98 protein-coding genes, 3 pseudogenes and 1 riboswitch (2 of these 102 cut by a window edge) are annotated in these 115,343 nt (G+C 62.2%); of the genes and pseudogenes, 37 read left to right on the forward strand and 64 right to left on the reverse strand.

Translation table 11 applies throughout. The features are described from left to right. From cobM to HU750_RS07825, 18 genes are all read right to left on the reverse strand, one after another. Positions 1-670 carry the 5' portion of a precorrin-4 C(11)-methyltransferase gene (cobM, locus tag HU750_RS07740; RefSeq protein WP_186678227.1) on the reverse strand. Its footprint begins 83 nt before the window's first position, so the window shows 670 of its 753 coding nt (coding positions 1-670); the start codon lies at positions 668-670; the stop codon falls past the left edge of the window. Between the two features lie 33 nt (positions 671-703). Then, the gene (locus tag HU750_RS07745; protein ID WP_186678550.1) at positions 704-1,096 is read right to left on the reverse strand and encodes a cobalamin biosynthesis protein; all 393 of its coding nucleotides are present in this window, start codon (positions 1,094-1,096) and stop codon (positions 704-706) included. 17 nt (positions 1,097-1,113) lie between these two features. Next, entirely contained in the window at positions 1,114-1,806 is a 693-nt protein-coding gene (locus HU750_RS07750; protein ID WP_186678229.1) for a CbtA family protein, read from the reverse strand. A 9-nt stretch (positions 1,807-1,815) separates the two neighbouring features. Further along, complete coding sequence (locus HU750_RS07755) at positions 1,816-2,001, reverse strand: CbtB domain-containing protein (protein WP_027593390.1); 186 nt, start codon at positions 1,999-2,001, stop codon at positions 1,816-1,818. Positions 2,002-2,095: 94 nt separating this feature from the next. Further along, positions 2,096-2,317, reverse strand: a riboswitch (cobalamin riboswitch). 56 nt (positions 2,318-2,373) lie between these two features. Continuing rightward, entirely contained in the window at positions 2,374-4,785 is a 2,412-nt protein-coding gene (locus HU750_RS07760) for a TonB-dependent receptor plug domain-containing protein (protein WP_186678231.1), read from the reverse strand. A gap of 33 nt (positions 4,786-4,818) precedes the next feature. Beyond that, the gene (locus HU750_RS07765) at positions 4,819-5,313 is read right to left on the reverse strand and encodes a RidA family protein (protein WP_186678233.1); all 495 of its coding nucleotides are present in this window, start codon (positions 5,311-5,313) and stop codon (positions 4,819-4,821) included. A 21-nt stretch (positions 5,314-5,334) separates the two neighbouring features. Next, on the reverse strand, positions 5,335-6,897 hold the full coding sequence (locus HU750_RS07770) for a flavin monoamine oxidase family protein (protein ID WP_186678247.1): 1,563 nt from the start codon (positions 6,895-6,897) through the stop codon (positions 5,335-5,337). 167 nt (positions 6,898-7,064) lie between these two features. Further along, entirely contained in the window at positions 7,065-8,165 is a 1,101-nt protein-coding gene (locus tag HU750_RS07775) for an LLM class flavin-dependent oxidoreductase (RefSeq protein ID WP_027593386.1), read from the reverse strand. 27 nt (positions 8,166-8,192) lie between these two features. Beyond that, positions 8,193-9,527: an LLM class flavin-dependent oxidoreductase gene (locus HU750_RS07780; protein ID WP_085272925.1), complete on the reverse strand. Its 1,335-nt coding sequence runs from the start codon at positions 9,525-9,527 to the stop codon at positions 8,193-8,195. Positions 9,528-9,808: 281 nt separating this feature from the next. Then, entirely contained in the window at positions 9,809-11,425 is a 1,617-nt protein-coding gene (locus tag HU750_RS07785; protein WP_186678248.1) for a dipeptide ABC transporter ATP-binding protein, read from the reverse strand. Next, positions 11,422-12,312: an ABC transporter permease gene (locus HU750_RS07790; RefSeq protein ID WP_186678249.1), complete on the reverse strand. Its 891-nt coding sequence runs from the start codon at positions 12,310-12,312 to the stop codon at positions 11,422-11,424. Before HU750_RS07790 ends, HU750_RS07785 begins: the two co-directional genes overlap by 4 nt. Before the next feature lie 2 nt (positions 12,313-12,314). Further along, positions 12,315-13,265 carry an ABC transporter permease gene (locus tag HU750_RS07795; protein ID WP_186678251.1) on the reverse strand — a complete coding sequence of 317 codons (951 nt, stop codon included), beginning with the start codon at positions 13,263-13,265 and terminating at the stop codon, positions 12,315-12,317. Then, entirely contained in the window at positions 13,262-14,887 is a 1,626-nt protein-coding gene (locus tag HU750_RS07800) for an ABC transporter substrate-binding protein (RefSeq protein WP_186678253.1), read from the reverse strand. Before HU750_RS07800 ends, HU750_RS07795 begins: the two co-directional genes overlap by 4 nt. 145 nt (positions 14,888-15,032) lie before the next feature. Then, complete coding sequence (locus HU750_RS07805; protein ID WP_186678255.1) at positions 15,033-15,827, reverse strand: class II aldolase/adducin family protein; 795 nt, start codon at positions 15,825-15,827, stop codon at positions 15,033-15,035. Positions 15,828-15,848: 21 nt separating this feature from the next. Continuing rightward, entirely contained in the window at positions 15,849-16,793 is a 945-nt protein-coding gene (locus HU750_RS07810; protein WP_085272921.1) for a D-isomer specific 2-hydroxyacid dehydrogenase family protein, read from the reverse strand. Next, on the reverse strand, positions 16,790-17,926 hold the full coding sequence (locus tag HU750_RS07815) for an acyl-CoA dehydrogenase family protein (RefSeq protein ID WP_186678258.1): 1,137 nt from the start codon (positions 17,924-17,926) through the stop codon (positions 16,790-16,792). Before HU750_RS07815 ends, HU750_RS07810 begins: the two co-directional genes overlap by 4 nt. A 164-nt stretch (positions 17,927-18,090) precedes the next feature. Further along, on the reverse strand, positions 18,091-18,975 hold the full coding sequence (locus HU750_RS07820) for a LysR family transcriptional regulator (protein ID WP_186678261.1): 885 nt from the start codon (positions 18,973-18,975) through the stop codon (positions 18,091-18,093). A 97-nt stretch (positions 18,976-19,072) separates the two neighbouring features. Continuing rightward, positions 19,073-20,119 carry a substrate-binding domain-containing protein gene (locus HU750_RS07825; protein ID WP_186678265.1) on the reverse strand — a complete coding sequence of 349 codons (1,047 nt, stop codon included), beginning with the start codon at positions 20,117-20,119 and terminating at the stop codon, positions 19,073-19,075. Positions 20,120-20,379: 260 nt separating this feature from the next. On the opposite strand from HU750_RS07825, the gene HU750_RS07830 reads away from it, so the two are divergent. From HU750_RS07830 to HU750_RS07845, 4 genes are all read left to right on the forward strand, one after another. Continuing rightward, positions 20,380-22,587, forward strand: a complete 2,208-nt coding sequence (locus HU750_RS07830; RefSeq protein ID WP_186678268.1) for a TonB-dependent receptor — start codon at positions 20,380-20,382, stop codon at positions 22,585-22,587. 187 nt (positions 22,588-22,774) lie between these two features. After that, entirely contained in the window at positions 22,775-24,109 is a 1,335-nt protein-coding gene (locus HU750_RS07835) for an LLM class flavin-dependent oxidoreductase (protein ID WP_186678271.1), read from the forward strand. Next, entirely contained in the window at positions 24,106-25,149 is a 1,044-nt protein-coding gene (gene mgrA, locus HU750_RS07840; protein WP_099454255.1) for an L-glyceraldehyde 3-phosphate reductase, read from the forward strand. The genes HU750_RS07835 and mgrA overlap by 4 nt, the downstream gene beginning before the upstream one ends. 3 nt (positions 25,150-25,152) lie before the next feature. Further along, positions 25,153-26,082: an aliphatic sulfonate ABC transporter substrate-binding protein gene (locus tag HU750_RS07845; protein WP_186678274.1), complete on the forward strand. Its 930-nt coding sequence runs from the start codon at positions 25,153-25,155 to the stop codon at positions 26,080-26,082. A gap of 149 nt (positions 26,083-26,231) precedes the next feature. Here HU750_RS07845 and HU750_RS07850 read toward each other — a convergent pair whose 3' ends face one another. Further along, positions 26,232-26,711 carry a GNAT family N-acetyltransferase gene (locus tag HU750_RS07850; protein ID WP_186678277.1) on the reverse strand — a complete coding sequence of 160 codons (480 nt, stop codon included), beginning with the start codon at positions 26,709-26,711 and terminating at the stop codon, positions 26,232-26,234. A gap of 125 nt (positions 26,712-26,836) precedes the next feature. Between HU750_RS07850 and HU750_RS07855 the strand changes: the two genes are divergently transcribed. The 4 genes from HU750_RS07855 to HU750_RS07870 all read left to right on the forward strand — a co-directional run bounded on the left by HU750_RS07855 (position 26,837) and on the right by HU750_RS07870 (position 29,800). Beyond that, the gene (locus HU750_RS07855) at positions 26,837-27,466 is read left to right on the forward strand and encodes a LysE family translocator (RefSeq protein WP_172960357.1); all 630 of its coding nucleotides are present in this window, start codon (positions 26,837-26,839) and stop codon (positions 27,464-27,466) included. A gap of 21 nt (positions 27,467-27,487) precedes the next feature. Next, the gene (locus tag HU750_RS07860) at positions 27,488-28,360 is read left to right on the forward strand and encodes an alpha/beta fold hydrolase (RefSeq protein WP_186678280.1); all 873 of its coding nucleotides are present in this window, start codon (positions 27,488-27,490) and stop codon (positions 28,358-28,360) included. Between the two features lie 101 nt (positions 28,361-28,461). Beyond that, the gene (locus HU750_RS07865; RefSeq protein ID WP_099454251.1) at positions 28,462-29,337 is read left to right on the forward strand and encodes a pirin family protein; all 876 of its coding nucleotides are present in this window, start codon (positions 28,462-28,464) and stop codon (positions 29,335-29,337) included. A 202-nt stretch (positions 29,338-29,539) separates the two neighbouring features. Continuing rightward, positions 29,540-29,800 (forward strand): DUF1652 domain-containing protein, encoded by a 261-nt coding sequence (locus HU750_RS07870; protein WP_186678283.1) that lies wholly within the window; start codon positions 29,540-29,542, stop codon positions 29,798-29,800. A gap of 20 nt (positions 29,801-29,820) precedes the next feature. Here HU750_RS07870 and HU750_RS07875 read toward each other — a convergent pair whose 3' ends face one another. The 14 genes from HU750_RS07875 to pmrG all read right to left on the reverse strand — a co-directional run bounded on the left by HU750_RS07875 (position 29,821) and on the right by pmrG (position 47,698). Beyond that, positions 29,821-30,435, reverse strand: a complete 615-nt coding sequence (locus HU750_RS07875; RefSeq protein ID WP_027593366.1) for a Yip1 family protein — start codon at positions 30,433-30,435, stop codon at positions 29,821-29,823. Positions 30,436-30,520: 85 nt separating this feature from the next. After that, entirely contained in the window at positions 30,521-30,808 is a 288-nt protein-coding gene (locus HU750_RS07880) for a hypothetical protein (RefSeq protein WP_027593365.1), read from the reverse strand. Between the two features lie 78 nt (positions 30,809-30,886). After that, a complete protein-coding gene (gene alkB, locus HU750_RS07885) occupies positions 30,887-31,531 on the reverse strand; it encodes a DNA oxidative demethylase AlkB (RefSeq protein ID WP_186678287.1) in 645 nt (214 codons plus the stop codon). Positions 31,532-31,766: 235 nt separating this feature from the next. Then, entirely contained in the window at positions 31,767-33,212 is a 1,446-nt protein-coding gene (locus HU750_RS07890) for a curlin (protein WP_186678291.1), read from the reverse strand. A 16-nt stretch (positions 33,213-33,228) separates the two neighbouring features. Further along, on the reverse strand, positions 33,229-33,702 hold the full coding sequence (locus tag HU750_RS07895; protein WP_027593362.1) for a curlin: 474 nt from the start codon (positions 33,700-33,702) through the stop codon (positions 33,229-33,231). A gap of 16 nt (positions 33,703-33,718) precedes the next feature. Next, complete coding sequence (locus HU750_RS07900; protein WP_027593361.1) at positions 33,719-35,950, reverse strand: Ig-like domain-containing protein; 2,232 nt, start codon at positions 35,948-35,950, stop codon at positions 33,719-33,721. Positions 35,951-35,982: 32 nt separating this feature from the next. Continuing rightward, positions 35,983-37,311 (reverse strand): hypothetical protein, encoded by a 1,329-nt coding sequence (locus tag HU750_RS07905; protein ID WP_186678294.1) that lies wholly within the window; start codon positions 37,309-37,311, stop codon positions 35,983-35,985. Positions 37,312-37,535: 224 nt separating this feature from the next. After that, positions 37,536-38,672, reverse strand: coding sequence for a DUF6708 domain-containing protein (locus HU750_RS07910; RefSeq protein WP_186678297.1), 1,137 nt, complete (start codon positions 38,670-38,672; stop codon positions 37,536-37,538). Positions 38,673-38,784: 112 nt separating this feature from the next. Further along, positions 38,785-39,921, reverse strand: a complete 1,137-nt coding sequence (locus HU750_RS07915) for a DUF6708 domain-containing protein (RefSeq protein WP_186678299.1) — start codon at positions 39,919-39,921, stop codon at positions 38,785-38,787. Further along, entirely contained in the window at positions 39,921-42,587 is a 2,667-nt protein-coding gene (locus tag HU750_RS07920; protein WP_186678302.1) for a T6SS effector BTH_I2691 family protein, read from the reverse strand. The genes HU750_RS07915 and HU750_RS07920 overlap by 1 nt, the downstream gene beginning before the upstream one ends. 11 nt (positions 42,588-42,598) lie before the next feature. After that, a complete protein-coding gene (locus HU750_RS07925; protein ID WP_186678304.1) occupies positions 42,599-43,477 on the reverse strand; it encodes a DUF4123 domain-containing protein in 879 nt (292 codons plus the stop codon). Next, positions 43,477-45,657 carry a type VI secretion system Vgr family protein gene (locus HU750_RS07930; RefSeq protein WP_186678324.1) on the reverse strand — a complete coding sequence of 727 codons (2,181 nt, stop codon included), beginning with the start codon at positions 45,655-45,657 and terminating at the stop codon, positions 43,477-43,479. Before HU750_RS07930 ends, HU750_RS07925 begins: the two co-directional genes overlap by 1 nt. 470 nt (positions 45,658-46,127) lie before the next feature. Beyond that, entirely contained in the window at positions 46,128-47,006 is an 879-nt protein-coding gene (locus tag HU750_RS07935; protein ID WP_186678327.1) for a phosphatase PAP2 family protein, read from the reverse strand. 2 nt (positions 47,007-47,008) lie between these two features. Further along, a complete protein-coding gene (pmrG, locus tag HU750_RS07940) occupies positions 47,009-47,698 on the reverse strand; it encodes a lipopolysaccharide core heptose(II)-phosphate phosphatase PmrG (RefSeq protein WP_186678330.1) in 690 nt (229 codons plus the stop codon). Between the two features lie 303 nt (positions 47,699-48,001). On the opposite strand from pmrG, the gene HU750_RS07945 reads away from it, so the two are divergent. The 8 genes and pseudogenes from HU750_RS07945 to HU750_RS07980 all read left to right on the forward strand — a co-directional run bounded on the left by HU750_RS07945 (position 48,002) and on the right by HU750_RS07980 (position 57,211). Continuing rightward, positions 48,002-48,742 (forward strand): gluconate 2-dehydrogenase subunit 3 family protein, encoded by a 741-nt coding sequence (locus HU750_RS07945; protein ID WP_186678333.1) that lies wholly within the window; start codon positions 48,002-48,004, stop codon positions 48,740-48,742. Between the two features lie 3 nt (positions 48,743-48,745). Further along, positions 48,746-50,530: a GMC family oxidoreductase gene (locus tag HU750_RS07950; protein ID WP_186678336.1), complete on the forward strand. Its 1,785-nt coding sequence runs from the start codon at positions 48,746-48,748 to the stop codon at positions 50,528-50,530. Positions 50,531-50,542: 12 nt separating this feature from the next. Continuing rightward, positions 50,543-51,835 (forward strand): cytochrome c, encoded by a 1,293-nt coding sequence (locus HU750_RS07955; protein ID WP_186678338.1) that lies wholly within the window; start codon positions 50,543-50,545, stop codon positions 51,833-51,835. A 235-nt stretch (positions 51,836-52,070) separates the two neighbouring features. Then, positions 52,071-53,093 carry a LacI family DNA-binding transcriptional regulator gene (locus HU750_RS07960; RefSeq protein WP_186678340.1) on the forward strand — a complete coding sequence of 341 codons (1,023 nt, stop codon included), beginning with the start codon at positions 52,071-52,073 and terminating at the stop codon, positions 53,091-53,093. Between the two features lie 63 nt (positions 53,094-53,156). Continuing rightward, positions 53,157-53,936, forward strand: coding sequence for a sugar phosphate isomerase/epimerase family protein (locus HU750_RS07965; protein ID WP_186678342.1), 780 nt, complete (start codon positions 53,157-53,159; stop codon positions 53,934-53,936). Continuing rightward, complete coding sequence (locus tag HU750_RS07970; RefSeq protein WP_186678344.1) at positions 53,929-54,879, forward strand: sugar kinase; 951 nt, start codon at positions 53,929-53,931, stop codon at positions 54,877-54,879. Before HU750_RS07965 ends, HU750_RS07970 begins: the two co-directional genes overlap by 8 nt. 53 nt (positions 54,880-54,932) lie before the next feature. Continuing rightward, positions 54,933-56,199 (forward strand): annotated as a pseudogene (locus HU750_RS07975) (MFS transporter); the annotation flags it as partial. 37 nt (positions 56,200-56,236) lie between these two features. Continuing rightward, positions 56,237-57,211, forward strand: coding sequence for a 2-hydroxyacid dehydrogenase (locus HU750_RS07980; RefSeq protein ID WP_186678346.1), 975 nt, complete (start codon positions 56,237-56,239; stop codon positions 57,209-57,211). Between the two features lie 18 nt (positions 57,212-57,229). Here the strand turns inward: HU750_RS07980 and HU750_RS07985 are convergent, their stop codons facing one another. From HU750_RS07985 to HU750_RS08010, 6 genes and pseudogenes are all read right to left on the reverse strand, one after another. After that, positions 57,230-58,195, reverse strand: a complete 966-nt coding sequence (locus HU750_RS07985) for an endonuclease (protein WP_186678354.1) — start codon at positions 58,193-58,195, stop codon at positions 57,230-57,232. Positions 58,196-58,393: 198 nt separating this feature from the next. Then, positions 58,394-60,031: a BCCT family transporter gene (locus HU750_RS07990; protein ID WP_186678356.1), complete on the reverse strand. Its 1,638-nt coding sequence runs from the start codon at positions 60,029-60,031 to the stop codon at positions 58,394-58,396. Positions 60,032-60,103: 72 nt separating this feature from the next. Further along, entirely contained in the window at positions 60,104-61,240 is a 1,137-nt protein-coding gene (locus HU750_RS07995; protein ID WP_186678357.1) for an FAD-binding oxidoreductase, read from the reverse strand. 5 nt (positions 61,241-61,245) lie between these two features. Next, complete coding sequence (locus HU750_RS08000; RefSeq protein ID WP_412764960.1) at positions 61,246-62,439, reverse strand: aromatic ring-hydroxylating oxygenase subunit alpha; 1,194 nt, start codon at positions 62,437-62,439, stop codon at positions 61,246-61,248. Positions 62,440-62,759: 320 nt separating this feature from the next. Beyond that, positions 62,760-63,947 carry an MFS transporter gene (locus HU750_RS08005; RefSeq protein WP_514132418.1) on the reverse strand — a complete coding sequence of 396 codons (1,188 nt, stop codon included), beginning with the start codon at positions 63,945-63,947 and terminating at the stop codon, positions 62,760-62,762. Between the two features lie 183 nt (positions 63,948-64,130). Further along, positions 64,131-64,496 (reverse strand): annotated as a pseudogene (locus HU750_RS08010) (aminotransferase class I/II-fold pyridoxal phosphate-dependent enzyme); the annotation flags it as partial. 280 nt (positions 64,497-64,776) lie between these two features. Between HU750_RS08010 and HU750_RS08015 the strand changes: the two are divergent. Continuing rightward, positions 64,777-65,129 (forward strand): annotated as a pseudogene (locus HU750_RS08015) (alanine:cation symporter family protein); the annotation flags it as partial. 278 nt (positions 65,130-65,407) lie between these two features. On the opposite strand, the gene HU750_RS08020 reads toward HU750_RS08015, so the two are convergent. From HU750_RS08020 to HU750_RS08065, 10 genes are all read right to left on the reverse strand, one after another. Continuing rightward, entirely contained in the window at positions 65,408-66,403 is a 996-nt protein-coding gene (locus HU750_RS08020) for an aldo/keto reductase (RefSeq protein ID WP_186678359.1), read from the reverse strand. A 116-nt stretch (positions 66,404-66,519) separates the two neighbouring features. After that, positions 66,520-67,371, reverse strand: a complete 852-nt coding sequence (locus tag HU750_RS08025) for a LysR family transcriptional regulator (protein WP_186678364.1) — start codon at positions 67,369-67,371, stop codon at positions 66,520-66,522. Positions 67,372-67,408: 37 nt separating this feature from the next. Beyond that, positions 67,409-68,029: a TetR/AcrR family transcriptional regulator gene (locus HU750_RS08030; protein WP_186678367.1), complete on the reverse strand. Its 621-nt coding sequence runs from the start codon at positions 68,027-68,029 to the stop codon at positions 67,409-67,411. A 2-nt stretch (positions 68,030-68,031) separates the two neighbouring features. Then, entirely contained in the window at positions 68,032-68,856 is an 825-nt protein-coding gene (locus HU750_RS08035; RefSeq protein WP_186678370.1) for an HpcH/HpaI aldolase/citrate lyase family protein, read from the reverse strand. Next, positions 68,853-69,695 (reverse strand): HTD2 family dehydratase, encoded by an 843-nt coding sequence (locus HU750_RS08040; protein WP_186678373.1) that lies wholly within the window; start codon positions 69,693-69,695, stop codon positions 68,853-68,855. Before HU750_RS08040 ends, HU750_RS08035 begins: the two co-directional genes overlap by 4 nt. Positions 69,696-69,735: 40 nt before the next feature. Then, positions 69,736-70,938, reverse strand: a complete 1,203-nt coding sequence (locus HU750_RS08045; protein WP_027593334.1) for a CaiB/BaiF CoA transferase family protein — start codon at positions 70,936-70,938, stop codon at positions 69,736-69,738. Between the two features lie 63 nt (positions 70,939-71,001). Beyond that, on the reverse strand, positions 71,002-72,165 hold the full coding sequence (locus HU750_RS08050) for an acyl-CoA dehydrogenase family protein (protein WP_186678376.1): 1,164 nt from the start codon (positions 72,163-72,165) through the stop codon (positions 71,002-71,004). 69 nt (positions 72,166-72,234) lie between these two features. Further along, positions 72,235-72,831: a thiamine pyrophosphate-dependent enzyme gene (locus HU750_RS08055; protein WP_027593332.1), complete on the reverse strand. Its 597-nt coding sequence runs from the start codon at positions 72,829-72,831 to the stop codon at positions 72,235-72,237. Continuing rightward, entirely contained in the window at positions 72,819-73,349 is a 531-nt protein-coding gene (locus tag HU750_RS08060; protein WP_027593331.1) for a thiamine pyrophosphate-binding protein, read from the reverse strand. The genes HU750_RS08055 and HU750_RS08060 overlap by 13 nt, the downstream gene beginning before the upstream one ends. 201 nt (positions 73,350-73,550) lie before the next feature. After that, positions 73,551-74,918: an MFS family transporter gene (locus HU750_RS08065; RefSeq protein WP_027593330.1), complete on the reverse strand. Its 1,368-nt coding sequence runs from the start codon at positions 74,916-74,918 to the stop codon at positions 73,551-73,553. Between the two features lie 190 nt (positions 74,919-75,108). Here HU750_RS08065 and HU750_RS08070 point away from each other — a divergent pair, with 190 nt between their 5' ends. Further along, positions 75,109-76,032, forward strand: coding sequence for a LysR family transcriptional regulator (locus HU750_RS08070; RefSeq protein WP_027593329.1), 924 nt, complete (start codon positions 75,109-75,111; stop codon positions 76,030-76,032). Here HU750_RS08070 and HU750_RS08075 read toward each other — a convergent pair. Further along, entirely contained in the window at positions 76,029-77,228 is a 1,200-nt protein-coding gene (locus HU750_RS08075; protein ID WP_186678379.1) for an MFS transporter, read from the reverse strand. The two genes, HU750_RS08070 and HU750_RS08075, sit on opposite strands and share 4 nt — an antisense overlap. Before the next feature lie 92 nt (positions 77,229-77,320). After that, complete coding sequence (locus tag HU750_RS08080; RefSeq protein ID WP_186678382.1) at positions 77,321-78,256, reverse strand: LysR substrate-binding domain-containing protein; 936 nt, start codon at positions 78,254-78,256, stop codon at positions 77,321-77,323. Positions 78,257-78,362: 106 nt separating this feature from the next. Between HU750_RS08080 and HU750_RS08085 the strand changes: the two genes are divergently transcribed. Further along, positions 78,363-78,635 carry a PepSY domain-containing protein gene (locus tag HU750_RS08085; protein ID WP_027593326.1) on the forward strand — a complete coding sequence of 91 codons (273 nt, stop codon included), beginning with the start codon at positions 78,363-78,365 and terminating at the stop codon, positions 78,633-78,635. 7 nt (positions 78,636-78,642) lie between these two features. Here HU750_RS08085 and HU750_RS08090 read toward each other — a convergent pair whose 3' ends face one another. Further along, a complete protein-coding gene (locus tag HU750_RS08090) occupies positions 78,643-79,566 on the reverse strand; it encodes a LysR family transcriptional regulator (protein ID WP_085272891.1) in 924 nt (307 codons plus the stop codon). 102 nt (positions 79,567-79,668) lie between these two features. Between HU750_RS08090 and HU750_RS08095 the strand changes: the two genes are divergently transcribed. Next, entirely contained in the window at positions 79,669-80,421 is a 753-nt protein-coding gene (locus tag HU750_RS08095) for an SDR family NAD(P)-dependent oxidoreductase (protein ID WP_186678385.1), read from the forward strand. 51 nt (positions 80,422-80,472) lie between these two features. Here HU750_RS08095 and HU750_RS08100 read toward each other — a convergent pair whose 3' ends face one another. Then, on the reverse strand, positions 80,473-83,019 hold the full coding sequence (locus tag HU750_RS08100; protein ID WP_186678392.1) for an HWE histidine kinase domain-containing protein: 2,547 nt from the start codon (positions 83,017-83,019) through the stop codon (positions 80,473-80,475). Between the two features lie 186 nt (positions 83,020-83,205). Next, positions 83,206-84,213 (reverse strand): zinc-binding alcohol dehydrogenase family protein, encoded by a 1,008-nt coding sequence (locus HU750_RS08105; RefSeq protein WP_186678394.1) that lies wholly within the window; start codon positions 84,211-84,213, stop codon positions 83,206-83,208. Between the two features lie 234 nt (positions 84,214-84,447). On the opposite strand from HU750_RS08105, the gene HU750_RS08110 reads away from it, so the two are divergent. After that, complete coding sequence (locus HU750_RS08110; RefSeq protein WP_186678397.1) at positions 84,448-85,392, forward strand: GlxA family transcriptional regulator; 945 nt, start codon at positions 84,448-84,450, stop codon at positions 85,390-85,392. Positions 85,393-85,784: 392 nt separating this feature from the next. Here the strand turns inward: HU750_RS08110 and HU750_RS08115 are convergent, their stop codons facing one another. The 4 genes from HU750_RS08115 to HU750_RS08130 form a co-directional block, all read right to left on the reverse strand. After that, positions 85,785-87,161, reverse strand: a complete 1,377-nt coding sequence (locus HU750_RS08115) for an amino acid permease (protein WP_186678400.1) — start codon at positions 87,159-87,161, stop codon at positions 85,785-85,787. A gap of 331 nt (positions 87,162-87,492) precedes the next feature. Then, the gene (locus HU750_RS08120; protein ID WP_186678417.1) at positions 87,493-88,881 is read right to left on the reverse strand and encodes a tripartite tricarboxylate transporter permease; all 1,389 of its coding nucleotides are present in this window, start codon (positions 88,879-88,881) and stop codon (positions 87,493-87,495) included. Continuing rightward, positions 88,878-89,354, reverse strand: coding sequence for a hypothetical protein (locus tag HU750_RS08125; RefSeq protein ID WP_186678419.1), 477 nt, complete (start codon positions 89,352-89,354; stop codon positions 88,878-88,880). Before HU750_RS08125 ends, HU750_RS08120 begins: the two co-directional genes overlap by 4 nt. Before the next feature lie 143 nt (positions 89,355-89,497). Next, positions 89,498-90,916 (reverse strand): hydroxymethylglutaryl-CoA reductase, degradative, encoded by a 1,419-nt coding sequence (locus HU750_RS08130; RefSeq protein WP_346010840.1) that lies wholly within the window; start codon positions 90,914-90,916, stop codon positions 89,498-89,500. A gap of 6 nt (positions 90,917-90,922) precedes the next feature. Here HU750_RS08130 and HU750_RS08135 point away from each other — a divergent pair, with 6 nt between their 5' ends. From HU750_RS08135 to HU750_RS08170, 8 genes are all read left to right on the forward strand, one after another. Then, positions 90,923-92,302, forward strand: coding sequence for an aminotransferase-like domain-containing protein (locus tag HU750_RS08135; protein WP_186678422.1), 1,380 nt, complete (start codon positions 90,923-90,925; stop codon positions 92,300-92,302). A gap of 122 nt (positions 92,303-92,424) precedes the next feature. Beyond that, a complete protein-coding gene (locus HU750_RS08140) occupies positions 92,425-94,125 on the forward strand; it encodes an FAD-dependent monooxygenase (RefSeq protein WP_186678424.1) in 1,701 nt (566 codons plus the stop codon). Between the two features lie 7 nt (positions 94,126-94,132). Continuing rightward, on the forward strand, positions 94,133-94,321 hold the full coding sequence (locus HU750_RS08145; protein ID WP_186678426.1) for a DUF2783 domain-containing protein: 189 nt from the start codon (positions 94,133-94,135) through the stop codon (positions 94,319-94,321). An 86-nt stretch (positions 94,322-94,407) separates the two neighbouring features. Continuing rightward, positions 94,408-95,745, forward strand: a complete 1,338-nt coding sequence (locus HU750_RS08150; RefSeq protein WP_186678428.1) for an MFS transporter — start codon at positions 94,408-94,410, stop codon at positions 95,743-95,745. Between the two features lie 67 nt (positions 95,746-95,812). Next, positions 95,813-96,622, forward strand: a complete 810-nt coding sequence (locus HU750_RS08155) for a helix-turn-helix transcriptional regulator (protein WP_186678431.1) — start codon at positions 95,813-95,815, stop codon at positions 96,620-96,622. A gap of 35 nt (positions 96,623-96,657) precedes the next feature. Further along, positions 96,658-97,080: a PA0061/PA0062 family lipoprotein gene (locus tag HU750_RS08160; protein ID WP_099454204.1), complete on the forward strand. Its 423-nt coding sequence runs from the start codon at positions 96,658-96,660 to the stop codon at positions 97,078-97,080. A gap of 14 nt (positions 97,081-97,094) precedes the next feature. Beyond that, positions 97,095-97,712 carry a dTMP kinase gene (locus HU750_RS08165; protein WP_085272881.1) on the forward strand — a complete coding sequence of 206 codons (618 nt, stop codon included), beginning with the start codon at positions 97,095-97,097 and terminating at the stop codon, positions 97,710-97,712. Between the two features lie 319 nt (positions 97,713-98,031). Further along, complete coding sequence (locus HU750_RS08170) at positions 98,032-100,881, forward strand: HD domain-containing phosphohydrolase (RefSeq protein WP_186678433.1); 2,850 nt, start codon at positions 98,032-98,034, stop codon at positions 100,879-100,881. Between the two features lie 108 nt (positions 100,882-100,989). On the opposite strand, the gene HU750_RS08175 is transcribed toward HU750_RS08170, so the two are convergent. The 3 genes from HU750_RS08175 to HU750_RS08185 form a co-directional block, all read right to left on the reverse strand. Continuing rightward, positions 100,990-101,631 (reverse strand): 3-oxoacid CoA-transferase subunit B, encoded by a 642-nt coding sequence (locus HU750_RS08175; RefSeq protein ID WP_027593312.1) that lies wholly within the window; start codon positions 101,629-101,631, stop codon positions 100,990-100,992. Between the two features lie 8 nt (positions 101,632-101,639). Next, positions 101,640-102,335, reverse strand: a complete 696-nt coding sequence (locus HU750_RS08180; RefSeq protein ID WP_027593311.1) for a 3-oxoacid CoA-transferase subunit A — start codon at positions 102,333-102,335, stop codon at positions 101,640-101,642. Positions 102,336-102,580: 245 nt separating this feature from the next. Further along, positions 102,581-103,486, reverse strand: a complete 906-nt coding sequence (locus tag HU750_RS08185; RefSeq protein WP_412764911.1) for a LysR family transcriptional regulator — start codon at positions 103,484-103,486, stop codon at positions 102,581-102,583. Between the two features lie 114 nt (positions 103,487-103,600). Between HU750_RS08185 and HU750_RS08190 the strand changes: the two genes are divergently transcribed. The 6 genes from HU750_RS08190 to HU750_RS08215 all read left to right on the forward strand — a co-directional run bounded on the left by HU750_RS08190 (position 103,601) and on the right by HU750_RS08215 (position 110,790). After that, positions 103,601-104,791, forward strand: a complete 1,191-nt coding sequence (locus tag HU750_RS08190; RefSeq protein WP_186678435.1) for a CaiB/BaiF CoA transferase family protein — start codon at positions 103,601-103,603, stop codon at positions 104,789-104,791. A gap of 16 nt (positions 104,792-104,807) precedes the next feature. Then, complete coding sequence (locus HU750_RS08195) at positions 104,808-105,773, forward strand: hydroxymethylglutaryl-CoA lyase (protein ID WP_186678437.1); 966 nt, start codon at positions 104,808-104,810, stop codon at positions 105,771-105,773. Continuing rightward, the gene (locus HU750_RS08200; protein ID WP_186678439.1) at positions 105,770-106,147 is read left to right on the forward strand and encodes a VOC family protein; all 378 of its coding nucleotides are present in this window, start codon (positions 105,770-105,772) and stop codon (positions 106,145-106,147) included. The genes HU750_RS08195 and HU750_RS08200 overlap by 4 nt, the downstream gene beginning before the upstream one ends. A gap of 38 nt (positions 106,148-106,185) precedes the next feature. After that, positions 106,186-107,127, forward strand: a complete 942-nt coding sequence (locus HU750_RS08205; RefSeq protein WP_186678441.1) for a D-2-hydroxyacid dehydrogenase — start codon at positions 106,186-106,188, stop codon at positions 107,125-107,127. Between the two features lie 37 nt (positions 107,128-107,164). Beyond that, a complete protein-coding gene (gene dctA / locus HU750_RS08210; RefSeq protein WP_099454197.1) occupies positions 107,165-108,463 on the forward strand; it encodes a C4-dicarboxylate transporter DctA in 1,299 nt (432 codons plus the stop codon). Positions 108,464-108,720: 257 nt separating this feature from the next. Further along, positions 108,721-110,790: a hybrid sensor histidine kinase/response regulator gene (locus HU750_RS08215; protein WP_186678458.1), complete on the forward strand. Its 2,070-nt coding sequence runs from the start codon at positions 108,721-108,723 to the stop codon at positions 110,788-110,790. 48 nt (positions 110,791-110,838) lie between these two features. Here HU750_RS08215 and HU750_RS08220 read toward each other — a convergent pair whose 3' ends face one another. Beyond that, the gene (locus HU750_RS08220; RefSeq protein ID WP_202883845.1) at positions 110,839-111,786 is read right to left on the reverse strand and encodes an AraC family transcriptional regulator; all 948 of its coding nucleotides are present in this window, start codon (positions 111,784-111,786) and stop codon (positions 110,839-110,841) included. Positions 111,787-111,978: 192 nt separating this feature from the next. Here HU750_RS08220 and HU750_RS08225 point away from each other — a divergent pair, with 192 nt between their 5' ends. Both HU750_RS08225 and arfB read left to right on the forward strand, forming a co-directional pair. Beyond that, positions 111,979-113,172: an MFS transporter gene (locus tag HU750_RS08225; RefSeq protein WP_186678461.1), complete on the forward strand. Its 1,194-nt coding sequence runs from the start codon at positions 111,979-111,981 to the stop codon at positions 113,170-113,172. A gap of 27 nt (positions 113,173-113,199) precedes the next feature. Beyond that, on the forward strand, positions 113,200-113,613 hold the full coding sequence (arfB, locus tag HU750_RS08230) for an alternative ribosome rescue aminoacyl-tRNA hydrolase ArfB (RefSeq protein WP_085272877.1): 414 nt from the start codon (positions 113,200-113,202) through the stop codon (positions 113,611-113,613). Between the two features lie 24 nt (positions 113,614-113,637). Here the strand turns inward: arfB and HU750_RS08235 are convergent, their stop codons facing one another. Together HU750_RS08235 and HU750_RS08240 are read right to left on the reverse strand one after the other, a co-directional pair. Then, positions 113,638-114,948 carry an MFS transporter gene (locus HU750_RS08235; protein WP_186678463.1) on the reverse strand — a complete coding sequence of 437 codons (1,311 nt, stop codon included), beginning with the start codon at positions 114,946-114,948 and terminating at the stop codon, positions 113,638-113,640. 37 nt (positions 114,949-114,985) lie between these two features. Next, on the reverse strand, positions 114,986-115,343 hold the end of the coding sequence (locus HU750_RS08240) for an SDR family NAD(P)-dependent oxidoreductase (protein ID WP_186678464.1). It continues 422 nt past the right edge of the window; 358 of the gene's 780 nt are visible here — the last part of the coding sequence; its start codon lies off the right edge, out of view; it ends in the stop codon at positions 114,986-114,988.

Here is a 115,343-nt window from a genome sequence, read left to right on the forward strand (position 1 = left end):
CGACCAGAATCAGCGCAGTGCGGCGAAAATCCTTAAGTGCCACGCGTTCGACGATATCGTCAAGGGTGCCCCGCACCCAGTCCTGGTCCGGCCAGGTGGCGCGATGGACCACGGCAACCGGGCATTGCGGGCCGTAGTGCGGCAACAGTTCGCTGACAATACGCGGCAAGTTTTTTACGCCCAGGTGGATGGCCAAGGTGCTGCCATGGCGCGCCAGGTCGGCCAATTGCTCGCCGGGCGGCATCGGCGAAGTGTCGCCAAAGCGCGTGAGAATCACCGTTTGCGACACCTGTGGCAGGGTCAGCTCGCAGCCCAGCAGGGCCGCACTGGCGGCAGTGGCGGTGACGCCTGGGATGATCTGGTAGTCGATGCCCAGCTCACGCAGATGGCGGATCTGCTCGCCGATTGCGCCATACAGGCTCGGGTCACCGCTGTGCACGCGGGCCACGTCCTGGCCTTGCGCGTGTGCCGTGCGCATAGCACTGATGATCTGTTCCAGGTGCAGCTCGGCGCTGTTGATCACGGTCACGGCCTGGTGGCCTTCGAGCACAGCCGCGGGTACCAGCGAGCCGGCATAGATGATCACTGGGCACTGGCGGATCAGGCGCTGGCCCTTGACCGTGATCAGTTCCGGGTCGCCGGGGCCGGCGCCGATGAAGTAGACCGTCATGGAAAGTCCTTGCGATGAAAGGGATGCTGCGAATTATCGCCCGCAGGCCAAGGCGAGGGTAGCCGGCCCGAGTACTTGGCGTGCGACCCGCAGCCGGGCCGTGCCGAGGTGCTGGCTGGCCATGGCCAGCGCCGCGCTTTCTGCGACGCCCCAACAACCGCTGTGGGCATGGGCGATGACCGAGCGATGACTGAGCAGGGGTTCGTAGGGCTGAAGTTGCCCGGCATCGTACAGCAGCAAGGGCAGGCCAAGGCGTTTGGCAAGCTGCTGCAGGCCAGGTTCGTCAGCCTTGAGGGCGATGCTGGCGATACCGCGCAGTGCTGACAGCGCCAAGCCATGGTCAGCCAAGGCTTGGCGCAGCAGGTTTTCTAGGGTGTCCGCCGGGCACCCCCGGCGGCAACCAAAGCCGGCGTACAACGCCGGCAGGGTGGTGTCGAAAGCCATCAGGCCTGGCTAGAGCGGCGGTACAGCCACGCGCTGAGCAGGCCCAGGGCCAGCCAGAAGGCGGCGTTGGTCAGCCAGCTGGCGACCTTGAATTGGGCTTCCAGGGCTTCAGGGGCGAGGCTTTGATGCACCTCAGGTTGCGGTGCACCGATGACATGCGGCAGTACCAGCAATACGGCGCCCAGCGCTTTCACCAGCCAGTGGCGGGCAAATACCAACAGGGCCAGGCCCAGTGCGGTAGCGCTTGCGGTGCCGATCCACCAGGCCTGGCGTTGCCCCAGGTCAGCGGCAGCGGTGCCCGGCAGCTCTGGCGGCAGGCCCAGGGTAGGGGCCAGGCAGAACACGGCGAACCCCGCCAGGCCCCACAGGGCGCCGGTGCCCACGCGCTTCGGTTCACGCAGGCTGTACAGGGCGACCAGTATCAGCGCGAAGCCAACCGCCACCACCAGGTTGCCCCCGGTGGTGGACAGCACGCGTTGCCAGCCGTCTTCAGGCGACCAGGCTTCTGCGTTGTGTTCATGGGCAGCGGCCCCTTCAGCGCCGTGTTCGTGATGCTCGGCGACAGGGGCCGCGGATTCGTAAGTTTCTGCTTCAAGGATCAACGGGGCAACCCAGAAGCTTTGCAGCAGGGTCAGCAGCAAGGCCGCAAGCAGCCCGCTGAAGCCCGCAGTACGGGCAATGCGCATGATCATGGGGCGTACTCAGTGGCAGGGGAAGGCGGCGCTGTGGCGGGTGTCGTGCGCCGCGTTGTGCACGGCTTCGATGTGCGAGAAGCCGGCAAAGTACACCAGGCACAGGCCCAGCAGGCTGGCGCCGACGGCGATTACGACACGCTGACTGAGGGTGACGGGGGTGGCAATGCTGTGTTTGGCGCTGGTGACGGGCATGACGCGTTCCTCTGCTTTTTGTGGGCAACGGGAAAGCGCGGCAGCCCCGAACGTGATCCGCCCAGGGGAATGCGACAGCGCCCGCCCACCGCGGGGTGTTCATGAACGTCAGGCCGGTCTCCGGGCTCACGAGGAGGAGCAGGGCTCCTGAAAAGCGCCCCTTCCCATGCCCGATGACGCGGCACAGTGGTCTAGACGCTTCGCTCGCTTACCGTTGCGGGGGCAGCACCGGCTTGGTCGGGCCCTGATCGAGGGCTTGCGACGCACCGGTTTCCCGTTTCACCCCCTGAGGGGCACCTGAACGCGAGGCATTAGGAGACCACGAGGCAGGTTTTCCGTCAATTGCACAGCGGTGTGCGCGTGAAAAGTATTTCAGAAGTTGTAGGTGACGCGCCCGAAGTAGTAACCGCCGGTGAAGCCGTACGGCGAATAAGCCCCGTAGCCCTTGACCATGGTCTTGCTGCTGGGGGCTTGGCGTTCGGGATACACGTCGAACAGGTTGCGCGCGCCGATGGCCAATTCAAGGTCTTTGGTCAATTGGTAGCCAAGGTCAAGGTCGGTGATCCAGCGAGCCTTGTATTCTCGGTCCAGCGAGCGATCGTTGGCGGCATTCACCTCACGCCACGCGCCGTAACGAGTCAGCCCCAGGTTGACGCGATAGCGGTCCCAGCGCCAGTTGGCACCGAGTATCAGCTTGGTGTGCGGCTGAACGTCGGTGAGGAAGTTGCGCGCCTCCCGGTTCATCAGTTCATAGGGCGTGCCCAGGATGTTCACGCTCTGCTTGTAGTCGAGGATCTCAGTGTCGTTCCAGTTGAACGCGGCCGTCCACTTTAGCGAGCCGGCGCCGCCTAGGTCCTGGTCGTAGCTGCCCACCACGTCCAGCCCCTTGGTGCGGGTGTCGGCGCCGTTGGTGAAATAGCGGCCGCCAGAGGTCGAGTCGATGCCGCTGGCTAGCAGGGTATCCGTCACCTCTGGGCCGAGCAGGGTGCCGGTCAGGGTGATTCGGTCGCGCACGTTGATCAGGTAGGCATCGGCGGTGAACGCCAGCCGCTCGCTGGGCTGCCAGGTCAGGCCGAGGCTGTAGTTGGTCGATTTTTCCGGTTTGAGCGCTTCGGCCCCCAGCGCCTGAGCCGCTGCGCTGTCCACGGGTAGCACGCCGTAGTTGATCGACTGATATACCCCGTTCACCACACCGTAGGTAGTCGAGCGGGCACTGAACAGGCTGTTGGCCAAGGAAGGCGCACGGAAACCGTTGCTGACCGTGGCCCGCAGGGCCAGTTCGGGGGTGAATTCGTAGCGCGTGGTCAGCTTGCCACTGCGGGTGGCGCCGATGCCGCGGTCGTAGTGTTCGTAGCGCACGGCGGCGCCCCAGTACCACTGCGGCAGTGGGTGGAAGCCAACGTCCAGGTAGCCTGCATAGCTGTTGCGGCTGGCGCTGGTGGCCTCGGCTGGGGAGATACCATTGGTGACCTGCGCGCCGGAGGCCGCGCAGTTGCCGGGGCTGGCGCAATAACCGCCATCGGCCCAGCTGGCCCAGTCGCCAGCCTTGACCTGGTAGGTGTCGCGGCGCTGCTCCAGCCCCCAGGACACGTCCAGGGGCTTGCCGAGACCGATGTCGAAGGTGCGGTGCAAGTCGAGGTTGCTGGTCAGTTGCGAGGCGATCCACGTACCCGATTCGAAATGGTTCGGCGTGGCTTCGCCCAAGGACGGGTTCTGGTTGTTCCAGGTGCCTTGTTCGGCCTCGTTTCGGCCATAGGTGCTGGACAAGTCCCAGTCCCACTCGCCGACCAGGCCCTTGGCGCCGAGGGCGGCCTGGTAGTCGTGTTCTTCGATGTACCAGGTGGGCGTATAGCCGGCCGGGTAGCCATTAGGGCCGGTGGTAATGGTGTTGACGATGGTCGGCAGGCGGAAGTTCTGGCCTTGCTCGGCCTTACGGTAGGACCAGGTGCTGAACGAGTACAGGCTGAGTTCGTCGTTGACCGGCAGTTCTGCGTTATAGCCCAAGGTCAGCAGGTTGATCTTGGGGGTACCGTAGCCGCCGTAGGTGACCTTGCCAGCACGGTCGAACGCTTCGGCCTGGCTGTAGCCATTGGCGCTGGCCTTGTTGTCGTCGTTCTGGCTGCGCGCATCCAGGGCAAGTTGCAAGATGCCGTCGCGGCCGAGTTCGAAGCCCTTGTTCAGGCTTTGTTGAACGGTTTGCTTCTTGCCGTCGTAGCCTTGCCCAGCGGTGGTCACTGCTGTACCGCTGGCATCGGCTTTGAGGATCACGTTGATCACTCCGGCAATGGCGTCCGAGCCATACTGGGCGGCGGCTCCGTCACGCAGCACTTCAACGTGATCGATTGCACTGATCGGAATCAGATCGAGGTCGCTGGGTGCGGCGCCGGCATTGATGCCGCTGATATTCAAGGTGGCACTGGTGTGGCGGCGCTTGCCGTTGACCAACACCAGCACCTGGGCCGCATTGAGCCCACGCAAGCTCGGTGCGCGGGCCATGCCGCTGGCGTCCCAGCCGGTCTTTTCCGGCAGGGTCAGCGACGGCACGCTGGCATTCAGGGCTTCCATCAGGCCGGGCTTGCCGGTCTCTTGCAATTGCTTGGCGCTGATCACGTCGATGGGCACGGGGCTGGAGGTGACGGTGCGTTTTTCCGCACTGCGGTTGCCGGTGACGATCACCGTGCCCAATGCCGAGGCGGCGGGTTCGCTGGCGAGGGCGGTGGCGCTGTTGAGCCCTGCGAGCAGGGCAACGGGGAGCAGCGAGGCGGTGGTCAAAGGTTGCTTCATGCACAAAACTCCTTAACTGACGGCATGGCGCACTCAGGGCGCCTTGGCCGCGATCGCTTCGATTTCCACCAGGGCACCAGGCAATGGCAGGGCCACGACCTGGATCGCGGTTCGGGTTGGTTTGCGCGGCTGCTCGGCAGTGGCGAAAAACTCGGTGTACGCCGCCTGCAGGCCATCGAAGTCAAGGTGGCCGCCTTTGTCGGGGTCGCCCACCAGAAACACCCGCAGTTGCACGATGTCGCCCAGGTCCAGCGCTTGGCTGCGCAGGGCCGTGCGTAGCTTGTTGAGTACCGAGCGTGTCTGGGTCTCGGTATTGCCGAAGGCGGCACTGCTGCCCTTGGTCGCGTTCGGGTCGGCGATGTCCGGCAGGGTGCCACTGACGAATGTCAGGTGGCTGCCAGCGGGCACGGTCACCAGTTGCGAGATGGGGAAGCTCGAGCCTAGCGGGTCGATGCGTTTGATGCCTTCGGCCTTGGCGTTGAGGGTCAGGGCCATGAGTACTCCGGCTAGCAGAAGAAGACGTGGCATGGTCTGGGTTCCTTGTGTGGTTCAGGCCGCAACGCCGTGAGAGGTTTGGCTGGCGTGATGGGCGATGAGGCCGACCACACGCCGCGCCGATTCGGCGGCGCTGTTCTGCCAGATGCCAACGCCGCCATGGGCCAGGGCATCACTGGCGAGCCAGGTGCGGCCTTGCGGTTGGTTGAGGATGTCGTAACCGGGCTGGGCGACTTCGTCGTGGACGATCCACGGGCTTTCGCTGAACGGGATCTTCGACCAGTTCACCGCCAGCGGACGCCTGAGTTTGTGGCTGTGGCCAGGGTGCAGTGACTCGACTGCCTGGCGCGAGGAGGCGATCTGCGCCTGCAAGCCTTTGCCGGCGAACTGTTGCGCGACCTCGCCCGTGTTGTAGGTGGCGACCAGTACGCCCTGTTCGCTGTTAAGCCGGTCGCTGGGGTACCACAGGGTGCGAGCCTCGTGGTTGATGTAGGAGAGGCCGCCGTAAATCTGGAAGTCAGTCTCCCAGAACCGCGGCGATTGCCAGGCCACCTTGTTGGCCTTGTCACCCTCGGCCAGGCCGATGGCCTTGCGGAAGTCGGCGCTGAAGTTGGTGTCCAGACGCGCGAGCAGCGGCAAGGGCAGGGTGACGATCGCGTAGTCGGCAGTTTCGACGTGTTGCCGGCCGTTCTTGCGGTCGCGCCAAACCACACGGCTGCCTTGCTCGCCGGTCTGCACGCTAAGTACTTCGGCGCCCAGTTGCACGCTGTCCTTGACCTGGCGATAGAACGCCTTGGGGATCTGGTCCATGCCACCGACCGGCTGGAACATGGTGGAAGAGAATTCGGGGATTTCGTCGAACACCAGGGGCAACAGCAGGTTGCTGTCCAACAGTTGCTCCAGGGGCAGCGGCTGGCGCTGTATGGGCGTCTGGTCGCCGGCACCGGCGAAGCGGGTGTAGCCCGAGCGTACCGAGCCCCGGTACTGCTGCTGGGGGTCCAGGTCGCCATAGACCTTCAGAAAGTCCAGCAGTGCCTTGCGCTGAGGGGCGCTGAGGTCCTGGTCGAGGCTGTTGCGGCTGACACTGCGGGCCAGCAGCTCGCTGAAGTGGCCGCGGGTGTCGTTGACGGCCTGGCGCAACAGCAGCGGTGGTCGGTTGAGGTCTGGTTGGGCGAGTGCGTTGCGGCTGCTGTTGACCAGCACCTGCAGTTCGACGCCCAGTTCGCGGCAATAGCCGAGGATGGTCAGGTGGTGGCTGGGCAGGCGTGCAGCACCGGCGTTGAAGAACAGGCCCGTGTCGAATTCAACGGTTTGGCGGGAACCGTCGTTGTGCTCGATCGAGTCGCCTTTACGCAGCGTCCATACCCGGCCACCGACGCGCTCGCGGGCCTCCAGGACTTTCACGTTGAAACCGGCCTTGCGCAGCTCATAGGCCGATACCAGGCCGGAAATACCGGCGCCGACAATGACCACGGTTTTGCCATTACCGCCGTTGGTGGCCAGTTGCAGGGGCTGGAAGGTGCTAGCGAGGGCGTTTTGCCCGAGCATACCCAGGGTTGCCGAATAGCCGCCGAGGGCGGCGAGGCGGGTGATCAGGTCTCTGCGGGACAATCCCATGTCACGGTCTCCGAAAGGGCGATTCGGATGTGTGCAGCAGGTCAGTCGGGCCCATGACGCAGCCCGACGGTTGGCACAAATCCATTTGTGGTGCATGTCTGAGGTGTTGCAGGGCCGGTGAGATCGGCGACGCTCGGTCTCACCGGCATTAGAGGCATCAAGGTGGACTAAGCCGTCCGCGCGCTACGCCCAGCCTCCCGCTGCGCCACCAACCCGCGAATCCGCGGAATCAGTTCCTGGCCATACTCCACCGCATCGCGCAACTGATCGAACCCGCGGAACAGGAAGGTGCTAACCCCCAGTTCGTAGTACGCCAGCGCGGCCTCAGCCACCTGGTCCGCCGTCCCTACCAGCGACGTCGAGTTGCCCGCACCGCCGCCCAACGCGGCAATCTCGGTCCACAGCCGGGTGTCATGCACCTTGCGCTGGCTGGCCAACTGCACCAGGCGCTCTGAGCCGGCGTTGCTCTTGCCGAAGTTCTTTTCGCGGCGGTTGCCCTGGCGGATGCCGATGCGCGTCTGGGCATCGGCCAGAATGCGCTCGGCACGGTCCCAGGCTTGCTCCTCGGTAGCCCCCAGGATCGGCCGCAGCGACAGGCTGAAGCGGATGTGCTTTTCACGCCCATAACGGGCTGCAGCCTTGCGCACCTTGGCAATACGCTCGCGCACCTGCTCCAGCGGTTCGCCCCACATCATGTACACATCGGCATGCTTGGCGGCCACTTCGACGGCTGCATCCGAAGCACCGGAGAAGTAGATGGGCAGCTGCTGCACGGGCTTGACCAGGGTCAGGTTGTCTTCGACCCGGTAGTGCGTGCCGTTATGGTCGAACGGTTCGGTGCGGGTCCAGGTGTCGCGCAGCACCTGCAGGTACTCGTCGGTACGGGCATAGCGGGCGTCCTTGTCGAGGAAGTCGCCGTCGCGCTGCAGGTCGCCGCTGTCGCCGCCGGTGATGACGTTGATCGAGGCGCGACCACGGCTCAACTGGTCAAGGGTGGCGAACTGGCGAGCGGCGAAGGTAGGGGCCTGAAAGCCCGGGCGGTGCGCGACCAGCAGGCCGATGCGCTCGGTCAATGCGGCGACGTAGCTGGCCAGGATCAGCGAGTCGGGTGCGCTGGTGTTGACCGCCAGCAGCGCCTTGTCGAAGCCGCCGTACTCCTGGGCCTGGGAAAATGCCTTGATGAAGTCAAGGTCGACCAGCGGGCCACGTGGTGCCTGTGATTCGCTACCTTCCTGGGGGCCGATGAGGCCAATGAATTCGAGGCTCATGGAACAGAACTCCTTGTTGGGGTGGGCTCAGGCAACGGCCGGCTGGGTGCGGCGCTGGGTGTTGCGGTTTTCCGGCACGCTGAGGCCAAAGTTGTCACGCAGGGTGGTGCCGGTGTACGCGCTGCGCACCAGGCCACGGGCCTGCAGCAGCGGCACCACCTGCTCGGTGAAGGACTGCAGGCCGTCGGGGAGCAGCGCGTTGATGATGAAACCGTCGGCGGCGCCCTGTTCGAACCAGTGCTGCAGGGCATCGGCTACCTGTGCCGGGGTGCCGACGAAGTCGCGGCGGGGGCGCGAGAAGCGCAGCGCCAATTCGCGAAGGGTCAGGCCTTCGTCGCGGGCCAGTTGTTTGAGCTGGTCCGAGGTGCCCTTGTGGCTGTCGTTGCCTAAAGTGCCGAGGTCGGGGAAGGGCGCGTCCAGGTCATGCTGGCTGAAGTCGTAGTCGTTGAACGGGCGGCCAAGGGCAACCAGTGCGTCCTCGATGCTTACCAGGTCCACGGCCTGCTGGTAGCGCTGCTCGACTTCCTCGGCGTCACGGCCAACGATAGGGCGGATGCCGGGCAGGATGAACAGCGCGTCGGGGTTGCGACCATGGCGTGAGGCGCGTTGCTTGAGGTCTTGGTAATAGGCATGGGCGTCGTCGAACGACTCGGGGCTGACGAAGAGGGCGTCGGCGTTCTGTGCCGCGAAATTGCGACCTTCTTCTGACACGCCCGCCTGGAAGATCAGCGGTTGCCCCTGCGGTGAACGTTGGATGTTCAGCGGGCCCTTGACCTTGAAGAACTCGCCCTGGTGGCCCAAGGTGTGCAGCTTGGCCGGGTCGAAGAACTGCCCGCTTTGTTTGTCACGGGTGAAGGCATCGTCTTCCCACGAGTCCCATAACCCCTTGACCACATCCACGTGTTCGCGAGCGATTCTGTAGCGCACAGCATGGGGCGGGTGTTCGGCCTTGCCGAAATTGTCGGCGGTGCCCGAAAGCCACGAAGTGACTACGTTCCAGCCGGCGCGCCCGCCGCTGATCAGGTCCAGCGAGGCGAACTGGCGCGCTACCTGGAACGGCTCGGTGTAGCTGACGGTGACCGTGGCCACCAGGCCGATGTGCTCGGTCACCGCAGCCAACGCCGAGAGGATGGTCAGCGGCTCGAAACGGTTGAGGTAGTGAGGGCTGGAGCGGGCGTGGATGTGCAGGCTGTCGGCGATGAAGGCGAAGTCGAACTTCGCTGCCTCGGCCAACTTCGCCTGCTGTTTGTAGAAACCAAAATTGACGCTGGCATCGGCAAGCGCCTGAGGGTGGCGCCATTCGCCCCAGCCGTGGCCGACGCCATGGATCATGGCGCCCAGGCGGATCTGTCGTTTGCTCATGGGAATACCTGTGGGTTGTGCTGCAAATGGAATCGATACCGCCATGCGTCACCGCGCGCGGGGGCGCCGGTGAAGCAGGGTGGGAGATAGGGAAGGGTCATGCGTGCAAGGCTCCTGGCGTGGTCGTGGTGGACGGCCTCCGCCAGGAATGGGGTCGGTCTGGAGTGACCTTAGCGGGTATGGGGTGAGGTTGTGAAAGGCTTTGTGGTTCTATGCTAATTATGTTTTTTAGTTATTTATTGATATTCCATAAATGCAAATAAATAATATTGAGTCATGACTTATGCGGCGGCTCTGTGCCCAGGGATGGCCGCGATCAGTTCACGGGTATAGTCACTCGTTGGCCGATCGAACACCGCGTCTACCGTACCTTGCTCCACCACCTGCCCTTGGCGCAGCACCAGTACGTGGTCCGCCATGCTCGCCACCACTGCCAGGTCATGGGACACCAGCACATAGGCGATCCCCAGTTCGCGTTGCAATTCATCCAGCAGCGCCAGGATCTGCGCCTGCACCGAGACATCCAGTGCACTGACCGGCTCGTCGAGCAACAGCAGCTCGGGTTGCAGGGCCAATGCCCGGGCAATGGCCACGCGCTGGCGCTGGCCACCGGACAGCTCGCGGGGCAGGCGGTCCAGGTAGCTGACGGGCAGGTGCACGCGTTCGATCAGCTCACGGGCCGCCTGTTCCAGCGCGGGGCCTTTGAGCAGGCCGAACGACACCAGGGGCTCGACGATGCTGTCGAACACCGTGAAACGGGGGTCAAGGGCCGCGAACGGGTTTTGCTGGACCAGCTGCATGCGCCGGCGCAAGGGCCGAAACGCCCGCCAGCCAAGGCCGGTAACGTCTACCTGGTCGAACAGAATGCGGCCTTGGCTGGGCGCCTCCAGGCCAAGCGCGATGCGCAGGGTGGTGCTCTTGCCAGAGCCGGACTCGCCGACGATGGCCAGGGTCTGGCCTGGGTGCACCTGCAGGCTGAGGCCCTGCAGGGCGACGAAGCGGTTGTCCTGGCCCTTTGTCTTCGGCAACCCGAATGTCTTGCCGATACCCTCTAGGCTCAGGATCGGTTGCGTACCTGGCGTCAACGGCCGTGGTCGGCGGCGATGGCTAAAGGCGGGCGCTGCAGCAAGCAAGTCACGCGTATAGGGGTGCTGTGGTGCCTGGACCACCAGGCGAGGCGGGCCTTGCTCGACCAGCTCACCCTGTTTCATCACCAGCAAGCGGTCGGCGCGGTCGGTGGCCACGCCCAGGTCATGGGTGATGATCAGCAGCGAGATGCCCCGTTCGGCAACCAGCCGTTGCAAGTGATCGAGGATCTTGCGTTGCACCGTCACGTCCAGTGCGCTGGTGGGTTCGTCGGCGATGATCAGGCGTGGGTTGCCGGCCAGGGCTATGGCGATCAGTACCCGTTGGCGCATGCCGCCCGACAGTTCGTGCGGGTATTGGCGGGCGCGCAGGGCCGGCTGGTCCAGGCCGACCTGGCCCAGCAGCGCCAGCACATCGGCGTCGAGGCTGCGGTAGCGGCGGCCGTGGGCCAGGGCCAGTGCTTCGCCGATCTGCTGGCCAACGCGCAGTGTCGGGTTGAGGCTGACCATCGGGTCCTGGGGTACCAGGCCGAGGGTACGGCCGCGCAGGTGGCGCTTCTGCCGTTCGCTGGCGTGCGCCACGTCGATGCCATCGACCCACAGTTGGCCGCCATCGACTCGGGCAGTGCCCGGCAGCAAGCCAAGCAGCGCGTTGGCCAAGGTCGACTTGCCCGAACCGGACTCACCGACGATGGCCACGGTCTCGCCCTGGGCCATGGAGAACGACAGGTGTTTGACTGCCTGGGTGGTATGGCCGCCAGCGTGGTAGCTGACGCTGAGGTCGCGCACGGCGATCAGGGGGTGTTGGCTCATCGATGGTGCTCCTCGAAGGTACGGGCGAGATGGTTTAGGCTGAACACCACGGCGACCACGAACAGGCCCGGTAGCAGCGACACCCACGGGGCAGTGATCAGAAAGTGGCGGCCGTTGGCGATCAGCGTGCCCCATTCTGCTGCCGGGGGCGCCGCGCCAAAGCCGAGGAAGCTCAGGCCGGCGGTGGCCAGGATCGCGGCGCCGAAGTCCAACGTGGCAAGCACCGCGACCGGCCCCCAGGCGTTGGGCAGGATGTGCCGCAGCAAGGTGCGGCACCAACTGGCGCCCCCCAGGCGCGCGGCTTCGACATAGGGTAAGGTCTTGACCCGCAGCACCTCGGCGCGGGTGGTGCGGGCAAAGCCCGGGATGATGCCCACGCCGACGGCGATCGCCACAGGCACCGTACCGAAGCCGATGGCGGTGACAATCGCCAGAGCCAGCAGCAGACCAGGCAGGGCCAGCAGCACATCGATCACACGCATCAGCGCCGCGTCGACTCGCCCTCCGGCAAACCCCGCCAATACCCCCAAACCAAGGCCACCGGCCAGGGCGATGCCCACCGCCAGCAGTGCCGCTTGCACTGACAGGCTGGCGCCGTACACCACGCGTGTATACAAGTCGCGGCCCAGTTCGTCGGTACCGAACCAGTGCGCGGCACCGGGCGCGGTCAGCTTGGCCGCAGGCGAGGTGGCATAGGGGTCGAAGTGGGTCAGCCACTGCGGCACCACGGCGGCGGCCAGCGCAAACAGCACCACCAGCAGCGCCAGGGCGAAACCAGGGCGCGATAACAAAGGTGCCACTGCCTGGCCCAAGCGCTGCACGCGGGTGCGGCGCTTCCAGGGGGTGGCGGGTGCGGCGGCACGGAACGGGCGGGTATCGGTGGTCATGGTCAGGTCACCTTCGTGGCATGCGTGATGCGGGGGTCAAGGTAGGGGTAGAGCAGGTCGACGATCAGGTTAACCATCACGAAGGCCGCCGCCGATACCGCGACGATCGCCAGCACCACCGGGATGTCCTGGCGCAACACCGCTTCCTGGGCCAGCCGACCGACCCCGTTGCGCGAGAAGATGGTCTCAACCAGCACGGCGCCGGACACGGTATTGCCCACTTGCAAGCCCACCAGGGTAAGAATCGGCAGGGCCGCGTTGCGCAGCGCGTGCCGGGCCTGCACCTGGGCGCGGCTCAGCCCCTTGGCGAACGCCGTGGCGATGTAGGGCTCGTGCCACACGCCTTGGAAACCGCGTTGCAGCACCTGGGCATAGACTGCGGCGCTGGGGATGGCCAGGGTCACGGCTGGCAGCACCAGGCTGGCGAAGCCTTGGCTGCCGGTGGCCGGGAACCAGCCCAGGCCGAAGGCGAAGACCTGAATCAGCAGCAGCCCCATCCAGAACACCGGCACCGAGAACCCCAGTGAAGGCACGCGCGACAGCGCCACCTTCAGCGGCCGCCATTGCAGGTACGCGGTGAGGTAGGCCAGGCCGATACCGGACAGCAACGACAGCACGATGGCCAAGCCGGCCAGTGACAAGGTCTGCGGCAGGCGCTCGGCCAGTAGCTCGGTCACCGGCCTGTTCAGCGACAGCGAACGGCCCAGGTCGCCTTGCAGCGCGCGCCACAGCAAGTCGAAGTACTGCTCGAAAATCCCCTGGTCCAGCCCGTAGTAGGCGCGCGCCTTGGCCAGGTCTTCAGGTGACAGGCCGTCGGCCTCCATGCCCGAGGCGCTGAGCATGATCGCCAAGGTGTCCCCTGGCAGCAGGTAGAGGATGAAGTAGGTAATGGTGTAGGCCCCCCACAGCACCAGCAGCGCCTGGCCGATGCGCCCGATCAGGTAGCGGTTCATGGCTGGGCGACCTGGATATCGCTGAGGAACGCAAAGCCCTCGGCGGTCCAGCGGAAGTCCTTGACCCTGGGCGCGGTGGCGGCCTGCCAGACACGCTCGTATAACGGGAACGCCGAGGCCTGGTCGATGAGCAGGTCCTGCAGTTGGCCGTAGGCCTGGGCACGCTGAGCGTCGTGGGTGGCGGTAATGCCATCGTCGAATAGCGCCTGGGCCTGGGTCAGGGTCTGGGGCTCATAGGTATTGGTGGCGAGGGTGGCACTGTTGGCGGCGCGCGGGTCGAGGATGGTCTGGAGGATGATCGGGTCGGCGCGGGTCATGTAGGTGGAGGTGAGGTCGTAGTTACCCGACGCATTGCCTGCGACCCATTCGGCGCGGGTCAGTACATTGAGCTTGAGGTCGATGCCCACCTTGCGCAGTTGGTCCTGGATCAGCACGTCGCCAGCGCTTTCGGCCGGCGTTAGGTTGTAGCGCAAGGTCAGGCGCTTGCCATCCTTGTGCCGATAGCCATCATCGCCCTTGCTCCAGCCGGCGGCGTCGAGCAAGCGCTCTGCGCCTTGTGGGTCGTAGGCGAGCTTGTCGGCCTGGGCCTTGAAATACGGGGTGGTGATGTCATAAACCCCGGACACCACCGGGAACTCGGCGTTGTAGACGGTGTGGGCGTAGCTGGTACGGTCGATGGCTTTCTGCAAGGCCAGGCGTACCTGGCGATCACCCAGCAACCGGTCGTTGCGGGTGTTGGGGTAAAGGTTCAGCGCCGGGCCTGGCAGCGAGCGGCTCTGAATGGTCGCACCCTTGGCCTGGAACAGCTTCAGGTCGACTTCGGAGAAGGGGTTGCGCGGCCAGAGGATGTCGGCCTTGCCCTGCAGGAACAGGCCGTTGCGCACGCTTTCTTCGGGGATATAGCTGATGTCCACGGCATCCAAGTGGGCCGCGCCGGGGTTTTTCACGTTGGCCGAGGCCCAGGCGTAGTCAGGGCGTTTCACCAGGCGTGCGCCGACTTCCGGGGTGTAGTGCTCAAGTACGAATGGGCCAGTGCCGATGATCTTGCCCAGCGAACGCTCTTGGGCGCTGAGCGCGTAGGACGCGGGCGCCAGGATGGCCAGGTTGGTGGTCGAGGTGGCTTGCAGGAACCCGGCATTGGGGCGGGCGAGCACCAGGCGCACGGTGAAGTCGTCGACCACGTCGGCGTGGTCGTAGCCCGCGAGGTAGGTCGCGCCGAAGGTGGCGGGCAACTGCGTGGCGAAGGCTTTGTTGGTGTCGAAGGCCGTCTTCACGGCGTGGGCGTCGAAGCGCTCGCCGTTACTGAAGCTGACGTCCTGGCGCAGGTGGAAGGTGTAGGTGAGGGCGTCATCGCTGACCTCCCAGCTTTTTGCCAGCCAGGGGATGATGCGGCCGCTATCCGGGTCCTGGTCGGTGAGGGACTCGGCGACATTGCGCAGCAGCACACGGTGTTCGAGCCAATAGACCTGGAAGGGGTCGACGCTGACCAGGGTGGTGTTGTCGCCCCAGAAAGCGATGTTGAGGGTTTTGCTGGTGTCCTCGGTGGCGGGGGAGCAGCCGGTGAGGGTCAGCACCAGGGCGCAGGCGCTAAGCAAGTGGCGGGCACGGGGGAGTGGCGGCATGGGGCGTTCCTTCTGATGTAATTGGGTTGCCGGGGCTGGCCTCTTCGCGGGCAAGCCCGCTCCTACAGGTACCGCGGTGTACCTGATGGATGTGGGAGCGGGCTTGCCCGCGAAGAGGCCAGCCCAAGCAGCAGCGGTCTGCCAGTCAGTCCTGGTAGTCACGCCCCTCACGGTCCAATTGGCGGATCAGCGCATCCCAATGGCGCTGAATCCCTTCGCCAAGCCCGTCGGAAAACCGTTTGGACTGCTCGTGCACCTTGGCAATCGCCGCCGGTGCCGCATGCAGCAGTTGGTCATTGCCGCCGGCCTGCGCTGCCACCTGGATGTTGCACGCCCGCTCCAGCCCATGCAGCTCGCGGAACGCATGCTCGACACTGACCCCGCCGGTCAGCAGGCCGTGGTTGCGCAGGATCAGGATGTTGCTGTCACCCAGGTTGGCAACCAGGCGCTGTTGCTCGTCCAGGTCCAGGGCGACGCCTTCGTAGTCGTGGTAAACCACCCGGCTGTAGTAGGCCAGCGCATGCTGGGAGATCGGTAGCAGGCCATCCCGCTGGGCGGACACGGCGGCGCCGTCGCGGGTGTGGGTGTGCAGCACCGCCTTGAGGTCGTGCCGCGCGCGGTGAATGGCGCTGTGGATGACGTAACCGGCCTGGTTGATGCCTAGACCAAGTGGGTCGTCGATGATCGTGCCGTCGACATCTACCTTGACCAGGTTGGAGGCGGTAATTTCATCGAACAGCAAGCCAAAGGCGTTGATCAGGAAGTGCTCGTCTGGCCCGGGCACCCGCGCCGAAAAGTGCGTGTAGATGTGGTCGGTCCAGCGGAACAATGCCGCCAGGCGATAGGCGGCCGCCAGTTTTACCCGCACCTCCCATTCCTCGGCACTGACCCGCTGGCGAACGGTGTTTGCTTGTGGGGATACGACAGACAATGAACTCATGGTGTGCTCCAGAAGAGAAGGTCAGTAGCCACGCTGGATATCGACCAGGTTGCGCAGCGGCGCCTGCTCGCGATAGCGGGCGAAGTTGTCGAGGAAGGCGTCGAGCAGCGCGGGGTAGCCGTCCTCGGAAATCGCCGACGTGTGCGGCGACAGGAATACGCGGGGGTGGTGGTACAGCGGGTGGCCCGCCGGCAACGGTTCCGGGTCGGTGACATCGAGGCTGGCGCGGCCGATCAGCCCGCTGTCGAGTGCTTCGAGCAAGGCCTGTTGGTCCAGTAGGGCGCCGCGGGCGATGTTGATCAGGTGCAGGCCGGGCTTGGCCTGGGCCAGCACCTGGCGGTCGATCAGGCCACGTGTGGCTGGGGTCAGCGGTGCGGCGATGACCAGGTGATCGCTGCCTGCGAACAGGTGCTGCAGGCGCTCGACGCGCTCGACACCGGGCACTTCGGCAATCGGCTGCCCAGGGCGGTTCAGTGCCAGCACGCGCATGCCGAGCGCGGTGGCCTTGCGCGCCAGGCTCTGGCCAATGCTGCCGAAGCCGAAGATGCCCAACGTGCGGCCGCGCAACGGCGCCAAGGGCGTCAGGCGCCAGTCGGCGTCCTTCACCCACAGCCCCGGCAGTTGCTTGGCGGCGGCAAACACCAGGGCCAGGGCAAACTCTGCGACCTGCTCGGCGTTGGCGCCCTTGCCGCTGGTCACCGGCGGCCCCTGGAATACCCAGTCGGGGTAGAAGTCGATGCCCGACGACACCACCTGCACCCAGCGCAGCGACCAGGGCCAGCCTGGCGGCGGGGTATCTACGCGGTTACCGCGAATATTGATCGGGCGCACGATGAACACATCGGCAGGCACATCCACGTGCAACTGGCCGGGGGCGAGGTCGATGACTTCGTGGTCGGGCAGGTGTTCGCGCAGGTAGTGGTTGGCCTGAGGGTCAAGCTGGCTGGCAATGATCGAGTGGCTCATGCTGCCACCTCCGCCAGTGCGCTGCGCCCAACCTGGGCCAGCACCACATCGTCCTGGGGCGTGTGGATGCGGCTGCACAGCACGTCACGGTAGTGCCGCTCCAGCGGGTTGCGGCGGGACAGGCCAGGGTTGCCGGCAGCCTCGATGGCCAGCTCGACCGCCTGGATGGCGTTGCGACTGACCAGGTGTTTGATCTGCCCGGCATGGCGCGGGTCAATGTGCCCGGCGACGGCCGAGTCCAGCAGGCTGCGGTTGGCGAACAGCAGGGTATCGATGCGCCCGACTACCTCCTGGAAGCGCGGCAGGCTCGCCAGCGACGCACCCAGGTTGGAGGGGGCGCGGTCGTTGAGAAACTGCAGCAGCCAGTCACGCGCGGCCTGGGCGACGCCGTCGTAAAGTGCCGGCAGCAGCACCGACATCCACAGCAGGCCGGTGCCCTCGAGTTCGGGCTGCGGCGCGCTGGCAGGGCTGACACTGACGGCGTGGTCCAGCGGGATCAGCACGTCGTCAAAGCGCACCTCGTGGCTGCAGGTGGCGCGCATGCCCAGGTGGTCCCAGTCTTCGACGATGCTGATGCCGGGCGTGTCCTTGTGCACCAGAAAACCACCGACCAGCGGGTCTTTATCGTCGCTGCGCGCCCACACCAGGTACCAGGTCAGGCCGTAGCTGCCGGTGGAGTAGATTTTGCGCCCAGACAGCCGCCAGCCTTCAGCGGTGCGCCGCGCGACGGTGGCCGGCAGGCCGCCACGGGCCGGCGTGCCCAGTTCGGGTTCGACACGAAAAGCATTGATCAGCGCACCGTTGGCCACCGCGTCACGGGCGACCTGCAAGCGCAAGTGCTCGGGCCAGCGGGCTTCGTCCTGCAGGCGAAAGTGCTGCAGGTACTGCATGACCAGGATCAGCGCCGTGGAGGGGTCGCCCTTGCCAACGGCGGCAACCACCTGGCGCGCAGTGGCCAGGTCGGCCCCGCCGCCACCCAGGGCGCGGGGCACGGTCAGGCTGAGCAGGCCGTGGCGGTGAAGCAAGCTGAAGTTGTCGGCGGGGAACTGACCGCTGCGGTCATAGCGCTCGGCGTTGGCAGCAAGGGCCTGGGTCAGCTCGGCAAGAGCAGCGGTGGATGGGGGGTGACTCATGGAGTATTCATCCCTGGAACACGGTGGGTTTCTAAGACCGTATTCGTCTGGATGAGCGCTGTAAAAGTCTTTTTAGTTCTATGCTAATTATTTGTTTGTAGAATTTAAATAATCTCTACTATGCAAATATTTTATTATGTGTGGTCTCCTGCTGTGGGCGCGGCCTACAGCCTGTTCCCGGCAATCTCACCAAACAGCTCCACCGGCTCCTGCAGGTTGCCCAGGTACCGTGGATGGAACAGCCACAAGTCCACCTGCGGCTTGAAATCCGTCACGTTGACCACATCCAGTGCATCCCGATGGCGGCTGCTCTGCAGCAGCGGCTCGGGCACCAAACCCAGCCCTTGCCCGTTGGCGACCAGGCCCAGTTGCAGGTCGGTGCCAAAGGTTTCCAGGTTGATCGACAGGCTTAGCCCTTGTTCGCTCAAGGCCCGCTGCAGCCCCGCACGAAAACCGCAGCCGTCGGGGTTGAGCACCCAGCCGCGGGTGTAACAATCCTTGAGCTTGTAACTGCGCTTGCTGGCGCTGCCCTTGGCGGCCACCACGCGCAGTGGCATACGCGCAATGGAGCGGCTGGTGATGCCCTCAGGGAAGATTTTGCCAGGTGGGAACAGCGCGGCAGCGGCGTCGAGCTCGCCGTTTTCCATACGGGCGATCAAGCTGCTGCCCCAGCCGCTGGTGACCTGGGTGCGCAACACCGGGTAGGTGTCGCGAATCTGCGCCAGGGCGTCGAGCAGCACCACGTCCCCCAGGGTTTGCGGCACGCCCAGGCGCAACGTGCCTGACGGGGCGCCGTCATTGGCGACCAATTCACGCAGTGAGTCGATCTCCCGCAGGATCGCCTTGCACTGCTCATACACGCGCAGGCCCATTGGCGTTGGCTTCAGCGGTTTGGTGTTGCGGTCGAGCAGGGTGGCGCCGAGGTCTTCCTCGAAGTTCTGCACGCGACGGGTGATGGCCGGCTGGGTCAGTTGCAGGGCCTCGGCGGCGAGGTTGGTCGACTGGCAACGGATGACCGCCACGAAGGCGTCCATGTCATCGATTTTCATATTCGGCGCTCACATATTGGGGCTGTGGGACATACCTTGGAAGAATAATCCTCATTGTGCGGATTGTCACAGCGCCCGATGCATCAGTGCCTTGCCGTCAGGCGCTTTCGCGGGCTACCAGTTCGCAGGCGAGCAGGTTCAACCGTTGCACTTCACCCTCATGCGCGATGGCGCCCAGGTGTTGCAGGACGCGCAAGGCCGCCACCTCGCCAATCTCCCGCGAGGGCGGCCGCAACGTAGTCAGGCTGGGCAGCAGCATGTCGGCGAAGGGGTAGTCGCCAAAGCCGACGATCGCCATGTCATCCGGTAGTCGCAGCCCCGCACGTTGGCCGGCCAGCACCGCGCCGGCAGCCAGGTTGTCATTGGCAAAGATGATCGCCTCGGGGCGTGGCGTGCGGCGGATCAGCGCCTCCATTGCCTGTTTGCCTGCCTCGAACGGCGCGCAATCGGCGGAGGGCACAAACACCCAGGGTTCAAGACCGGCCTCGGCCAAGGCCTCGATGTACCCGTCACGCCGCTCTAACGCGCTCAAGTCGCCGGCTGCGCTGTTCTGCACGAAGGCGATGCGTCGATGCCCTTTTTCCAGCAAGTAGCGGCACGCCTGCACGCCGACCTGGTGATGCAGAAAACCGACCTGCAACGGCGCCCGCTCGGGGCGGTAATCCCAGATCTCGACCACGGGCACGTCAGCTTCGGCCAGCATCTTTTCAGTCGCCGTGCTGTGGAAATGGCTGGTGACCACCAACGCCGCCGGCGACCAGCCGAGGAACGCACGCACCGCACTCTCTTCCTGTTCTTCGCTGAAGTAGCTGGACGCCAGCAGCAACTGATAGCCATGGCGGCTGAGGGTGTCGCTGAAGGCCTGAATGGTCTGGGCAAAGATCGGCCCCGAGATGTTTGGGATCACCATGCCGACAATTCGCCCGCGCGCCGAGGCGAGGCCCCCGGCGACCAGGTTGGGAACGTAGCCCAGCGCCTGCACAGCGGCCTCTATGCGCTCACGCAGAGGCGGTGAAACCTGCTCAGGCTGGTTGAAGTAACGCGACACGCTGATCGCCGATACGTCTGCCGCGCGCGCCACGTCGGCCAGGGTGGCGCGGCCTGCACCACGGCGCTTTCGGGGGGAATCCTTGGCTTGGCTCACAGGGTCGCCTCATCGGGAAATGGCGCGATGGTAGCGCTAACGCAATGGCGCCTGGCAAATAGCTTTATTGCATATCAATCTGACTTTTAAGTATTTGACGTGCTAAGCAGCGCCCTCTGATACTTGCTCATGTTAGCGCTAACAAGCGCTGCTGTTGGCAAGCGCCTGCCACTCGCACGAGCGAGACCAGACAACCACAGCACCCTCCGTGTCGGCCCGTGAACGTGGGCCTGGTCTGGTCCCATAAGGCAGTGAGCAGCATGCAGACAACTCCGTTTCCTACTACACAACGCCGGCCGCTGGCAGCGGCCATTTTGTTGGCCGCGTTCGGCCAGGGCGCCCAAGCCGCCGAACCTGCCGAGAGTGCGCCGCAAGCGACGGCCCTCGGCGCGGTGACGGTCACGGCCACTCGCCGTGAAGCCAGCCTGCAAGAAGTCCCGGTGGCGGTTTCGGTGATCGATGGCGAGCAGCTCGAGCGTGACAACCGCAACAACGTGGCCAGCATCGTCCAGCAGGTGCCGACACTCAACTACCGGGCAGGCGCCTCGAACAAGGACACCTCGCTGTTCATCCGGGGCGTCGGCACCATTTCGACCTCCCCAGGCGTCGAGCCCACCGTGGCCACCGTGGTCGATGGCGTGGTGTTCGGGCGGCCGGGCCAATCTACCCTCGACCTGCTCGACCTGGAGCGCATCGAAGTGCTGCGTGGCCCGCAGGGCACGCTGTTCGGCAAGAACGCGTCGGCCGGCGTGCTGAACGTGGTCAGCAAGGCCATCCCCGAGCAAACCCGCGGCTACGTGGATTACTCGCACTTTGGCGGTGGCGATGAAAACCGCCTGCGCTTCGGCATTGGCGGGCGTCTCAGCGAACAGTTCAAGGGCTCGCTGAGCACCTTGTGGGGCGATTACGACGGCAATGTCGAAAACGTTGCCAATGGCCACGACGTCAATGGTTACCAGCGCAAAGGTGCCCGCGGCAAGCTGGAATTCGAACCCAACGAAGACCTGCGCCTGACCTTGATCGCTGACTACATGAAAGGTGAAGACACACTCCCCAGCGGTGTGATCACAAGCGCCAGCACAGCATTTGCCAACCAACTGCGCCCGGTCACCCCTAGCGCGCACAACCGCGATATCAACAGTGACTTCAAGACCCACGTCGAAGACGAGAACCAAGGCTTGTCGGCCCAGCTTGATTGGCAGCTGGGTGACTACACCCTGACCTCGATCAGCGCCTGGCGTGGCTGGGACAACACCCAGTACCAGGACGGCGACCGCCGTGCGTTGCTCCCCGTGACCGCGTCCCATGACAAGGGCACGGTGGACTACGACCAATACAGCCAGGAGTTTCGCCTGACCTCGCCCAAAGGGCAGTTCAACGAGTACGTGCTCGGCGCCTTCTACATGCACGGCACGTCCAACGAAACCTACCAGCGCCTGTCGGTCAACGGCGGCGTGGCCAACACGGGGCGGGCAGATTACTCAACGACCAACGACAGCGTCGCGCTGTTCGGTGAGAACACCTTCAACTTCACCGACGACTTGCGCGCCATCTTCGGCCTGCGCTGGACCCACGACGACCTGGAGTACGACCACCGCCGGGTCTCCAGCTCGGCCACCGCGGTCACCGGCATCCAGCCTTCGACCGCCAGTTCCGGCTCGGTGGACGAGGACGGTTGGAGCGGGCGCACCGGCCTGCAATACGACTTCAACGACAACCTCACCGGCTACGTCACCTATTCGCGTGGCTACAAAGGCCCGGCCTACAACGTGTTCTTCAACATGCAGCCGCGCGACACCGGCGCCCTCAAGCCTGAAACCTCCGACGCATATGAAGTCGGCCTGAAGAGCACGGCGCTGGACAACCGGCTGACCGCCAACCTGGCGGTGTTCCACACCGACTACGACGACTACCAGGCCAACTTCTTCGACACGGTGGCCAATCAGGTGGTAACGCGCTTGGTCAACGCCGGCAAGGTCAAGACCCAGGGCGTGGAACTGGATGCCAGTTTCCAGGCGACGTCGCAGCTGAAGTTGAGTACTGCCGTGGCCTACACCAAGGCCCGTGTCGACCACTTCAACTGCCCGGCAGGGGCCGCGGCCAACTGCAACATCGACGGTGGCCACCTGCCGTTTACCCCGGACTGGAAGACCTACGTACGTGCCGACTACGTGATCCCGCTGGACAACGGCCTGGATGTCGAGCTTTCCAGCGACTACAGCTGGCAGGATTCGGTGCAGTTCAGCCTGGACCAGAACCCAGACACCGTGCAGGGCGCCTACGGCATCTGGAACGCCAGCATTGCCCTGGCCGACTACAACGACGGCTGGCGTGTGGCACTGCTGGGCAAAAACCTGGGTGACAAGTCGTATGCGCAGATGCTGGCCAGCGGTGGCGATTACATCTACCGCTCGGTACCACGCGACGACGGGCGCTACTTCGGCGTGCAGTTGCGCAAGGATTTTTGAGTAATCGCCCTCTAGAGCTAAAGCAAAACTTATTGATTTCGCAGGGCCGTGTGGGAGCGGGCTTGCCCCGCGAACACCGGCAAAGCCGGTGCCATGCACCGCGGGGGACCATTCGCGGGGCAAGCCCGCTCCCACAGTCTCCAATGTCCTATCACAGGGCTATGCAAACCCCATCAAGGAGATCGACATGAGCCGTCAACTGAGCCTGGGCGCCTTCCTCATGGCCACCGGGCACCACGTGGCCGCCTGGCGCCACCCGGACGTACCGGCCGACCCCATGGACTTCAGCAGCTACCGCCGCGCCGCGCAGATCGCCGAAGCGGCCTGTTTCGACGCGTTGTTCGTGGCCGACAGCGTCGCTGCGCCCACCGACGCCCTGGCTAGCCACAGTGCACGCTCCACCTACTTCGAACCGCTTACCCTGTTGTCGGCGTTAAGTGCCGTTACCGAGCGCATCGGCCTGATCGCCACCGCCACCACCAGCTACAACGAGCCGTACCACGTAGCACGCAAGTTCGCCTCGCTCGATCACCTGTCCGGCGGCCGCGCTGGCTGGAACCTGGTCACCTCGGACGCGGCCGCCGAAGCGGGCAACTTCGGCCGCCAGGCGCATATCCCGCATGCCGAGCGTTACGCCAGAGCCCGGGAGTTTCAGCAGGTGGTACAGGGCCTGTGGGACAGCTGGGCTGACGACGCCTTCGTGCACGACAAGGCCGGTGGGCTGTTCCACCGTCCTGATGGGGTGCGTGCCCTGGATCACGCAGGCGAGCACTTTCGCGTGAAAGGCCCGCTGAACGTCGCCCGCTCGCCCCAGGGGCGGCCGGTGCTGGTTCAGGCGGGCTCCTCGGAAACTGGCCGCGAGTTGGCTGCGCAGAGTGCCGAGGTGGTGTTTACCGCGCAACCGAGCCTGGCCCGCGCCCAGGCGTTCTACGCCGACCTCAAGGGCCGGCTGGCCGCTTACGGGCGGGGCGAGGATTCGCTGAAGATCATGCCTGGCGTGTTTGTGGTGGTTGGGCATAGCCAGGCTGAAGCTGAAGAGAAGTACCAGCAGTTTCAGGAACTGGTCGACCCGCGCGTCGGGGTTGGTTTGCTCGGGCGCATGCTCGGCAATTTCGACCTTTCCGGTTACCCGCTCGACGGCCCGCTGCCCGAACTGCCGCCCACCGAAGATGGCCAGCGCAGCCGCCAGCAACTGCTCACCGAACTTGCCGGCAACGAGCAACTGACACTCGCCCAGCTTGGCCGGCGCATCGCCGGCGGGCGAGGGCACTACAGCCTGATCGGCACCCCGGCCCACATCGCCGATGAACTGCAGGCCTGGTTCGAGGGCCGTGCCGCCGATGGCTTCAATGTGCTGGTGCCGCACCTGCCCCTGGGGCTGGAGGATTTCGCCAACCTGGTCGTGCCCGAGTTGCAGCGCCGCGGGCTGTTCCGCCGTCAGTACCAAGGCCGCACCCTGCGTGAACACCTGGGGCTGCAGCGCCCTGCCAATCCCTTCTTTACCGAACGAGGTCAACCATGAGCTACGCCGCCCACCCCGAGCGCTACGCGCGCATGCCTTATCGCCGTGTCGGCCGCAGTGGCCTGGTATTGCCGGCCCTGTCCCTGGGCCTGTGGCACAACTTTGGTGATGCGACGCCTATCGATACCCAACGCGCGTTGCTGCGCACCGCATTCGATGCGGGCATCAACCACTTCGACCTGGCCAACAACTATGGCCCGCCCTACGGCAGCGCCGAGACCAACTTCGGCCGGCTGCTGCGTGAAGACCTGCGCAGCTACCGCGACGAACTGATCATCTCTAGCAAGGCGGGCTGGGACATGTGGCCAGGGCCATACGGGCAGGGCGGCAGTTCGCGCAAATACCTGATCAGCAGCCTCGACCAGAGCCTGCAGCGCCTGGGCCTGGACTACGTCGACATCTTCTATTCGCACCGTTTCGATGCCGATACGCCGCTGGAAGAAACCGCCATTGCCCTGGCCGACATCGTGCGTCAGGGCAAGGCGCTGTATGTCGGCATTTCATCCTATTCGGCGGGCAAAACGGCCGAGATCGCGGCGCTGCTGACCGAACTGAAGGTGCCGCTGCTGATCCACCAGCCTTCGTACAACCTGTTCAACCGCTGGATCGAGCGTGACCTGCTGGCCACCACTGATGCGCTCGGGGCCGGGGTGATCGTGTTCACGGCGCTGGCCCAAGGCCTGCTCAGCGACAAGTACTTGAACGGCATTCCCGCCGATGCCCGCGTCAACCGCGCCGGCGGTGGCTCGTTGCTGCCCCAGCACCTGTCGCCAGACAACATTGCCCGTGCCCGCGCCCTCAATGAAATCGCCCGGGGGCGAGGCCAGAGCTTGGCGCAACTGGCCCTGGCCTGGACCTTGCGCGACCCGCGCGTGAGTTCGGCACTGATTGGTGCAAGCCGGCCGGAGCAAATCATCGAAAACGTGGCCGCACTCGATAACCTGACGTTCAGCCCCGAGGAGTTGGCGGCCATCGACCAGTACGCCGTGGAAGGCGGAATCAACCTCTGGGAAAAACCCTCTACCGACTGGAAGGAGTGACCCATGCGTGTGCTACGCCTTGCCGTCCTGTTACTGCTGAGCTTGGCCGCTGCTGCCCAGGCGGCAGACCCTGCGACGTTGCGCATTGGCTATCAGAAGGGCTCGATCAGCCTGGTCCTGGCCAAGCAGCATCGCCTTCTGGAGCAACGCTTTGCCCATACCCAGGTTGAGTGGATCGAGTTTCCGGCCGGCCCGCAAATGCTAGAAGCCTTGAACATTGGCAGCCTCGACATCGGTTCGACCGGTGATATTCCGCCGATCTTCGCCCAGGCGGCCGGCGCCGACCTGCTGTACATCGGCGCTGAACCGCCCAAGCCGCAGGCTGAGGTGATTCTGGTACCGAAAGACAGCCCGGTGGCCAGCGTCGGCGACCTCAAGGGTAAGCGAGTTGCCCTGCAGAAAGGCTCGAGTGCGCACAACCTGTTGCTGCGCAGCCTGGCCAAGGCCGGGTTGAGCATCCGCGATGTGCAGCCGGTTTACCTGGCGCCTGCCGATGCGCGTGCGGCGTTCGAGCGCGGCAGCGTGGACGCCTGGGCGATCTGGGACCCGTTCTATTCGGCCATTGACCTGGAGGGCAAGGCACGGCTGTTGGCCGATGGCCAAGGGCTGGGCTTGATCGGGCCTTTCATGCTGGGGGCGCGTGAGTACGTCGAGGCCAACGGGGCGTTTGTCGGTCAACTGCTGGATGCGATCAGCCAGGCCGAGGCGCTCACGCGCAGTGATGAAGCGGGGAGCATCCAGTTGCTTGCACAGTTCATGGGCTTGCCGGAGGCGGTGGTGCGGCGCAGCTTCAGCCATCGGCCGGCGTCGCCGGTGATACCGGTGAGCGATGAGATCGTGGCAGCGCAGCAGCGCACGGCGGAGCTGTTTTTCCAGAACAAGGTGCTGCCCAAGCGGGTGGATATTGCCGGGGCGGTGTGGCGACGGAACTGAGCCAAACACAACGTCCTGCTTTCATTGCCCGGGTAGGAGCAGCCTTGTGCTGCGAAGAGGCCGGTATTGCCACACTATTTCTATGAGCCTTACCGGCCTCTTCGCAGCACAAGGCTGCTCCTAAAGGGGGATTTCGGCGGTATTTGGGGTCAACCCTGGGCAAACGCCAACAGCTTCTTGCCATCCAGTCGATATTTAACCCACTCAGCCTGCGCTTCGGCCCCCAGCGACTGGTAGAACCCGATCGCAGGTTCGTTCCAGTCCAGCACACTCCATTCCAGGCGCCCGCAGCCGTGCTCCACGGCCTCGCGGGCAATGTGCCGCAGCAATGTGCGTCCGGCACCATCGCCGCGTTGCTCGGGCGTGACGTACAGGTCTTCCAGATAAATCCCGTTACGCCCCAGCCACGTCGAATAACTGTAGAAATACACGGCAAAACCGATCGCCTGGCCATCCCGCTCGCAGATCAGGCTGTGCACTGTACTGCCCTCGTCGAACAGGCTGCGTTCGATATCGGCAACCGAGGCGATCACCTCGTGGCGCGCACGTTCGTAGTCGGCAAGCTCAGTGATGAAGGCAAGAATCTGCGCGGCGTCGGTACGCACCGCGGGGCGGATAGTGAGGCTCATGGGGCGGGCTTCCTTGAACGGGATGAGATCGGTACAGTATTTGTATCTATTTAATTTAGCAAAACTGTACCGGTCGCAAGGCAGGGCGACTCCGTTAGTGTGACAGCACCAATAATGATTGTGGAATGCCTGCCATGCTTGCCTCTGCCGACCTGCTTACAGCGTTCGTGCTGTTTGCCTTCGTATCCTCCATCACCCCGGGGCCGAACAACACCATGCTGCTGGCCTCGGGTGTGAACTTCGGCGTGCGTCGCTCGATCCCGCACGCCATGGGCATCAGCCTTGGCTTCATGGTCATGGTGCTGGCCGTCGGTTTGGGCCTGGGCGAGGTGTTCAAGGCTTGGCCGCCGTTGTACACCGTGCTGCGTTACACCGGCGCGGCCTACTTGCTGTACCTGGCGTGGAAAATCGCGACCTCGGGGCCAATTGGCACGGATTCGGCCAAGGCCCGCAAGCCGCTGGGGTTCTGGGGCGCCGCCGCGTTCCAGTGGGTCAACCCCAAGGCCTGGGTGATGGCGGTGGGGGCCATCACCACCTATACACCGGCCCAGGGCTACGTGATGAACGTGGTCGTCATCGCCGCGCTGTTCGCCCTGGTCAACCTGCCCAGCGTCGGGGTTTGGGTCATGTTTGGCAGCGCTTTGCGCAACCTGTTGCAGAACCCGCGCTGGCTGATGCTGTTCAATGTCCTGATGGCCTTGCTGCTGGTGATTTCACTCTACCCGCTGCTGTTTGTAGAATCGGCGTTTTCATAGACCGATGAGTACAGCAAGCCGATGCAGTTGATCCCCTGGTCACACCTATGCCCCGAAGGCTTCACCTTGCGCGGGTGGCGCACACCCGCCAGTGGCAAGCCTTTGCTGCATTTTCTGCACGGCAACGGCTTCTGCTGCCTGGCGTACCAGCCGTTGCTGGTGCGCCTGGGCGAGCATTTCGACCTGTGGCTGTGTGATGTGCAAGGCCATGGTGACAGCGACCATGGCGGGGTGTTTCGCGGGTGGAACCGCACCGCTGAACTGGCGGTGGAGGCGTTCGAAAGCGGGCGTGGCGAGTATGGCGAGGTGCCGCGCTTTGCCCTCGGGCACAGCTTTGGTGGCGTGCTCACGGGGCTGATCCTGGCCAGCGCACCCACGCTGTTCGAGCGGGCCGTATTGCTTGACCCGGTGCTGTTCAGCCGCCGTATGATCGGTGTGATGGGGGCTGCTGCGCTGGTGGGCCTGCATCAGCGCCATGCCTTGGCGCGCAAGGCGGCCAACCGCCGCAGCCATTGGCCTGATCGTGAGGCGGCACTGGCCTCGCTGCAGGGGCGCGGCATTTTCAAAGGCTGGACCGATGCGGCAATGATGGCCTATGTAGAGCATGCCATTGGCGATTGTGGCGAGGCGGTAGTGCTCAAGTGCCGGCCAAGCCGTGAGGTGGAAATTTTCAGTTCGTTCCCCAAGCGCATGTGGGCAAACCTGGCCGCGATCCACACACCGACGCGGGTGCTGTATGGCGAACAGACTTATCCCTTCGTGCCACATTCGGTCAAACGCCTGGCGGCGCTGAACCCCAACGTGAGCGCGCGGCAGGTCGCCGGTGGGCACTGCTTCATGCAGGAGGACCCGGCCATGGCCGCCGAGCAGGTGTTGGCCTTCCTGCAACCGTGACGTTGTCGTTCCATAGGTGAGACGATGCATGCCATTTAAGCTGCCTACCGGCTTATTGGCATCATTGGTAAGGTGATCCCAGCCAAGAGAGGAGACTTCTCATGAAAAAGATTCTGGGTATTCACCGCAGCCCCCACGCCCACTGGGTAGGCGATGGCTTCCCGGTGCGCAGCCTGTTCACCTACGACGACCTGGCCCGCCAGATCAGCCCGTTCTTGCTGCTGGACTACGCCGGCCCGCACGACTTCACCCCTACACGTGACCGACGCGGCGTCGGCCAGCACCCGCACCGTGGTTTCGAAACGGTGACCATCGTCTACCAAGGCGAGCTCGAACACCGCGATTCCACGGGGGCCGGTGGCTTGATCGGCCCCGGCGACGTTCAATGGATGACGGCGGCCAATGGCATTATCCATGAAGAATTCCATTCGCCGGCATTCGCCCGCACGGGTGGCACACTCGAAATGGTCCAGCTTTGGGTCAACCTGCCCGCACGTGACAAGCGCGCCGCGGCGGGTTACCAGACGTTGCTTGCCACGGATATCCCGGTGGTGGCGCTGGATGACCAGCGTGGCAGCCTGCGGGTGATCGCGGGTGAATTCCAAGGCCACCAAGGCCCTGCGCGGACCTTCACCGCGATGGATGTCTGGGATTTGCGCCTGAATGCTCAAGCGACCTTGCAACTGCCCGTAGCGGCGGGGCGTAACGCCGCCTTGGTGGTGCTGCGCGGGACTGTGCGGGTCAACGGTGAACGGGAAGCCGGGCCCGCCAGCCTGGTATTGCTCGAGCGTGGCGGTGAGGACGTTGTGCTCGAGGCGCTGGAAGGCGCCAGTGTGCTGCTGCTCAGCGGTGAGCCGATCGATGAGCCGATCGTTGGCTATGGCCCATTCGTGATGAACAGCCAGGCAGAAATCGCTGAGTCGTTCGACGACTTCCATGCCGGCCGGTTCGGGCAGATGCAGGCCGAGGGCAGCTGAGACCGCTCGTCGTCAACTCTGTGCAGCCGATCGAACAGTCCTGGCTGGCCTGTGATCTTCCACTAAGGTGCTAGATGATCCCGCGCACCATCATTGCTCCGGCGCATGGACGGCCGCCTGAGCATGCGCAATATCAATTGGCACCATGCCTGGCAAAGGCGTACCTAAACAACAGGCCATCCAGTACAGAGAGGGTCGTACAATGTCGTTGATAGGCGTTTCAATGCTAGAGATGCGGCAGATGATCGAGCAAGCCTGCCTGCCTGATCGCTGCGAGGTCAGTTGCGCGGATGGCGCCCACCTGACCATCCGCCTGGGCCAGGGGCAGCGCCTCGAAGCGGGCGTTACCCTGACAGGCGTTGCGCTGCAGGACCTCAACAGTTGCCGCGACGTCGTGAACCTGCTTTCGCAGCTTCATGCGCTGCGTGACAAGCCGACCACGCCAATAAGGGCGATTGCCTGAGCCTGCACCTTGTGTCCCGGTCAGCCGAGGCTGGCCGGGCGCACATATTCCGGCATCAGGCCGTTGAACCAAAAGAGGATCATCGACACCAGGATGGTTACCAGCACCAATAGCCCAACCCCCCACACACAGGCGGCGAACAGCATGGCCTGCTCCTTGCGTAACCGCAGAAATGTCTGCAGCCCGCCAAACAGCAGCACGCTGGCATAAGCCGAAGCAGCCAATAGCGCAGTCAGCGCCAGCCAGCGAATCGGCAGCAACCCAACCACCCCCGCGAAAAACCACGGCGTGGCGCAGTAAGCGGCAAAGCCGATGCATTGCTGCAGGCTGGGTTGCGCATCGAAGCCGCGTGACATCCAGCGAATCATCACGCCCATGATCATGACCCCGACCACTGTGGCTGCGTACAGCAGGCCTGCCAACTGCGCCGCGCTGCCAATGCTCAGGCGCACGCGTTCTTCGGCGGCCAGGCTCCAGCCGAACGTGGTGGTGCCGACAAACAGGCAAATGGCAGGGATCAGCGCCAGGGCTAGCAGCCGAGGCAGGTATTGCTGCGGATGGTCCTCTTCGGCGCGGCGTATCTCCATCCAGGCATCGGACGGGCGGGTGAAGAGCTTGAGCAGTGGACTGTTCATGACGGTCTCCAGAAGGCGTGGGCTCTTTTCTATGGAGACGCGCAGTTGCGGGCAGGTTCAGCGCATTTGATCGCCGTTGATCACCTTATTGCAGCTCCAGCAAGAGGTTCAGCCCGCCATCGCCACATTTGCCCTGGTCACGCACCACCCCGCGGTAGGTGCGGCCATCCCAGACGAACGCCACGCTATGGGCGCGATCGACCTTGTCGGGCAGCGGCGGGCAGATGTGCAAGCGAAGGGCAGGGCGGCCCTGCAGGTTGAGGGCGGCGAGTTGGCATTGGCATTCCACGCTCTGGGCGACCGGGCCGAACAACGTATCGCGTACGTAATCCAGCTGCACAAAGGTATTGGGTGCGCGGCCGGGCATTTTCATGGGCATGGCTCCTTGTGAACGCTGACGCGGCTCCTCTTTAGAAGCCTTTCAGGCCCGGATGTTCAAGTTTTTACCTGATCAGCCCGCTTTGCGCAGGGTCAGGTTGATCCGCCGCTCGCCCATGCGCGGATGCACGCCGGGCTTGATGGGCAGCACACCATGAAAGCGCAAGCGATCCTCACCGCCCCACACCAGCACATCGCCATGGCTCAACGGCACACGCTGGGTCTTGTCCGAGCGCTGCAGCCCGCCCAGCAGGAACACTGCCGGCAAGCCCAGTGAAATCGACACGATCGGCTGGCTGAAGTCCTGCTCGTTACGGTCCTGGTGCAAGCTCAAACGGGTGCCTGGCAAGTAGTGGTTGACCAGGCAGGCGTCGGGTACGAAGTCGTCGAAACCGGCGACGGCCGCAGCGCGGTTTGCCAAGCCGAGCAGCACCGGCGGTAGCGCAGGCCAGGGTTGGCCACTCTGCGGGTCGGTCAGGGTGTAGCGGTAGCCTTGCTCGTCACTGACCCAGCCCAGTGCCCCGCAATTGGTCAGTGCGACAGCCATGTGCAGGCCACCGGGCGTCTGCATGTGCCGGAACGGCGCGGCGCGCAGCACCGGGCGCAAAGCGTCTAACAAGGCCTCGAGCTCGGCCAGGGCGAAGCCGGGCAGCAGCACGGTATGGCTCGCCAGGCGTTGCGGCTGGGGGCCGAACAGGTCGAGGTCGGACTGGATCATGGAAGCAGCACCAGGCTTACGGTGTTCCATTCTACCCCGGCTCATGCGCTCCCCGTGTAGGAGCAGCCTTGTGCTGCGAAGAGGCCGGTGAAAACACAGTAAATTTGCGCTGATGTCACCGGCCTCTTCGCAGCACAAGGCTGCTCCTACACAGGGCGGTGAGGTAGCAGGGAAACAATAAAAAGGAACCGCGGCACCAGGGAGAGTGAGCACCGCGGTTCAAGGGGGGAGCAGGTTATTGTTGGGTCACAGTGGCCATGTTCGCGCTGCCCAGCTGGCTGATGGTGGCGGTTTGCGCCATGCCGCTCTGGTCGACGAACGCCTTGTTGCCCTGGCCACCTTGGGTCACGTAGGCGACGTTGATGCTGTCGGCCTGCTTGATGGTGGCCTCGTTGCCACTGCCGTAGAGCTGGTTGGTGTAGCTCTGGTTGCTATAGCCGGACTGGTCCAGGTTGATGACGTTGCCGGTGCCCTCGCTGCTGCCGAAGGCATAGTTGTCGGTACCGCGCTGGTCGGCGACCAGGATGTTGTCGGTGCCGTTCTGCTCGAAGAACAGTTCGTTGTTGCTGTCGGCCTGCTTGGTCTGCATCGCGTTGTTGTTGCCGGTCTGGTTCAGCGTGGCCAGGTGGTTGTCGCCGTTCTGCGTCAGGTTTACGCCGTTACCGTTACCGTACTGGTTGATCACGGCCGTCTGGTTGACGCCGAACTGGCCGCCCATCTTGTCGCCTTTCCAGTTGCTGGCGGTGATCTTGTTGCCGTTGCCTTGGGTGGTCACGGTCAAGTTCAGGTTTTCGCCGTTCTGGTAGGTGTAGTGCAGGTTGTTGTTACCGGTCTGCGAAATGGTGGTGGTCGAGTTGTTGCTCTCGAACTGGTCCGACCAACTGGCGTTGGCCTTGCCTTTTTGCGTGAGGGTGGCCTTGTTAGCGTCGCCGAAGCTCTGGTCGATGTAGCCTTCGTTGAGCTGGCCGGTCTGGGTGACGTTGGCCTGGCTGCCAACTTGTGTGTCTTGCCAGACCTCCACCGAGTTGCCGGTACCGGTCTGGCTGAGGCCGATGGTGCCACCCTCGCCGTCGCGCTGGTCGCCGTAAGCCCAGTTTTCCTTGCCGTCCTGGTAGATCTGGATGTTGCCGTCGTTATGCGTCAGGTGCTCGGCGGCGGCGTAGTTGTCGGCGCCTGCCTGGATGATCATGCTCTGGTTATTGCTGCCGCCGAAGGTCTGCTCGACGAAGGCTTCGTTGCGTTGGCCGGACTGCTGGGTGGTGGCCTGGCTGCCCAGCTGGCTGTCCTGCCACACGGTCGAGCGGTTTTCAGTGCCTTGCTGGGTCTGCAGCGACTGGTTGTTCTCGCCCAGCGACTGGCTGGCGAAGGCATCGTTATAGCTGCCGCCGGCCTGCTGGGTGATCTGGCTGCCATTTTCGAACAACTGCTCGGCGTAGCCTGCGTTGTACGAGCCGTTGGCGCTTTGTTGGATATCGCTGGTGCTGTTGGCCTGCACCGCCAGGTGATTGTGGCCCTTGCCGGTCTGCGACTGGGTGGCCGAGGCGAACGGCGCGAGGGTCTGGGTCACTTCGGCAATGTTTTCCTTGCCGTCTTGAGTTTGGGTCGAGGTGCTGTCGGCAGCCATGACCTGGCCTGCAAGGGCGAGGACGATAGCGGCACTGAGGGGAGCGAGCTTGAACATGGTGGTGCCTCCAGGTCTATCGGTATTGGGTGATCTGAACATGCTGGCCATTGCCGGCTTGGGTCACGGAGCTGTTGAGGCCCGTGCCGGACTGCACGATGTTGGCGCTGTTGTTGTTGCCGATCTGGTCGATGGCAGCGCTGTTGCTGCTGCCGCTCTGGCGGATCGACGCGCTGTTGCCATATCCCTGCTGGCTGATGCTGGCCATCAGGTCACTACCTTCTTGCAGGATGTACGCCTCTTGCGCGCCCCCGGCCTGGACGATGCGGCCCAGCAGGGCCTGGCCGTTCTGGTCGAGGGCGGCGCGGTTGCCCGTGCCTTGCTGCTCGATCACCGCTGCCTGGCCGGCGCCGACCGGTAACAGGCGGATGATCACGGGGTCGCCGAGGTCATTGCCGGCCGCAAGGTCGGCGTTGTCCATCAGGTCCTCGGCCCAGCTGGCCTGGCCCGCCAGGGCCAGGCAGAGCAACAGTGGATACAGGCATTTCATGGCGTTCTCCCGCCTTCTACTGCACGACGACGTTGACGGTGCGTGTGGTCCCTGGGCTGGTGGTGATGGTCGCCGTCGGCGCGGCGGTCGGGATCACCGTGGTGCTGTTGCTGACCGCCAGGCGCCAGCGCCCGGTGACCGGTACGGTAGTGGTGCCCAGGGTTTGCACGCCGGTGGTAGTGGTGACACGTACGGTCACAACGTTGCCGGTGGTCACCGACGAGGTGCCGCTGATGTCCCAGTTGTACCGGTTGTTGGAGCGTGCCGTGACCGTGGCTGCGGTGACCGCGAAGGTCTCGGCGGCTGGGCGTGGCGACACGTTGACCGTGACAGTACCGGCGTTGGACAGCGCCCCCAGCGAGTCACGCACCTGGTAGGTGAAGGTGGTGGTAAAGGCCGCCGTCACCGTGGCCGGTGGGGTGTAGGTCACCGTCGTGCCATCGGTGCTGACGGTGCCTCGGCCGGCAGCGGGTTGTGTGACGGCGGCAACGGTCAACGGCAGGTTGCCTTCCGGGTCGGTGTCGTTGGCCAGCACGTTGATGGTCAGCGGCACGCCCAGGGTGGCGACCGTTTCCGGGTTGGCCGTCGGCGCTTGGTTGGGGGCAACGTTGATGGTCACCGTGGCCGGTTCCGACTTCAGGCCTTTGGCATCCACCGCCCGGTAGTTGAAGGTGGCCACCAGCGGTTGCGTGGCACCGGCGGGTGGGGTGTAGGTGACCGAGGTGGTGCCGTTGAGCACGACGCCGCCAAGGCCGGTACCGGGTTGGGTCAGGTCGCTGATGGCCAGCGGTACGTTGCCGTCCGGGTCGCTGTCGTTCAGCAGCAGGTTGAGGGTCAGCGGGATGCCGACACTGGTGCTGCCGACATCGGCCTGGGCCAGCGGCGGTTGGTTGGCGGCCTCGACCGGCGCATTGCCGACCACGATCACCGGTTCCACATCGCTGCCGCCATGGGCCGACTTGACGGTGACAGTGGCCGGCGGCTGTGCCAGGTCATTCACGGTCAGGCTTTGCAACGTGCCCGATTTGGACATCCGGCCATAGCCTTGGGCGAGCATGTCGGGGATGGCCACTTCGTCGCTGGAGCGGGCCTCGATGAACAGGCGCTTGTTGGCCCAGTCGTAGCGTGCGGTGCTGACCTTGACCACGTCAGTCAGCTTGCTCGACAGTGCGGTCGGCTGGGTGCCGGCAGTGCTGTTGCTGGCAGTCACCACCACCACGGCGGGCGGCACGGCCTGGCCGAACTGCTGGCTGAAGAACAGCCCGTTGTTGTCTGTCAGCAGGTTGAACTGGCAAGGCGAAGGCGGCGTGCCGATCAGTGCCAGGCCATTGCGCATGCACAGACTAGCGTCATGCGGCGCCTTGGCGAACACCTCCACACGGGTGCCGGAGCCGTTGCGCGAGTAGGTGGCGCGCTCCAGGGTCACTGGCGTTTGCGCACGCTGGTCGAGCACCTTGCCAGACACCGTGAACAGCGACGTTTCGATGCGCCCGGGCGGGCCGTCAATACGGATGAAGTTGGTGTTGAATGGGCTGCCGACCACGGTCTCGGGCCTGTTCGGGTCACCAATGAAGGTGTCGGTGGCGCCGGTGTCTGGGTTGACTTCCAGGTACGGCCCGCCAGCGCCTCTTAGCCATGGGCCCAGCGCGCCGTTGAGCGCACCGGTGAAGTTACCAGGGGCACCGATGCCGATGTCACGGGTGATGTTGATCGCGCGCCGGCCAGGGGTGGTGACGTTGACCGTCTCGACACCGTAGGGGTGGGTAATGGTGTAGACACCGGCCCGGGGTACCGAGACGCGGATGCGGATGCGGGCAAAGCTCTGCTGGTCGCCATCCACCGGGTTTTCAGCGGCAAAGGCGGCCTCAAGGCCGGCGACATAGGCGTCCAGCTCATAACCGCTGTTGCCCACTGCCGGGATGGTGGCTTCGGCCAGGAACCAGAACATCTCGGGTGGCCAGTTGTCGGGGAACACCAGGGGCAAGGCGTCGTCGTAGATGCCCGGCTCCGGCAACAAGGTACACATGTAGGACGGTGCACCCGGCGCGCCGGCAACCCGCGAACTGGTGGCGCGTGACTGGCATAGCTCAAGCGACAGGTCGTTGCCGTCCTTGTACCACATCGGGTAGCCGCCGGTGGCGAAGGTGTAGGGCCCGGGGTCGACATCGGACAGCGCGGCGAAGGCAGCGCTGGTGACAGTGAGGGAGAAACCGGCGGCGAACAGCGCACGGCGTGGCCAAGTGTTCATGCTGCCTCCTTGAGGGCTGAGCCTTTGTCTGTTCATGGCACCAGCACCACGTCTTCGCTGTCGCTACCGCCATTGGCGCTGGTGACTTGCACTTTGGCCGGTGGGATGGGCGAAAGGGATGTGCTCAATGTCTTCACCGCGCCGTTACCACTGAGGTTGCCCAGCAACGTGCCGTTGCCAGTGTGGGCGGTGAGGGCGGGCGGGCTGGTTTCGTCACTGGTGCTGGCGACCAGCGTCAGTTGCCCGGTGGACAGGTGATATTCAGCCTGAGTGATGGTCACCAGGTCGGTCAGTGGCAGGTTGGCCGTGGTCAGGCTGCTGGTCGGGATGGCCACGCTGTTGTCGGCGGTCAGTACCAGCGTGGTGGGCACATTGGGGTTGAGTACCGACTGGGCGTACCAGGCACCGGTGCCGTTGGCTTCGGTCAGGTTCAGGTTTGGCGTCTGGCTGGTCAGGGTGACGGCGGCCGGTGGCGGCGGGGCCATGACGAAGACATCTTGCTGGGCGTGCAGGTCGCCATTCTCGGTGCGCCGCGAGTAGGTGGTGCGCTGCGGCATCAGCGGCGTGGGCAGGGCAACATCGGAAAGCTTGCCCGAGATCGAGAACAGCTCGGTCCGCAGGTCGATGCCCCCCGGGCCTTCGATGCGCACGAAGTTGGTGTTGAACGGGCTGCCGGTCACACGCTCATCCAGGTTCGGGTCGCCGATGAAGCGCTCGTTGCCTTCGGTGTAGGGGCCATTGACGCTGCGCAGGAACGGCCCGACATCGCCTTTGAGCGCGCCGCTGAAGTCGCCAGCGCCAGCGATGCCAATGTCGCGGGTCATGTTGATCGCTCGGCGTCCACCGGCGGGTACGTCAAAGACTTCGACCCCGTAAGGGTGGGTGATCACGTAGGTGCCTGCAGTCGGCACATCGACGCGAATACGCACCCGGGCGAAGCTGACCTGGTCGCCTTCGACCGGCTCTTCGGCGGCAAATGCTGCCTCGATGGCCGTGCCGTAGCTCAGGTCGATGCCCCGTGCAGCGTCGACGATGGCGGCGTCGGCGGTGAACCAGAAGGCTTCGTCAGGGAAGTTGGTGGGGAAGGCGATGGGTTGGGTGTCGTCGAACACGCCGGGAGTGGGTAGCAGTGTGCACATGTACGCCGGCGCACCGGGAGCACCGGCGACCCTTGAACTCACCGCCTTGGTCAAGCACAGGTCGAGGGTGCGACCATGACTGTCCTGGTACCAGCCTGCAAAGTTGCCATTGGCAAGGTTGTAGGGGCCGGGGTCGACAGCGTTCAATGCAGCCTGTGCCGGGATCTGGAGCATGCCGGCGAAAATCGCCACTGCCAGCGGGTGGGGTATCGGTCGGAGCATGAGTCAATTCCTCCTGCAAACGGGCCCATGGACTTGGGGCGTCTGAGAGGAGATCGGCAATAGGCGTGCCAAACCGAAATAAATGACTCGCAGGCCGCACACAACGCGGGATACGGCCGTTTCGTGGGTTTCTTTTACGGTGCTTGTCAATGGGCCCGGTGCCCCCAGCATTGGGGAATTGGGTCGGTGGTTGCGACCCACTCGTTTGCCTGTTCAGCCCGCTTTTATGTCGGTGTTTTTGACGATTTGGAGGTGCGTGGTTTCCGTGGTTTTTTCTCGGGACGCTTGCCGGGCTTGAGCTGCCAACGGTCGGCATTGGCGAGTAGGCGTTCCTGGATGTCGGGCGGGTAGTCACTCAAGGTGGTGGGTGGAGGTACTGGTTTGCCGGGCAAGCCGGCCTCGCGAATCACCTTCGGCCAGCGTGGTCGCCAGCACAGCAGCAGGCTGAACCAGTGCGCGGTGCCGACAATGACGAAAGCGGGCCAGACCATGAGCAGGGCGAGTTTGAACAGCCAGCTGCTTTTGCGGAAGAAGCGGCCGAGGCCTTCGAATTGGGCGCTGAATGCCTGGATGGGCGAGGGCAGTTGGGTGCTCAGACGGGGGCGGGGGACGGCGTGAGGGCCTTCTTCCATGTAGCGGCGGATGAACTCCCATTCGTCGCGGAGCTCGCTGCCGCCTTGGCCTTGCTTGCCGAGCAGGGCCATTTCCATGTGGGGGAGGCCGGTAAGGCTGGGGTGCCAGACCAGACCTAGTCTCATGCCCACGCTTAGTGAGTCGTCCTTTGGATACAGGCCTGTGCTTCCGGTTGTTCTCCAGGGGAAAGTTACGATGCCGCCGCAATAACTTGGTCGATGGAGGTGGACCTGTTGGGTTTTTCGATTGAAGCGAATGAGTAAGTGACGGCTGGTCAGCATCTCCAAACGCGTAAATTGTAAACCGTACTTAAGATAAAAATAGATAATCGCGCAATCCATGCTTATCATAAGCAGCATTAGTATGACGTCGATGAGCGAGATTTCATAAGGAGATAGTATGTCTAGATAGATTGAGTAAAGCGTTGTTATAGCTCCGGTATAGAGTATCGGAATTAAACTCCCTAAGGTCATGAGGGTGATTAATCCTCGCTTCTCTTCAGTGGCCCCGCAACGCATTTCCAGATAGGTTTCATTGAGTGCGAATATGGGGCCCCTTGTGCGGGGTGCTTCGCTGACGGAGCGGAAATGAACGTCCTCTTCTAAGTCTCCTTCATAAAAATCCTCGTCGGCACGTTTATCCGATGAGCTTCTTTCGCTGTCGAATTTGTTACGCGCGACCTCTGATTCTGTGGCCATTCGCCATAGGCCGCACTCCACAATATACATTACAGGGCCTCGCTGATTAAGCGGGGGCGTTGAGCGGGGTTTCCACATAACGCAGGGCGGTAGCTGCATGTGGTTCGCCTGCGCTGGTCGAGCGTGTCGGTCATGGATGACATCAGACGAACGCCTTCGGCTTTTTGGGCGTACGCGGTTTGCGTGGTTTCTTCTCGGGGCGCTTGCCGGGCTTGAGTTGCCAACGGTCGGCATTGGCGAGTAGGCGTTCCTGGATGTCGGGCGGGTAGTCACTCAAGGTGGTGGGTGGAGGCACTGGTTTGCCGGGCAAGCCAGCCTCGCGGATCACCTTTGGCCAGCGCGGTCGCCAGCACAGCAGCAGGCTGAACCAGTGCGCGGTGCCGACAATGACGAAAGCGGGCCAGACCATGAGCAGGGCGAGTTTGAACAGCCAGCTGCTTTTGCGGAAGAAACGGCCGAGGCCTTCGAATTGGGCGCTGAATGCCTGGATGGGCGAGGGTAACTGGGTGCTAAGACGGGGGCGGGGGACGGCGTGAGGGCCTTCTTCCATGTAGCGGCGGATGAACTCCCATTCGTCGCGGAGCTCGCTGCCGCCTTGGCCTTGCTTGCCGAGCAGGGCCATTTCCATGTGGGGGAGGCCGGTAAGGCTGGGGTGCCAGACCAGACCTAGTCTCATGCCCACGCTTAGTGAGTCGTCCTTTGGATACAGGCCTGTGCTTCCGGTTGTTCTCCAGGGGAAAGTTACGATGCCGCCGCAATAACTTGGTCGATGGAGGTGGACCTGTTGGGTTTTTCGATTGAAGCGAATGAGTAAGTGACGGCTGGTCAGCATCTCCAAACGTGTGATTTTCATCCCATATTTTGAATATAGATATAGTGTGGTGCCAGCGACTAGTATCATGATAAGAGTGAGCATCACAGATATGAATGAGCGTGAGGTTTGGTCCGTTATATCAACCCAAAGGAAACTTAGTGCGGTGATTGTCGTGACGCCTATGATTGGCATAACTCCGACGAGCATCGCAAGCGTAAGTAGTCCACGTTTTTCTTCTGAACCACCGCAGCGCATCTCCATGTAATCATTGTTGAAGGCGAAAACGGGGCCGCGCGTATTAGGTTTTTCGCTGACAGACCGGAAATGAATATCTTCTTCCAGATCCCCCTCGTATAAGTCTTTAGCTGATCGCTTCTCTGAAGGTGTCATCTGTGCTTCGGAGGCTTTTCGTGCGACTTCTGACTCGGTTGCCATCTGCCAAAATGCCCACTCCATCAAGTACATTACAGAACCTCACTGAATGCCGAATATAGAGCCCTCAACTCATCTTCCTCCTTGTAAATGCTGGCGGTATTTCCGATGCGGAAACAACTGCGCTTGCACCACTTCTCCAGTGCGTCATCTTCAAGGAGGTAAATTATGAGCGTTAGGGCGAGGCCTATCCAAAAGGCTCCCAGCACTAATCGAGCGAGTAGCAGACGAGCAGCTTGTGTGCCGAGAGTGTTTGCGAGCCCTGCCATGGTTCGGCTAAAAAGTCTTACTAATTTATTGGAGCTTGAATTAGCCAAGTGCTCGAACAGTGGTCTCGCAATCGCGACGGCTGTTCCAAACTCTGCCAATGATAATGTAATGGTTGCCGCTCCTCTGAAAGCGTATGCAGTGGCCAGAATCTTCGACTTCCTCCTCTCTTGCTTCGTAGTCGGTTCGCTTTCTAGATGCTTAATCCAGTCTGAAAAATCCCACCACGCCAGCACCCCCCCGCCGATACTGGCCAAACTACCCCCCCAAAGCTTCAACCTCCCCAAGGTCACCGCCGCCCCTCTCCCAGTCACACTATTCGCGCCATACCGCGTCACCACCTGGTCCACATAACTGGCGCCAATCTCGAAGCCCGCCGCAGCCGTAGTCATGGCCGCTGCAAAGAGTTCGGTCTTCACCCGTGCATCACTGTCAGGCAGCTCGCGTGCCTTGAAGGCCATCAGCATGCCTTCGAGCAAACACACCAGCCCTGCAGCACGCACCTTGTAGAAGTCGCTGTTGTTGGCCTGCATCAGGCCTTCAGCCCAGGCCTGGTCCAGATAGCGTGCAACCTGGGCACCACTGCGCTGTGGGTTCAAGGGCTGCCCACTACGAGCCGCTTCGCCCAGGCGTATGTCGACAGCCGTTTCATGTACCGAGGCGAACAATGTCAGGCGCAGGCCATGGTGCAGCGCGCGGTCCACACTGCTGGGTGCCCCGGTACGCAGCACTTGGCGCCCCAGCGCGACGTACCAGGCATACAAGCCGATGCTGGCGGTGCTGTTTCTGCTTTGTAGCTCCTCGTACAGCGTGTTGATGCGCCCGAAGGCATTCGCCGCGATGTGCGCCTGCCGGGCGAGCGACTCACGCAACGTGAAAGACGTCTCTGAGGCCGGCTCGGCCTTGGCCGCTTCCAGAAGCGCGGCAAGCGCTTCGCGGATGTCATTCTGGTTGTAGCTGATGCCGCGCATTGCCAGATTGCCCCGATGCGCCACATCGCTGCGCCACCAGTGGTCCAGTACCGTCGCGCCCCACTCGCTGAGCTCCATGCCGATTACGCACTGGCCGGTTTGCTCGGCAAAGGCCAAGCCATTGATCAGGTCGGCATTGTCGTAACGGTCCAGGGCCTGCAGCAGGCGTTCGCTGAGGAGCCATCGGGTATGGTCCTTGGCGCGGTCTTCTGCAGCTTGCTGGGCTTGTTGCATCGCTTGCTCGAAGCCTGCGAGCTGATCGTGCATGGCTTGGCGGTCGACCAGATGGCCGTATTTCTGGTCGAACTTATTGCTGAATTCGCCAGCATCCTGGCGGGCCTGAACCTTGGCCCGGACTTCGCGTTCGTAGTGCGCCAGATGAGGTTTCATCCGGGCGTCATGTGCATCGGCCTGCTGGCGAGCGTGGTCGGTGAACCCATAGAAGTCCACAGGCGTCACCGGCTGCTTGCGCACGGCCTCGGCCATGACCTCACGCTTGACGATGCGCTCGGCCATCATCTGCGGGTAGAGCTTCTCGATCTCCAGAAACGACTGCGCAACAAGTAGTTTGCGCTCATTGTCCACGCCGGGCTCCACAACGCGCTGCAGCCAGTGGGTCTTCACCTCTTCGACGGCTGCGTTGCGCCAGGCATTGAGCTCTTGGGTAATGCCGAGGGCATCCTCGATCACGATAGCGGCGCCGCGCGGCTTGGTTTGATTCATGGGCGGCGCCAGGGCTTGCCGTGAAGCGTGCGGGGACACGATCTGAGCGTTGTTGAATGGCTGCTGGTCGAGCAGGGCCTGCAGGTCTGCGTCGTCCTGGGCCTTGAAGTCGGCTACCCAGTTCAGTTGGTCGTGCTTGAGCACGTGGGGCTGTGGCGGCGCGTCAGAGGGTTGAATGAACCCTGCGATATCGATCGCGGGCAGGCTGCTGCGGTACTCGTCTTCGAGCAGGCGGTAGTTGTCGAGCATGCGCGGCGTGAGCGGGGAGGGGCTGAACAACGGGCGCAGCTCCTGGATGTCGTCCAGGTCGTAGAGCGTGATGGTCCAGCCGAAGGCGCGGACGATGTCCTCCAGGTTGCCTGCGCTAGGGGCAGGCTCCCAAGGGGCGTCGGCGCTGATGTACAACAGTGAGCCATTCGGCGCCACGCGGTACTGGCTGTGCCATTCGTGCGCCGGTGCGCTGTGGCGTTTGATCAGCAGGTAAAGAAAGCCTTCGCGCAGCGGGCGGATGGCGTAGCTGGAGTGGGTCAGTGCAGCCACCTCCTGAAAGGGGCTGAGGTAGCCCGGCAACTTGGGCAACCGGGCGCGTTGTGCCGGGTTGCCGCCAACGGCGGCATAGCGCAAGGGCAGCAGTTCGAAGCGGCGGGTGCAGTCGGCGACGGGGCTGTTGCGTAGCGCGGGGCGGTAGCCGGTTGTGATACGTCTGCACAGGTCGAGCGTGTCGGTGAGCGAATCCATGGGCGTGTGTTTTAGTCCTTTGTGCGCAGGCGTCGCTGCACGTTGTCGATAAGGGCGGTGTGCTGTTCGCGGGTGGCGACGATTGCCTCCTGCCAGGCCGGTGAGGTGTTGAGCTGATCACCGTCGCGAGCCATCATCAGTACATAGGTGATGAGATCCTCCTCACGGGCCAGGCCTTGCTCGCGTGCCTGGTTGAGGTAATGCTGGATCAGGCCGACGCGCGTGCCGTGGCAGGCACCCGCCAAGGCTGGGCAGTGCTGACCGTCCTTCAGTACATCGGCAAGTTGGTAGCTCAGCGGGTCGCCGGCCAATGCTGCCCAGCAAACTTCGTCCAGTGTGATCGGCGTGACATGCGCAGCGTGAGGTTGATCGCCGCCCGCTATTTGCAACCACAGCGTCTTGTGCGGATGTGCTACAGGTGCCCACCAGTGATGGATGGGTGCCAACCATTCGCTCACCCCAGGCAAGTGACGGTGGCTATCGAGCGCTTGCAGGGCAGCAGCGGTGTGGTAGCGCAGAAGGTACGAATGGCCATCTGCGCCTGTGACGATGTTGGCCTGGCTCAAGTGCAGGGCGAGTTCGGCAGGTGGCAATGCGCTGATTATCCAGCCACATACGGCGCCGCCTGCACCTTGTTCGAGCTGCCATTGAAAGTCGTACTGGGCTGAAACATCGGAGCCAGGACGCGAACCGAACAGCCACGGGCCCACTGCCTGCAAGTTGCTGAATTGGGCTTGCTGCAACAGTGGCCAGCAGCGCTGCGAGTAGTACTGAGTCAGGTTTTCCCGAACCTCGGGTGGAAGATCTGCCATTTCCACAACCGCGCTCAGGCGGTACCGGTCGGATGTTCGCAGGACCTTGACCAGTGCTCTGACGAATGGACTGGGCATCAGTGCGCTCCTGCCATCCGGATCATGTTGTGGCCGTTTGTGATCGCTTTCAGCAAACAACTGAGGCAAACGGGTTCGCCGGGCTCTGGAATGCCCGCGGTCGACGTTGTGAATTGGCTGCCCTTTGCCTGCTGGTGGACCGGCCCTTTGAAGGCCAGTGCCACGCCGTCCAGCGTGACACCGGCCCCATCGATTCGCAGCAGCCCGCCTGGGCTCCGGATGGTGAGGCTCTCGCTGACCTGTATGTCATAAACCTTGGTGGTGTGCCGGATGGCTTCTCCGGTCTGCAACAGGTGATGACCACCCACCACCTGTTCGAGGTGGCCACCAATTTCAACCGTGTGGTTGGCTTTGGTAACGTCCTGGCGCTGGTTGCCAACCGTCTCGATGCGGTCCTGGCCTGTGACGATCGTGTGCGTCCGGCCAATCGTCAGGCTGTTGTCATTGCCGATCTCGTGCACCCGGTCTTGGCCGATGCTGACGGACTCGTCCTGGACGACCTCTTCCCGGCGGTCCCGGCCAATCCAAACCTTTTCGTCACGCTCGACCCGTTCGTCGCGATCGTTGCCGACGCGCGTCGTTTTGTTATGTTTTACAACGTTGTTCTGGTCCTTTTCTGCATGGATGAACACCTCCTGGCGGTCCAGCTCGTCCTCGAAACGCAGTTCGTTAAAGCCAGCGCCCTTATGGGTCTGGCTCTTGATGGTCATGCGCGTCTTGAACTGGGGTAGGTCGTACGGTGGCAGCTGATTGCCGCAATAGGTGCGGCCGGTGATCATCGGCTGGTCTGGGTCGGCATTGACGTACTGGATGATCACGTCCTGGCCAATACGCGGGATGGCCATCGAGCCCCAGCTGCCACCAGCCCAGCCTTGCGACACCCGCACCCAGCAGGAGCTGAATTGATTGTTTTTGCTTTCCCTGTCCCAAGGGAAGCTGACCTTGACCCGGCCCCACTGGTCGCAATGGATCTCCTCGCCAACTGGGCCGACGACGGTGGCCATGTGCGGGCCGTCAATGCGTGGTTTGGCCAACGGCGCTGGGCGCCATTCGGTTCTGCCTGGCACCAGTACGGCGTCTTGGCTATAGCGCGTGCCTTGCCTGGCCCCGGCGGCTTCCTCCTGCAGGCTGGTGAACTGGGTACCCTCGTGGTGCACCTTGATCACACGCCAGTGCACGTTCAAGTCTTGTCGCGGGTGCTCAATCAGGGTGAAGCTCAGCCCCGGTTGCAGGCGCACATCATCGCCTTGCACTTCGGCAATACAGGCATCATGGCGCAGCGCGGTGATCCGGGTCGCGGTGAAGGGCACGCCGACCGCCTCACACTTGTAGCGGCCGGGGTAGTCAAAACGCTCGTACGCGGTGGACTGGTGTGTCAGGCCACTTGCTTCTGCGCGATGTTCCAGGCGGTATTCGGGGTTGGTGAACGTATAGTCGCGTTGCACCTGTCGTGCAGTGCGCACCTGCTCGCTGTAGCGCAGTCTGCGTAGACAAGGTGTTGCCTGAACGCCACCGCTATTGGCGTGGTACAGCACTGCGTTGGGGTCGATGTCATCGTCATCGACGAACCCTTCATCGTCATCATCGGTCTTGATGACACCACGGCTGATCTGACCCATCGAAAGTAACCGGTCGGTGAGGACCAGCATGTGATGTTTTGGTGTGTGCTCGAACCGGTAGACAAAGCCTTCTTCGGCGGCCAGGCGGGCGATGAAGTTCAGGTCGGTTTCACCGGCCTGCACGCAGAACTCCCGTACCGCATGTTCACCGCGGCTATGCAGTTCAAAATGAAGGATGCCTTGGCGCTTGAGCATGAGCTCAAGAATTTGCGTGGCGGTTTTTTCCTGGAAGATGCGCCAGTTCGAGCGCAGCCCGGCCCGCGCCAGCGTGGGTTCGACCAAGGCGCGGTAACGCGTACGGTGAAAACCTGTCTCTCCCTGGCTGAAGGTGCTGACCAGGCCGTGCACGTAGCGCAACGGGCGGTCTCCCCGCCACAGGGTGAATAGCACCGGTTTGTCGAGCAGCTGGCCAAAATCGACATCGTCTTGGTAACTGACCAGCTCCAGGCTTAATTGGAAAGGTGTACTGACCGCTTCGTCGAGCTCGAACGAAACCACTTCAAACTCAACCTGGCCGACCAGCGGCTGGAAGGTGAAGCGCAAATCGGATTGGCTAGGCATGTGAATTCCCCCGAAAGTGCCTGAGTACGGTCATGACGAGCACTTGCCCGCTACTGCTGCAAGATGACGTTGAGCGACTCGAGAACTTCGGCGGGGATGACGGAGAGCAACTGCGGGCTCCGGGGTAATGCCGGCAGCTTGCGCAGTGGGGGGGCTTTCACGTCGTGCACGGGTATGCGATGGCTGATCCCCACGCACGACTTCAAGCAGGATTGGGGTGTTGGTGGGCACTGTTTTACCAGTGCCATCGGGCTCACTGAACATTCCTGGTCCTCGTGTTTGGGCGGGCAGCGTATGCACTGGGCATGGGCCGACCATGCGGCCAGACGCAAGCATTTGGCTGAAGCCTGAACACTAACGAGGAATCAATTCATGGGTGAGTATTGAGCGTCCTATAAACGTGTAGGAAAGTTCGATTTCTACTCTGCTAAGAAACACTTGGTTGCAGCTAGTGAAGGCGAAAAGTGCTTTCAAGCATCTCGATGCGGTTCTTGCTCGGCGCAAAGCTGGGCTTGCAAGGGTAGTGAGCTGATCGAATGGGCTGGGGAACAATGCCTTGCAGGGCTGTGATTTGGCGCCTGCAAGGCCAGGCGCCCATAGAACAGCAAGGCAGTGGCCCAGGTGGTGAACCAGACGAACAGACCTGCCCAAAACGTGTGGGACATGTAGTGCCACCCTTGCAGCATGCGGGTGGTGCCGTAGACGAACCCCAGCAACAGGATCGCCACCAGCAGCTTGCGCGCATGCATCCAGCGGTGGCGTAGCGCCACGAAGTACAGGGCCAGCAAGGTGAAACCACTGGACGCATGCCCGCCTGGCCAGCATCGGCCATCGCCAGCCTTGTCCAGCCAGGAGAAGTGCTCGAACCACTCGACCCGCACCTGCTGGCCGCCGTACAGCGTCGTTTCCACCGGGCAGTACACGCTGGTATGGCTTTTCAGGTAATGGATGACGGTGGTGCACAGCGCGAAGGCGACCACCACGAACAACAAGTCGCGACGGTGGTGGGTCGTGAAGCGCAATACCGGCGCGATTCGGGCGGTTTCCAGCCACCGCGTAAGGCCCCATTGCGGGTGATTTTCCAGGCGCGGCCAGGCGAACGACAGCAGCGAGCCGATCACGGCCAGTTCACCGGTCCAGTTCGGTAATACCCGTGGCCACTTGTGGGTGATCTTTTCGAACCATTGATTGTGCAACAGCGGAAACTGGCCGGTGGCCGGGTCGATCAGCAGGTTGCTGATCCAGCGGTCGAGTTCGGTCAGGTCGAAGGCGACGAAGACGATGCCCGCCAGCAGCAGCGGTAGCAGCAGGTTGTTGCGGTAGAAGGCGGCGCGTGAAGGTACAGGCATGGTCAGATTTCCCGGGCATCAGCGAGTTTGCGCCACTGGCTGGCATCCAGCTGGCCCAGCACGCGGGCCTTGCCATCTTCGCCCTGGGTGATGAACAGCGCGCTGGCGTAGCGGTTGGAATCCGCATCAGTGTCGACGTTGAGCTGGCGTTCCATCTGCTCCAGGCAGCTACTGTGGCTGACCAACACCAGGTTGCGGCCGGGTTGCTTGTGGGCGAAGGCATTGCTGGCGAAGGTGTGGTCACACTGGTTGAGCCAGTCCTGGGTGGCGATAGCCTTGCCGAACATGAACTGCGCGGTTTGCCGGGTGCGCATTTCCGGGCTGGCCCACACATCGGCGCTGCGCAGGCCAAGGCGTTGCAGGCCCTGGCCGACGTCGGCGGATACCCGGCTGCCCGCCAGGGTAATACCAGTGGGGTCGTCCAGGCAGGCACCCCGTGAGCGGTCGCAGCGTTCGGCGTGACGAATCACCACAATGACAGAACCCTTGGACCAGGCGCTGTGCAAGCCACTGCTGTGCAACGTATGCGGGTTGCCAAGGTCTGCAAGGGCAGGGCGTGCGGCAGCCCATGCAGCGAGAGCCACCAGCGCAACCGATACACACATCGCCACCAGCAGCGCTTTGGCGCGGGGCAATCGGTAGTGCCGGGCGAGCTTAAGGGCCGGCGGGGTGTCGATGACGCCATGCAGCATGCTGTCACTCCAGTGAGCGTGTACAACGGACCGGAACCGGTGGCTCGGATCCATTGAGAGTGCGCGCACTTTAGGTAGCAGGATGTCGCCAGAGGGTGAGGCTGATGTGAAAAATACCTTATCCGCGATGTTGGGCATTATTGCTGAAGGCCAACAATGTCAAGAATGAAACCGGTTTCAAAACATTTCTGAACGCGCTAGATTATTCGGCTGTCTTCTACACGCGCCCGCTTGCGCGAGTACCCCATGGAAAAATCAGATGGCGCAAACCAAGGCCGCCCCTACCGCTGATGAGGATTTGAAATGCCTGAGCACGCCCCAGACAATCCGCGCCGGGAATTCCTGCGCAAGACCTTGACCTTGATACCGGTCGCCACCGTGGCCAGCACCGGGCTGGGCCTGGGTGCCAGCCAACTGTTGGCCGAACCTGTGCGTGAGCCCAAGGTGCCTGTCGCTGCGCCTGCGGGCGATTATCAGCCAACCTTTTTCACCGCCGAAGAATGGGCCTTCGTGCAAGCGGCCGTAGCCCGCATCATCCCTGCGGACGAACTGGGCCCCGGTGCGCTCGAAGCGGGTGCCGCCGAGTTCATCGACCGCCAGATGAATACCCCCTATGCCACTGGCGCCCAGTGGTACATGCAGGGGCCGTTCAACGCCGACGCCCCACCAGAATTGGGCTACCAACTGCAACTCAGCCCGCAACAGATCTACCGGCTAGGCATCGCCGCCGTGGACGGCTGGTGCAAAGCCAACTCGGGCCAAGTGTTTGCTGCGCAAGATAGCGCTACCCGAGACCGCATTCTCGCCAAGGTCGAAGCCGGTGAGCTGGTGTTCGACGCGCTGCCGGCCACGCTGTTTTTCAGCTTGCTGGTACAGAACACCCGCGAGGGGTTCTTCTGCGATCCGATTCACGGTGGCAACAAAGGCATGGTGGGCTGGACCCAGATCGGCTTCCCCGGTGCACGGGCAGACTTCATGGACTGGGTCGAGCGCAACGAGCCTTACCCGTTCCCGGCAGTGTCGATCCGTGGCGAGAGGGCCTGAAGCATGGCGAATGTGTTGAAGAAAGTAGACGCCGTGATCGTGGGCTTTGGCTGGGCCGGCGCGATCATGGCCAAGGAATTGACCGAGGCGGGGCTGCAGGTGGTCGCTCTCGAGCGCGGGCCAATGCAGGACACCTACCCTGAGGGCAGCTACCCGCAGGTGATCGATGAGCTGACCTACAGCGTGCGCAAGAAGCTGTTCGTCGATGTGTCGAAAGAGACCGTCACCATCCGTCACAGCGTCAACGACGTTGCGTTGCCCAACCGCCAGTTGGGCGCCTTCTTGCCAGGCAAGGGCGTGGGCGGCGCGGGCTTGCACTGGTCCGGCGTGCATTTTCGGGTAGACCCGATCGAGCTGCGCATGCGCAGCCATTACGAAGAACGCTACGGCAAGGCGTTCATCCCTGAAGGCATGACCATCCAGGACTTCGGCGTCACCTACCAAGAGCTTGAGCCGTACTTCGATTTTGCCGAGAAGGTGTTCGGCACCTCGGGCCAGGCCTGGACCGTGAACGGCGCGGTGGTGGGTGAAGGGAAGGGCGGCAACCCCTATGCGCCTGATCGCTCCAACCCGTTCCCGCTGCCTGCACAAAAAAACGTGGTATCGGCAAAACTGTTCGAAAAGGCCGCCACCAGCCTCGGCTACAAGCCTTACAACCTGCCTTCGGCCAACACGTCGGGCCCTTACACCAACCCGTACGGCGCACAGATGGGGCCGTGCAACTTCTGCGGCTTCTGCAGCGGCTACGTGTGCTACATGTACTCCAAAGCCTCGCCCAACGTGAACATCCTGCCCGCACTGCGCCAGGTGCCGAACTTCGAGCTGCGCGCCAATGCCCATGTGCTGCGCGTGAACCTGGATGACAGCAAGCGCAAAGCCACAGGCGTGACCTACATCGACGCCCAAGGCCGGGAGGTGGAACAACCGGCGGACTTGGTGATTCTCGCAGCCTTCCAGTTCAACAACGTGCGCCTGATGCTGCTGTCCGGCATCGGCAAGCCTTATGACCCGGTCAAGAACGAAGGCGTTGTCGGGCGCAACTTCGCGTACCAGAACATGGGCACGGTCAAGGCGTTCTTCGACAAGGACACCTACACCAACAACTTCATCGGTGCTGGCGGTAACGGCATTGCGATCGATGATTTCAACGCTGACAACTTCGATCACGGCCCGCACGGTTTTGTCGGTGGCTCACCCATGTGGGTCAACCAGGCGGGCAGCCGCCCGATCGCCGGTATCGCCAACCCGCCCGGCACGCCCATCTGGGGCAGCGCCTGGAAAAAGGCCACGGCCGACTATTACACCCACCAGGTTTCCATGGACGCGCATGGCGCGCACCAGTCGTACCGTGGCAACTACCTGGACCTGGACCCGACCTACCGGGACGCCTTTGGCCAGCCGTTGCTGCGCATGACCTTCGACTGGCAGGAAAACGACATCAAGATGAACCAGTTCATGGTCGACAAGCTCAGCAAGATCGCCCAGGCGATGAACCCGAAGTCCATTGCGGTGTTGGGCAAAAAGGTCAAGGAACACTTCAACACTGCCAGCTACCAGACCACCCACCTCAACGGTGGCGCAATCATGGGCACTGACCCCAAGACCAGTGCGCTTAACCGCTATCTGCAGAGCTGGGACGTCCACAACGTTTTCGTCCCAGGGGCGTCGGCATTCCCGCAGGGCTTGGGTTATAACCCGACCGGTTTGGTCGCGGCATTGACGTACTGGTCTGCACGGGCGATCCGTGAGCAGTACCTGAAAAACCCTGGCCCACTGGTTCAGGCTTGAGGAGCGATGAGCATGAAGACACTGTTGATCGCAACGATCCTGTGCGGTGCAAGCCTTTCAGCCCAGGCTGACAGCGCGTTGGTCAAGCAAGGCGAGTACCTGGCGCGCGCGGGCGACTGCGTGGCCTGCCACACGGCCAAAGGCGGCAAGCCATTCGCCGGCGGGCTGCCCATGGAAACCCCCATCGGCACGGTGTACTCGACCAATATCACCCCTGATGCCAGCGGCATCGGCAACTACAGCTTCGAAGACTTCGACCAGGCCGTACGCCATGGCGTCGGCAAGGACGGCAGCACGCTGTACCCGGCGATGCCGTATCCCTCGTATGCACGCGTCAGCGATGACGACATGCGCGCGTTGTATGCCTACTTCATGCAGGGCGTAGAGCCGGTGGCGCAGCCGAACAAGGCGACGGACATCCCCTGGCCGTTGAGCATGCGCTGGCCGCTGGCGATCTGGCGGGGTTTGTTCGCGCCGCAGGTGAAGGCCTGGCAGGCCTCGGCTGCTGCCGACCCGGTCGTCAACCGCGGTGCTTATCTGGTTGAAGGGCTGGGGCACTGTGGCGCATGCCATACCCCGCGCGCCCTGACCATGCAGGAAAAGGCACTGAGCCCGCAGGATGGCGAGCAGTTTCTGGCAGGCAGCGCCCCGCTTGAAGGCTGGATTGCCAAGAGCCTGCGCGGTGATCACAAGGATGGCCTGGGCAGTTGGAGCGAAGCGCAGCTGGTGCAGTTTCTCAAGACCGGCCGAAGCGACCGCAGTGCGGTGTTCGGAGGCATGAGTGATGTGGTCGAGCACAGCATGCAGTACATGAGCGAGGCTGACCTGACGGCCATTGCCCGGTACCTGAAAACGCTGCCGCCCAGCAACCCCGATGACCAGCCGCATGCGTATGACAAGCAGGTCGCCGAGGCGCTGTGGAACGGCGATGACAGCAAGCGTGGGGCGTCGGTGTACATCGACAACTGCGCGGCGTGCCACCGCACCGATGGCCATGGCTATAGCGGGGTGTTCCCGGCACTGGCTGGTAACCCGGTGGTGCAGACCGCTGATGCCACCTCGTTGATCCATGTGGTGCTGGCCGGTGGCAAGGTGCCTGCGACGCACACGGCCCCATCGAACTTCACCATGCCGGCGTTTGGCTGGCGCCTGAGCGATCAGGAGGTCGCTGATGTGGTGAGCTTCATTCGCACCAGCTGGGGCAACCAGGGCGGGGCAGTGAAGGCCGACGATATCGCCAAGCTGCGCACGGATGACCTGAAACACACCTCTGGGGATGACCTTGGGCAGGTGACGAGCCACTAATACTGCGCAAAATTCAGAGCTTGCATGCCCCCCTGTAGGAGCAGCCTTGTGCTGCGAAGAGGTCGGTACAGACCACAGAAATTCGTGGCGGGTACTGGCCTCTTCGCAGCACAAGGCTGCTCCTACCGGGAACGTGTAAACTTGCCGACGAACGGTAGGTGACGAAACGCGCCGGTTTTGGTGTATTGAAACCGGTTTCATAGCCTGTCACCGACAATAATCACAAGGGACACCCATGACCGATTTGCCTGCCAATGCCCGCGAGCGGGTGACCATCAGCGAAGTAGCCCGTGTGGCCGGTGTGTCCAAGGCCACCGTCTCGCGCTACATCGGTGGCGATCGCCAGTTGCTGGCCGAGGCGACCGCCAAGCGCCTGGAAGAAGTCATCGAGCGCCTCGGCTATCGCCCCAACCAGATGGCCAGGGGCCTCAAACGCGGCCAGACTCGGCTGATCGGCATGCTGGTGGCAGACATCCTCAACCCCTATTCGGTGGCGGTGATGCACGGCGTCGAAACCGCCTGCCGCCAACACGGCTACAGCCTGGTGGTGTGCAACACCAACCGCGACGACGATCAAGAGCGCCATCACCTGGTGGCCCTGCAGTCCTACAACGTCGAGGGCCTGATCGTGAACACCCTCGGCCATCATCCCGGCGAACTGCTGAACCTGCAGCGCGACATGCCCATGGTGCTGGTGGACCGCCAACTGCCTGAACTCAATGTCGACCTGGTCGGCTTGGACAATGCCGACGCCGTCGAACAAGCCCTGGATCACCTGCAGGCGCAAGGCTACCGCGACATTCTGGCGGTAACCGAACCGCTCGATGGCACCAGTTCGCGCCAGGAGCGGGTGCAGGCGTTCGGGGCTTCCATCAACCGGCGCCCGGGCATGCGTCAACAGGTGCTGGAAGTCAGCCCCGACCTTCACGCCGGCCTGGCTTCATTTCTTTCGGCCAGCGGTCATGGCCCTCAAGCCATCTTCACCTTCAACGGTGTGGCGACGCTGGCCGTCACCCGAACCCTGCACGACGCCGGCTGCGGCTTGTTCGACGACGTTGGCCTGATCGCCATCGACGAACTGGACTGGTACCCCTTGGTCGGCAGCGGCATCACGGCATTGGCCCAACCCACCGAGCGTATCGGCGTGGCGGCATTCGAGTGCCTGCTGGGCCGCCTGCGCGGCGAACGCGGGGCGCCACGGCGCATCGACTTCAAGGCCGACCTGATCATCCGAGGTTCAACCCACTCACGCGACTGAACGAAAGGCACGTTGCGGCTTGACGTGCATAAAAATGAAACCGGTTTCATAAGGACAATAACAATGCGCTCGAACCCCGTTTCCATCAGCCTCTCCAGCTACGGTGCCAGCTTGGTAAGGCAGCGCGGCCAGCAACATTTTCTGGACATGCTGGCCGCTGCCGGCGTAACCCGTGTCGAATTTCGTGAAGAACTGTTCGAAAGCGCGCCGGACACCCACGCGCTGGCCGCCGCCGTCACCGCGTTGCGGCTCGAATGCCTGTATTCCTCGCCCCTTGAACTGTGGACGGCGCAGGGCCTGCCAGACCCACGCCTGACGCAGAAACTGGCGCTGGCCCGCGCGATGGGCGCGGTGGCCCTGAAGGTATCGCTGGGGCATTTCGATGACACCTGTGATGTGGCGGCCTTACGCTCGCTGTTACCTGACGATGGCCCCCAGCTGTTGGTCGAGAACGACCAGACCGAGCAAGGCGGGCGCATCGCGCCGCTGCTCACGTTCTTCCAGCGCGCCGATGACCTTGGGCTGGCGCTGGGCATGACGTTCGACATCGGTAACTGGCAATGGCAGGGCGAGCCTGTACAGCAAGCGGCTCGCCAACTGGGGCGTTGGGTGCGTTATGTGCACTGCAAGGCGGTCGAGCGCCAGCCCGCTGGGCGACTGGTCGCCGTGCCGCCGCAAGCTGACGATCTGCAAGCGTGGGATGCCTTGCTGGCCGCGTTCACGCCCGGCGTGGTGCGTGCCGTGGAATACCCGTTGGCCGCTGACGACTTGCTCACGCTGACCCGTGCCCAGGTAGTGGCGCTGTCTGCGCTGGGCCTGGCCGAGGAGGTCAGCCATGCATGAGCATGACGTGCTGTGCTTCGGCGAAACCATGGCCATGTTCGTCGCCGAGCAGGTGGGGGACCTGGCGCATGTCGGGCAGTTCGGCAAACGCATCGCCGGTGCCGACAGCAACGTTGCCATCGGCCTGTCGCGGCTGGGCTTCAAGGTCCGCTGGCTGAGCAGGGTGGGCGACGACTCCCTGGGGCGCTTTGTCCTCGACAGCTTGCGGCGAGAAGGCCTGGACTGCAGCGACGTTGAAGTCGATCCGCAACACCCCACCGGTTTTCAGCTCAAAGCCCGCTGCGATGATGGCAGTGACCCGGCAGTGGAATACTTTCGCAGCCATTCAGCGGCGCGCCGTTTGTCCCCGGCATTGATCCGCCCACATTGGTTGCAGACCCGCCACCTGCATGCCACCGGCATCCCGCTGGCGCTTTCAGCCGAGTGCAGGGCCTTGTCGCATGCATTGGTGGATGGCATGCGCGCTGCCGGGCGCAGCATTTCCTTTGACCCTAACCTGCGCCCAGCGCTGTGGCCGGACCGCACGCGCATGATCCACGAGATCAATGCCCTGGCAGTCAAGGCTGACTGGGTACTGCCGGGCCTTGAAGAAGGCCGCCTGCTGACCGGCCAGCACGCACCAGCGGACATTGCCGCGTTCTACCTCGACAAAGGGGTGGAACTGGTGGTGATCAAGCTGGGGGACGAAGGCGCGTATTTTCGCACCGCCAAAGGCGATGGCCAGGTAGCCCCCGTGCCGGTGGCCAAGGTGGTCGACACCGTCGGTGCGGGTGACGCCTTTGCTGTCGGCGTGCTCAGTGCGCTGCTCGAAGGCCGTGAACTGCCCGAGGCGGTGGCGCGTGGTAACTGGTGTGGCAGCCGCGCCGTGCAGTCGCGCGGCGACATGGAAGGTTTGCCGCTGCGTCACGAACTCGAAACCCATGACCTGCGCATAAGCGCCTAAACGCCTGGCCCCTACCTGTTGCGACAAAAACAAAAAGCTCAGGAGTACACATGATGCAAACGACAAGTCTCGCGCGTCGCCGTTGGTGGTACATCATCCCAATCGTGTTCATCACCTACAGCCTGGCCTACCTGGACCGTGCCAACTATGGGTTCGCGGCAGCGTCCGGCATGGCCGACGACCTTAAAATCACCCCGGTGCTGTCGTCGTTGCTGGGTGCGCTGTTTTTCCTTGGTTACTTTTTCTTCCAGGTACCTGGGGCCATCTACGCCGAAAAACGCAGCGTCAAGAAGCTGATCTTCGTCAGCCTGATCCTCTGGGGCGGCCTGGCCACCCTGACCGGCATGATCAGCAATGTGTACATGCTGATCGGCATCCGCTTCCTGCTTGGCGTGGTCGAAGCCGCCGTGATGCCGGCGATGCTGGTGTACCTCTGCCATTGGTTCACCCGCGCCGAACGGTCCCGGGCCAACACCTTCCTGATGCTCGGCAACCCGGTGACCATCCTGTGGATGTCGGTGGTGTCGGGCTACCTCATCAAGCACTACGACTGGCGCTGGATGTTCATCATCGAAGGCCTGCCTGCGGTGATCTGGGCGTTCTTCTGGTGGCGCCTGGTGGACGACCGCCCGGCTCAGGTCAAGTGGCTTAGCGAGCAGGAAAAGACCGATCTGGAAAACGCCCTGGCAGCAGAACAGCAGGGCATCAAACCGGTGAAGAACTACCGCGAAGCGTTCCGCTCGCCCCAGGTGATCATCCTGTCGATGCAGTACTTCTGCTGGAGCATCGGCGTGTACGGCTTCGTGCTCTGGCTGCCGTCGATTCTGAAACAGGCGGCCAACGTCGACATCGTCCAGGCCGGCTGGTTGTCGTCGGTGCCCTATCTGGCGGCGGTGCTGGCCATGGTCGGGGTGTCCTGGGCGTCGGACCGTTTGCAGAAGCGCAAGCGCTTCGTCTGGCCGCCCCTGTTGATTGCGGCGCTGGCGTTCTATGGCTCCTATGCCTTGGGCAGTGAGCACTTCTGGTTGTCCTACGCATTGCTGGTAGTTGCCGGTGCCTGCATGTATGCGCCCTATGGGCCGTTTTTCGCCATCGTGCCGGAGATCCTGCCCAGTAACGTCGCCGGTGGCGCCATGGCCTTGATCAACAGCATGGGCGCGCTGGGTTCGTTCGGTGGCTCGTGGCTGGTCGGTTACCTCAATGGCGCCACCGGCGGGCCGGGCGCCTCGTACCTGTTCATGTGCGGTGCACTGCTGACGGCAGTCGCGCTCACGGCGGCGCTTAAAACCTCACACACCGCTGGCCGGGCCAAGCGCGGCGGCTCTCATCTGGCCACGAGCCACTAGGAAATCCTGCTATGAAGAAGCGAATCGTCCTTTACAAGCGCCTGTCCGACACGTTGATGGCGCGCCTGCAGCAACAGGTTGACGTGACCTGGGTGGACACGGCCGGGCCCGATGGCCTTGCCCGCCTGCGCGATGCGTTGCCGGGCGCTCAAGGGCTGTTGGGTGCCAGCCTGCGCTTGGACAGCGGCCTGCTGGACCTGGCCCCGCAACTGGAGGTGGTCGCCAGCGTGTCGGTAGGCGTGGACAACTACGACATCGCCGACCTGACCCGGCGTGGCGTGATGCTGACCAACACGCCCGACGTACTGACCGAAACCACCGCCGACACCGGCTTTGCCTTGATCCTGGCCAGTGCGCGTCGGGTCGTGGAGCTGGCGGGCTGGGTGCGTGACGGCCAGTGGCAAGCCAACCTTGGGCCTGCGCACTTTGGCACGGATGTGCACGGCAAGACCTTGGGCATCATTGGCATGGGGCGGATTGGCGAAGCGTTGGCCCGGCGCGGCGCGGCCGGTTTTGGCATGCGGGTGCTTTACCACAGCCCACGCGCCAAGCCTGCGGTGGAGGCCCGTTACGACGCCCGTCACTGCAGCCTTGACGACCTTCTGCAACAGGCTGATTTCGTCTGCCTGACCGTGCCGCTGAGTGCCGCCACCGAGGGGCTGATCGGCGCGCGTGAGCTTGCCTTGATGAAGCCCGAGGCAATGCTGGTGAACATTGCGCGTGGACGGGTGGTGGATGAAGCCGCGCTGATCGAGGCCTTACGGGAGAAACGCATCCGCGGCGCGGGCCTGGATGTGTTCGTCCAGGAGCCGTTGCCCAGTGATTCACCGCTGCTGCAACTGGACAACGTGGTGGCGACCCCGCATATCGGTTCGGCCACCCACGATACCCGTGAGGCCATGGCGCGCTGTGCGGTAGACAACCTGCTCAGCGCGTTGGCCGGTGAGCGCCCGGCAAACCTGGTGAACCCAACAGCCGGGCGTTGATGCACCGAAGCGCAGCGGTTACCGGCAGTTGCCCGCCTTGCGGTAGCCGGCCGCTTGCGCCTCGCCCTCGGAGCCGAACATCACCTGGTTCTTCGAGGCCACCTGGGTGTAGCCCGGGCAGCCATTGGCCAGGTGATAGACATGGCTGTTGCGGTTGCCGAGCACAGCGCCTGTTGCTGCAGTGCTGGCCAGGCTGGGCTTGGCCGCTTCGCTGACCGGTTTGGCCGGCATGGCTTGCACGACACCAGTGCCAACAGGCTTGTAGTCGGCTGTCCATTTGCGTTCGCCCGTCACGAACGGGTTGGCGTGCCCCATGATGGCGGCGATGCGCCGGTCACGTTCTTTTTCCCAGGCCGAGACGGGGTGCTGTTTGTCCCAGGCCATCAGCAGTTGCTGCTGTTGACGCGACATGCTCAGCTTGTAGCGGTCGAACATGTAGAACGTGGTACGGGCAACCAGGCCCTTCACTTCGTCACGCGGCTCGGCGGCGCGCTGCACGAAATCGACCTTGGTCGAGCACTGGCCGTATTGCCCGGCGTTGCCAGCGACCATGCCGTAGTTGAAGTTGCTGCGGTCACCGTTGACTTCGCCCACGGCCGGGTAGAGGTTGAACAGGTCGGCTTCCATGGCGCGGAAGACCGGGTCGTCATCGACACAATGCTCGCGGCCGCCGTTTTTCCAGCATTGGCGCTGGTTGCCGAAGGTATAGGCCGGCACGATGTGTTCCCACTCGGTACGCTCGGCGCGGTTTTGCTGTTTGCGGGTTTCATAACCGCAGGAGGCAGCATCGATGCGCCCACCTGACTTGCCCACCCAGGTCCATTTGCAGCCGCAATACAGGTCGCCCATGGCGCTGCTTGCCTGGTCCAGGTAGACCTTTTGCTTGGCGACGACCTTGGCTTCGGTGAAGGTGGAAGGCGGGTTGGCGAAGGCGGGGAGGTTGACGGCGAGCAGGAGCGCTACGGCATAAAGCAGTTTTTTCATGGGGGGCAGCAGGTTTCAGTTAAGGAACTGCATTCTAATCGAAATCTAACTTATTGATTTGGATTGAATCCCCCTCCGGTCAAGCGCGGTCCTGGTAGGAGCAGCCTTGTGCTGCGAAGAGGCCGGTACAGACCACAGTATTTCGTCTCTGGCACTGGCCTCTTCGCAGCACAAGGCTGCTCTTACAATGCGATGACGTCAGCCAGCGGCCAGTTCGTTGGCAGGCCGTGGAATTTCAGCGCCCGCATGCACCGGCGCCGGTCCAGTAATCACTGCATCACTGGCAAACAAGCTGCGCATCAGGCTGTACCCGGCCAGCAACATGTAGAACGCAATCGGCAGGCCGACCACGATGCTGGCCATCTGAATCGCCAGCAAGCCGCCGGCAATCACCAGGCTGGCCGCGATGGCGCCCTCCAGCACACACCACAGCACGCGTATCCAGTTGGGTGGGTCGATGCTGCCCAGCGAGTTGAGCATGCACAGCACCTGGGTCCCGGCATCGGCCGCAGTGACGAAATGCACGGCCAGCAGCAGGCAGATGATCACGCTGAGGATTGCACCCAGCGTGGGGCCGTCGAGGCGGTCGAGCAAGGTGAACATGGCCGTGGTGGTTTCCTTGCGCGTGGCTTCCAGAATCGGGCCACCCTGGAACGCGCCGGCCGCAGCCTGCTCGGCGACCGGCAGTGCTTGATAGGCGTGGCGCACTTGCTGCTCATCCTTCAGTGCGGCACCGCCGAACACGGCCATCCACAAAATAGTCACCAAGGTCGGCACCAGCAACGCGCCGAACACCAGTTCGCGGATGGTCCGGCCACGGGAAATCCGGGCAATGAACAGGCCAACGAACGGCCCCCAGGTCATCCACCACGGCCAGTAGAAGGCGGTCCAGCTCTTCTGCCAACTGCTGTCGGCCTGGGCGTCGGTCCAGAAACTCATGCCGATGATGTTCTGCGCGTAGTCGCCCGCCGACTCGAACAGCAGGTTCATGATGTAGTTGGTTGGGCCCAGGGCCAGCACCACCAGCATCAGCCCCAGGGAAATCCACATGTTCAGCGTCGACAGGCGCTTCATGCCACGCGATACACCGGCCACTAGCGAGATCGAGGCGATCACGGTGACGACGGCGATGATGCTCAGCTTGAACGACAGGGTGACTGGCGTGCCGAACACCTGATGCATGCCCATGTTGATCTGCTCGACGCCCAACCCCAGCGATTGCGACACCCCGAATGCAGTGACCGCGCCACCAATGATGTCGACCGTATGGCCAATCGGCCCGTAGATGCGGTTGCCGATGATCGGGTACAGGATCGAGCGCAGCGCCAGTGGCAGCCCTTCACGGTAGGCGAAGTAGGCCAGGCCCAGGCCGATCACGGTGAAGATCGCCCAAGGGTGTAGGCCCCAGTGCAACAGGGTTATACGCATGGCCATGGACGCGGCCTGGTCGGTGAGCCCCGGTGTGAACGGGTTGCTGGCGTAGTGCAGCACCGGCTCTGCAACCGACCAGAAGATCAGCCCAACGCCCATGCCCGCACTGAACAGCATGGCGATCCAGGCGGCAAAACTGAACTCGGGTTTTTCGTCGGGGCGCCCGAGCTTGAGGGTGCCATAGCGGCTGAAGGCGATGTACACCAGTAAGCCGAGGATGGTGCTGACCAGCGCCAGGTAAAACCACTTGAGGTGGTCGAGAATGGCGTCCGACGCGCCTTTGAATACCCCCGCAGCTTGGTCGCCATGTGAAGCGCAGAGCACCACGAACGCCACCACGATTGTGATCGATCCTACCGTTACAATAGGGTTCAGGCCTTTGAAAAGGCCTTGTTTTGCACGCATCGTCCATATCCTTTTTATTTTCGCAAGACGGCAAAAAAGGACGCCCCACTAACAGGGCGTCCTTGTCGAATGTCAGAGGTCGATCACCAGGTCCGACGTCGGGCGGCTGCAGCACAGCAGCCGCAGGCCTTTGTCGATTTCACGCTGGCGAATGCCGCCGTTATGCTTCATCTCGACGCTGCCCTGCAATACCGCGGTCTTGCAGGTACCGCACACACCTTGGCTGCACGAGGAGGGGACTACGGCACCGGCTTTTTTGGCAGCGGCCAGTACGGTCTGGTCGGCGCTCATGGTGAATGCCTTGCCAGAGCGGGCAAGGCGCACGGTGAAGCTGTCCAGGGCCTGGCCGGGGGCGGCGGGGGCGGCTGCCGGCTCGGCTTCGGCGTTGATGTCGAAGCTTTCCTGGTGGTAGCGGGCCAAGTCGAAACCAGCCCCCGCCAACAAGGCCTTGGTCGCCTCCATGTAGCCTTTTGGCCCGCAGGTGAATACCGCCCGCTCCTTGAAGTCGGGGATCTGGCGCTGCAGTGCGTCCAGCGACAGGCGCCCGATCGGGCCGTCCCAGTTGGGCTCGTCGCCAGCGCCTTCGCAGAAGAACAGCGTCCGCAGCCCTGGCATGGAGCGTTCGAGGCGCGCCAGTTCATCGCGGAAGATGATGTCTTTAGGCGTACGCGCACTGTGCACGAAGACGATGTCCAGGTCGGCGTGCAGGTCGGCGGCGGCGCGGGTCATCGCCATCAGCGGGGTGACGCCGGAGCCGGCCGACAGGTACAGCAATTTGCGCGCAGGGCCCGCCACGGGGGTAAAGACGCCCGCGGGGCCAGAGGCGGCCAGGGCGTGGCCAGGGTGCAGGTTATCGTGCAACCAGTTGGACACCGTGCCGCCCGGCACCCGCTTGACCGTGATGGCAAAGGTGAACGGCCGGGTCGGTGTCGAGGACAGGGTGTAGCAGCGGGACACGCTGGCCCCCGCAATCACAGGCGACACGGTGAGGAACTGGCCCGGTTCGTAGGCAAGCGCCGGGTAGTCTGGGCTGTGGAAGGTGAAGGTTTTCACGTCGTGGGTCTCGTCCACAACGCTCAGGCATTCGATGCGTTTGCTTTCACCGCTGGCCCACTGGGCACCATGGGCGGCCCAGTGGTCGGTGTCGGTGAAGCGCTGGTCGGCACGCAGGCCGGCAATGTTCTGGGCAATGTTCTCGAGCACGGTCATCTCCTTCACACCCCATGTGCCGCGAGGCGCGAGGTGTACCAGCGGGCGAACTGGTCGACGTACGGCTCGGTGTAGGTGGAGTAGGGGCCTGGGACGAAGGCGGGGTCTTGGGTGCCACTGTGGGTGATGGCGACCAGGGCGGCGTCCTGTTGGGTAGTGGCGACCCAGACCTCGGTCAGGCGCTGCAGGTCGTAGTCGACCCCTTCGACGGCATCGCGGTGCACCAGCCATTTGGTGCGCACCAGGGTGCGGTCCGGCGAGAGCGGGATGATCCAGCTGATCATGGCGTGGTCGCTCATCACGTGAGCCCAAGCGTTGTTGCCCCACAGGTGGGTGTCGCCCAGGTCGCGACGGGTCAGGTTGCCCAACAGTTTGCGGCAGGCAACCTGGGTATCGAGTGTCTGCGATTCACCCGCACCGGCGATGATCATGCGCTGGGTGCGAAACTGCGTGGGGGCGTCATCCTGCAAATGCTCCACAGTCTCGTAGAGCAGGCCCGAATTGGCCCAGTCAGCTTCGATGCCGGCCTTGCGAATCTGATAGGCATCGTAGGACGCGCGAGCCTCGTCGCTCATCTCTTCCAGGCTGACGCCAAGGTCTTCGGACTGGTAGGACACGATCAGTTCCGGGTGGGTGCCGGCGCAGTGGTAGCACTCCCGGTTGTTCTCCATCACCAGCTTCCAGTTGCCGTTCTCGATGTAGTCGAGTTCGTAGGCGATTCGGGTATTGGCCAGGTCGAACGGCGCGAAGCGCGGCCCCATCACCGCTTCGAGGTCCTTGATGTCTTCAGGCGGGTTGTCGCCCAGGCACACCAGTACATGGGCCCCGACAACCTTGCAGTGCACCGGGATCAGGCTGCGGCACTTGGGGTCGAAGCCCTTGCCCATGTGGCTGGCATGCTTGAGGCTGCCGTCCAGGTCGTAGGTCCACTGGTGGTAGGGGCATACCAGCATGCCGACAGTGGATTTGCCTGCTTCTTTCAGGCGCGCGCCGCGGTGGCGGCATACATTGCGGTAGGCGCGGATCTGTTCATCATCGTCGCGCAGGATCAGCACCGACGATTTGCCGATATCGACGGTAAAGACATCACCGGGTTCATCGACATCGGCGGTAACGGCGACCTGTATCCAATGCTGGTTGAAGAAGATTTCCATGTCGGTTTCGAAAACATCCTGGCGGCTGTACAACGCGCCATTCATGCCAAAACCAGGTTGGCGGGATGCAATCAGTTCGCGATGGGTTTTGCTCGATGAAGGGCGCATTGTTGTCCTCAGGCACTTTTATTTTTAATCGACCAAGACGTCTGGCGCGGATTATTGAAGTGGCCCTGAAAAGGCGTCAATGCGCTTAATTTTCTGTGTGGTATTACTTGAGGTTATGCGAGTGGGAGGCTGTGGGGCGGGGGTTTTGAGCGATATTACGGATGGGACAATTAATAGAAGTTTGCTGCGTTAATTAATGCAAGTTGTTCTGTTTATTAGCGGGATCGGAGGCGCGCAGCGCCCCCGAATAACCGGTTTTAATGCCCACCCTTCATACGCCGGGCAACGAAGTAAATGCCCAAGCCGACCAACGCGGTTGCAGCGCCGATATAACCCGTACTCGTCCAGCCCATGCCTGCGGTGATGGCCATGCCACCCAACCACGGCCCAAGCGCATTGGCCAGGTTGAACGCGGCGTGGTTCGAGGCTGCTGCAAGGCTGGGGGCTTCATGGGCAATGTCCATCAGGCGGATTTGCAAGGGGGCTGCCAGTGCAATCATGGTGCCCACCAGGCCGACGCCCAGCAGCAGGGTCCACAACGAATGCGCTGCGAAGGTGAAGAACAGCAGCACTGCAATCGACCAGATCAGCACCAGCCCGACGGCGCGGAACTGCAAGCGGTCGAACAACTTGCCACCGGCGATGTTGCCGACGATGCCGCCGACTCCAAAGGCCGCCAGGCCGAAGGGGATCCACTGCGGCGATACCTGGGTCACGTGCAGCATGGTGGGCGCCAGGTAGCTGAACACACAGAACATGCCGGCAAAGCCGATCGATGCAATGGCCAGCGCCATCCACACCTGGGGCAGGGCGAACGCTTTAAGTTCTTTGCGCGGGTCGCTGCGCACTTCATCGTGCGGTTGCGGCACGAAGCGCCAGACCAGGGCGATGGTGCACAGGGCGATCGCCCCGACCAACACAAAGGCAGAGCGCCAGCCGAAGTACTGGCCCAGTAAGGTGGCAACAGGGTTGCCCAGCAACATGGCCAGCGTCAGGCCCATCATCACCCGCGCCACGGCGCCTGCCCGTTGGTTGTTGGCGACCATGCTCGATGCCACCACCGCAGCGATGCCGAAGTAGGCGCCATGGGGCAGGCCGCTGATGAAGCGGAAAGCGACCAGGCCGCCGAACGAGGGGGCGAACGCCGTGGCCAGGTTGCCAAGGGCATACAGCGCCATCAACAGCAGCAACATGTGCTTGCGCAGCAGCTTGGCCCCCAAAATCGCCAGGGTCGGGGCACCGACCATCACGCCCAGCGCATAGGCACTGATGGCGTGGCCCACCTGGGGCTCGCTCAGCTGCAGGTTGCTGGCGATGTCCGGCATCAACCCCATAATGGCGAATTCGCCGGTACCAATGGCAAAGCTGCCTAGCGCCATGGAGGCTTCCATCTTGGCGACAGTGCTTTTCGGCAGGGCTAGCGGTGGTGCTTCATGGACAGACATTTGAATCCCTTTTGAAACATGCTGAAACGTTCAACGCGGGATCATAGACAATCTCTGGCCAAAACGTCGAGGCCGCAGGCGCACCCCTTCGGTGTAGGAGCAGCCTTGTGCTGCGAAGAGGCCAGTGCAAGCAACGAAGACTGATGGTGTTTTCACCGGCCTCTTCGCAGCACAAGGCTGCTCCTACCTGGCCGCGCGACAGAAGCGCCCGATCGCATCACATGCTGCCATCAGCGACGCATCGTCCAGCGCGTAGGCAATGCGCAGGTAAGGCCCGAGCCCGAAGGCACTGCCATGCACCACGGCGACATCGGCTTCGTCGAGCAGGGCCAGCGCGACATCCTCGTCAGTGGCCAGGTAACGACCACCCGCGGAGGTCTTGCCGATCAGCCCGGCGCAATTGGCAAAGGCATAGAATGCCCCGGCCGGTTGCTCGCAGTGCAGCCCTGGGATCCCATCAATCGCCTTCACCATCAGGTCACGGCGGCGCTGAAACACGTCCCGGCTTTGATGGATGAACGCTTTCGGGCCTACCAGCGCAGCAACCGCTCAGGCGTCAGCTTGAAACCGCTGCTGGCCTCACACGTGACGATCGCGCTGCGGGCGCCACACAGTTGTACCATCTCCGGGTAGCTGACCCAGTAGGGCGCTGGTCAGGTTCAGGCGCTGGACGCCGCCGTCGGTGTCCTGCTCGCTCATCGGTGGTGCTCCGTATTGATCGCGTCAAATTGGTTGTCATGCATCACGACGGCCACCGAGCGGTCAGCGCGCACGGCATCCACCATGCCGGCCTGGCGGCAATCACCTAGTCGTTTTCATCCACTGCTAGGCGTTCAGTGTGTTTTTCGACACGTTCGTCATCTGTACCTGCACGGCGTTGCTGATTTTGCTATCGGGCTTCTACACGCCTGGTTTCGGAGGGGATGGCCTGGTGCTGACCCAGGATGCCCTGGCGGCGGTGGCTTGCTGGCCCTGGTCAACCTGGTAGCACTGGCGTTGTTGGGCAAGGTGGTGCTGCGCCTGATTGACGATTATGACCAGCAGCGCAAGGCCGGGGTGCAGATACCGGTATTTGATGCTAGCCAGTTCCGCGATCTAGACCTGGACCCACGCGCCTGGCCGGAGGGCGATCAGGTTGCGGCTGAGGGGGGGAGCGAGACGCGCATGCCTCAAGCTCTTTAGCGCCTGCGAGATCGAGCGCCGCCCGCGCGGCGCTTCGCAGCACAAGGCTGCTCCCACATCTGTTTCGGGCCAGTGAGGCCTGTGATGTTTGCGCGCGACCGCCTTGTGGGTTTGACGCAATATTGCGCCATGCACCAAGACGGTCGCGTGCGTTTGCCCCAGGAATAATTGGCCCGAAACAAACGTAGGAGCGAGCGTTGCTCGCGATGCGCCGCGCGGGCGGCGCTCGATGTCCGCAGCCCCACAAAACGCCAGCCTTGCACCACGGCCTACAACCCCTACTTAAACCCGGTAACCGCATGCGGCACATACGGTGCTTCCAACCGCGCAACCTCTTCATCAGACATCTGCAGCCCCAATGCCGCAATGGCATCGTCAAGATGCCCAGGCTTCGATGCGCCAATAATCGGCGCCGACACGGCGCGGTGCCTGAGCACCCAGGCCAAGGCAACCTGAGCCATGGGTAAGCCACGCTCGCTGGCAATCTGCTCGACCACATCGATCACTCGGCCATCCTCGACTTCTGTCCCTGCATAAAACGACTTGCCAGAAACATCGCTGAGCGTGCGCGCGGTTTCCTGGCCCTTGGGCCGGGTCAGCCGGCCACGGGCCAGCGGGCTCCAGGGCATCAGCCCGACGCCCTGGTCCTGGCACAAGGGGATCATCTCCCGCTCTTCCTCCCGGTACAGCAGGTTGAGGTAGTTCTGCATCGACACGAACCGGCTCCAGCCATTGGCCGCTGCGACGTGCTGGGCTTTGGCGAACTGCCAGGCATACATTGAAGACGCACCGATATAGCGTGCCTTGCCGGCCTTGACCACGTCGTGCAGGGCTTCCATGGTTTCTTCGATCGGCGTGTGATAATCCCAGCGGTGAACCTGGTAGAGGTCGACGTAATCCACGCCCAGGCGGGTCAGGCTGGCGTCGATGCTGCTGAGGATCGCCTTGCGTGACAGGCCTTGCTCGTTCGGCTTGCTTGCGCCTTGCCACATGTTCGCCGGGTAGAAGACCTTGGTCGCGATGACGGTGTCTTCACGGCGGGTGAATTCCTTCAGCAATTGGCCCAGGATCACTTCCGATGTACCCGCCGAGTAGCTATTGGCTGTGTCGAAGAAGTTGATGCCTTGCTCTACCGCGTGGCGAATGATCGGGCGGCTCTGTTGCACATCCAGGGTCCAGGGATGGGTACCGGCATCTGGGTCACCGAACGTCATGCACCCCAGGCACAGTCGGGAGATGTCCAGGCCGGTGTTGCCGAGTTTGACGTACTGCATCTGTGAATCCTCTTGGTCAGCATTGCCCAGCGTGTGTAGCCGAGCGATGGAACAAGGTTAGCGGCGCGACGTAAGCGTGCAAATTCCCAGGATGTGCAGGTGATATCTGCAAAAATTCACAAGCGCAGCAGGGGTTTGACCTGCTCGAGCAGAAAATCCGTTACGGCTTTGATGCGGGGGGTGTTGCGCACGTCCTCGTGCACGGCCAGCCAAATTTCGATGCTCATCGACCTGGCGTCCTCGCAGGCTTGCTTGAGCCCGTACTCTTCGGCCATGAAGCCGGGCAGGCAGGCTACCCCCACGCCACCGGCCGCAGCCTGGGCCTGGATGCGCAGGTCGTTGCTGTGCAGGGCGAAAGGGCGACCTGCGGCCTGCTCAAGCAGCCAGCGCTGCTGTGGGGATTTCGCCTGAGAGTCGTCGTAGCCGATGTACAGGTGCGGTTCGCGTCGGCGCACGTAGGCCGCCGATGCGTACAGCCTGTATTCGAGATGCCCGAGCAGGCTGGCCACCAGGGTTGGCTCGGTGGGCCTGGCCAAGGTGATTGCCACGTCCGCCTCGCGGCGGGCCAGCGACGCGCGCGACTTGCTGCCGACCAAGGTGAGTTGCAAGGCAGGGTAACGTTTGTACAGCTCGCCCAGCCTACGCGCCACCATGCTGCCCAACAGCGCGGGCGGGGCGGCAATCACGACTTCGCCTGCAACGGCCTGTTGGTCGGCACTGGCAAAATGCTCCAGCGCAAACGAGGATGCCAGCATCTGCTCGGCAAACTCGCCAACGCGCACGCCCTGTTCGGTCAGGGCGTAAGCCCGTGGGCGGCGGTCCACCAGCTTCAACTGCAGCGAGGCTTCCAGCGAACTGATCCGCCGCGCCACGGTGGCGTGGTCAACCCCCAAGCGCTTGGCAGCGGCCGACAGCGAGCCGGCGCTGATAAATGCAGAAAAATGACGCAGGTCTTCCCAATCGAACATGACAGGCCTCTGGTGTGAGGCCCGATGATACGCGGTTTCAGGTGGCTCCCGTCAGCCGGGCGGTGCGTGCCGGCCGTTTTGCAGGCGGGCATGCCGACAGCAGCGCATGGCTCATCTGTATTACCCAGGCCTCGATTTTCGCGTCATCCACCGGCATTGGCCGACGGCGCATACCTTCGGCGGTGTCTATCAGGGCCAGAATCGCCTCGGCTGCGCTGGCGATATCCCCCACCGTGAAACGCCCCTGTTGCTGGCCGTGTTCGATGATCTGGCACAAAGGCGCGCGTGAACGATTGAGCGCCTGCTCCAGCCACCCACGTTGGCCAGGCTCGACATGGCGTGATTCGTGGCGCAGCAACAACGCCTCAAAGGGATGCGATGCCTGGCGCGCGAGTTGAAACCGCAGGTAGCCGCGCAGGTCGCGGGTGTAGGGCCCTCGGCGCCAGGCTTCGAGGCGCTGGGCGAGAATGTCCAGCAATACATCGAGCAGCAGGTCCTGTTTGCTCGCAACGTGGTGGTAAAGGCTGCCCGGCTGCAGGCCAGCCCGGGCCGCGAGCTGGCGCATGCTCATGGCGCCATAGCCGACTTCTGCCATCAAGCCCTGTGCCACAGTGAGCAGAGGGCTGGGGCACTGTTGCACGTGACGGGCGTCGGGCATGGCTATTCACCCTTGCCTGCGGCGTGCACAAGGGCACGGGCGCGCAGGATCACCGGCGCATCCACCATCTGCCCATCCAGGGTGAACACGCCGGCACCGCCTTCGGCCGCAGCCAACACGCGGTGCGCCCATTCCAACTCATCGGGCGAAGGTTGCAGGGCGCGATGAATCACGCTGACCTGGCTGGGGTGAATGCACAAGGCCCCGCCAAAGCCCATGTCGCGAGCGAACTGGACGTGCCGCTGCAGGCCAGCGACGTCCTGAATGTCCGGGTGCACGCCATCGAGCGGCGGCGCAAGGCCGGCAGCGCGGCTGTGCAGCAAGACGGCATAGCGCGCCTGCCCGAGCACCTGTTCGGCGGCTTCGCTGGCCGTGCGCAGGTTCAGGTCCAGGCCCAGATCAAGGCTGCCAAAGGACAAGCGTTCGACGCCCTCACAGGCCGCCAGCAAGGGCAGGCCGACCAGCCCACGTGCGCTCTCGATAATTGGCCAGACCGGCTTGCCGGTAGCACGCGCACGCTGCACCTGCTCGACCGTTTCGGCCTTGGGCAGCAGGATGCCACTGACACCGGCGTGACGCTGGCACAGCGCAAGGTCAGCCGCGTGCGCCCAATGCTGCGGGGCGTTGACCCGTACCAGCACGCAGGCCTCGGGCTGCTCGGCCAGAAATGCCTGCAGGTTGTCCCGCGCCTGCGCCTTCGCCGCTTCTTCAACGGCATCTTCCAAATCCACAATCACCCGATCAGCGCCGCTGGCCAGCGCCTTGGCGATACGTTCCGGGCGGCTGGCGGGGACGAACAGGGCAGAGCGCACGATGGCCTGGCTCATTGGCTGGCCTCCAGGCTGAATTCGACTTCTGCGGTTTGCGCCATGCCCGCTTCGGCGGTTGCCCAAAGCTGCGCCTTACCGCGCTCGAGCAGGCGCCCACCCACCTCGAAAGTGGTCGGCGAAATCAACGGGCGTAAGCCGCGGAAGCTGAATCGGCGTATCTGGGCGGCGGGGTTGGCACGGGCAAAGGCGCGCAGATTGAGCGTGGCAATCAAGGGCCCGTGCACCACTAGCCCCGGGTAGCCTTCGGTGTCAGTGACATAGGGCCAGTCATAGTGGATGCGATGGCCATTGAAGGTGACGGCCGAGTAGCGGAACAACAGGGTTGCGTCGGGCGTCACGGTCTCCTGCCAAGCGCCGGCGGGTGCCGGCTCGGTACCGCCAAGCTTGGGTGGGGTGGGCTCGCGGTAGACGATGTCCTGTTCTTCAATCAGCGCTTCATGGCCATCCTGGACATACACGTGCCTGACGGTGACAAACAGCAGCGACCCGGTGCGGCCGTGTTTTTCTTCGACGTTGAGAATCGTCGAGTGGCGTGCTACCTGCGCTTCCACCTGTAAAGGGCTGATGAAGGTCAGGCGGCTGCCGGCCCACATCCGGTTGCGGTTGTCTGCTGGCGGCAAGAAACCGCCGCGCGCGGGGTGGCCATCGGCGCCTAGCCCGGTGGCCTCGACGGGGTCCTGGAAGAACGCCCAGTGCCAGAGCAGGGGCAGCGGTTCTCCCGCCGAGGGTGCGGGCTCGCTGAGGGTCGCCGCGAGGCGCTTGACCAGGTTGTGGGTGATGCGATCGTGGCTGGTTTCGCTACGGCCAATCCAGCGGCTGAGGTCGTGTGTTGTCATTGTCGTGGTCCTCGATCATTCAACGCTGTGCCTGCAGGGGTCAGATGACCCCATCGCGGCGCAGTTCCTGTATACGTTCGGCAGACAGCCCAAGCTGGGCGAGGATGCATTCGCTGTGCTCCCCCAAGGCTGGTACTGGGTCCATGCGTGGGCGGTAGGCATTGCTGCTGGCCGGGGGCAGCAGGCTGGGTATGCTGCCGTTTGCCGTGGCTACCTGGCGCCAACGGTCGCGGGCTTGTAACTGCGGGTGCTGCCACACCCCCTGCATGTCGTTGACCCGTGCGTTGGCAATGCTGGCGCTATCAAGGCGCGCAACCACCGTGTCCAAGTCCAGGGCGGCGAACGCCTCGATGATCAGTGCACGCAAAGCCTCACGGTTGGCCACCCGCAGGTAGTTGGCAGAGAACCGCGCATCGTCGGCCAGCGCGGGTTGCAGCAGCACCTGTTCACAGAACAGGCGCCATTCGCGCTCGTTCTGCAAACCGAGCATCACGGTATTGCCATCGCCGGTGGGGAAGGGGCCGTACGGGTAGATGGTCGCGTGCGCCGCGCCGGCGCGGGGCGGCGGGGTCGCGCCTTCGTAGGCGTAGTACAGCGGGTAGTTCATCCACTCCACCAGGCTTTCCAGCATCGACACCTCCACATGGCTGCCTTCGCCGGTGCGGCCACGCAGCAGCAGGGCCGACAACACGCCGGTGTAGGCGTACATGCCGGCCGCGATGTCGGCAATCGAGTTGCCCGCCTTGGCCATCTGCTCGTCACCCGGGCCGCCGGTCACCGATAAAAAGCCGCCTTCGCTCTGAATCAGCAAGTCGTAGGCCTTTTTCTGTTCAAAAGGGCCGCCCGCGCCGTAGCCCGAAATGTCGCAGACGATCAGCGTGGGGAACCGCGCATGCAGCGCCTCGAACGACAGCCCCAGGCGCGCAGCGGCGCCCGGCGCCAGGTTTTGCACCAACACGTCGGCCTGCTCCAGAAGCTGGTCGAGAATGTCGCCGGCGATGTCCTGCTTGAGGTCCAGAGCGAGGCTTTCTTTCGAGCGGTTGGTCCAGACGAAGTGCGAAGCCAGGCCGTTGACCCGTTGATCGTAGCCCCGCGCAAAGTCACCGACCCCCGGCCGTTCGACCTTGATCACGCGGGCGCCAAGGTCCGCCAGTTGACGGGTGCAGAAGGGCGCAGCAATGGCATGTTCGAGGCTGATGACGGTGATGCCGTCTAGCGGGCGGATTGCCGTAGGCTGGCTCATGATGGTTATCTCTCTTGTCATGGCAGGGCCCCTTGGCGCCTTGGCGACCAGGGGCGGCATCGGTCAGAACGAGCGTGGCAATTCCAGCAGGTGCTCGGCGACGTACGACAGGATCAGGTTGGTCGAGATCGGGGCCACCTGGTACAGGCGCGTCTCACGGAACTTGCGCTCGACGTCATATTCGTTGGCAAAGCCGAAACCGCCGTGGGTTTGCAGGCAGGCGTTGGCGGCTTCCCAACTGGCCTTCGCCGCCAGGTACTTGGCCATGTTGGCCGCGGCGCCGGCGTTCTTGCCGCTGTCGTATTCGGCACAGGCACGCCAGCGCATCAGGTCGGCTGCTTCGATCTCGATGTGCGCCTCGGCGATCGGGAACTGCACGCCCTGGTTCTGCCCAATCGGGCGGCCGAACACCACGCGGTCGCGGGCGTACTGGCTGGACTTTTCGATGAACCAGCGGCCATCGCCGATGCACTCGGCGGCGATCAGCGTGCGCTCGGCGTTGAGGCCGTCGAGGATGTAGCGGAAGCCTTTGCCTTCTTCGCCAATCAGGCTGCTGGCAGGGATTTCCAGGTTGTCGAAGAACAGCTCGTTGGTCTCATGGTTGACCATGTTGGCGATGGGCTGCACGGTCAGGCCGTTGCCGATGGCTTCGCGCAGGTCGACGAGGAAAATCGACATGCCTTCGGATTTTTTCTTCACCTCTGCCAGCGGTGTGGTACGGGCCAGCAGGATCATCAGGTCGGAGTGCTGGACGCGCGAAATCCAGACCTTCTGGCCGTTGATGACGTACTTGTCGCCCTTGCGCACGGCCGTGGTCTTGATCTTGGTGGTGTCGGTGCCGGTGATAGGCTCGGTGACACCCATCGACTGCAGGCGCAGTTCGCCACTGGCGAGTTTTGGCAGGTAATAGCCTTTTTGTTCTTCGCTGCCGTTACGCAGCAGCGTGAACATGTTGTACATCTGGCCGTGAATGGTGCCGGAGTTACCGCCGCAACGGTTGACTTCCTCAAGAATCACCGAGGCCTCGGCCAGGCCCAGGCCGGAGCCACCGTACTCTTCCGGAATCATCGCAGAAAGCCAGCCCGCATCGGTCATGGCCTTGACGAAGGCCTCCGGAAAGCCCTTTTCTTCGTCGATCTTGCGCCAGTATTCGGCAGGGAAATCACCACACAGGGCCCGCACGCCCTCGCGGATGGCGTTGAGTTCTTCGTTGTCGTAGTCGCTCATTATTGTTCTCCAGGCGGCGCAGGCTGGCAGCCTTGTCGTGGCTCGGCTGCCAACCTGCGCCTGACACGGTCAAAGAGGCTGGAAGCCCAGGGCAGCGCGGAAGCGGTTCTTGATGTAGTGGCCGTCACGCGGCGGCAGCACGCGGGGTGGGTTCTCGGCCTTGATCTTGACGGTAGCCAGCTTCACACCTTCGCGGCTGGCGAAGCGTTCGCGCAGGTCATGCACGCCTTCCATGTCGCGAATCTCGCGGGTCCAGCTGAAGCCGCAGGTTTGGGCAACCTGGTCGAGCTTGATGCCGAAACCGGCGTGGCTGACCTGCATGCCGGTCTCGCCGAAGTGGCCGTTGTCCAGCACCACAATGGTCAAATTGGCAGGCTTCTGCAGGGCGACAGTCGCCAGGGCGCCGAAGCCCATCAGCAGCTCGCCATCACCGGTGACGACCACCACCGACTTGTCGGGTTGCGCGTTGGCCAGGCCCAGGCCTACGGTGATGGCGCTGCCCATGGCCGCCCAGAGGTAATAGTTGCCATCGTGGTCACCGGCAGCCATGACGTCGTAAGACGCCGAGCCCAGGCCGGTCACGACCAGTACATCCTGGCGATCAGCGAGCAGGGTACGCACCACCTCACGGCGGCACAGCGTGTGGTTGGCGCTTACTTGACCCATTTCTTTTCTCCGATCAGGCGCTGGCCGAGCAGCAAGGCAGTGGCGGAATCACCATTGAAGGCCATGGTGGCGGCGCCATGCAGCAGTGGCGCAACGTCTTCTGGCACATCGGCACGCCAGGTCATGACCTTCATCAGTTGCAGCGAGGCCTCGGTGGCCTGGCCCATGGGGTTTTGCCAAGCGTTGAACTCGGCCCAGTCACCGCGCATGGTCACCACCATCAGCAGGGGGAAACCCGCGCAGTTCTGCAGGGCCAGCGTGTTGATGCAGTTACCGACGCCGCTGGACTGCATCAACAGTGCACCGCGTTCACCGCCCAGCCAGGCGCCGGCCAGATAACCAATGCCTTCTTCTTCGGTGGTGAGAACGACGGCCTTGATATCAGGGTCCTGGTACGACATGCGGATAGCGGCCGAATGACCGGCATCCGGAACGAACACGACATGCTTGACGTCGTGGGCCTTGAGGACGCGGAAAACGTCTTCTTGCCAGCTTTGTTCAGCTTCTTGCGATGACATGGTTGTCTCCAGTGCTGCTCTTGTTTTGCCTCATCATGCAGGCAACGCGGGGTACCGACGACTACCGTTTTTCTCTTTGAGATATGCCGTCATGGCATAGCTCGCGAAGTGGCCGGCCAGGCAAAACGAAGCGGCCCTGGTGGCTTCCTCGGGGAAGCCATCAGGGCCGCGCGGGTCAATAAAGTGGCAATGTTGGCGAGGTCAGGCCTTGGCGGTCTGCACCTTGCTGGCCGGCATACCAGTATTCTCCTCGACCCTGCCATCGCCACTGATGTACCCATGCCGCGTCAGGTTGGGCATCAGCATCGATGCGATAAAGGTCACGCACAGGACGGCGGCCACGTAGAAAAAGAAGTAGTCCTCGGCCCCCTCGGCCCTGAACGACAGCGCGACATATTCAGCTGTCCCGCCAAACGCCGCGTTACCGATGGCATACGGGAACCCGACCCCCAGCGCACGCACTGCAGGGGGGAACAATTCGGCTTTGACGATGCCCGCGATCGGGGTGTAGAGCGAGGCGATGACCAGCCCGCCGAAGACCAGCGCAAAGGCCATGAAGGGGTTGTGGGTATGCTTGATGGCGAACAGCAGCGGGATTACCAGCAGCACGCCCAGGCTCGAGAACATCAGCATGTGCGTCCTGATCCCGAGCCGGTCTGCCATCAGGCCGAACAGCGGCTGGCAAAGCATGAAGCCGATCAGCGCCGAGGTCATGATGAAACTCACCGTGGCCGCGTCGAAGCCTGCCGATATCACCAAAAACTTCTGCATGTAGGTGGTGAAGGTATAGAAGTACAGCGACCCACCGATGGTAAAGGCGATCACCAGCCCGACGGCACGCTTGTGCTTGAACATGCCGCGCAACGACCCGGCACCCTCGCGGTGCATGTCTTTTTTCGAGGCGGTTTCGTGCATCGAGCGGCGCAGGTACACGACAACCACCGCGCTGATGGCGCCAATGAAAAACGGAATCCGCCAGCCCCATTCACGCAACTGCTCATCGCTGAGCGTCTGCTGCAGGATGACCACGGTGAACAGGGCCAGCAATTGCCCGGCGATGATCGTGAAGTACTGGAACGAGCCATAGAAGCAACGCCGGCCTGGTGTCGCGATTTCGCTGATGTAGGTTGCGCCGGTGCCGTATTCGGCACCCACCGAGAGCCCCTGTATCAGCCGTGCAACGACTAGCATGATCGGTGCGGCGATACCCACCGTTTCATAGGTCGGCATCACCGCGATCAGCAGCGACCCGGCGCACATCATGAACACCGAGATAATCATCGACACCTTGCGCCCACGGGTGTCGGCCAGCCAGCCGAAAATCCACCCACCCAGGGGCCGCATGAAGAAACCGACGGCGAACACACCCGCGGTGGCCAGCAACTGCGTGGTGGTATCGCCTTTGGGGAAGAACGACGCCGCGAAGTAGATTGCCGTATAGGCGTAGATGAAAAAGTCATACCACTCGACCAGGTTGCCGGAGCAGGCCCCCATGATCGCTCTGACACGATTGGGTTGGCGGGCGGGGGCATCTTCAACGAGGGTGGTGCTGGAGCGGGGAGTTGGCATGGTAGTCAGCCTCTGGTCTTATTCTTGTAGCGGGCGTCCGATCGGTGATCGACCCTGTTTTCACGCTACTCCAGAGTGGGCCCGTCAATAAGGGGACTAGCTGACTAACTGATATGCTGAAATTCTATAGCTGCTGACAGGTGTGCTGTTTAGACTGCCAGTTACCTTCTGCCTCGACACGGGCCTGCCGATGGACGTCGTTCAACTCAAAACCCTGATCCATGTTGCCGAGCTTGGCAGCCTCAGCAAGGCGTCCGACCGGCTGCACATTGCACAGCCCGCCTTGAGCCGGCAGATCCGGCAACTGGAGAAGGAGCTTGGGGTCTACCTGTTCGAGCGCCATGGCCGCGGCATGATCATCACCGACGCCGGCAGCGAAGTGCTGCAGCACGCTACGCGGATCATGGATGAACTGGAGGCCATTCGCAGTTCGGTAGTGGGCGGGCATGCATCGTTTCGCGGGGCCGTGGCGATCGGCACCACACCGACCATCGCAGAAATCGTCACCGTGCCCCTGGTGACCCGGATCCGCGAAGCCCACCCGGACTTGTCGATCCGTTTCTCGTCGGCCTTCAGCGGCTACCTGGTGGACTGGATTCAGCGTGGCGAACTGGAGCTGGCGATCTCTTATGACCTGGAGCCGCTGCACACCCTGCGCATCGTGCCGGTGATGATGGAGAACCTGGTATTGGTCGGGCCGCCCAGCGCAGGCTTGGCGTGGGACAACCCGGTCAACTTCGCAACCCTGGCCCAGCAGCAGTTGGTGCTGCCCAGCCCGCGCCATGGCTTGCGCAAGATCATGGACCACTGCGCCGCGGACGTCGGCTTCAAGATTGCCGCCAATGTCGAGGCCGATTCGTTCGGGGCGATGATCGACCTGGTGCGTCATGGCTTCGGCTTGACTGCGCTGCCCTTGGCCTCGATCTACACCCACCTGCAGAACGGCACCTTGTGTGCGGCGCCACTGATCGAGCCGACACCGATGCGCAAGCTGGTCATGGTGTCGCCTGCGGACAGGCATGTCAGCCCAGCCACGCGCTATGTGGGTGAAACCTTCGTCGAGCTTGCTTCAGAGCTGGTAGCGCAGGGCATCTGGGCGGGGCACATGCTTTAAGCGCTGGGTGCCTGACGCTGCAGCCGCGCCACGGCGGGCACACACAGCAACGCCAGCAGGGCCACCCCTGCGGCCACATAGCCCAGCGTCGACACCCCGAATGTTGGGATGACCAGCCCCCCCAACAGCGCACCCAAGCCAATACCGGCATTGGCGGCAGACACGTTGGTGGTGCCAGCCAGTGCCTGAGAGTGCGCCACCGAATGCATCACGCGCACCTGGCAGATGGGGTAGAGCGCCGTATTGGCGATGCCCCACAGTGCCAGTGCGCCCCAGAGCGTCACAGGCGCAGCGGCCAGTGGGCTGAAGGCCGCCATGCCCATCGCCAGCAACACAAGAAACAGCGCAGTGGCCTTGATCGGCGAATGCCTGACAGCTCGCCCCCCCAGCCAGTTGCCCAGCAAACCAATGGCACCGAAGCCCATCAGCCACCAGCCGACATCCGCAGTTGCAACACCTGCGGTACGCTCGAGCATGTCGGCCAGGTAGGTGTAGGCAATGAACATCGCGGTGAACACCATGATCGACAGCGCCACATTGGCGAGGAAGTTCGGTTCACGGAAGATCCGCGCCTGTTGGCGCAAGTCGACCCTGGGCACGCGCGCAACCGCTGGCATCCAGATGAGCACGGCAAAGGCCATGGCCGCCGATGCAGCAGACAATATCCAGAAAGCCCCGCGCCAGCCTATGGCGTCAGCCGCCAACGTCCCCAATGGGATGCCCAGCAACAGCGCAGCTGAGATGCCGAGGTAGACCCGCGCGACGGCCTGCCCTTGGCGATCAGGGCTGACCATGCTGGCGGCCGTTTCGCTGGCTGTACCCCAAAAGACAGGCAGTGCCAGGGCGGGCAGGAAACGCGCCACTGCCAAGACCCCGATGTTTGGCGCAAGGGCCGCCAGCGCATTGGACACCGCGAACAAGGCGAGGATGGCTGCGAACAGTTTGCGCCTGTCCAGGTGAGCAAGTGCCGCCGTCAACGGCGGGCCCGCCAGCATGACAGTGAAGGCAAACAGCGTGATCAACTGCCCGGCAGTCGAAATCGAGACATCAAGGTCGCGTGCCAGCCCGGGCAGCAGGCCGACCATCAAGAACTCGGTAGTGACAATTAAAAAGGCGGAGGCGGCGAGGACCAAAGTCCCCAAGGTCGCGCGTCGGTCGGTCGCAAAGCCCACGGGTGGGCGTTCAACAGCAGTCATGCAGGCAGTTCCTCAATCAGGGGCTGCCATTGTATTGATTCTTAAAAAGCCTATTACGGGCAATATTTCAGATGGAGCGCGAATTATATTCACTAATCGCAGGGCGCGAGGCGGTGGCCGTCTGTTCGCAGTGCGTACAGCAGCACATCCAGCAGCGCCCTGACGCGGGGGAGGGCCTCGCGTTTTTTGAGCCAAACCACGTTCATCGGCAGCCCATCTGTCGCCAAGTGCGGCAACACTTCAATCAACGCGCCACTTTCCAGCTGTTGATTGACCAGCCAGGTGGGCACCTGAGTGACCCCCAAACCCTGCACGACTGCCTGTACCACCCCTTCGCCATCGCCGATGGCAAGCCGCGCCGGCATGAAGCGCCGCTCCATTTCACCCGGTTGCATACCGGTCATGTGCCAGGGGCTGCCCACCCCGTCGGGCTGCCCGTAAACCACACAGTCATGGGCTTGCAGGTCCGCCTCATCGAGCGGTGTGCCACGGGCTTGCAAGTAGCCCGGTGAGGCACAGAAGATGAACCGTTGAGCACCGATGAACTGGTGCCCCAGGTCCTCCGGCCAAACGTCCGTGCCGCCGATACGTACCACGATATCGATACCCTGCTCGGTCGGGTTGACGAAGCTGTCGGTAAAGGACACGTGTGGCTGCAACTGGGGATGGCGTTTGAGGTAGTCGAGAATGACCGGCAAGACGTGCAGCCGCCCATACGCTGCGGGCAGGTCGATGCGCACCCGACCCCGTGGCTCGAAGTAGTCTTCATGCAGGGCCAATTCCGATGCTTCGAGGTCGGCCAGCACGCGTGAGCAGGTCTTGTAGAACGTTTGCCCCGCATCGGTCAGGGCAAGCCGACGGGTCGTGCGCTCGAACAGGCGTAAGCCCAGGCGAGCTTCCAGCCGCGCGACACCTTTGCTGACAGCCGAGCTGGTCAGGTTCAGGCGCTGCGCCGCCGCGGCAAAACTGCCGAGGTCTGCCACGCAGACAAAAACGTCAATGCCCTTCAAACGTTCGGAGGAGTGCACCGTCAACCCTTTGTGTAATGAACGTGGCTGCAAGCGTAACGATGATTGAACCGAAACGACAGCGCCCAGGTCGCATCCTTTAACTCAGGCAAAAAGGATGTTGACGATGAAAACCATGACGCGCGTATTGACGGGGTTGGCACTGGTTGGCGCACTGGGCGCTAGTGCCGCGTGGGCTGACCAACCAGGTGCAGACTGGAAGGTGAACAAAGACCAGGCAGAGACGGTGCTTAAAGGCGCCGGCTACACCCAGATCACCAAGATTGAAGCGGATGACGGCCACTGGGAAGGCGAGGGCATCAAGGCCGATGGCAAGCAGTACGAATTCCACGTTGATCCCCACTCCGGCAATATCACCAAGGATGAACTGGATAATTGAGCCACCGTCAGGTCACGTTTGGCGTCAGCCATTGTGACCCGGCCAGCCGCTCGATGAAAAAATCAGCCAAGGCCTGGACCTTTCTCGGCCGGCTTCGGGCTGAGGGTGTGACGAAATACAAGCCGCCTTGGGTCATGCTCCACGTGGGTAGCAGGTGCTCAAGGCGGCCGTCCGCCAAGTATTCGGAGGCGATGAAATCCGGTAATTCGGCGATCGCCAAGCCCTCCAGCAAGGGCGCCACCAACGCATCAGAATTGGTCACACGCAGGGGCCCCCGCGGCACGACGTCTTGTTCGGTGCCGTCACTGTGGGTGAACCGCCAAACCTGGCTGCGGGCGCGGTAGGCGTAGCTCATGCAGGCATGGTCAACCAGGTCGCGCGGGTGCTCAGGGCGTCCATGACGCGCAAGGTATGACGGCGCGGCTACCAGGTATTGCGTGACCGCACAGATACGTCTCGCTACCAAGGACGAATCCGGCAGTGCTGCAATACGCAGTGCTGCATCGAACCCCTCGGCAACCAGATCGACTGTCGAATCTGACAAGTGAAGGTCGAGTTCCAACTGGGGGTACCTGGCCATCAACGCGGGCAGCAGCGGCGCTACCCAGCGCAAGCCGAATGACATAGGCACCGCCAGGCGCACCAAGCCCCGTGGCTGCACCGACATCTCCTGGGCGGCGCTTTCCATCTCTTCTGCCTGGCGGTACAACGCGCTGGCCTGTTCGACCATGCGCTGGCCGAACTCGGTGACGCAAAGCTGGCGTGACGTGCGATTGAACAGACGACCGCCCAAGCGTGCCTCCAGACGCGCCACCGCACGCGATACCGTCGGTACCGACACGCCCATGGCGCGCGCCGCCGCTGCGTAGGAACCTTCTTCCGCCACCTTGGCGAACATTGCCAGCCCTTCGAAATCGGGGATTCTTGCCATTTCAATTCTGCAATGATGAGTTTCAAATGATTCTATTTTGAAAATAACGGTGCGTCGATAAGCTTCTCCCACAGCCAATCACTACCCCTCGGGAGAAACACCATGAGCAACAAACTTGAAGGCAAGATCGCACTGGTAACCGGCGGCACCACCGGTATCGGCCTGGCCACCGCCAAACGTTTCGCAGAGGAGGGCGCCCATGTGTACATCACCGGCCGCCGCCAGAGCGAGCTGGACAAGGCCGTAGCGCTGGTCGGTAACGCCACCGGCATCGCCGTCGATTCGACCCGGCTTGACCAGTTGGACGCACTGTATGCCCAAATCGGCCAGCAACAGGGGCGTCTGGATGTGCTGTTCGCCAACGCGGGTGGCGGCTCGATGCTCCCCTTGGGAGACATCACCGAGGCCCACTACGACGATACGTTCGACCGCAACGTCAAAGGTGTGCTGTTCACGGTGCAGAAAGCGTTGCCGTTGTTGGCGCCGAACGCTTCCGTCATTCTTACGGGCTCTACCGCCGGTAGCTCCGGGACTGCGGCATTCAGCGTGTACTCGGCGTCCAAGGCCGCCGTTCGGGCATTCGCACGCAGCTGGATCCTCGACCTGAAGGACCGCGGGGTCAGGGTCAACACCCTCAGCCCAGGTGCCACGCGAACCCCAGGCCTGGTTGACCTGGCGGGCCCCGATGCAGAGCAACAGCAGGGGTTGCTGGACTACCTGGCCGCCCAGGTGCCACTGGGGCGTGTGGGTGAGCCTGTGGAAATTGCCAATGCCGCCGTCTTCCTGGCGAGCGATGACTCAAGTTTCGTCAATGGCGCCGAACTGTTTGTCGATGGCGGTCAGGCTCAGATCTAGGGCGTGAGCCTTGGGCAGGGTAGGCAGCGGACGATCGTGTGCTCCCGCTGCCTACTGCCTGCTGTCTATCAGGTTTTCCAGATTCGTCAGAATCGACAGGGCATCGTAGGGCTTGCGCACAACAGGGACGTGCTTCAAATGCGCAGGAATGCTGATGCTGTCGCCATAGCCGGTGGCGAACAGGAACGGGATGTTTTTGCGCGTGAGTTCTTCGGCGACGGCAATCGACGTGCCCGTCCCCAGGTTGATATCCAGCACCGCGACATCCGGCCTGCGGCTGGCGAGCAGCTTCATCGTCTCGGCTTCGGAGCTTGCGGTAATCACGTCTTCGACCAGCGCATCGGCCAGAATCTGTTCGAGGCCTACTGCAATAACCAGCTGGTCCTCGAGAATCAGCACGCAGGATTTGACCAGGTCCGAGCCGCTGACATGAGGCGCAGCCGGTGGCGCCGTTGGCGCAACGGCATCGACCGTTTCGACCTGGGTCAGGTGTTTGGCAGGGATCTTGAAATACCCCTGCAGCCCTTCTGGCCTGTATTCGAGCGTGCTGGTGCCGCCGAGGTCGAAGGGGATGCTGCGTTCGATCAGCACCGAACCGAAACCACTTCGGCTGGGTGGGCGAACCGTTGGCCCACCGCTTTCGCGCCACGTGATGTCGCACGCCCCACTCACATCGACCTGCCAACTCACGGCCAGCTTGCCACCTGCCCGAGACAGCGCGCCGTACTTGGCGGCGTTGGTCGCCAGTTCGTGGAGCACCAAGGCCAGCACCGAGTAGGCGCGGGCATCAAGCAGCAGGCTGGGGCCGTTCAGCTCGATGACATCGGCCGAGGTGCGGTAGGGCGACAGCTCGGCTTCCAGAAGCGTGGAGAAGCGCCCACCGCCATCACCTCGCACGACCTGGTCATGCGCCAGGGAAAGCGCCTGAATGCGGCCTTTGAGCGTTGCCACGTAGCTGTTGAGGGTCTGGTTTTCGGCGGTGGGGTGGGCCACCAGCGCACCGATCAGCGAAAGAATGTTCTTCACCCGGTGGTTGAGCTCTTCGTTGAGCATCCGTTGGCGGACGTCCGCCTTGGAGCGCTCGTCGGCCATGAGCTCACTGTTATGCAGCACCACCTCGACTATCGCGGCGCGGATGGCCTCGCCAAACTGGCGGTCTTGCTCGGACCAAGGCTGTGAGTGGTGGTGAACGGTCTGTTTCCACACCGCGAAGCTCTTGCGTGGCGTCAGGCGTTCACCTAACGGGCCGCTGTCGTAGGTTTTGTTGGGGTCGCCGGCCCAATCCAGGGTCTCGATCACCTCTTTGCGAAACAGCATCAGGTAATCCCGGGGCTGCTGTGACATCGGAATGACCAACACGCCCGAAACGTCGACGGCGTAATCCTGGGCAGGTGGGTGCGCCATCGAGAGGCAGTTCGAAGCCCAGGTACGGCCCTCGGCGACACCTTCGGCGAATCTCAACAAGCTGGGTAACGCCACGTTTGGCGGTGTCAGTGCCTCAGCGGTCCAGCGGCCTTGCAGCGACATGCCGATGCCGTCGCAGGGGATGAGCGCCTTGAAGTCCGTCATGCGAGCACGCAGCAGTTCCTCGAAGTCGGCGGTGCGGTGTGCATCACGCAGCAGGTTGTCGAGCACTTCGCGTGCGTAGGCGGCGGCCTCCAGGCTTTGCTTGGCGCGCAGAGTCTGGATATGCAACGAGAAAAATTCGCCGAACATTTCTGCCGCGACGCGTTGGCCCATGGACAACGTGCGGGGTGCGTAATGGTGGCAGGCAATCAGCCCCCAGAGCGCGCCGTCGACGATGATCGAAATGGACATGGACGCGCCTACGCCCATATTGCTCAGGTACTCGCAGTGAATGGGCGAGACGCTGCGCAGGTGCGCGTAGGACAGGTCGAGCGGTTCACCATTCAGGTCCAGCACAGGGGTGATGGGCACGGTCTTGAACTGGGCATCGGAAATGATGCGGACCGGATTGCGCAGGTACAGGGCGCGCGCCTGCTGCGGAATGTCGGACGCGGGGAAGTACTGCCCCAAAAAGCTTTCCAGGCCGCTGCGCTTGGCCTCGGCAATCACCTTGCCAGCGCCGTCAACGCCAAGCTGGTAGATCATCACCCGGTCGTAGCCCAGCAGCGCTCGCACACGTCGGGCAGTGTCGGCGAATAGCTTCTCGGAGCGGTCGATCTCGCGCAGTTGGGTGATGACGGTGCGGACCAGCTCAATCGGCTCGGCGATGCTTGCACCGCAGGGCTCGAACTCGAGGATGGCGGTGCCTTTGTAAATATGCGCGGCAATATCGAACGCCTGACCGGACGGCAGGCTCACGGCAAACGACAGTGCCGGGCGAGTGCCCTCTTTGACCCGTGCCAGTGCGTTGCGAAGGGTATGCGCAGCCTCGGTGCCGATAATTGCTTCGAGGCGTTGACCGTTGATGTCCCCGGCAACGCCCAGCATGCCTGGGGTATTGGCGGAGTGACGCAGCACCACGCTTGCTGCCGCATTGCAGGCCAACAGGCAACCGTGCGGCTGGATGCTGCCCGGAATCTGGATGGGTTCGCGATCGCAGTTGGTCAGATTGACGGGAGGTTGCAAAGTCATAGGCGGCCCCTGCCGGTTTACCAGACACCGGCTGCCTGCATGACCGCCGAACAGTTTCAGGCAAACGAAGTGTTTACGGTCACATTCAGCGTTTGATTCTAGCGGGCGCGTTACGCTTCGTCATCAGGGGCGCAAGAGGGCCAGCGCAAAGTTGGCCCTCTTGGAAGTTGCAACAGTGTGCCGGGATCAGAAACCTTCCAAAACAATCTTGCCCCGGGCCTGGCCACGCTCTATGAGGGCATGGGCACGCTTGAGGTTTTCCGCGTTGATGGTGCCGAAGTGCTCGCCGACGGTGGTCTTGAGTACACCTTCGTCGATAAGCGCTGATACCTTCTCGAGTAGTTCGTGTTGTTTGATCATGTCTTCGGTGTGGTAAAGCGAGCGCGTGAACATGAGTTCCCAGTGCAGCGACAGCGATTTGCGCTTGAGTGGCATGACGTCCAACTGCGCGGGGTCATCGATGAGTGCGAGTTTGCCTTGTGGGCGAAGCACCTCCACAAGCTGCGGCAGGTAGGTATCGGTATGCGTCAGGCTGATCACATAATCAACAGGATTGCCCCCGAGTGCTTCCAGTTGCAAGGCGATCGAAGCCGAATGGTCGATGACATGGTGGGCACCCAGTTCGCTGACCCATTGCTGGGTTTCGGGCCGGGAGGCGGTGCCGATGACCGTGAGTTGCGTGAGCTGCCGGGCCAGTTGCACCAGGATTGAGCCGACGCCGCCGCCAGCCCCGATCACCAACAGGCTTTGCCCCACGCCACCGCTCGGCGCGATACCCAGTCGATCAAACAACAGTTCCCAGGCAGTGATGGAGGTCAATGGCAACGCGGCGGCACTGGCATCGTCGAGGCTACGCGGTTTGTGCCCGACAATGCGTTCGTCGACCAGGTGATATTCGCTGTAGCTGCCCGGGCGATCGATGGCGCCGGCATAGAAGACCTCGTCGCCTGGCTGGAACAATGTGACCTCGGCGCCTACTTCGCGCACGATCCCCACCGCGTCCCACCCCAATACCTGTGGCTGGCCGGTCTGGCGTGAGGCGCGCACTTTGGTATCGACCGGGTTGACGGCAATGGCCTTGACCTCGACCAGCAGGTCTCGGGCGCCGGGTGTTGGCTTGGGCAGGTCTGTGTCGAACAGCGAATGTGGGTCTTGAATCGGCAAACCGGCTTGGGTGTATACGACGGCCTTCATTGGCATTACCTCAGTGGAATGGGAAGTTGGGCGCAGGCTATCCGCTTGGGTTTAGTCCAGAAACCCGCTGAATGAAGTAAGACTTTCACGCTGGGGGTGAAAATGGCGGAGCGAACGCTTTGGGTCATGGTGCAGCTCCGCGGGTAGGGACTGGCGCCATGATGCTCAAGTTTGCCTGCGGCTTAAATGACGCATAAAGTACTGATTCAGGACATGGCGTTAAGGAGCACAGCAATGCATCGAGTCGGCTATCTGATCACGGAGGGCTTCCAGGTCATGTCCCTGGCAACGCAGACCGTGTTCGAGTTCGCCAACCTTGTGGCGGGCGAAGAGGTCTACAGGATTCAGAACTACTCAATCGGCGGGGGGACTGTGCGTTCTTCTTTAGGGATGCACATCGATACGTTGCCCTTAGGGGCGCCGGGCCTTGCTGACAGCTGGATGGTCACCGGTACACTGACCCCGTTGACGCCGCCTTCCGACGACGTGCTGAAAAGCGTGCGGGGGTTTGTCGACGGTGCGCGTCGCACTGCTGGGTTGTGCACCGGTACATTTGTGCTCGCCCAAGCGGGTGTACTGGAGGGCCGTCGCGCCACCACGCACTGGGCCTACGCCAAAGCCTTGCAGCGCATGCACCCGCGAATCACGGTCGAGGACGACCGCATCTTCATCGTTGACGGCCCTGTGTGGACCTCGGCGGGGATGACCGCCGCGCTGGACATGGCGCTGGCGATGGTGGAAAAGGACTTGGGGGCTGAGCTTGCCCGTTCTATTGCGCACAAGCTGGTGATGCATCAACGCCGCTCTGGCGGCCAGTCGCAGCATTCGGAATTGTTGTCGCTGGCGCCCAAGTCAGACCGCATCCAGAGCGCGCTGGACTACGCGCGCAAGCACCTTAACCGCCCGCTCAGTGTTGACGAACTGGCGGATGTGGTGCACCTGAGCCCCCGGCAATTCACCCGTGTGTTTACTGCGGAGACGGGGCAATCACCGGCCAAGGCGGTGGAAAGCCTGCGCCTGGAGGCCGCCCGGTTGATGATCGAGCAAAGCCGCCACAGCCTGGATACGGTGGCGAGGGAAACGGGGTTCAGGGATCGCCGCCATATGCGTGAGGTGTTCATGCGCGGCTTTGGCGTGCCGCCGCAGGCCGTGCGCAGGGATGCACGGCGGGTTGTGTAGTGACTCTCCAGAGAACAACACATAGCTCATTGATTTAGCAGGGGCTGTGGGAGCTGGCTTGCCGGCGATCACCGGCAAGCCGGTGCCATGCACCGCGGCGCTTGCATCGCCGGCAAGCCGGCTCCCACCCGAGCTGTGTAGCCTCCAAGGCTAGCGCCGCACCTGTGTGAGCAACTGTCTTGTTCAAATTTTTGGGGGCATTCCATCCTCTGGGAAATCACCCAGCCCTTTGGACCGCGTTGTCGAGCAGAGAACAAAGTTCGTAAGCGAGATGCTGACCCTGTGGGAGCTGGCTTGCCAGCGATGAGGCCGGAACAAGCACCACAAGACAGTTGCTCCCACAGCGGTCATGTTGCACTTGGAGCCTGAGATGTACTTTCAGGCCTAGCCAATCAGCTACCTACATAGCCAACTGTCTTCCCCGCCAGCCGATTACGCATCACCAGGTACGCCCCCAGCACAACCAGTGAGGTCACCGAGGTGAACCAGAACTGGAACCGCGAAGCCGGGTCGAATGCCTGGGTGATAATCACCGCCAGCAGTGCGAACAGCGCAACGATGTTGGCGTAAGGGAAGAACCACGCCCGGAACGCCGTAGGGTCGACCGCTTCATGCCGGGTTTTCCAGCGCATGGCGAAGTGGGCGACGATGATGAAGATCCACACGATCATCACGAACGTGCCGCTGCTCTTGGCCAGGGTCATGAACAGGTCGCCGCCGCTGACAAAGTGCACGGTCAGGATCAACAGGCAGATGCTCAGGCTCAGCAGCAGCGCATTGAGCGGTACCCCTTTGGACGTGGTGCGAGAGAACAGCTTCGGCGCATGCCCACGCTGGCTCAGCGAGAACAGCATGCGCGAGTTGGAGAACATGAAGGAGTTCATCACCGACATGAACGAGATGAACAACACGATCTTCATGGCCACTGCGGCGCCACTGAACCCGGCCAGGCTGAACAGCGACACATACGGGGACGCCAGGTTCTCCGTGTCTGTCCACGGCAGGCAGAGGATCAGGATCGACACCGAGCCGACATAGAACAACATCACCCGCAGAATGACGCTTTTGATGGCCCGAATGACGTTCTTGCGAGGGTTCTCTGATTCACCGGCGGCAACGGCAGCGATTTCACTCCCGCCCAGCGAGAAGATCACCACCACCACACCCGCCATGACCGGCGACAGGCCATTGGGCATGAAGCCATCGTGCGCGGTCAGGTTGACCCAGCCAGGGGAAGGGATGTTGCTGTGCAGGCCGAGCAGAATCGAGAGCCCCAGCACCATGAAGATCAGAATCGTGGCGACCTTCATCGCGGCCAGCCAGTACTCCACTTCAGCGAAGGATTTAACCGAGTAGGCGTTGCTCGCCATCAGTGTCACCAGCATGATGAACGCGCCGGCCCAGATGGGTAGCCAAGGCAGAAAATCGTTGAGGATGGCGCCCAGCAGTACCGCCTCCAAGGTGATGGTCAGCATCGACTTGAGCCAGTACAGCCAGCCGACGGTAAACCCTGCCCATTCGCCGAGGTAGCTGTTGGCATAGGTTGAAAACGAGCCTGCATCCGGGTTGCGGCAGGCCATCTCGCCGAGCATGAACATCACCAGGGTGACCACAATGCCGCCGATAAAGTACGACAGGATGGCGGCAGGCCCTGCCGAGGCAATCAACTTGCCCGACCCCATGAACAGCCCCGCGCCGATCACCCCGCCCAGCGCGATCATGGTGATGTGCCGTTGTTTCAGGCTTTGCTTCAGACTGTTGGATTGCATTTCCTTGTCCTCTCTTATTATCTGGGAGGCGTCGGCAATGATGCTGCAGTGCAAGGTTTGCCACTGCAGACATTGTCGCCCCACCCACAGGCATCGTCGTGCGCCTGCGTCCACGCCCTGCAGCCTTTTATTCAGGCAATAGCTGTCAGGCTGGCCACCATGGGCAAAGCGGCCGTGCATCTCAAGCGAATTCTGCGCACAACATCCTGCGTTTTTTTCCTATGGGCGCAATGAAGGGCAGGATTGGCTGTGATTTGCTGGCTGGGGAATTGAGTGAAATGGGTTGGGGAAATGGTGCGTAGATCGAGCGCCGCGCGGGCGGCGCTCGATCTTATACCCCCAACAGGGCAATCATCGCCGGCACGGTCAACACCGCGGTGTAGTACCCCATGAACTGCACGCCGATGTTGAAACCGAGAAAGCGTGAGAGAAAACCGCCCAGCAGGCCAATGGTGACAATCACCAGCAACCCCAACAGGCCGCCTTCCCAGATGCCAATCACCAGGATCAGGCCGACAAAGGTCGCGATCACCGCTTCATGGCTGATGTTGCGCGACACATAGGCAGCAGCTCGGTGCGCGTAATTCATGGTGAAGGGGTAGGCGATCAGGATCGCGACCGCCACCGCCAGCATGCCGTAGCCCAGAAACTCCCAGGTACTGAGCAACGAATGCAGGTTATTCACCTCACCGCTTGCGGCATCGACGTTGAAACGGGGCGGGGCGTTGAACAGCGGTGCGGCGGGGCCGGCAGCGACCGGGCTCAGCGGCAGGCCGAAGGCGATCAGCGGAATCAAGGCTTCGGCCAGGTAAGTCGATTCGGTGACGCCGTTGCGCGCGGTGATGACCGTGGTCAGGCGATGATAGACGTGCTTGACCCGTGAACCGACGGCCTCGCCCATGATTACGGTCATCGCCACCGGGCTGAACACGAATGTGGCGCTGGAGACAACGGCAGTGATCGCCGTCCACAGGGTTTGCTTGCTGTCCAGTACGCGCAGCGGGTTGGGGAAGAACCCGCCCCAGCGCTTCACATCGGGCGACAACGAGAACGTGCGCACCTGCTGGCGGCGCATGCTGGTGCGTTCGGCGGGCGCGAGCAGGCAGAACAGCGCCGCAATCAACGGGCCGATAGCGATGCCGAGGAAGTAACTGACGCTGAGCTTGACGCCGTACTGCGCGGTCAGGCTTTGCAGGCCGACAATCACCATGACGAACGGGATCAAGGTCAGCACCGCTGCCAGGCGGCCCTTGGAGAACCAGGCGATGGCCACTGCCGCCAGCAGGAAGACCCAGGGCGCGGCCTGTTTGATCATGTCGCCGAACGGCGCCAGCATCACGGCGAACAGCACTGCCATAGGTACCGCGATCAACGCTGCGATCACAGCTCCGGAAATCATCTTGCGCAGGGCAATGTGCGGCACGCCCAGGTTGCGCAGGAAGTTGGCTTCGCGCATCAGTGGCGTTGCCATGGTGTCGCCGGGGATACCCAACAGCGCGGTCGGTACCGCGTGGGTCATGTGCTTGGCCACGGCACCGGCCAGGAAGAACGTCAGCACACCGGCCGCTGGCACGCCCAGCAGCACCACCAGCAGGGTCAAGGGGGCGAGGGTAGTGGTTTCGTCGCTGCCGGAAATCAGGCCGATGCCGGCAAAGATCACCGCACCGAGGATGCCCATGCCCAGGGCTATGAGGAACTGATCCATCACCAAGGCGATCATGGCCGGCCTCCGTGGGCAGGGGCGGCCTGTACAGGCGCGGTAGCGGGGGCGCTCGGGTCGTTCTGCAGCGCAGGCAGGCCTTTTTCGTACTCGGCGAACAGGTCGTACAGGTCCATTTCCTTCAGCTCTGCAAGGGTCGCCGCAGGCAGGTCGGCGAGGCTGCCCAGCGGGCCGAACTCGTTCTGCAATTCGACCAGGATCTTGGCCCGCCAGGCAGGGTCGGCCAGGTGCTCGACCACAGTGCGCTTGGGCTTGAACAGCGCGGCACTGATGCCGCCACCGACCAGGCAGCCGACAATGCCGATCAGCATTGCGTAGGCCCGTGCCATTTGCGCCGACGCCACCCAACCCACCAGCAGCTGTTGCGCGGTAAAGAACGCGCCGAGGCTGACCACGGCGCCAATGGCGATGGCGTAGACCAGGTGGCGACCGTCTACGGTGTCGCCCCAGACTTCGTACAGTTCGGACTTCATGAAGAATCTCCCACTGCCCTTGCGGGCTTTTATTGTTATGAACGTGAAGAGAGGACGTTTAAGCCATTGTGCGCTGGGCGAGCAGGGCGCGCGCTACCCCAGGCCGTCCCGCGCACCCACCTCGACCAGCCGTACCGCCTCCATTACGGCGCCCGCTTGTGCTTGAGCAGTTCTGCCGCTTTGTCAGCACGCACGTCGCGGGCCTCAACCATCTGCTTGACCAGCCAGTTCAGCTCGTCGCCGCGTGCCCCCGCCGACAGCGCAATGTTGCGCGCGTGCAAGGCCATATGGCCGCGCTGGATGCCTTCGGTCGACAGTGCCCGTAGCGCGCCAAGGTTTTGTGCAAGGCCGACGGCAACTGCGATTTCGGCCAGCTCCTGTGCGGTTTTAACCCCCAGGATGCGCAGTGACAGCTGCGCCAGGGGGTGCGTCTTGGTGGCGCCGCCGACCAGGCCGACCGGCATGGGCATCTCCAGGGTGCCGACCAGATGGCCCTGGCTGTCCTTCTCCCAGGTGGTCAGCGAACCGTAGTGTCCATTGCGGCATGCATAGGCATGGGCGCCGGCCTCGACCGCACGCCAGTCATTGCCGGTGGCGACGATCAACGGGTCGATGCCATTCATGATGCCCTTGTTGTGGGTGGCGGCGCGGTACGGGTCGACCACGGCAAAGTTGTAGGCATCGAGGATGCCTTCGATGACCTCTTCACCTGTGTAGGCGCCGGTACTTAGCAGCTCTGGGGCAATACGCACCTGCGCGCGGGCCAGGCGCAGGTCGGCCAGGTTGGAGAGGATACGCAGGCGGACCTTGCCGCCGGTGATTTCTTCGAGCAAGGGTGCCACTGCCTCTGCCATGGTGTTGACCGTGTTGGCGCCCATGGCATCGCGTACGTCGACGATCAGGTGGGCCACCAGCATCGGCCCGCGCGGGCTCTGGGCGAAGGTATGCACCTCAATGTCACGGCAACCGCCCCCTAAGCTGTTGAGCAGCTGGTCCTTGCGGTTGGCCAGTTCGATGATTTCGTCTTTGTGGCGCAACAGGCTCAAGCGTGCATTGAAGGGGTCGGCGACCTCGACGATCTGTACCTGGGCGCGCATCAATGGCAGCGAACTCGACGTCTTGAAGCCGCCGGCCTCGCGTGCCAGCTTGGCCATGAACGACGCCGCAGCAACCACCGAGGGTTCTTCCACCACCAACGGCACAATCACATCGCGGCCGTTGATCTGGAAGTTGCTGGCCACCGCGTAGGGCAGCTCGAAGGTGCCGATCACGTTCTCGATCATGCCGTCGGCGATGTCCAACGGCAACGCGCCGGCGTCACGCAGCAGGGCGACGTCTGCCTGGGGCAGTTCAAGTGCGTCCTGCAAGTGGCTGAGGCGTTCAGCGGGTGACATGGCGCGGAACATGGGCAGGCGGGAGTCGATGCTCATGGGGAGGGTTACCTTGCAGTTATTGTTGTGAGTTGGCGCCACCGTAGTCCGATCTGTCTGGTGAAAGAAGGTACAGTTTGGCCAGACAGTACCTAAGCTGTACCCTTTGTTCAGACAAGGTATTCGGGACACCTGGCGATGGCGCGGCAGACACTCGCAGAGCAACTGGCAGCATCCTTGGCAGTGCAGATCGGCAACGGCACGTACCGTATTGGCGAACGCCTGCCGTCCCTGCGCGAGTGCATGCGTTTGTTCGGCCATTCGAAAAACACCGTGATCAATGCCTATGAGTCGCTGGCTTCGCAAGGCTTGGTCGAGCCGCGCCACGGGCAAGGTTTTTTCGTCAAGCAGGGCGCGCCACGCAGCAACGAGCCAGAGGAGCCACTGCCCTACACCCGGGCGATGGACACCATTTGGCTGATGCGTCAGCAGTTCGTCCGCGAGCCTGGCCATTCGCCGTTGGGCGAGGGCTTTCCGCCGGTGGAGTGGTTGATGGACATGCGCCTGGACAAGTTCACCCGGCAAATCATGCGCACAGGCGTCACCACGCTGTTTCGTTATGGCAACCGCCTGGGCAACGCCAGCCTGCGTCAACACCTGGTGCAAAAGCTGGCCAGCTATGCAATCACCGCCAGCCCCAGGCAAATCGTCACCACCCACGGCGCCAACCATGCGCTGGACCTGATCATTCGCCGCTTCATCGCCCCAGGCGACAGCGTGTTGGTGGAAGACCCTGGCTACTACCCGCTGTTTGGCAAGCTGCAGTTGCAAGGCGCACGCATGCTCTCGGTACCTCGGCTGGCAGATGGGCCGGACATCGAGGTGCTGGAGCAGCACCTGCGCCTGCATAAACCCAAGCTTTTCTTCATCCAGTCTGTCGGCCACAACCCGACGGGGTCTGATATTTCCCCCAGCAAGGCGCATCGGTTGGTGCAATTGGCTGAAGAACACAACTTCCTGCTGGTGGACGATGATGCAATGGCCGATTTCAAACCGGCCGCGGCAATCAAGGTGTCGGCATTGGACCAATTGCAGCGCTCACTGTATGTCGGCAGCTTCTCCAAGTCGGTGTCTGCGGCCTTGAGAGTGGGCTTTATCGCCGGCAGCAAAGAGGTGATCGATGAACTGGGCGACCTGAAGATGCTGCTGCACACCAGCACCTCGGAGCTGTGCGAGCGCACGGTCGACGTCATCCTCACCGAAGGGCACTTCCTGCGCCACGTGATCCGCCTTCAAGAGCGCTTGAAAGCCGCTACCAGCGCGGGCTTGCAGATGCTCGACGGGATCGGCGCCGAGGTATTCGCGCGGCCCGAGCAAAGCCTGTACCTGTGGGCCAGGTTTGCCCATGTCGACGACGCCAGGGAGCTGACCCGGCAATTACTGCCCAAGGGCTTCATGATTGCCCCAGGGCATATCTTTGCGCCGGAGCAGGCGCGGGTTAACCCTTGGACGCGCTTGAACGTGGCCTATTTGAATGATGCGTTGCTCAAGGCGGTGTTGGGGCGTGAGGCAGAGTAAGGTCAGTCTTGCGTGAAGTTGTCTCCTCAAGGGGACATGCATTTGCCGCACACCGCTTAAAGTTCTCTGCAAATCCGAAATGGCCCAGGCCAACAAGCATAACAATCCGGAGATGCAGTGCGATGCACACCCCCCTAGCCGAGCCTCGTCGCTCACTTTACTTCGATTACCAGGTTTTTCCTGCACACACCGTCAGCGTGAATCCCACCCCGGCGCAGCGATACCCTGTGGTGATTGTCGGTGCTGGCCCCATTGGCCTGACCACCGCGCTGGACCTGGCTCGCTACGGTATACCGTCGGTGGTTCTGGAGTCTGAACAGCAGGTCAGCGAAGGCAGCAGAGCCATCGTCTTCACCCGTCGATCGCTGGAAATTCTGCAGCAAGTCGGCCTCTCTGAACGCGTCACTTCGGCGGGCCTGGCCTGGCGCTTTGGCAATTCCTACTACCGTAATCAACGGGTGTTTCGCATGGAGGCGCCGCACGGCACGGACGACCGCTTCGCGCCCATGACCAACCTGCAGCAGCCTTGCCTGGAGCAGTTCCTGGTTGACGCCTGCCAGGCCAATCCGATGATCGAGCTGCGCTGGGGCAACCAGGTCAAAGCGCTGACCCAGGCTGACGATCACGCGACACTCATGGTCGATACCCCGGCAGGCGAGTACAGCCTGCAAGCCAATTGGGTAATTGCGGCCGATGGCGCCCGCTCGGCGATTCGAAGCTTGCTGGGCTTGCAACTGGAAGGCGCTTCGTACGAAGGGCGCTTTGTGATTGCCGACATCAAGATTGAGCTCGACCTGCCGACCGAACGCCTGGCGTTTTTCGACCCGCATTGGAACCCGGGCAATACCGTGCTCATGCACCGCGAGCCGGGCAATATCTGGCGCATCGATTATCAGTTGGCGCGCGATGAAACGCCGGAACAGGCCTTGTCTGCCGACTCCCTGCGCACGCGCATCAATGCACAGTTGGGCATCCTAGGGGTAGAGAACCCGCAGTGGGAACTGGACTGGTGTTCCGTTTACTCGGCGCGCGCACTGACACTACCGAATTACCTGCATGATCGGGTCATTTTCACCGGCGATGCTGCGCACCTGTTGCCCATTTTCGGTGTGCGTGGCGCCAACACCGGCTTCCAGGACTGCCACGACCTGGGCTGGAAGCTGGCGCTGACCATCAAGGGCGTCGCCGGCCCGGGCCTGCTTGCCTCATACAGCGCGGAGCGGGTGGGGGCCGCGCGCGAGATCATTGCCGAAGCAGGGAAGAGTACCCGCTTCATGACACCACCCACTTCGGGCTATCGCCTGTTGCGCGATGCCGTGTTGTCGCTGTCGCTGACCCAGGCTTTCGTGCGCCCGCTGTATCATTGGCGTACCTCTCGACCGCATGATTATGTGGACTCCGCGCTCAACTACAGGCACGACGACAACTCACTTTTCACCTGCGGGCCTCACCAGGGAGCGCCTCTGCTGAACATTCGCCTAGGCGATGATCAGTTCCTGTTCGACACGCTGGGGGCAGCATTCTACTTGTTGTATTTCACCGATGCGGGTGAAGTGCCAGGCGAGATTCAGGCACAGATTCAATCCCTTCGCGAGAACGGCGTCCCCCTGCAGTTGCTGGCGATCGCCAGTAATCGACAACGCGAGGTAAGTGGCGCTGACGGCTTGATAGACGACCACAACGGCCATCTGCGCACCCGTTATGGCGCTTCGGCAGGCGGTGCCTACCTGGTGCGCCCAGATCAGCACGTATGCGCCCGCTGGCAGCACCTCACTGGGCCCGCCTTGCGTGATGCCGTCGAAACCGCCTTGGGCAAGGAGTGAGAACATCATGGAACACAAGCAACTGACCATTAGCGACGTTGAACACCTGTACGACCAGCTCGCGGGGGCCCTCGATCAAATCTCAGCGGCAAAACGCGAACTGTTTCTGGTGAAACTGGCGCTGCTCAGTGCCCATGCCCTTGGCGACGCTGAGCAATTCCAGGCGCTGACGCACACAGCATTGCTGGACCTGTAACTAGCAGGCTCGCCCCTTGCAGTTGCCACCGGTTTGTCTGTTCAAACCGGTGAGCCTTCCTATAACAATAATCAGGAAGCCCCCCAATGACGCGTTGTCATATTGCGAACGCGGCCACCTCGACGGCCGCTGCTGAAGACCGCTACCAGCACGTGTGTAAAAAAATCTCGAAAAGGCTGATCGGCTTCTTGTTTGTCTGCTTCGTGCTGTCGTTTCTGGACCGCATCAACATCGGTTTCGCCGGCCTGACCATGATGGGCGATCTGGGCCTGACGGGTACTCAATTTGGCCTGGCCAGCACGTTTTTCTACATCGCTTACATTGCCTGTGGTATCCCCAGCAACATCGCTCTGGCGCGTATCGGCGCCCGTCGCTGGATTGGCAGCCTGATGATTGCCTGGGGGCTGGCGTCCACGTGCACGCTGTTTGCCACTGATGCCACCTCGCTTTACCTGTTGCGCATGCTCGTGGGGGTGACTGAGGCTGGGTTTCTGCCTGGCGTATTGCTTTACCTGACCTTTTGGTTCCCATCGGCCTATCGGGCCCGCGCCAATGCACTGTTCATGATCGCCATGCCGTTTACCGCCGGGTTCAGCTCTGCTTTGTCCGGGCTCATTCTGGGCTTGGACGGTATCTGGGGCCTGAAGGGCTGGCAGTGGCTGTTCTTGCTCGAAGGCCTGCCTTCAGTGGTGATGGGGTGCGTTGTGTTCAGTTATCTGGATGACCGCCCGCAGCAGGCGAAGTGGCTGGATAGCGAGGAACAGGCGTTGCTGCACCACGCCCTGTCTGCGGACCGGGCTTCTGGCTCAGCAGCCGCCACACAAGATGCTCGGAGTGTGTGGCGCGAACTGGCCTCTCCGCGGATCCTGCTGTTTTGTCTGGTTTATTTCTGCCTCGTCAATACATTGGCAATGATTGCCGTGTGGACGCCGTTGATCGTCAAAAGCTTCAACAGTGTCAGCAGTAATCAGTCGATTGGTTTACTGGCCGCTATCCCTCAAGTCTGCACCATCATCCTGATGATCGTCTGGGGTCTGCACTCGGACCGCACACGCGAGCGCCGCTGGCACCTGGTGCTGCCCATGCTAATGGCTGCGATAGGCTGGATCCTCACAGCAGTGTCGAGCTACCCCGCGATGCAATTGCTGGGGGTATGCATGGCGGCCAGCGGTTCCTACAGCGCCATGTCGATCTTCTGGACCACGCCTGACCAGGCGTTGAGTTTCAATGCCCGTGCGGTGGGGATTGCGGTGATCAACGCTGTGGGCAATATCGGCTCGGCCGTCAACCCGTTGGTCATCGGTTGGCTAAAAGACCTGACCTTGAGTTTCAGCTCAGGCTTTGCCTATGCCGCTACCTTGATGATACTGGGGGCACTGCTGGCCCTGCGCCTGCCGATCTCGACGCCAGAGCACCAGCCTTGAAGGGTGATAAAGTGTCAGGTACGTAGTTGGCATCAACCCTGCGCCTGACACGTTTAGAGAGTCCGCCATGCAATACTGGCCCTTGCGCCCCGGCAGTGGTGAGCACAGCCTCAACATTGCTCACACCGCCAACCTGTTCGCCAGGGTTGGCCAGAACCGCAGCCGTTTCCTCGCAGCAGATTTGCTGCAAGTGATCGGCACAGGCGTGCCATTGGCCCAATGCACGATCTTTGCTTATCCGAAGCGGCGCAATGCCGAGGTGTTCTCCTTTGCGGACCGGGCGCGAGAGGTCTCGCTGCCCGTGATTTCCAACAAGTATGTGCAGCGCTTCTTTGGCCTGGACGGCAATCAGCTCGCTATGAGCCAAAACAGCTGCCTCGCCAACACCCTTGTGCAGCGCCAGTCCATCGATGACATCACGCACCCGGAGTACCGGCGCATTTGCTACGAGCAGCCACAGATTTCTGAACGCGTTGCCTTGCTGACGCTGTGCGAAAGCAACAGGTGGTTGTCGGTTAACTTCTACCGTGGCCGCGAGCATGGGCGGTTCTCTCAGCGGGAGATTCACTACTTGGAAGCCCTGGCGCCGCTGCTTATTCAGGCTGTACGCCTGCACTATCACGCCCACCTGCAAGCCAGCGAGATGCCGTTGTTGATGGCCGAGCGGGTGATGAAGCAGCAGCCTGTGGCGCTGACCTTGCGTGAGCAGGACCTGCTACGCCTGATGCTCAGCGGCCTTGCGGTGGAAGAGATTGCAGAGCAACTGGGCGTTCGGCCTGTCAGTGCGGCCACCTATGTGAAGCGACTTTACCGTAAACTGGGTATCAATGGGTTGCGCGAGCTGTTCGGGTTGGCCACGCAAGCTCAGTGGGTTTGAACTGTGCGGATCGATGATCCCATGAGGGCTCTATCATGCGCCGATTGATGATGTTGCTCGCCATCACAGCAATCGCAGGTTGCCAGGCGCCCATGCCGGCCGCCAACCCGCAGATGGCCTGGGTCGATTTCTCAGTGCCGTTCCCCAACGACAGGGTGCTGATGGCTGAACGTCTCGACAATCAGCGCCTGCGCGACGGTCGCTTTTTTCAGGTCAGCCCTGGCAGCCATGAGCTGATTGTTCGTTTCGACTTCGAGGCCAGCGGTGGCTCAGGCATGAGCATGATGGGGGGCAGCACCGTTCGCGAATGCTACCTGACCCTCAACTACCCGCACTTCAAGGCGGGCCAGCGCTACGTGCTGGAGGCGCGCTCGATGGCCTTGACGCCGGAGGCGCGGTTGTACGATGCCCAGGGGCAGAAGGTTGCAGAGGTGAGCGAGTTCTATTGTCTTATGTGAGTGATACCGGCCGTATGAATCGTCCGCTGTTCGTTTCTCTGGATGGGCCCAAAGGCACCGGCAAGACCACCTTGCTGGAGGCCATTACGAAAGTATTGAGGGCAGGCAACAACAAGGTAATCCGACTTTGCGAGCGCAATAACGACCCCAACAGGGGTGAAACCATGGCCTTGGTCAACCAACTTGCCAGAAACCCTTGCCGGGAACTGGAGTTAGGGGTTTGTGAGCGCTTGGCCGATAGCCGAAGCTGGATCTCACAGCATGTGCTGCCCAAGCAGCCACCTGGCAGCATCATCCTGATCGATCGCTGGTACCCCTCCGATGCCGCGTTTCGGCGGACAGTGCCGTTTGCGGAGATTCTGCGGTTGAACATCGAGCGAAACGTGCGCGTGCCAGACCTGCATGTCGGCGTGGTCACCGACCCTGAGGTTTCATGGGCGAGGGCCGCGGCGCGCTCGCGTGGGTTGGGGAGCACGGTGATGTTCAACCTGGGGGAACAGGTGGCCAGTACCGAGGCATTCGAGCGGGCGGTGGCGGAGCAGGGGTGGGTGTTGTGCCGGAATGAAGGGACGGTGGAAGAGGCGACGATGCAGGTGGTTTCGCAGATTTACAGGGTGTTGGGATGCCAGTAAACGCTGCTTGATCCACGTGGCGCGTGAAGAGATCCATGGTGGAGTACAAATGTACTCCCAGCTGCCGATTTCGAACCTAGATGACAGTATCAAGGGCCGGGGTGTTACCCGGCCGGGTACGGTCTATGCTCGAACCGTGAATCATGCATTGCCCTTCTACAGCCTGCCTGTTCGTCCTGGCTGATTACACTGTTCGCATCGCCACACATGGAGTACCCGGGATGGGCTGCATGTTGATCGCTCGTGCTGCTCTGAAGCCAGGTGGCCTATGGCGTGTGCTTATTGCTACAGCGCCTTCAGGCGGCAGAGGGCCGCAGCCATGAGCAATCCAGGGCGCGGCTATTCCTTGCAATGGCTGGTGGCGTTGGCCATTGTGCTGGGCATGTCGCTGCTGGGCGCGGGGCTTGCCTGGCAGGGCTATCGTGGTGTCCAGCAGACGCTGGTGGCTGCCGCCGGCGACACTGCCCGGCAGTTCGGCAAGACCATCGATGAACGCGCCCGTCGCATGGTTGACCCCGTGCAGAGCAGCATCCGCCTGCTGGCCTTCAACCCGACGGCCAGCACCCTCGCGCAGCGCCTGGAACGGCTACCGCAGCTGGTCGAAAGCCTCAACGCCAACAAGATGCTGAGCGCCGCTTATATGGGCTACCCCAATGGCGAGTTCTTACTGGTGCGCAGGCTCAAGGACCCGCAACTGCTCCAGCGTTACGCCGCACCTGCAGGAACCGCGTTTCTGGTGCAGAGCGTCAGCAAGGGCGACGGTGGCACGCTGCTGGGGGAGTGGCGGTTCTACGACACGGCGCTGGCGCTACTCAAGTCCGAGGCCAAGCCGAACTACCGCTATGATCCCCGCGTACGCCCCTGGTTTGTCGAAGCATCCGGGCAATCCACCACTGTCTTTACCCACCCCTACGTGTTCTTCACCACCCGCGAGATCGGCATGACCATGGCCCAGCGCAGCGTCGACGGCGGCTCGGTGGTCGGCATGGACGTCTCGGTCGACGACCTGGCCAGCGAAACCCGCGACATGCGCATGACCGCAGGCACCGAGATCGCCGTGGTAGACGGGAAGGGCAGTGTGGTGGCGTACCCGGACCTGGCGCGGGTCATCGTGCATGAAGGGGAGGCCGTGCGCCTGTCCCGTATCACCGAGCTGGGCATCCCGAGCCTGGCACAGCTCTACGCGCGCTTGCCCCAGGGCAGCCAGCCTGAAGCGTTCCAGGTGGACGGTGAAACCTGGTACGGCATGCTCGAGCAACTGACGACCCTGGCCGGGCAAGACTTGCAGGTGCTGATTGCCGTGCCGGCCCACGAACTGCTGGCCGACGCACGCAAGGTGCTGGTCGAGCAGCTGCTCTGGGCCGCAGTGCTGATGGGCGTGTTGCTGCCGCTCGGCGGCTTGCTGGGCCGGCGAATCGGCCGCCCGCTGCGCCTTCTGGCCGATCAGGTGCGTGGCCTGGCCAGCTTCGATTTCAGCCGTGAGGTGGGGGTTGAGTCGCAGGTGACCGAGGTGCGTGAGTTGAGCCGGGTGCTTGGTCGCATGTCCGGGACTATCCGCAACTTCCAGGCGATCACCCTGACGCTCAGCCGTGAAAGCCAGTTGGAACACATGCTCGACGGGGTGCTCACCCCACTGGTGGATGCTGCCGGGGCCAGCGCTGGCGCGGTGTACCTGTTCGATGCCGAGCGCGACGTGTTGCGCCTGGCCGCCGCCTGCCGAGGCGAGGGCTACCCAGAGGCGTTGCCGATTGGCGAGCACGCCCCTGATAAGCTGGCGAACGCCGTGACACAGGCCCTGGCATTACAGGGCCGCGGTCACGCGGTGGTGCTCAATGATCGTGGTCATGCGTTGCTCGGCATCCTGGTGCTGCAGCTGGCAAGTGAGCAGGCGCTTGATGGAATGGGCGAACCGTTCCGACGCTTTGTCGAGGAACTGTCCGGCGCTGCTGCCGTGGCAATCGAGACCCGCCAGCTGGTCGAGGACCAGCAGCGCCTGCTCGATGCCATGATCAAGCTGCTGGCCGATGCCATCGATGCCAAGAGTGCCTACACCGGAGGCCACTGCGAACGCGTGCCGCAACTGGCGCAGATGCTGTTGGACAAGGCCGTGGCGGCCGACAGCGGCCCCTACGCCGGTTTCACCATGAGCGAGGCCGAGCGTTATGAGTTTCGGGTAGCGGCCTGGTTGCATGATTGCGGCAAAGTCACCAGCCCCGAATATGTGGTGGACAAGGCTACCAAGCTGGAGACCCTGTACAACCGCATCCATGAGGTGCGCATGCGCTTCGAGGTGCTCTGGCGCGACGCCGAGCTGGTGTACTGGCAAGGCGTGGCCAGCGGCGCGGATCGGCAGGTGCTGCAATGTACGCTTGATCAGAGCAAGGTTGAACTGCAGGAGGCGTTCGCCTTCGTCGCCAAGGCCAATATTGGCGGCGAGTGCATGCAGGACGAAGACGTCGAGCGTTTGCGCCGCATCGGCGAGCGGCGCTGGCAGCGCCATTTTGACAACCGCCTGGGCATCTCCCGCGACGAAGAGGCGCGCTTTGCCGGTGCGCCGCCTGTGCAACTGCCGGTGGACGAACCGCTACTGGCCGACCGCAGCGAACACCGGGTGCCCTGGGGGCCGCGCAAACCACCGGTGGCCAAAGGCGACCCGCGCAATGTCTGGGGTTTCGACATGCGCCTGCCGGCCAATGCCAGCGACCATGGCGAGTTGTACAACCTGTCGATCCGCCGCGGCACGCTGAACGACGAGGAGCGCTTCAAGATCAACGAACACATCGTGCAGACCATCATCATGCTCAGTTCGCTGCCGTTTCCGCGTCAGATGCGGCGTGTGCCCGATATCGCCGGTAACCATCATGAAAAAATGGACGGCACTGGCTACCCGCGGCGGTTGGGCAAGGCAGACCTGGGTATCGCCGAATGGGTGATGGCGATCGCCGATATCTTCGAGGCACTGACGGCGGCGGATCGGCCGTACAAGGCGCCGAAGACCCTGTCCGAATCGGTGAAGATTCTGGTGTTCATGGCACGGGACAACCATGTGGATGGTGAACTGCTGCGCTTGTTCCTGAGCAGTGGCGTGTATCGGGAATATGGCGAGCGGTTCTTGCGGGCAGAGCAGATGGATGAGGTGGATGTAGGGTATTGGCTAGGGCAGATCTAGGCGAGCGTTGGCCCGAAATGGCGAACGCGCACTGTAGAGTCCGCCTTGGCGGCGATGCGACCTTTTAGGCCCATTCGCCGGCAGGCGGATACCTACGCTTTGCGCGGATTACTTGATCAGCGGTACGCCGCTGAGCTTCTGCAACTCGTCGAAGTCGATGTCGGCGCAGATCTCGACCACTTTCAGCCCGTCGGACGTCACGTCCAGCACGGCCAGGTCGGTGTAGATGCGGCTGACGCACCCAATGCCAGTCAGCGGATAAGTGCACTCGGGCACGATCTTGCTTTCGCCTGACTTGGTCAGGTGGTCCATCATCACGAACACCTGGCGGGCGCCGGTGGCCAGGTCCATCGCGCCGCCTACGGCCGGGATCGAGCCTTCGGCGCCGGTGTGCCAGTTGGCCAGGTCACCTTTGGCCGACACTTGGAAGGCGCCCAGTACGGCGATGTCCAGGTGGCCGCCACGCATCATCGAGAAGGAGTCGGCGTGGTGGAAGAAGGCACCCCCGGTAAGCAGGGTCACGTGCTGCTTGCCGGCGTTGATCAGGTCATCGTCTTCTTCGCCCGGCGCGGGGCTTGGGCCCATGCCCAGCAGACCGTTCTCGCTGTGCAGGAACACTTCCTTGTCGCCCAGGTAGTTGGCCACCATGGTCGGTGCGCCGATGCCCAGGTTGACGTAGGCGCCTTCCTGAATGTCTGCGGCCACGCGCTGGGCCATCTCGGTGCGGGAGAGCTTTTTGGTGATGGTCATGGCAGGCCTCAGACAGCGTTGGCGATCGAAGAAGCGGCAGCGCCGGTGACGGCGACCACGCGCTGGACGAAGATACCCGGGGTGATGATGTGTTCCGGGTCCAGTTCACCGAGTTCGACAATCTGGTCGACCTGGGCAATGGCGGTTTTGGCGGCCATGGCCATGATCGGGCCGAAGTTGCGAGCGGCCTTGCGGTAAACCAGGTTGCCCCAACGGTCACCCTTGTGCGCCTTGATCAGCGCGAAGTCAGCGTGCAGCGGCATTTCCAGGACGTACTGGCGGCCGTCGATCTCACGGGTTTCTTTGCCTTCGGCCAGTAGGGTGCCGTAGCCGGTCGGCGAGAAGAACGCACCGATGCCCGAGCCCGCGGCGCGGATACGCTCGGCCAGGTTACCTTGTGGTACCACTTCGAGTTCGATCTTGCCGGCCCGGAACAGTTCGTCGAAGACATAGGAGTCGGACTGGCGCGGGAACGAGCAGACCACCTTGCGCACGCTGCCCGCCTTGAGCAGCGCGGCCAGGCCGACCTCACCGTTGCCGGCGTTGTTGCTGATGATGGTCAGGTCGCGGGTACCGGTGGCGATCAGAGCATCAATCAGCTCAGACGGCATACCGGCAGTGCCGAAGCCACCGACCATAATGGTCGAACCGTCGGTGATGCCTTCCACCGCGCTGGCGATGGACTCAAACGTTTTATTGATCAAAGCGAGCTCCTGGTTTTTCCTGGAGTAGGGATTGTCGACCTGGCCGGCGCGCTTCGAAGCGACTGGGCCAGTCAGCGCCTAGGAAATGTTTGCTGACTGCCGATAGCGTGCCGCAAGATTGGGCACAAGTAGAGAGAGGGGAGCGGATTTTGTGCGATTATCGAACTATTGTGCGGTGTGCGGGTATTGTTGATGGGCATCTCAGCCCAGGTTGTCTTTGAATCGTGCTGGCGTCATTGCGCAAATTACAGGTCGTTTTCTCTACCCGCGAGATACTCGAACAGCTTGGCCGCCTCAGGCGATAGCTGGGTCTCACCTGCAACCCCTACATACAGCGTTCGCATGGCCCAGTCATCAGTGAGCCTGATGGCTTGGATCTGCGTCCCTAGCAGCTCTTTCCTCACTGATGCCAGTGGCAGAACGCCCACGCCAAGGCCGGCCTCGATCATCCTGCAGATCCCATCGAAGCTGCTGACCTGAATGCGAACCTTCAGCATCTTTCCGTTCGCTACTGCTGCGTCAGTCAAGCGCCGCAGCAGGGAACTGCCTTGGTTGAGTGCCACGAAATCGTAGTCTAGCGCGTCCGCCAGCGCTATCTCGCTCGATGCAGTCAGTGGGTGATCAGTGGGCACCAGCAGCACCAGTTGATCACGCCGGTAGACCCTCTTCAACAGCCCCTCAGACGCGACGTTGTCAGCAAAAATCCCGATGTCAGCTCGGCCATTGAAAACAGCGTCCACAATGTCGTCGCTGAGCGCTTCGTCCATCCCTATGCGGACATGCGGGTTATCGGCAAGGTAGCACGCCAGATCCTGGGGTAGAAATTGCACGACAGCAGACGTGTTGGCGGTCAGTCGAACGTGACCCCGCACCCCCATGGCAAAGTCATTTGCATCGCAGGCCATACGGTTGACGCTCTCGAGTATATGCCGAGCGTGATCAGCGATGCCTCGACCCGCTGCAGTCAATTCCACCCCGCGTGGCAAGCGGACGAACAGTGCGCAGTCGGTAATTCGCTCTAGCTCAGACAGGCGCTTGCTCGCGGTAGAGAGCGTCATGTTTGCGCGATGGGCCGCTTGGGTCAGATTGAGCGTTTCTGCCGCGAAGACCAGGAGGCGTAGGGATACCAAATCAACATGTAGAAGGCTCATCAACGGCTCCTAGCCTTTCGATTTTGGAAAGGGTACTGGATAATTTCGCAATTTTCATCATGCACAATGAGAGGGATCATCCTGCCATAACAACCAACAAGAGCGGATGACGCCATGACCCTCCCATTACAAGGCATCAAGGTCATCGAAATGGGGCAGCTGATTGCTGGCCCGTTTGCTGCAAAGATGCTCGCCGAGTTCGGTGCCGACGTTATCAAGATCGAGCCACCTGTGACCGGCGACCCTCTGCGCAAATGGCGCATGCTCCACAACGGAACGTCCGTATGGTGGGCTTCTCAATCGCGTAACAAGCGCTCTATTACGCTGGATCTGCGTCAGGCTGAGGCCCATGATGTGGTCAAACGGCTGGTTGGAGACGCTGATATCCTCATCGAAAACTTCCGCCCCGGCACGCTTGAAAAGTGGGGCCTAGGGTGGGACGTCCTGCGCGAAATCAACCCACGCCTGGTCATGCTGCGTGTGTCTGGCTACGGGCAGAGCGGCCCTTACCGTGACTTACCGGGCTTTGGTGTCATTGGAGAGGCCATGGGGGGCTTACGCCATCTTTCCGGTGAGCCAGGGCGTACGCCTGTGCGGGTTGGGGTGTCGATCGGTGACTCTCTGTCTGCGCTTCATGGGGTGATTGGCGTTCTTCTGGCTTTGCGCCATAGAGAGCAGAACAACGGCGAGGGGCAGCAGGTTGATGTCGCGCTGTACGAGTCTGTGTTCAACATGATGGAAAGCCTGATCCCTGAGTACTCGGTATTCGAGGCCATTCGCCAACCGGCTGGCAGCAGCCTGCCTGGGATCGCACCCACAAACGCATACCGTTGCAAGGATGGAAAGTATGCGCTGATCGCTGGTAATGGGGACAGCATCTATCGCCGCCTGATGGAGAAGATTGATCGTCTCGATCTCGCCAATGATCCTGAGCTTGAGCAGAACGATGGCCGCGTTCGACACGTGGCCCGCATCGACGCTGCGATCTCAACCTGGACGGCCGAGCGCTCGCTTGAAGAAGTCCTGGATGCGCTGAACGATGCGCGCATTCCTGCCGGCAAGATCTACGACGCCGCCGATATCGCAGCCGACCCCCATTACCAGGCTCGTGACATGTTGCTGGCGAGCACGCTGGACGATGGAACACCGGTCACCCTGCCAGGCATCGTGCCCAAGCTCCTTTCCACGCCAGGGCAATTGCGATCAAGGGCACCGACCCTCGGCGAGCACACCGACCACGTCTTGAATGCGTACGGCATCGATGCGCAAACCCGTGAACAGTGGCGCGCACGCGGCATTATTTGAAGTACGGAGTAACCTGATGAAACGTCTATTTATGCAAGAAGTCGCAACCCGTGACGGCTTCCAGAACGAATCAACCTTCATCGAGACGGCTGACAAGATTTCGATGATCGACACGCTTAGCCAGTGCGGCTTCGCCAAAATTGAGGTGACCTCGTTTACCTCGCCCAAGGCGATTCCGGCGCTGCGTGACGCAGAAGCCGTGATGCATGGCATCAAACGCCAGCCCGGAGTCGAGTATACGGTGCTCGTTCCCAATGTCCGGGGTGCCGAGCGCGCATTGGGTTGCGGAATCGACGAGGCCAATCTGGTCATGTCGGTGAGCGAACCCCACAACAGGTCCAATCTGCGCATGACCCGTGAAGACTCCTTTGCTCAATTGAAGGAAGTCGTCTCGGTTATTGGCCAAGGCCCCGTTGCCGTGAACGTGTCGCTCTCTACGGTATTCGGTTGTCCGATGCAGGGCGATGTGGCGTTTTCAGAGGTAATGAGCTGGGTTGCCCGCTTCGCAAATTTGGGTGTGCGTGGGGTTACGCTGTGTGACACCACAGGCATGGCGTTCCCTTCTCAGGTGCAAGCCTTGTCAGCTGAAGTGCTTAAACGCTTCCCTGAACTGCAGGTGACGTTACATTTCCACAACACCCGCGGCATGGCCCTGGCGAACACGTTGGCCGCACTCGAGGCCGGGGTCGATCGGTTTGACGCTTCACTCGGTGGGCTGGGCGGCTGTCCCTACGCCCCGGGCGCGAGTGGCAATGTGTGTACTGAAGACCTCGTTCATATGCTCGACCTGATCGGATACGACACCGGCGTCGACTTGGACAAAATCCTCCTGGCCTCAGCACGCCTACCGGGGTTGATCGGGCACTCAACGCCCAGCCAGATCCTCAAGGCGGGTAAGCGCCTGAACCTGCATCCCATCCCTGATCACGTCCACAACATGACCAAGCAAGTCGTGTCGGCGATACCGGAGGGGGCGAAGTGATTGACCACCTGGACCATCTGGTACTTACCACCATTGATGTCGAGGCGTGCAAAGACTTCTATGTCCGCGTCATGGGCATGCGCATCGAGACCTTCGGGGCAGGGCGCCTGGCGTTCTGTTTTGGCAATCAGAAGATCAATGTCCACGTCCGCGGTCAGGAGTTCGAGCCGAAGGCCCATCTGCCCGTTCCTGGCGCATTGGACTTGTGCTTCATCGCCAGCGTCGGTCTAGAACAGGTGATTGCACATCTGCAGGCCCAGGCGTGGCCGATCGTTGAAGGGCCCATTCAGCGCACGGGCGCCACTGGGCCTATCCGTTCAGTCTACGTGCGCGACCCAGATCTCAACCTGATCGAGATTTCCGAGCTGCTGTGAACGCGCTCGCGTCCTGACAAAATAACAAGAGGTACTTCATGAATATCGTATTCCTGGACGGCGCCAGCCTGCCGTCTGCCATGCCGCGCCCCACATTTGCTAACAGCTGGACTGTCCGCGAGCGCACTGGCTCTGACGAGGTGGTCGCTGCGCTTGCAGATGCCCAGGTCGCCATTACTAACAAGGTGAAATTGGGGCGGGTGCAGCTTGAACAACTCTCTGGGTTGAAGCTGATCTGCGTCGCAGCGACCGGTTATGATTGCATCGACATCGCAGCGTGCAGGGATTTGGGCGTTACCGTTTGCAATGCACCGGCTTACTCAGCGGTAAGCGTTGCTGAAGCAGTTGTCGCCTCGCTGTTCGCACTCCGCAGGCGCCTCTTCGAATACCGTGAGGCCGCGTCACGTCACTGGCCCACCTCCAATCACTTCTGCGTGCACGGTACGCCGATCCTCGACATCCGGGGCGCCACCCTGGGTATTGTGGGGCGCGGTGATATCGGAAGTAGGGTGGCCCGGTTGGCTTCAGCGCTCGAGATGAAGGTGATCTTCGCCGAGCATCGCGGCGCGGCCACTGTCCGTGACGGTTATGTCTCGTTCGAAGACATGCTGCAGCAGTCGGACGCCATTACGCTGCACTGCCCGCTGACCGCGCAAACCCAGCATCTGATCGGCGCACCGCAGCTTGCTCAGATGAAGCCCGGAGCCCTGTTGATCAACACCGCTCGTGGGTCGCTCATTGACGAACACGCACTCCTCGAAGCCTTGCACTCCGGTCACCTCGGTGGCGTTGCGCTTGATGTGCTGGATGGAGAGCCACCGCGCGCTGATCACCCATTACTGAACTGCCATCTGCCAAATCTCATCATCACGCCTCACGTCGGCTGGGCAAGCCAGAGCAGCGTATCCCGCCTCAAGGACATCTTGCTTTCGAACATCCAAGCCTTCGCCGCAGGGAAGCCGATCAACGTGGTCTGCTGACCGCACTAGCACTTACAACTTGAACAGGTAGAGCGCCATGACAAAAACAATCAGCTCTTCATCCGATATTCCTGACGCCCCGGTGATCAAACGCAAGCCATTTTATCACCATCTCTACGTGCAGGTTTTAGCGGCGATCTTGCTGGGTATCCTGCTGGGGCACATAAGCCCAGGTCTGGGTGAGCAGATGAAGCCGTTAGGCGATACGTTCATCAAGATGATCAAGATGCTGATCGCGCCGATCATCTTCTGCACCGTCGTGAGCGGCATCGCCAGCATGCAGAACCTCAAGAAGATCGGTCGTATTGGCTTCAAGTCTCTCGTGTATTTCGAAGTCTTGACTACCTTGGCACTGATTGTTGGCTTGATAGGTGTAAACCTGTTCAAGCCTGGGGTAGGGATGCACATTGATCCCGCTACGCTGGATGCATCCGCTATTGCTGGCTACACCAAGGCGGCACACGATCAAAGCGTTGTTGGCTTCCTGACACACATCATTCCCACCACCGTGTTTGGCGCCTTCGCTGACGGCGAGATCCTTCAGGTACTGTTTATCTCTGTGTTGTTCGCCTTTGGGCTCCAGCTGCTAGGGCCTATCGGCAAACCGCTGTTGGCGACGATTGATCTGGTTGCTCAAGCGTTCTTCCGGATGCTCAAAATCGTCATGTACGTGGCACCGCTGGGCGCTTTCGGTGGCATGGCATTCACGGTGGGCAAGTACGGTATCGGATCGCTCGCGGCCTATGGAAACCTGCTGATCTGCTACTACGTGACCGGCCTTGTGTTCGTGTTCGTGATCTTGAACCTTGCCGCTCGGCTGGCTGGTTTCCGCCTCTGGAAGTTTTTGAAGTACATCAGGGAAGAGCTGTTTCTGGTGCTCGGCACATCGTCCTCTGAGTCCGCGCTGCCGCGACTCATGACCAAGCTTGAGAAGCTTGGCTGCGAGAAGTCCACGGTGGGCCTGGTGGTGCCGTCAGGCTATTGCTTCAACCTGGACGGTAGCTGCATCAACATGACAGTGCTGGCCATCTTTATCGCCCAAGCCCTGGATATCGATGTATCGCTCTATCACCAGATAACGCTGCTGCTCATCCTGCTGCTGACTTCCAAGGGTGCAGCGAGCGTGACCGGGGGCGCGTTTATCACGCTGGCTGCGACGCTTGGCTCCATCGACGTCATTCCCGCTGCCGGCCTGGTGTTGGTGCTGGGCGTCTACCGGTTCATCTCTGAAGGCGGTGCACTGATCAATGTGATTGGTAACGGTGTCGCCGCACTGTTTGTGGCTCGCTGGGAAGGTGTTCTCGATCAAGAACAACTCAAACGCGAGCTGGGCTAGGTTTACGTGCTGGCCTTCCTAATGCCTGCCACGCACAGGTAGCAGGCGGGCTGGCGCGTAACTTTTCAGGTATGAGGCGAGCATGCCTCAGCCGTTCCGGTGTAAGCGCTATATGAGATATTCCGCGTGGAGTACAAATGTACTCCACGCGAGTGCGCTTCCAAAAGGCGAAGCGCTGTGCTCGCTATCGCTCGGCATCACGCTTTAGAATCGCCTCCAGTGACAAGTCGCTCATAAGCGTAAGAAAGAGGCAATTTATGGATCGCGAAGGCGCCGGCTCTTCAGGAGATTTGGATGCTCCCGCATCACCCCATCAGGAGTCCGCGTTTCCGACGAGCGCTTTGGAGCGCCTGCAATTGGCGCTCGATGCTGGCGCGATCGTTGGAACGTGGGTGTGGAACATCCTTGACAACCAAGTGACTGCGGATGAGCGATTCTCGCGATCTTTTGGACTTCCAGCAGATAAATGCCTGGCGGGTATCCCGATTGAGGAAGCCTTCGCCTCTATTCACCCTGACGACCGTGAACGTGTCTCTGCCGATATCGAAGAGGCGATGAGCCGCGGGGGGGCCTACCGGTGTGAATACCGCGTCAGACAGCATGATGGCAACTACCGTTGGATTGAGGCTAATGGTAGAGCTGAGCTTGACGATGAAGGCCGCGCTGTTCGGTTCCCTGGCGTTCTCATGGACATTGAGTCACGCCGGTCAGCAGAAGCTGAGCGCGACAGGATGTCAGCGTTGCTTCGTACCTTCACTGCTGCCGTTCCGGGTGTTGTCTACGCAAAAGATCTAGCGGGGCGGCTGATCGTTGCCAACGATGGTGTCACCCAACTGGTTGGCAAGCCACCGGAGCTCTACCTGGGCAAAACCGATTTGGAGTTTTTGGAAGACAAAGCCCAAGCACGCCAGATAATGGAAACCGATCGGCACATTATGCAGGGCGGGCAGGCCGTTCAGATCGAAGAACGTGTCGACATGCCGGATGGCACAGCCACCTACTGGCTTTCGGTCAAAGCGCCACTGTGTGACGAAGCAGGCGAGGTCATGGGGCTGATCGGCTCATCCATCGATGTAACCGCGCGAAGAAATGCCGAGGCGGAGCTGCTTGAGCTCAACCGTACTTTGGAAGCGAGGGTTGAAGAAGCTGTGGCCGAGCGAGAAGCGGCGCAAGCAGCGCTGCGTCAATCGCAAAAAATGGAAGCGGTCGGCCAATTGACCGGAGGCATCGCACACGACTTCAACAATCTGCTGGCGGGCATCACGGGGAGCCTTGATTTGATCAAGCTCCGCTTGAAGCAGGGACGTATAGCTGATGTAGAGCGCTACCTGACGGTGGCCCACGGTGCGGCGAATAGGGCGGCCTCACTCACTCACCGGCTGCTAGCGTTCTCTCGCCGCCAGACACTGATGCCTGTTCATACCAATGTGAACACGCTCATCAGCGATATGGAGGAGCTAATAAGTCGGACAGTAGGGCCAGCCATTCAACTCAAGGTGGAACTCCGCGCGACATCGAGTACCTGCCTGGTCGACCCGGCCCAAGTGGAGAACGCGCTGCTGAACTTGTGCATCAACGCGCGTGACGCGTTGAAAGGCGGAGGGTCAATCGCCATCAAGACCTACAACGAGGAACTGGTGCAAGGGGCCGAGCTGGATCCGGAATTGGAGCCTGGCACCTACTTCACAATCTGTGTCGCCGACGACGGTCTCGGCATGAGTTCCGAAACGCTCACTCGAGTATTTGAGCCGTTCTTCACGACCAAACCCGTAGGGGCGGGCACCGGGCTTGGACTGTCCATGATTTATGGCTTTGCCAAACAATCGGGCGGGCAGGTCAGGATCGAGTCGGAAGAGGGGCGAGGAACCCGGGTATTCCTTCAATTACCCAGTCTTGCAGCCAGCGTCGAAGCTGCACCTCGCGCAGAGTCCTTGCCTGAATCGCCAATGGCCTTGCCAGGCGAGACGGTATTGGTCGTCGATGATGAGCCCTCCGTCCGCATGTTTGTGAGTGAAGCGCTGGGTAACTGCCGCTATATCGTCATTGAGGCCGCCGACAGTCTAGCGGGCCTTCAATTACTGCGTTCGGATACCCGCATCGATTTGCTGGTGACCGACATTGGCCTCCCAGGAGGCATTGACGGCAGGCAGATGGCCGATGCCGGGCGCTGTACTCGGTCGGGGCTTCCGGTCTTGTTCATGACTGGGTATGCGCAGCCGCACGTCTTGGACAATGCCCAGCTTGAGCCCAACACGGCTGTGCTGACGAAACCGTTCACGCTTGAAGCGTTGACGTTGAACGTTAATGCTTTGCTCAAGCGTAGCTAATCGGTACTTGTAGTATCGCAGCTTGGGCGGTTTATCCCGCGTCGGGGTTCACGCCACGATAGGCGTGGAGATAGCTGTTCTCTCCGCGCTTAGGCGCAGCTCTGCGATATCACGTTTGGGCGGCATGCCGAACTGGCGCCCGTACTCGCGGCTGAACTGCGAGGGGCTCTCGTAGCCGACCTTGAAGGCAGCGGTGGCAGCATCCAGGTCTTCGTTGAGCATCAACCGTTTCGCCTCGTTCAACCTCAGCCATTTCTGGTACTGCAGCGGGCTCATGGCGGTGAGCTGACGGAAATGCTGATGGAAGGTGGAGAGCCCCATCTGCACCTGGGAGGCCAGCTCGTCCACTCGCAAAGGCGCGGCGTAGTTCAGCTTCATCCAGTCGATGGCTTTGGCAATTCGATGGCCCTTGCTGCCTACGGAAGCGATATAGCGCAGTAGAGGGGCCTGGTTACTCAACAGCAAACGATAGTGGATCTCTCGTTGAATCAGGGGCCAGAGCACCGGTATCGCATCCGGCTCCTCTAGCAGCTGAATCAGACGGGCGAAGCTCTCCAACAATTTCGGGCTCAGTTCACCCACGCCAGCGCTGGTATGGAAGGACTGACCGTTCACAGGAAGACGACCATCGTGCGCGATCAGCTCCGCCAGCGTGCGCAGATCGAGCTTGAATACCAGGCCGAGACAGGGCGCTGCATCGCTGGCCATCGTCACCGCTGAGTTGGCGGGTATGTTCAGCGAGGTGACCAGGAAGCGAGTCGTATCGTAGGGGAACACGTCGCTGCCGATGACCATTTCCTTGGCGCCCTGCACGACCAGCACGATGCTCGGCTCGACGATGCAGGTGATCGGTGGGGCTGGGGCGTTACGTCGGTACACGCTCAGGTCTGCAATGCCTGTCTGGAAATCGCCCGCAGTGGGCGCGTGCGCGCCGATGACCCTGCACAGCGTGGCCATTGGGTTCGTGCTTGAAGGCGTTAATGCGTGGGTGGCCATGGCGTGGGTTCCGATCATCGTATGGCAAAACATTACTTTCATGTCACTTCCCCTGTCCATGTCCGGTGACCAGGGGCTGGACATTTAGGCAAGAAAACTACCCGTTTGCTCTACTGGTGTGCTGGTTTATGCGAGGAATATTGGCGGCAGTTGAGGCCCGTGCACTTTGAGATTGATACAACGAGAACCGCTATGAACAGCCCAGCAATACCCCTTCAACACTCAAGCCGTCACGTCTGGGGCGCTGTCCTGGCGATGTCACTATGTGCTTTTGCCCTGGTGGCTTCAGAGTTCCTGCCGGTGAGCTTGCTCACGCCGATCGCGTCCGAGTTGTCACTGACTGAAGGCCAAGCCGGGCAGGCCATTTCCATCTCGGGTTTCTTTGCTGTCATCACCAGCCTGTTGCTTGCAACCATGACCCAGGGGATCGACCGCAAGCCTGTGCTGTTGGCCACAACTGCGCTCATGCTGGTTTCTGGCGCGGTGGTGGCGTTTGCCCCAAACTACCTGACGTTGATGGTAGGGCGCGCGGTGCTTGGAATTGCCATTGGCGGTTACTGGTCGATGTCCACTGCTGTAATGATGCGCATCGCGCCAGAGGCCCTCATTGCGCGGGCTATTGCCGTGATGCAGGGCGGTACTGCGTTGGCCACGGCCATCGCGGCGCCCGTTGGGAGCTACCTGGGCGGCTTGATTGGCTGGAGAGGGGCGTTCTTTTGCGTCGTGCCATTGGCTGCATTGGCGTTGATCTGGCAGGCGTTCACCCTGCCGGCAATGCCGAGCCAGCGCACTCAGGTATCGGCCTTCGGCCCCCTGCGCTTGCTGGGTGACTGCAAGATCGCCCTTGGCATGGGTGCAGTAGCTTTCCTGTTCATGGGACAGTTCGCACTCTTCACGTATCTGCGGCCTTTCCTGGAGACGGTCACGCTTGTCGACCTGCCCACGCTCTCGCTCCTGCTGTTGGTCATTGGTGCCGCAGGTTTGCTAGGCACCCTGTTGGTGGGCGCGCTTGTTAACCGAGACCTGAACAGGATTTTGGTGGGAATCCCGCTGATCATGAGCGCTATCGCATTCGCCGTGATCGCAGTGGGTACCTGGGTGGTTCCAGTCGCGTTTTTGCTCGGCCTTTGGGGACTGATCGCAACGTGTGCACCCGTGGGGTGGTTTACCTGGTTGGCCAAGGCGCTGCCGCACAATGCAGAAGCCGGTGGTGGCTTGATGGTTGCGGTGATTCAGTTGGCGATCACCGCTGGTGCCACAGTGGGCGGCTTGCTGTACGACGGGGCCGGTTACCGGGCTACCTTTATGGCCAGTGGCGTATTCTTGCTCATCGCAGCCACGCTGAGTGTTATCACAAACGCTATGGGAGATCGGCGCAGGCGGTGATAATGGGGGCAACTACAAGGGCCAGTCATGCTAACCATCTCCAATAACGTGCATCTGCCGGATGCCGAAATCGAACTGACATACATCCGCGCGCAAGGCGCGGGTGGGCAGAATGTCAACAAGGTGTCCAGCGCCGTGCACCTGCGCTTCGACATCCGTGCCTCATCGTTGCCCGAGTTCTACAAGGAGCGGCTGCTGGCGCTGCGTGACAGCCGCATCACCGGTGACGGCGTGTTGATCATCAAGGGCCAGCAGTATCGCACCCAGGAGCAGAACCGTGCTGACGCACTGGCGCGTCTTGCCGAGTTGATCATCAGTGCCGGCAAGACCGAGAAGAAACGCCGCCCCACCAAGCCGACCCTCGGCTCGAAGACCCGCCGCCTCGAAGGAAAAGCCAGGCGGAGTACGGTCAAGGCGGGTCGGGGTAGGGTGGACTTCTAGTGCGGTTAGGCCAGCACCTCTGGGTCAATGCTGTGATTGCGCCTGCAGGTTGTGAGTTGGAGCCGAAGCGGCGAGGGCGGCAGGCCTGGATGACAGGGCTGCGATTGCCGCTACCAAGGCGAGGCCACCAATGAAGCACGCGACCGGGACCCAGTCGCTACCGTTGGACATGAGTGCGTAGCACAGACTAGGTGAGAAACCGGCAACGATGAAACTCAGCTGGGTGGCTAAGCCGACACCGGTATAGCGCACACGGATGCTGAACATCTCTGCATAGAACGAAGGCCACAGGGCATTAGGGGCGCTGTAAAGCAAAGATTTGAGTACAACAGTGCTGAAGATGATCAGACCAATGCTTCCGGTGGTGATTGACCAGAGGAAGAAGAATACCCCTGCACTGCAAGCGAATGCGCCCACCGTGAAGATTGTCTTGCGCCCAATTCGGTCACCCAACAGCCCGAACAAGGGCTGACACACCAACGCTACCGCCTGACTGGCTGCAATCGCAGTAAGCATTGAGGGCCGATCGATCCCTTGGTTATTGGTGGCCCAGGAGAGGCCAAAAATCATCACAAGGGAGGAAACCGAACAGATCAATGCGCAGCAAAATACAGTAAAGAATGCGCGACGTTCGTTGCGCATGAGGTCGACGACAGGCGGAAGGTCACTGGCAGGTTTGCTTGCTTTGAACTCGGGACTTTCTTCAACGCCGCGACGGATAATCCACGTGATCACGACCATTACTGCGCTGAGCAAGAACGGAATGCGCCATCCCCAGCTCAGAAGCTGCTCTTCACTCAACATGGAGAGCGGGATGAACACTGAGGTGGCGAGGATCGACCCCATGGAGGCGCCATTGATCAACCAGCTTGTGTAGAACCCTTTACTTTTACCCGGAGCATGCTCCATGGTCAGCAAGCTGGCCCCCACCTGTTCTCCACCTGCAGAAAACCCTTGAAGCAAACGGCATAAAACCAACAGCGCTGGTGCCCACGCACCCACTGTCGCGTAAGTTGGCAGAAGGCCGATGGTGAATGTTGCGAGACCCATCAGCAGCAGCGTCATCATCAATACTTGCTTCCGGCCCCACTTGTCGCCCAGGTGACCGCAAACCAATGCGCCGATTGGGCGCGCTATGTAGCCAACGCCGAAGGTGGCAAGCGCAGCAAGCGTACCCGCCATAGGATCATTGGAGGGGAAGAAGAGGGTGCTGAAAACCAAGGCTGCGGCAGAGCCGTAAATGAAGAAGTCGTAGTACTCGACGACGCTACCCAGGAAGCTGCCGAATGCAGCTCTGCGGGCCATGCGCCGGTGGTTTGTGGCATCTGAATGCATGGTGACACCTTTCTTGTAATTGTTTTTTCAAGAGAACTCAGCGGCTGCCAAATGGTGCCAGCTGGCTACCGCCGCAGACATGAATGACTTCGGCGGTTACGAATCCGGCGTCCCCAGAAGCCAAATAAGAAGTAGTTCCAGCAATATCCTCTGGCGTGGCCAGACGCTTCAGTGGGGTATTGCTGATAGAACCCTGCGCCATTCGCTCAAAGCTCTCTGCATCACGTCCATCCAGTGTGAATGCGGAGGGTAAGAGGCCTGGCGCAATGGCATTTACGGTGACGTTGTAGTCGGCTAGTTCTCGAGCCATCGATCGTGTCAGGCCCACCAAGCCAGCCTTGCACGCCACATAGGCAGGAGGGCCGCCCGCTACCCAGCATCGCGACACCATGTTG

This window comes from Pseudomonas sp. SWRI50 (genome assembly GCF_014269095.1).
GTDB classification, from domain to species: domain Bacteria; phylum Pseudomonadota; class Gammaproteobacteria; order Pseudomonadales; family Pseudomonadaceae; genus Aquipseudomonas; species Aquipseudomonas kermanshahensis.

What these genes read in the sequence shown, in the direction of transcription:
- HU750_RS07750 (WP_186678229.1), bottom strand. Translation starts at nt 1,806, where the DNA reads ATGATCATGCGCATTGCCCGTACTGCGGGCTTCAGCGGGCTGCTTGCG.
- HU750_RS07755 (WP_027593390.1), bottom strand. Translation starts at nt 2,001, where the DNA reads ATGCCCGTCACCAGCGCCAAACACAGCATTGCCACCCCCGTCACCCTC.
- HU750_RS07760 (WP_186678231.1), bottom strand. Translation starts at nt 4,785, where the DNA reads ATGAAGCAACCTTTGACCACCGCCTCGCTGCTCCCCGTTGCCCTGCTC.
- HU750_RS07765 (WP_186678233.1), bottom strand. Translation starts at nt 5,313, where the DNA reads ATGCCACGTCTTCTTCTGCTAGCCGGAGTACTCATGGCCCTGACCCTC.
- HU750_RS07770 (WP_186678247.1), bottom strand. Translation starts at nt 6,897, where the DNA reads ATGGGATTGTCCCGCAGAGACCTGATCACCCGCCTCGCCGCCCTCGGC.
- HU750_RS07775 (WP_027593386.1), bottom strand. Translation starts at nt 8,165, where the DNA reads ATGAGCCTCGAATTCATTGGCCTCATCGGCCCCCAGGAAGGTAGCGAA.
- HU750_RS07780 (WP_085272925.1), bottom strand. Translation starts at nt 9,527, where the DNA reads ATGAGCAAACGACAGATCCGCCTGGGCGCCATGATCCATGGCGTCGGC.
- HU750_RS07785 (WP_186678248.1), bottom strand. Translation starts at nt 11,425, where the DNA reads ATGAGCCAACACCCCCTGATCGCCGTGCGCGACCTCAGCGTCAGCTAC.
- HU750_RS07790 (WP_186678249.1), bottom strand. Translation starts at nt 12,312, where the DNA reads ATGACCACCGATACCCGCCCGTTCCGTGCCGCCGCACCCGCCACCCCC.
- HU750_RS07795 (WP_186678251.1), bottom strand. Translation starts at nt 13,265, where the DNA reads ATGAACCGCTACCTGATCGGGCGCATCGGCCAGGCGCTGCTGGTGCTG.
- HU750_RS07800 (WP_186678253.1), bottom strand. Translation starts at nt 14,887, where the DNA reads ATGCCGCCACTCCCCCGTGCCCGCCACTTGCTTAGCGCCTGCGCCCTG.
- HU750_RS07805 (WP_186678255.1), bottom strand. Translation starts at nt 15,827, where the DNA reads ATGAGTTCATTGTCTGTCGTATCCCCACAAGCAAACACCGTTCGCCAG.
- HU750_RS07810 (WP_085272921.1), bottom strand. Translation starts at nt 16,793, where the DNA reads ATGAGCCACTCGATCATTGCCAGCCAGCTTGACCCTCAGGCCAACCAC.
- HU750_RS07815 (WP_186678258.1), bottom strand. Translation starts at nt 17,926, where the DNA reads ATGAGTCACCCCCCATCCACCGCTGCTCTTGCCGAGCTGACCCAGGCC.
- HU750_RS07820 (WP_186678261.1), bottom strand. Translation starts at nt 18,975, where the DNA reads ATGAAAATCGATGACATGGACGCCTTCGTGGCGGTCATCCGTTGCCAG.
- HU750_RS07830 (WP_186678268.1), top strand. Translation starts at nt 20,380, where the DNA reads ATGCAGACAACTCCGTTTCCTACTACACAACGCCGGCCGCTGGCAGCG.
- HU750_RS07835 (WP_186678271.1), top strand. Translation starts at nt 22,775, where the DNA reads ATGAGCCGTCAACTGAGCCTGGGCGCCTTCCTCATGGCCACCGGGCAC.
- mgrA (WP_099454255.1), top strand. Translation starts at nt 24,106, where the DNA reads ATGAGCTACGCCGCCCACCCCGAGCGCTACGCGCGCATGCCTTATCGC.
- HU750_RS07845 (WP_186678274.1), top strand. Translation starts at nt 25,153, where the DNA reads ATGCGTGTGCTACGCCTTGCCGTCCTGTTACTGCTGAGCTTGGCCGCT.
- HU750_RS07850 (WP_186678277.1), bottom strand. Translation starts at nt 26,711, where the DNA reads ATGAGCCTCACTATCCGCCCCGCGGTGCGTACCGACGCCGCGCAGATT.
- HU750_RS07855 (WP_172960357.1), top strand. Translation starts at nt 26,837, where the DNA reads ATGCCTGCCATGCTTGCCTCTGCCGACCTGCTTACAGCGTTCGTGCTG.
- HU750_RS07860 (WP_186678280.1), top strand. Translation starts at nt 27,488, where the DNA reads ATGCAGTTGATCCCCTGGTCACACCTATGCCCCGAAGGCTTCACCTTG.
- HU750_RS07865 (WP_099454251.1), top strand. Translation starts at nt 28,462, where the DNA reads ATGAAAAAGATTCTGGGTATTCACCGCAGCCCCCACGCCCACTGGGTA.
- HU750_RS07870 (WP_186678283.1), top strand. Translation starts at nt 29,540, where the DNA reads ATGTCGTTGATAGGCGTTTCAATGCTAGAGATGCGGCAGATGATCGAG.
- HU750_RS07875 (WP_027593366.1), bottom strand. Translation starts at nt 30,435, where the DNA reads ATGAACAGTCCACTGCTCAAGCTCTTCACCCGCCCGTCCGATGCCTGG.
- HU750_RS07880 (WP_027593365.1), bottom strand. Translation starts at nt 30,808, where the DNA reads ATGAAAATGCCCGGCCGCGCACCCAATACCTTTGTGCAGCTGGATTAC.
- alkB (WP_186678287.1), bottom strand. Translation starts at nt 31,531, where the DNA reads ATGATCCAGTCCGACCTCGACCTGTTCGGCCCCCAGCCGCAACGCCTG.
- HU750_RS07890 (WP_186678291.1), bottom strand. Translation starts at nt 33,212, where the DNA reads ATGTTCAAGCTCGCTCCCCTCAGTGCCGCTATCGTCCTCGCCCTTGCA.
- HU750_RS07895 (WP_027593362.1), bottom strand. Translation starts at nt 33,702, where the DNA reads ATGAAATGCCTGTATCCACTGTTGCTCTGCCTGGCCCTGGCGGGCCAG.
- HU750_RS07900 (WP_027593361.1), bottom strand. Translation starts at nt 35,950, where the DNA reads ATGAACACTTGGCCACGCCGTGCGCTGTTCGCCGCCGGTTTCTCCCTC.
- HU750_RS07905 (WP_186678294.1), bottom strand. Translation starts at nt 37,311, where the DNA reads ATGCTCCGACCGATACCCCACCCGCTGGCAGTGGCGATTTTCGCCGGC.
- HU750_RS07910 (WP_186678297.1), bottom strand. Translation starts at nt 38,672, where the DNA reads ATGTATATTGTGGAGTGCGGCCTATGGCGAATGGCCACAGAATCAGAG.
- HU750_RS07915 (WP_186678299.1), bottom strand. Translation starts at nt 39,921, where the DNA reads ATGTACTTGATGGAGTGGGCATTTTGGCAGATGGCAACCGAGTCAGAA.
- HU750_RS07920 (WP_186678302.1), bottom strand. Translation starts at nt 42,587, where the DNA reads ATGGATTCGCTCACCGACACGCTCGACCTGTGCAGACGTATCACAACC.
- HU750_RS07925 (WP_186678304.1), bottom strand. Translation starts at nt 43,477, where the DNA reads ATGCCCAGTCCATTCGTCAGAGCACTGGTCAAGGTCCTGCGAACATCC.
- HU750_RS07930 (WP_186678324.1), bottom strand. Translation starts at nt 45,657, where the DNA reads ATGCCTAGCCAATCCGATTTGCGCTTCACCTTCCAGCCGCTGGTCGGC.
- HU750_RS07935 (WP_186678327.1), bottom strand. Translation starts at nt 47,006, where the DNA reads ATGCCTGTACCTTCACGCGCCGCCTTCTACCGCAACAACCTGCTGCTA.
- pmrG (WP_186678330.1), bottom strand. Translation starts at nt 47,698, where the DNA reads ATGCTGCATGGCGTCATCGACACCCCGCCGGCCCTTAAGCTCGCCCGG.
- HU750_RS07945 (WP_186678333.1), top strand. Translation starts at nt 48,002, where the DNA reads ATGCCTGAGCACGCCCCAGACAATCCGCGCCGGGAATTCCTGCGCAAG.
- HU750_RS07950 (WP_186678336.1), top strand. Translation starts at nt 48,746, where the DNA reads ATGGCGAATGTGTTGAAGAAAGTAGACGCCGTGATCGTGGGCTTTGGC.
- HU750_RS07955 (WP_186678338.1), top strand. Translation starts at nt 50,543, where the DNA reads ATGAAGACACTGTTGATCGCAACGATCCTGTGCGGTGCAAGCCTTTCA.
- HU750_RS07960 (WP_186678340.1), top strand. Translation starts at nt 52,071, where the DNA reads ATGACCGATTTGCCTGCCAATGCCCGCGAGCGGGTGACCATCAGCGAA.
- HU750_RS07965 (WP_186678342.1), top strand. Translation starts at nt 53,157, where the DNA reads ATGCGCTCGAACCCCGTTTCCATCAGCCTCTCCAGCTACGGTGCCAGC.
- HU750_RS07970 (WP_186678344.1), top strand. Translation starts at nt 53,929, where the DNA reads ATGCATGAGCATGACGTGCTGTGCTTCGGCGAAACCATGGCCATGTTC.
- HU750_RS07980 (WP_186678346.1), top strand. Translation starts at nt 56,237, where the DNA reads ATGAAGAAGCGAATCGTCCTTTACAAGCGCCTGTCCGACACGTTGATG.
- HU750_RS07985 (WP_186678354.1), bottom strand. Translation starts at nt 58,195, where the DNA reads ATGAAAAAACTGCTTTATGCCGTAGCGCTCCTGCTCGCCGTCAACCTC.
- HU750_RS07990 (WP_186678356.1), bottom strand. Translation starts at nt 60,031, where the DNA reads ATGCGTGCAAAACAAGGCCTTTTCAAAGGCCTGAACCCTATTGTAACG.
- HU750_RS07995 (WP_186678357.1), bottom strand. Translation starts at nt 61,240, where the DNA reads ATGACCGTGCTCGAGAACATTGCCCAGAACATTGCCGGCCTGCGTGCC.
- HU750_RS08000 (WP_412764960.1), bottom strand. Translation starts at nt 62,439, where the DNA reads ATGAATGGCGCGTTGTACAGCCGCCAGGATGTTTTCGAAACCGACATG.
- HU750_RS08005 (WP_514132418.1), bottom strand. Translation starts at nt 63,947, where the DNA reads ATGTCTGTCCATGAAGCACCACCGCTAGCCCTGCCGAAAAGCACTGTC.
- HU750_RS08020 (WP_186678359.1), bottom strand. Translation starts at nt 66,403, where the DNA reads ATGCAGTACGTCAAACTCGGCAACACCGGCCTGGACATCTCCCGACTG.
- HU750_RS08025 (WP_186678364.1), bottom strand. Translation starts at nt 67,371, where the DNA reads ATGTTCGATTGGGAAGACCTGCGTCATTTTTCTGCATTTATCAGCGCC.
- HU750_RS08030 (WP_186678367.1), bottom strand. Translation starts at nt 68,029, where the DNA reads ATGCCCGACGCCCGTCACGTGCAACAGTGCCCCAGCCCTCTGCTCACT.
- HU750_RS08035 (WP_186678370.1), bottom strand. Translation starts at nt 68,856, where the DNA reads ATGAGCCAGGCCATCGTGCGCTCTGCCCTGTTCGTCCCCGCCAGCCGC.
- HU750_RS08040 (WP_186678373.1), bottom strand. Translation starts at nt 69,695, where the DNA reads ATGACAACACACGACCTCAGCCGCTGGATTGGCCGTAGCGAAACCAGC.
- HU750_RS08045 (WP_027593334.1), bottom strand. Translation starts at nt 70,938, where the DNA reads ATGAGCCAGCCTACGGCAATCCGCCCGCTAGACGGCATCACCGTCATC.
- HU750_RS08050 (WP_186678376.1), bottom strand. Translation starts at nt 72,165, where the DNA reads ATGAGCGACTACGACAACGAAGAACTCAACGCCATCCGCGAGGGCGTG.
- HU750_RS08055 (WP_027593332.1), bottom strand. Translation starts at nt 72,831, where the DNA reads ATGGGTCAAGTAAGCGCCAACCACACGCTGTGCCGCCGTGAGGTGGTG.
- HU750_RS08060 (WP_027593331.1), bottom strand. Translation starts at nt 73,349, where the DNA reads ATGTCATCGCAAGAAGCTGAACAAAGCTGGCAAGAAGACGTTTTCCGC.
- HU750_RS08065 (WP_027593330.1), bottom strand. Translation starts at nt 74,918, where the DNA reads ATGCCAACTCCCCGCTCCAGCACCACCCTCGTTGAAGATGCCCCCGCC.
- HU750_RS08070 (WP_027593329.1), top strand. Translation starts at nt 75,109, where the DNA reads ATGGACGTCGTTCAACTCAAAACCCTGATCCATGTTGCCGAGCTTGGC.
- HU750_RS08075 (WP_186678379.1), bottom strand. Translation starts at nt 77,228, where the DNA reads ATGACTGCTGTTGAACGCCCACCCGTGGGCTTTGCGACCGACCGACGC.
- HU750_RS08085 (WP_027593326.1), top strand. Translation starts at nt 78,363, where the DNA reads ATGAAAACCATGACGCGCGTATTGACGGGGTTGGCACTGGTTGGCGCA.
- HU750_RS08090 (WP_085272891.1), bottom strand. Translation starts at nt 79,566, where the DNA reads ATGGCAAGAATCCCCGATTTCGAAGGGCTGGCAATGTTCGCCAAGGTG.
- HU750_RS08095 (WP_186678385.1), top strand. Translation starts at nt 79,669, where the DNA reads ATGAGCAACAAACTTGAAGGCAAGATCGCACTGGTAACCGGCGGCACC.
- HU750_RS08100 (WP_186678392.1), bottom strand. Translation starts at nt 83,019, where the DNA reads ATGACTTTGCAACCTCCCGTCAATCTGACCAACTGCGATCGCGAACCC.
- HU750_RS08105 (WP_186678394.1), bottom strand. Translation starts at nt 84,213, where the DNA reads ATGAAGGCCGTCGTATACACCCAAGCCGGTTTGCCGATTCAAGACCCA.
- HU750_RS08110 (WP_186678397.1), top strand. Translation starts at nt 84,448, where the DNA reads ATGCATCGAGTCGGCTATCTGATCACGGAGGGCTTCCAGGTCATGTCC.
- HU750_RS08115 (WP_186678400.1), bottom strand. Translation starts at nt 87,161, where the DNA reads ATGCAATCCAACAGTCTGAAGCAAAGCCTGAAACAACGGCACATCACC.
- HU750_RS08120 (WP_186678417.1), bottom strand. Translation starts at nt 88,881, where the DNA reads ATGATCGCCTTGGTGATGGATCAGTTCCTCATAGCCCTGGGCATGGGC.
- HU750_RS08125 (WP_186678419.1), bottom strand. Translation starts at nt 89,354, where the DNA reads ATGAAGTCCGAACTGTACGAAGTCTGGGGCGACACCGTAGACGGTCGC.
- HU750_RS08135 (WP_186678422.1), top strand. Translation starts at nt 90,923, where the DNA reads ATGGCGCGGCAGACACTCGCAGAGCAACTGGCAGCATCCTTGGCAGTG.
- HU750_RS08140 (WP_186678424.1), top strand. Translation starts at nt 92,425, where the DNA reads ATGCACACCCCCCTAGCCGAGCCTCGTCGCTCACTTTACTTCGATTAC.
- HU750_RS08145 (WP_186678426.1), top strand. Translation starts at nt 94,133, where the DNA reads ATGGAACACAAGCAACTGACCATTAGCGACGTTGAACACCTGTACGAC.
- HU750_RS08150 (WP_186678428.1), top strand. Translation starts at nt 94,408, where the DNA reads ATGACGCGTTGTCATATTGCGAACGCGGCCACCTCGACGGCCGCTGCT.
- HU750_RS08155 (WP_186678431.1), top strand. Translation starts at nt 95,813, where the DNA reads ATGCAATACTGGCCCTTGCGCCCCGGCAGTGGTGAGCACAGCCTCAAC.
- HU750_RS08160 (WP_099454204.1), top strand. Translation starts at nt 96,658, where the DNA reads ATGCGCCGATTGATGATGTTGCTCGCCATCACAGCAATCGCAGGTTGC.
- HU750_RS08165 (WP_085272881.1), top strand. Translation starts at nt 97,095, where the DNA reads ATGAATCGTCCGCTGTTCGTTTCTCTGGATGGGCCCAAAGGCACCGGC.
- HU750_RS08170 (WP_186678433.1), top strand. Translation starts at nt 98,032, where the DNA reads ATGAGCAATCCAGGGCGCGGCTATTCCTTGCAATGGCTGGTGGCGTTG.
- HU750_RS08175 (WP_027593312.1), bottom strand. Translation starts at nt 101,631, where the DNA reads ATGACCATCACCAAAAAGCTCTCCCGCACCGAGATGGCCCAGCGCGTG.
- HU750_RS08185 (WP_412764911.1), bottom strand. Translation starts at nt 103,486, where the DNA reads ATGAGCCTTCTACATGTTGATTTGGTATCCCTACGCCTCCTGGTCTTC.
- HU750_RS08190 (WP_186678435.1), top strand. Translation starts at nt 103,601, where the DNA reads ATGACCCTCCCATTACAAGGCATCAAGGTCATCGAAATGGGGCAGCTG.
- HU750_RS08195 (WP_186678437.1), top strand. Translation starts at nt 104,808, where the DNA reads ATGAAACGTCTATTTATGCAAGAAGTCGCAACCCGTGACGGCTTCCAG.
- HU750_RS08205 (WP_186678441.1), top strand. Translation starts at nt 106,186, where the DNA reads ATGAATATCGTATTCCTGGACGGCGCCAGCCTGCCGTCTGCCATGCCG.
- dctA (WP_099454197.1), top strand. Translation starts at nt 107,165, where the DNA reads ATGACAAAAACAATCAGCTCTTCATCCGATATTCCTGACGCCCCGGTG.
- HU750_RS08215 (WP_186678458.1), top strand. Translation starts at nt 108,721, where the DNA reads ATGGATCGCGAAGGCGCCGGCTCTTCAGGAGATTTGGATGCTCCCGCA.
- HU750_RS08220 (WP_202883845.1), bottom strand. Translation starts at nt 111,786, where the DNA reads ATGGCCACCCACGCATTAACGCCTTCAAGCACGAACCCAATGGCCACG.
- HU750_RS08225 (WP_186678461.1), top strand. Translation starts at nt 111,979, where the DNA reads ATGAACAGCCCAGCAATACCCCTTCAACACTCAAGCCGTCACGTCTGG.
- arfB (WP_085272877.1), top strand. Translation starts at nt 113,200, where the DNA reads ATGCTAACCATCTCCAATAACGTGCATCTGCCGGATGCCGAAATCGAA.
- HU750_RS08235 (WP_186678463.1), bottom strand. Translation starts at nt 114,948, where the DNA reads ATGCATTCAGATGCCACAAACCACCGGCGCATGGCCCGCAGAGCTGCA.